Raw genomic sequence first — 115343 nt, 5'->3', positions numbered from 1 at the left:
CAGCCAGCGACAGGCCCATGCCGACGACGGCGCTCTGCACGGCGATGCGCCGCGACCAGCGGGCAATGTCCATGGCGTCCGCGAGGCGGTCCAGGCGGTCGGTGGTCAACACGATGTCGGCGGCCTCAGACGATGCCGTGGCGCCACGCGCGCCCATCGCGACACCGACGGACGCCGCGGCCAGCGCGGGAGCATCGTTGACGCCGTCCCCCACCATCACCGTCACCGCATGTTCGGTCTCTTCGCGCACCGCGGCGAATTTGTCCTCGGGCGTCTGTTCCGCGCGGACTTCGTCGAGTCCCAATATGTTGGCCACTTCGCGGGTGGGTTCGGTCCGGTCCCCCGTGAGCATCAGCAGCCGCTCGAGTCCGGCTTCGCGCAACCGCCGCACCGTCCGCGGCGCGTGCCGACGCAACGGATCCCGCAGCAACACCGCGCCGGCGGGGGCGTCGTCGATGGTGACCCAGGCGATGCCGGCCCCGTCCAGCCGGGCGCGACTGAGCACTTCGCGGGGCCATGCGTCGGTCAGTTTGCCCGCAGTCATCTTGCCCACCGTCACCCGATGCCCGTCGACCGTCGCACTCACCCCGCTGCCCGGCTGTTCGACGACTTCGGTCGGCAGCGACAGTTTCAACTTCCTGCTCAACGCCTCGGTGACTATGGCTTCGGCGAGCACGTGCGGCGAGAACTGGTCCACCGACGCGCCCAGCCGCAGCACTTCGACCGGCTCGCGGCCCGGCGCTGCCACCACGTCGACCACGGTCGGCCGTCCCATGGTGAGGGTGCCGGTCTTGTCCATCACCAGGGTTTTCGCCTGACCCAGGTTTTCCAGCGCTCCCCCACCCCGGATGACCACTCCGGCCCGCGAGGCACGGGACAGTCCGGACACGATCGCCACCGGCGCAGCGAGCAGTAAAGGACACGGGGTCGCCACCACCAGCACCGCAACGGCGCGCACCGCCGAGCCGCCGGCGAGCCACGCGGCGCCGGCCACCAGCAAGGTCAGCGGCAGAAACCAGGCGGCGTAGCGGTCGGCCAACCTGACGATCGGCGCGTTGAGCGCTCCGGCCTGCTGCGCCAACCGCACGATGCCGGCGTAGGTGCTGTCAGCGGCCGTCGCCTGGGCACGCATTTCAAAAGCGTTGCCGGCGTTCACCACACCGCTGCGGACCGTTTCGCCGACACCCCGCTCGACGAGTAAGGGCTCCCCGGTCAGGGCGGACTCGTCGAGGACCGCTGTCACGTCGGAGACCCGCCCGTCCACCGGCACCACTTCACCCGGCCCTACCACCAGAACGTCGTCGACCGCGACGTCACCCAGGTCGATGACGGCAATCTGCGTGCCGACCCGCCGCCGGGCAAAACGAGGCGCGCGGTCCAGCAGCGCCCTCAGGTCACGCGAGGCTCTGCGCTCGGCCGCCGAGTCCAGCGCCCGGCCACCGGCGAACATCACCGCGATCAGGGCTCCGGCCAGATACTCACCGACCGCCAGCGTGCCGAGTAGCGACAGCACCGCGATGACGTCCACCCCGACCCGTCCCCGCCGCAACGCTAGGAGCACCCAACCCAGAGCGGGCACGACGGCGCTGACCGTGCCGGCGACCCAGCACCAGTCGGCGACGGACCGCCAACCTGCCATCCAGGCGACGCCGCCGAGGGCCAAGGCGCCAACAGCGAACACCGTCAAAACAGGTCCGATCAGCCGATCCAGCCGCGAGCTCAGACCCTTAGCTGACAATGCCGTCGCGCCCTCCACCGGTGCATCCTTTGTTCTCGGGTCGATTTGAACAGTAGTAGGCGTATAGACGGGACGCCCACTGCCGCGGGTTGGAACGGGTTCAGATCATCGGCAACGCGATGGCTGGCGGCGTCGGCATCGGTGTTGGCGTGCGTGAATCGCTAGATTCCTGCCGGGCCGCCGCGCAAGCGACTGGTGCGGACGCTGATCTGCCACGGCCCGTCCCTACCCCGCAGCGCGAAATGGTTCGCGGTGGCCCGCCGGACGCGCTAGCCGTCACCGTCGCGCACGACCAGCGTTACGTTGGGTCTGTTGAAGGTCTGAAAGTAGTTGCTGTCGGTGCAGAATCGTTTGGTCCCGATCGGGTGGGTATCACGAATCTGGTTCCGGCCGTGGTGATTTCGGTAGACTACCGGTTGGCGCCGGAGTATCCGTGGCCGGCGGCGGCCGGGCCCGCACCGGCTACGGCATCCGATCCCGCCGCAGCACGTGATCCGCTCGGCCTCAGCCGCCCACCACCGGTACCCCCGCGACCACGGCCAACCCCGAATCAACACCTTTCATCACCCCGAAAAACTCCGCGCGCCCGAAACGACGAACCCGACTGACGCGATCACGCATAAAGGCGTTGCTGAGCAATGCGTTTGGTGATGGAGCACGTCATCGACACGCGCCCGGCTCCCCCGCGCGTCCGCCGGCCGCGCCGCCCTGCCTAGAGTGGCCTGCATGAGCAATCCTCTGCAGATCAGCGGTGACGGGCCGATCCGGACCTGGACGATAAACCTGCCCAGCGTCGGAAACGCGATCACCGGCAAGGACGTCATCATCGGGTTCGAGGACGCCGTCCACCGAGCCAACACCGACACCGCGGTGCGGGCCATCATCCTGACCGGCGAGGGCAAGATCTTTTCGGCCGGCGGCAACGTCAAGGAGATGGCGGACCAGGCGGGAATGTTCGGCCTGAGCGCCCTCGATCAGCGCTACGCCTACATCGACGGGATCCAGCGGATCCCGCGCGCGCTATCCCGACTCGAAGTCCCGATCATCGCCGCCGTCAACGGCGCCGCCATCGGCGCGGGCTGTGACCTGGCGATGATGTGCGACATACGAATCGCTTCCGAGCGAGCATCTTTCGCGGAAAGCTTTGTCCAGCTCGGCCTCATCCCGGGTGACGGCGGCACCTGGTTCCTGCAGCGCATCATCGGATACCAACGCGCCGCGGAGATGACCCTCACCGGCGACCGGATCGATGCGGCGACCGCACTGGAATGGGGCCTGGTCAGCCGCGTGGTGCCACACGACGAGCTGCTCCCCCAGGCTCGCGAGCTCGCCGAGCGCATCGCCAAGAATCCCGCGCACGCGTTGCGCATGGCGAAACGGTTGCTGCAGGAGTCGCGTACCGGTTCGCTCGAATCGACGCTGGGTATGGCCGCCGCCATGCAGCCGCTCGCCCACCGCGATCCCGAACACGAGCAGCGGATCGCCAAGTGGCGGACCAGCTGATGGTCGCGCAGAGACTGGTCCCGCCCGCCGGGACCGAAGACGAGACGACCGGCGCCCTGCGCGCCGAGGTTCGAACGTTCCTTGCCGACCAGCTGGCCGCCGGGGCGTTCACTCCCTCCGTCGACGCGTGGCTGTCGCGTTGGGACGAGAAGTTCACAGCGGCGCTGGCGGCGCGAGGCTGGCTGGGCATGACGGTGCCGGTCGACTACGGCGGGCCTGGACGCACTTTTCTGGAGCGCTTCGTCGTCACCGAGGAATTGCTCGCCGCGGGAGCGCCGGTCGCGGCGCACTGGATCGCCGACCGTCAGATCGTGCCGTCCCTGCTCAGGTACGGCACCGAAGCGCAGAAGCGGCACTTTCTCCCGCGGATCGTGCGCGGCGAGTGCTTCTTCGCCATCGGCATGAGCGAGCCGGATTCGGGCTCCGATCTGGCCAGCGTGCGCACCCGGGCCGAGCGGGTCGACGGTGGCTGGTCACTGTCCGGGACGAAGGTGTGGACCTCCGGAGCGCACCTCGCCCACGCGTTTATCGCGCTGGCCCGCACAGCTCCGGTGGATCCGCAGCACCGGCACGCGGGGCTCAGCCAATTCCTCGTCGATCTGCACGGCCCCGGCATCGACATCCGGCCGATCATCTCGATGAACGGTGCGCACCACTTCAACGAAGTGATCTTCGATTGCGCATTCATCCCCGACGACATGGTGTTCGGCGACATCGGTGACGGGTGGCGGCAAGTGACCTCGGAACTGGCCTTCGAACGCAGCGGCCCCGAACGATTCCTGTCCACCTTCGTCCTGTTGGCCGCCTGCGCCGACCGGATGGCAGGCAACGCCATCCCCCGCGACACGAATCTGGGGCGGCTGGTGGCACGCGTCGCGGGTCTGCACCAGATGTCCACCGCGGTGGCGGGCGCGCTGGAACGGCACGAGCCCGCCGACATTCCCGCCGCGGTGGTCAAGGTCCTGGGCACCACCACCGAAGGCGATATCGCCGAAGTCGCCGACATGCAGGACTCTCCTGATCCCATCTTCGCGGATCTCGTTGCCGCCGCTGTGGATCAGCGGCCCGGCTTCACCCTGCGTGGCGGCACCAACGAGGTATTGCGCGGGGTCATCGCGCGCGGGCTGGGCCTGCGATGAGCGTCGACCCTGACCTCGTCGCCATGCTGGACGCGGTCTTCGCGGACCACCGGGAAAAGCGATCGCCCGATCTTTGGCAGCAGCTCAACGAGCTCGGCTTGGTCCGGCTGACCGGCGCCGAAGAACACGGCGGCAGCGGCGCCGGGTGGTTCGAGGCCGCCGAACTGCTTGCCGCCGCCGCACGCCACGGAATTCGAATTCCGTTGGCTGAGCACGATTTATTGGCCTGTTGGCTGCTGGATGCCAGTGGTCTGCCGGTGGACGATGCGGTGCGCACGGTATGCATGCTGGACAAGCAGGGACGTGCGACGGACGTCCCGTGGGCCGCAACGGCCGACCGCGTCGTGGTGGTCTGGCGTACTGACGGCGGCTTTCGCGCTGCCGACGTTGCCACCGATCAGCTGGAGATCAACCCGGGCGCCAATCTGATCGGTGAGCCCAGAGATGCGGTGACCGCCGATCTCGCCGCTTTGGACGGGGCGCCTGTCACCTTGGCTCTGATCACCGAGTTGCGACTGAAGTCCGCGCTCGTGCGGTCGATTCAGGTATGCGCCGCGTTGGACCGAATTCTGCGGCTGTGCATCGAGCACGTGACTGCACGGATCCAGTTCGGCCGGCCAATCTCGAAATTCCAGGCGGTGCAGAACCTGGTCTCCGACGTCGCCGCGGAGGCTGCGCTGGCCCGGGCGGCGACGGAGATGGCGCTGACCGTCGCGGTGACCAGCGGCTGGTCGGCCCACAACCTACAATTCCTTGTCGCCGCAGCGCGTTCGTGCGCGGGCCACGCCACGTCGGTGGTGGTGCGCAACGCTCACCAGGTGCACGGCGCGATCGGCACCACCCGTGAGCACCGACTGCATGAGTTCACGCGGGCTGCGCTGGCCTGGCGTTCAGAGTTCGGTTCCCTGCGCTACTGGGACGAGCAGGTGACCGACTCGGCGCTGTACGCCAGTGCCGGCGGGCTGTGGGGCCTGATCACCGGATGACGATGGTGCTCGGCTTGCGCGGCGTACCCAAGTGTCGGTGCGACGGCGGGCGCCGTCCTTCCTCATCGGTGATGCCGTAACGATCGGCGAGTTCGGCGCCGATGAACGTCTGTCCGCTCAACGCATAGGACTCGGGATCGTTGTAGACCGCATCAATCAGGTACCCGGTGAATTCCGGTGTTTCGGCGTGCTCAACGGTTCTGGCCAGCGCATCCGGATTGCCGGCGAACGCCATGCGCAACCGCTCGGTGAGCAGGATGCCCATCCAGATGGACACCGTCGCAACGCCAGTGCCGCGAAAGTCCACCGCCATGTCCGCGGCCATCTTGTCGACCCCGGCTTTTTGTGCTCCATACGCCGGCCCGTGCATGTAGCACACCGATCCTGGGGAGGAGGTGAACGCGATCAGGCCGCGCCCACCGCCGACCAGCAGCGGCGCCGCGTGCCACGACGCGACGTACGACGAACGCAGTCCTACGTCGAGTACGTCGGCAAGCGCAAGCGGCTTCTCCCAGAACGGCTTTGGGCTGACCAACTCGTCGGAGACGGCGGCTGCGTTGTTCACCAATAGATCCAGCCGTCCGTCATCGGTCCGTACCCGTTCGAAAAGCGCTGCCACGGCAGCGTCGTCCCCGTGGTCGACGCGGACCGCGACGCCGCCCGGCGGGGCGTTGCAGATGGTCCGACCGGTCGCGTATACCCGCCAACCCTTGGCTGCAAGTGCCGCCGCGATGCCGCGTCCGGCCCCGCGACTGGCCCCGGTCACCACGGCAACTCGAGCGCTCATGCATTTCTCCTCTGTCAAGCCGCCGCCGATTGGTTGCGCAACGTCGCCACGATCCTCCCGGGCACGTGCACGGCGGTGTCTCGGCGATGATTCTCGACCATGTGCTCGGAGCCGCGGCGCACCATCCGGGCCGGCACGCTACACCGGAACACTCACGCTGCGTCATCACCAGCGGGCCCCGCTGCTGCAACCGCTGCATGCCGGCGCGTGGGTGGACGGGGTGGCGGGCGTCAAGACATTCGCGGTAGGCCAGATCAACGGCAACACCGGCGTCATGGTCTGCGCGGAAAGCAATTCAGCCAACCACGGAACCCGAACCCGTGAGCCCGGGCCTGCGCCGCAACGCGGGTTCCTCCGGTGACATCCAGGGCCGCTTCCATCCCAGCTGCCGCGCTTGTCCGCGACACCGGCAAGCGGGATGTGGCGCCTCAGAGCGACAGCCGCCCTAGGCTTGCTACCAGCAAATCGAAAGGACCGCAGATGGAAAGGTTGACCGGTCTGCTGGCCGTCCTGGTGACCGTCGGGCTGACGGCATGCGGATCACACCAGGCGGCCCCGTCACCGTCGCAGGGGACCCCCGCCAAGCCGGCCACGCCGGTGGCGTCGACCACCAAGCCTTCGGTCGCCGCCACCCCCACCAGCACCCCGGCCTGTGTCGGGCTCTCGATATGCCCGCCGCCACCGCCGGATGCCGACGGAAACCCGGCGTGCTTCTACTCCGACGGCTGGCAGGCGACCTCATCCGGGGCAGGAATTGAGGTCTGGTATTTCCATGAGCCGCAACGCATGTCGACGCCGGATACAGTGACCGCATCGGTCCGCAAGAAGGACGGCAGCACTGAATCCCAGACGGCCGCTATCGAAGCCGGCCAACAAGTTCACCGGTTCGAATTTCCGGCTGTCGACAAGTCCACTGTCGCCGAAGTGCTGTTCGACAGCAGCAGCGGCCGCTGTTTCGTGATCGGCCCGGGCAGTTAGGAGAGTGGATCGGTGACACGCCGGGCGGGGTGTTCTATTGGTGGGCGCATGTGGTGTGCCTGATGATCTCTGTGATGGTTGGTTGTTTGAGGTAGATCCCCGGGATTGGGTCGGACCCGATTCCTCGGCTCCGAAGCCGCCTGGCCGGCGCCGGCGCCGCAGCCGAGCCCCAATGACGGATTAGCGACCGACGCTCCTACATGAGTAATTCCCAACCGTTCGCCGAGTGTGCACCGGCTGCGCCGAGTGTGCACTGGCGGCGCCGACACGCCGGCGGCGCCACTGTGGTTGCACTCTCGGCGTGTCGGCTTGTGAAGGATGTGACTGGAGGGCACCGACGGACAGTTGTGAACACAGACCTCGATGCCCTCCTGACCGACCTGTATGTGACGATCGATGACCACGTCGTGCAACCCGAGCGGCCGCGCGCCGGACGGCCGAAGCAATTGACCGACGCCGAGCTGGTGTGCCTGGCCGTGGCTCAGGCGCTGCTCGGCGCCCGCAGCGAACACCATTGGCTGCAAATGTGTTACGGCCGACTCGGACACCTGTTTCCATACCTGCCGAAACAGCCCGGTTACCACAAGCGGGTCAAGGCTGCGACACCGCTGATCTGCAAGGCCATGCCGTACCTGGCCACCCAGTGCCCGTCGTGGGCCGACGATCTACGCCTGATCGACGGCACCCCGGTGCCGTGCGGTGCGTCGCGGGAGACCGCGAAACGCTCTGAACTGGCCGGTTTCGCCAACTACGGGTACTGCGCCGCGCACTCCCGCTGGTTCGGGGGTTGAAACTGTATCTGATCACCACGGCCGAAGGGATGCCCGTAGCGTGGTGTCTTGCCGACCCCAAGATCGGCGAACGAGAGGTCGCCGCAGAGCTTTTCGCGCACGCCCGAGACCTCGGCGCGCTGCCCGAGAAGGTGGTCGTGCTGGCCGATAAGGGCCTGTCCGGCACTGCCATGGAACGCTACTGCGCCGACCAGCTGAGCTTGCTGCTGGTGCGCCCCGACCGCAAGGACGACAAAGAGCGCCGCTACGGCAACCTCGCCGGCATGCGCCAATGGATCGAAGCCGTCTACGACACCTGCAAAGATCAGCTCAATCTCGAAAGACATGGCGGGCGCACACCGCAAGGCGTCTACGTCCGCGTCGCCCAAGCCTCCTCGCTCTTGCCGCTGTGATCCGGCACAACTGGAAGATCAACACCCCAGTCAAGAGGTCACTGATCGCCTACGACCACTGACCAAGTTGGGAATTACTCATCTAGGGGCGCTTACCGTATTCGAGCGCCGCAGCCCCGGTCGCGGGCGCGCCTCGGGCGACAACGACCGGCATCGACGTCGACGCACTGGTGCGCAGGATGGTGTGAACCACCGCGACGAGGTCCTCGACAGGCATCAGCCTGCCCGGCATGCAGCCGCGAGACACCCACAGCGGATAGGCCTGCAGGGCCAGGTCGCGGTCCCACCCGGCGTTCATGCCCGTCTGCGCATCACCCTCACCACCTGCGCACTCACCGACGATGAGGGTGGTGAAACCGACAGCCGGGTGTTCGGCTCGCCAGGCCTCGACCAACCGTTCCAGCGCGGCCTTGCTGACGCCGTAGGCGCCCAGGCCCGGCCACGGCGGTGCGAAAGTGCCCGCGTCGGACGACAGGTAGACGACCTTGCCCGAGGAAGCCGTCAGGTGGGAAATGGCCGCGGCCGTCGTGAGCGAGGCGCCGATCACGTTGGTGTCGAACACGCGCCGCCAGGTGTCGGCGTCGGTCTCGGCCAGCGGGATCAGCGGACAGATCGCGGGTGGGTACACCAGGTTGTCGATGCCGCCAAGGGCTTCGGCCGCAGCTTCTATGCCGGAGCGCGCCGACGCCTGATCGGTCACGTCGCAGTCGACGGCGAACGCGCCCGCGCCGGCTTCCTGTGCAGCTGCCTCAAGCCGCTCACGCCGCCGGGCCAGCAATGCGACCTGATCTCCGCGCCTTGCCAAGCCCACACCGAGACAGCGCCCCAACCCGCTCGAGGCGCCGATCACGACCGTTCTCGCCATACCGACCTCCGCAGCCGAGCATGACATACCGCCCCTGAGCGATGAGAACGGGGTTACCGCTTGTGGAGCATGCCATTGCCCCAATGGCGCCGGGGGCGGCGTTTAGTGGTGCCTGCGTCGGGTATGCCGTCACCGCGAGAAGAACGGCACCGCCAATGAAGCTGGCTGGAACCATCTTTCATCAGGAGCACACGTTGGACCACCCCAGGACCGACCCCGTCTACCACGCCCGGACCTCGCGCAAGCACGCTGGCGAGGCGATGAAGAACGGCGCCAACTCAGCCGGTATCGCGGCGGTCGCACTCGGAGTGATAACGCTGGTCCTCGGCTTAGCCTCGTTCGCCACCGGCCATGCGCCGGCCGGCACTGGCGGTGTCATCGTCGCTGTCCTCGTTGCAGCCGCCGGGCTGGCCTGGCTGCGACGCACTCACACCAGAGTTCGGGCCGCGGAGCTGCAGTGGCATGACGCGCATTCCGACCGACCCCCACCTCCGCCGAGCAGCTGAGCCGTTGCGACAGCCGTATACGGTGGGTTCTATGAAATACATTGAGGTCGAGGGTGTGGGGCGGGTCAGTCGGATCGGACTGGGCACTTGGCAGTTCGGTTCGCGCGAGTGGGGCTACGGAGACAGCTACGCTTCCGGTGCGGCACGCGACATCGTGCAGCGCGCCCTCGCCCTCGGTGTGACGTTGTTCGACACCGCCGAGGTGTACGGCCTCGGCAAGAGTGAGCGGATCCTGGGCGAGGCGCTCGGCGACGAGCGCACTGAGGTGGCAGTCGCCAGCAAGGTCTTTCCGGTCGCACCCTTCCCAGCGGTGATCAAACAGCGCGAACGCGCGAGCGCCCGGCGGCTGCAGCTGGACCGCATCCCGCTCTACCAGATCCATCAGCCCAACCCCGTCGTCCCGGATTCGGTAATCATGCCGGGCATGCGGGATCTGCTCGAGGACGGCAAGATCGGCGCGGCCGGAGTATCGAACTACTCACTGAGCCGCTGGCAGCAGGCCGATGAGGCGCTCGGACGGCCGGTGATCAGCAATCAGGTGCACTTTTCGCTGGCCCATCCGCGAGCTTTGGACCACATGGTTCCCTTCGCCGAACGCGAGAACCGCATCGTGATCGCCTACAGCCCCTTGGCGCAGGGGTTGCTGGGCGGTAGATACGGCGTCGACAACCGTCCAGGCGGCGTGCGTTCGGTTAACCCGCTATTCGGCACCGAGAACTTGCGCCGGATCGAGCCGCTGCTGCAGACGCTGCGCGATGTCGCGACCGAAGTGAGCGCCAAGCCCGCGCAGGTTGCGCTGGCCTGGTTGATCTCCCTGCCGGGCGTGGTCGCCATTCCGGGCGCGTCCAGCGTGGAGCAGCTGGAATTCAATGTGGCCGCTGCTGAGGTCGAGCTGAGCACCGAGGCGCGCGACGCGCTCACGTCGGCGGCCCGCGCGTTCAAGCCGGTATCGACGGGTCGCTTCCTCACCGGCCTGGTTCGCGAGAAGGTGGGACTCTAAGCCGATCAGCCGGAGACACGACGGCGACTCAGCGGGGCGGTGAAGCCCCCCGTGTCGTCGAAGCCCGCCCATTGCCCCTCGTCGCACACCTCCATGCGCCAGCCCACCTGATACCGGCCGGCAACCGACTCAGCGAACCAACGGTGCGCATCCTCCGCGTTGTCGAAATCCCTGCTCGCGACGATCACGCCCTGCGGATCGATGGCCCGAAACACAGTCATGAGATGCGGATATCCGTTCCGGCCGGCTTTCAATCGCACCGACCGGCGCCACCCCCTGAGCCGCGACACTGAAACGGCGCACAAGACTTGCCGGGCGGGTGTGCCTGGTTGCAAGCTCGCCGACCCCGGTCGCGGCCCTACACCGTGCGTGTCAGCCGGTCGGCCAGCAGTTCGGCGAACCGCGCCGGGTCTTCGAGGACCCCGCCCTCGGCGAGAAGAGCTGTGCCGTAGAGCAATTCGGCGGTCTCGGCGACCGAGGTGTCGTCCGGGCGGTCGGCATGAGCCTGGCGCAGTCCGGTGACCAGCGGGTGGTTCGGGTTGAGTTCCAGGGTCCGTTTGCCGATCGGGACATCCTGACCGGACGCCTGGTACAGGCGCGCGAGGGTGGGGGTCATGCCGAAGGCGTCGGTGATCAGGCAGGCCGGGGAGTCGGTCAGACGAGTGGACAACCGCACTTCCTTGACATGTTCACTCAACGTCTCCTTGAGCCAACTCAGCAGGTCGGCGAAGTCTTTTTGCTGTTCTTCGCGCTCGGCTGCGGATGTCTCCTCATCGGAATCGAGGTCGACCTCGCCCTTGGCCACTGACTGCAACTGCTTGCCGTCGAACTCGTTGACCGCGCCCACCCAGACCTCGTCGACGGGATCGGTGAGCAGCAGCACCTCATACCCCTTGGCCTTGAACGCCTCGAGGTGCGGCGACTTCTCCAGCAGCTGGCGCGACGCACCGGTGGCGTAGAAGATCTGCGTCTGGCCTTCCTTCATCCGCTCGACGTACTGGGCCAGTGTGGTCGGTTCTTCTTCGCTGTGCGTCGAGGCGAACGACGCGATGGACAGCAGCATCTCCTGGTTGTCGAAGTCCGACATCAGTCCTTCTTTGAGGACCTTGCCGAACTGGGTCCAGAAGGCGCGGTAGTCATCCGGCCGCTGCGAGTGGATGTCCTTGATGGTGGACAGCACCTTCTTGGTCAGCCGGCGACGGATCGCGTTGATCTGCCGATCTTTCTGCAAAATCTCACGAGAAACGTTGAGCGACAGGTCTTGCGCGTCGACAACGCCTTTGACGAAGCGCAGGTACACCGGCATCAGCTCTTCGCAGTCAGCCATGATGAAGACGCGCTTGACGTACAGCTGCACGCCGACTTTGGCGTCCTGGTTGAACAGATCGAAGGGGGCCTGCGACGGCAGGAACAGTAGGGCTTGGTACTCGAAGGTGCCCTCGGCTTTCATCGCGATCACCTCGAGCGGGTCGTCCCACGCGTGCGCGATGTGCTTGTAGAACTCCTTGTATTCCTCGGCGGAAACCTCTTCCTTGGGCCTGGCCCAAAGGGCCTTCATCGAGTTGAGGGTCTCGGTCTCGAGGGTCACGGTCTCTTCGCCGCCCTCTTCTGAGGGCGGAGTGCGCCGTTCGACCTCCATGCGGATCGGCCAGGCGATGAAGTCCGAATACTGCTTGACCAGGCTCTTGAGCTTCCACTGCGAGGTGTAGTCGTGCAGTTCGTCCTCGGCGTCCTCGGGTTTGAGATGCAGAGTGACGGACGTGCCCTGCGGGGCGTCCTGGACGGATTCGATGGTGTAGGTGCCCTCGCCGCTGGATTCCCATCGGGTGGCTTCGCTCTCGCCGGCCTTGCGGGTCAGCAGTTCGACCTTGTCGGCCACCATGAACGACGAGTAGAAGCCGATGCCGAACTGACCGATCAGTTCCTCGGAGGCCTCAGAGTCGCTGGCGTTTTTGGCATCACGCAGTTGTTGACGCAGCTCTGCGGTGCCCGACTTGGCCAGCGTGCCGATCAGATCCACCACCTCCGCGCGCGTCATGCCGATACCGTTGTCGCGGATGGTGAGGGTCCTGGCCCCTGTGTCCGTCTCGAGCTGGATGTGCAGGTCGGAGGTGTCGACGTCGAGTTCCTTGTTGCGCAGCGCCTCAATCCGCAATTTGTCCAACGCGTCAGAGGCGTTGGAAATCAGCTCTCTGAGGAACGAGTCCTTGTTGGAGTAGACCGAATGGACCATCAAATCCAGCAGTTGCCGGGCCTCTGCCTGGAATTCCAGCTGCTCGACCTGCGCGTTCATGAGAATCCTTCCTGAGACCGTACTTGGCATCAATGCTGGGTCCGAATTTAAGCGAGACGCCATTGCCGCCGGGCCCCGGGGGTGGTCGCGGCATCGGTTCTGCATCCTCGCGGCACGACAACGCTGGCTTGCCTGATCACATGCCACCCGGATTGTCAGACTCGGTCGTCGTCCACACGGTGCACGCGGGTCGGTCAGCGTGCGCCGGAACGTAGCCTCAGCACCTCCGCGCCTGACAGCATGACTCTCCGGTAGGTCACTCTGCAGTCCCTACTCGCACTGTCGCAGCGGATGCGCAGGCCCGGCGACGTTCCGGGTCCCGGTGAGATTGTCGACGACGTCGGCCAGACAGGTGAAGCCCGGGGCGGCGGCCATGTCGGCGGCGATGCGGCGGCTGGCTTCCCGGTATTGCCGTCGGTGCAGCACGGCGAGGATGTCGCGCCGCAGCGCCGTGACCGACGGTCGCTCGGTGGGCAGCCGGCGGCCGACCAGGCCACCCGCGCCCCCACCCCGGGCTTGTCCTCTTCGCCTCCGGTCGCCGCGATCGGCACGCCGCAACGCAGCGCGTACTGCACTCCCCCGTAGCCACCGTTGGTGACATAGACGTCGGTGCGGGGCAACAGCTTGTCGTACGGGAGGAACGTTGCCGCGCGGGCATTTCCCGGCAGTGAGGGCAGCGTGTCGAGTGGGCGGCGGCCGGTCGAGACCACCACCAGCACGTTCTCGTCGGCCAGAGCTTGCAACGTCGGCGCGATGGCTTGCCGGTAATCGACATTGGCGACGGTGCCCTGGGTGACGTGTACGACGGGCCGGCTACCGTCCGGCAGATCGGCGTTGGTGCTTTCGGGGCACACGCCCCGGCGAAATGCAGCGCCTCGGGCGCATCCGATCGCGGGTACTCGAATGCCGGAACGCTGCATTGGACGAAGGCACCGACCTGGGAGCACCAGTCGATCAATGAGTAGGGCAACTCGGCTCCGCGCACCGGACGGTAAATCTCTTCTCCAATGCTGTTGGCCTTAGCTAGGATTCGGCGATGCAGCACGGCGAGTGCGGCATTACATGTCCGGTTTGCCCACTGCGCCGGTGGTAATCCCATACCGAAGGGGGCGGTGTCGGCGCTGGACATCGGCAGGGGCACGACTCCGCACACCACGAGCGGCGGTCGGGCCGGTCGTTTATGCCCGATGAGCATCGCTCCGCCGGTGAAGGCGGGTTCGACCAGCACAGTTTCGGCGCCTACTCGGCGTTGCGCACGACCGCGGGTGGCTGCGGGACGACCTGCCCTTCGATGAATTGGTCGACACGACCCTGGTGATTGTTGGCGTCGAGACAGATCTGCGCATCACACATCGCGACGGTTGGAACGTCGAACGCTACCGCGCGTAGCGCCGACGCATGCTGGCGGAGAATATCTTTCGCTGAGGATCGACCGCGATATCCCCCATTCGGGGGTTTGCATCGAGGCGGGACGACCATATGGTTTCGGGATCATCCGGCGCGCACAATTCGGCGCACCGACTCATCGGAGCGATACGGCGACTTTCATGGCTTCTCTGGTATCGCTGCATGATTGCCTGCTGCTCGACCTCGACGGCACGCTCTATCGGGGGCCGCAACCGATAGCAGGCGCCGTCGATGCCCTCGCCGAAACCACGGTTCGCAACCTATTCGTGACGAACAACGCGTCCCGCAGCTCCACGCAGGTTGCACAGCACCTGCGCGAGTTGGGATTCGATGCAGATCCCGCCGATGTCGTCACCAGCGGGCAGTGTGCAGCACAGGTTCTCGGTGCCGAACTATCCTGTGGCTCGCCCGTCCTGGTCATCGGCTCGGACGCATTGGCCGCCGAAATGGGAGGCGCGGGCCTGCGTCCGGTGCGACGGTGGGCGGACGATCCGGTCGCCGTGGTGCAGGGGTTCTCTCCCGACATCTGCTGGAGCGACCTCGCCGAGGCCACTTTGGCCATCAGCGCCGGAATTCCCTGGGTGGCAACCAACCCAGACCTCACCCTGCCCTCTCAGCGCGGGCTGGTTCCCGGAAACGGCTCGATGGTGGCGGCATTACGGGCAGCCACCGGCTGCACACCGCGCGTCGTCGGCAAGCCGTTTACACCGATTTACCGGGACGCCCTGTCGCGCGGTGACTTTCACCGGCCCTTGGTGGTCGGTGATCGGCTGGACACCGACATCGCTGGCGCCAACTCCGCCGGACTGCCCAGCCTGCTGGTGCTCAGCGGCGTGACTACGGCGGCCGAGGCCTTGGCCGCACCACCGGCACAGCGGCCGACCTTTGTCGCGCCGGACCTCAGCGGAATCAACGCCGACAGCGACTCGTTGCGGTTCGAGCGCCTGAGCCAGTCATCAGCCGATTGACAGCCGTGGCCAGCGCCAGCGGCTGACGGCCCGGTCCCACGGTCGCGTCGGCCCGGGACATCAGGGCCAACCAGGCGTCGGCCGCGCGGGCAACCACCAGCAGAATCGGTGGACAGTCTGAGACCAATTGTTTGAGCTGCCGGGCGACATCCACACCGCCGGCCGGTGTGGCGTCACCGTCGAGGATCACCAGATCGACGCCGCCGACGATCACGTGCGCCAACAGCGCCGGGTAGGACTCCACGAATATGAGATGGCCTGTGCTACCGAGTGATCCGGCGACATAGCGGCGCAGGCTGCTGTCGTCGCTGTACACCACGGCACGCACGGTCATGCCGTGACACTAGGTCAGCCTCGGCGCGCTGACCAGGAGACACGCGCCAATACCCCCACCGGACCACCCGACCGGGGGATGGGCCGTCGGCGCCCGCATCAGACCATGTGGGTAGGTCTTCTGCTGCCCACCTGGAGGTACTCGCGCATGCTCACCCGCCACACCACACTGGTGAAGTTCCTCATCGAGGAAAGGCGCCGTCACCCCGACGCCAGCGGCGAGCTGAACTCGCTGATCCTCGACGTCGCCCTGGCCTGCAAGGCCATCTCGATGCGGGTGGCCCAGGGTGAGATCGGTGGCGTGCTGGGCGCTGCCGACGTGGTGAACGTGCAGGGCGAAGTTCAGCAGAAACTCGACGTGCTGGCCAACGAGTACTTCCTGCGGGCCACCGAATGGGGCGGGCAGGTGGCGGGCATGGCCTCCGAAGAGCTGGCCGAGCCGTACCTGCTGCCCCAGCAGTACCCACGCGGAAAATACCTGCTGGTCTTCGATCCGCTCGACGGTTCCTCGAACATCGACGTGAATGTCTCAGTCGGAAGCATCTTTTCGATCCTGCGTGCTCCCGAGCCGGGCGCGGACCCAGCGCCGGACGCCTTCCTGCAGCCCGGATCGCAGCAGGTGTGCGCGGGTTACGCCATTTACGGCCCGTCGACCATGCTGGTGCTTACGGTGGGTACCGGTGTGCACGCGTTCACCCTGGAACCAGCGCTCGGCGAATTCGTGCTGAGTCGCGCCAACATCCAGATCCCGCGCGCCACCAGCGAATTCGCGATCAACGCATCGAACCGGCGCTTCTGGGAGCCGGCGGTCCAGCGCTATATCGACGAATGCCTGGCGGGCAAGACGGGGCCGCGGGGCAAGGACTTCAACATGCGGTGGGTCGCATCGCTGGTCGCCGAGACGCATCGAATCCTGACCCGCGGCGGCGTGTTCCTCTACCCGCGTGACGCGAAGGATCCGGCCAAGCCGGGCCGACTGAGGCTGCTCTATGAGGCCAGCCCCGTCGCCTTCCTGGTCGAGCAGGCCGGCGGCCTGGCCAGCACCGGCCGCGGCCGGCTGATGGACGTCGTTCCGACAGGCCTGCATCAGCGGGTGCCGCTGATCTTCGGTGCGGCCGACGAGGTGGAGCTGATCGAGGAGCACCACCGCAAAGACTATGTCCGACCGTCCAGCTCACCGCTATACGGCATGCGGGGTCTGTACCGCGTCGTGGGCGGCTGAGCGAACCTGGGGAGTAAACACATGTCACGCCTGCACCCGATCATCTCCGTCACCGGATCTTCCGGGGCCGGAACCACTTCCGTCATGCGGACCTTCGACCAGATCTTCCGCCGGGAAGAAATCACGGTGGCGTTCGTCGAGGGCGACAGCTTCCACCGGTACGACCGCGTGGCGATGAAGGCGGCGATCGCCGACGCACACGCCCGCGGTAATCACACCTTCAGCCACTTCGGTCCAGAGTCCAACCTTTTCGAGGAACTGCAGGATCTTTTTGCTACCTACGGTGAGACCGGAACCGGCAAGGTGCGTCGCTATCTGCACGACGAGAAGGAAGCCGCACCGTACGCACAACAGCCGGGCACCTTCACACCGTGGGAGGAGATTCCCCCGGACACCGACATGCTGTTCTACGAGGGGCTGCACGGCGCGATCGTCACCGACGAGGTCAACGTCGCCAGGCACGCCGACCTGCGTATCGGCGTGGTGCCGGTAATCAACCTGGAATGGATCCAGAAGTTGCACCGCGACAAAGTCTCTCGCGGATACACCTCCGAGGCGGTGACCGATACCATCCTGCGACGGATGCCGGACTACGTGAACTACATGTGCACCCAGTTCTCGCAGACCGACGTCAACTTTCAGCGGGTGCCGGTGGTGGACACCTCCAACCCATTCATCGCCCGGTCCATACCGACCGCCGACGAATCGATGCTGATCATCCGATTCCGTGACCCGCACGGTATCGACTTTCCGTATTTGCTTGCCATGCTGCATGATTCGTTCATGTCGCGGCCGAACACCATTGTCTGTCCCGGCGGCAAGATGGACCTGGCCATGCAGTTGATCTTCACCCCGATGGTGCTGCGGCTGCTGGAACGTCGCAGAGCGCAGTTGGCGGCGGCCCGCTAACGAGTTCCGGCTTGTGGCGAGCAGACGCAAACTCGCACGTTCAGCCCGCTGAACGTGCGAGTTTGCGTCTACTCGTGCCCCGTCAGCGGCTACCAACCGTATGTCCGATCGCCGGGTCGATGACGTCCAGCGCCGGTTTGGGATACACACCCAGCACGATGAGCATGGCCAACAGCGGCATGATGACGGTCATCTCCCGGGGCACCAAGTCGCGCATGTCGCCCCTCCGGGGACCCGTCATGACCCGTTGGTAGAGCCACAGGATGTAGATCGCCGACAGGACCAGTCCTGTCACCGCCAGCACGGCGAACACCGGATACCGGGCGAAAGTGCCGATCAGCACCAGGAGTTCGCTGACGAAGGGCGCCAGGCCGGGCAGCGCCAGTGACGCCATGCCGGCGACGAGGAAGGTGCCGGCCAGCACCGGCGCCACCTGCTGCACCCCGCCGTAGTCGGCGATGAGCCGAGTCCCGCTACGCGAGACCAGGAAACCGGCGATCAGGAACAGCGCGGCGGTCGCCAGCCCGTGGTTGACCATGTACAGCGTTGCGCCGGACTGTCCCTGGCTGGTCATGGCGAAGATACCCAGCACGATGAACCCGAAGTGGCTGATCGAGGTGTAGGCGATCACGCGCATGATGTCGCTCTGACCGATCGCCACCAGGGCCCCGTAGATGATGCCGATCACGGCCAGCGCGATCACGAATGGCCGGAAGAGGACCGCGCTGTCGGGGAAGAGCCGCAGGCAATAGCGCAGCATGCCGAAGGTGCCGATCTTGTCGACGACGGCCATCATCAGAACCGCGGTCACCGGTGTCGCCTCAGCCGCCACTCCCGGCAGCCACGTGTGCAGCGGCCACAGCGGCGCCTTGACTGCGAAGGCGAGCAGGAAGCCGAGAAACAACAAGTGCATGACATTCGGGTCAGCCGCGATCTGGCCCGACGCCATCGCGGCCGCGATGGTGCGCGAATCAAACGTTCCGATGGTCAGATTCAGGCCGATGAGTGCGGCCAGCATGAGCAGCCCGCCGGACAGGCTGTACAGCAGGAACTTCAGTGCCGCCCGCGGCGCCCCGACTCCCCCGTAGCGGCCGATGAGGAAGTACATCGGGACGAGCATGGCCTCGAAGAACACGAAGAACAGCAAGACGTCCAGCGCCACCAGGGCGACCAGCATCATCGACTCGATGACCAGCATCAGGGCCAGGTACATGCTGGGCCGGCAGACGTCGTTCCATCCGGCGAGTAACAACAGCGGCATCAGAACCGTGGTCAGTAAGACCAGCACCATCGCGACACCGTCGATGCCGACGATGTACCCGGCGCCGAACGACTTGATCCAAGAATGGCTTTCCACCAACTGGTACTGCGGGTCGGCCGGGTCGAAGCGCACCACCAGCACGCCGACGACGAGCAGCACCCCCGCCGAGATGCCGAGAGCGGTGTACTTGGCAGCGGCCGGCCGGCCGGCCGGCACCGCCGCCACCAGCATCGCCCCGGCCAGCGGCGTCAGCCACAAGACAGTCAAGATCATGACAAACTCCCCAGCACGACACTCAACAGCAGGGCGGTGGCGCCGCAGAAGACAGTCAACGCATACGACCGGGCGAAGCCGGTCTGCACCCGCCGGGCACCGGTGGACGTCCTACCGATCACCCGGGCTATGCCCTCGACGACACCGTCGATGCCCACCCGCTCCACGCCGACCATTGCCCGCGACAGACGCAGACCCGGGCGCATGAACGCCGCCTCGTTCACGTTGTCCCCGAACAGGTCATGGCGTGCGGCGATGACGGCGCCCGAGGCCCACTCCGACGCGGTCGTGCGCACCGGGCGAGCGACGTACTTGACCACCGCGACGATGATGCCGATGCCGACCACAGCCAGGGTGACCGCGGTGAGCGCCCACCCGGGGATGGCCGGATGTGGCTCCGCGGTGTGGGCGGGGCCGGTCACGGGTTGCAACCAGCGCTGCAGGGTGCCGCCGACGGCGAGCGCCGCCCCACCGCCCACCGAACCGACGGCCAGGACGAGCATCGGCGCGGTCATGACGGGCGGGGACTCGTGCGGATGAGTGCCCGGGTGCCAACGCTTTTCGCCGAAGAAGGTCAGCACCATCACGCGGGTCATGTAGAACGCCGTGATCCCGGCGCCCAGCAACGTCACGGTGCCGAGCAGCCAGTGCGCCGCGAACGCCGCTTCGATGATGGCGTCTTTGGAGAAGAATCCAGCCAATGGTGGCACACCGATGATCGCCAGATATCCCAGCCCGAAGGTGGCGAATGTGATCGGCATGGATGTGCGCAGACCGCCATAGCGGCGCATGTCGGTCTCGTCGTTCATGCCGTGCATCACCGATCCGGCCCCGAGAAACAGGCCGGCTTTGAAGAACCCGTGGGTCAGCAGATGCATGATCGCCACCGCGTAGCCCGCCGGCCCCAGGCCGGCGGCCAGCACCATGTAGCCGATCTGCGACATCGTCGAGGCGGCCAAAGCCTTCTTGATGTCGTCCTTGGCGCATCCGATGATCGCACCGAACAACAAGGTGACCGCGCCGACCACCACCACCGCCGTCCGCGCTACTGGCGCCAGGTCGAACACCGGCCCCGAACGCACGATCAGGTACACGCCGGCGGTGACCATGGTCGCCGCGTGAATCAGGGCGCTGACGGGGGTAGGGCCCTCCATGGCGTCGCCAAGCCAGGACTGCAATGGGACCTGAGCGCTTTTGCCACACGCGGCCAACAGCAACGTCAGACCGATGGCCGTCACAGTGGACTCGGAGGCTGTCGGCGCCAATGCGAAAACTCCTGCATAAGAAAGTGTTCCGAGCTGGGTGTAGATAATCATCAGTGCCAGAGCCAGTCCGACGTCGCCGACGCGGTTGACGATGAAGGCCTTCTTGGCGGCGGTGGCGGCCGCCGGCTTGTGCGCCCAGAAGCCGATCAGCAGATAGGACGCCAAACCCACACCCTCCCAGCCGAAGTACAGTCCGAGGTAATTGTCGGCCAGAACCAGCAGCAACATGGCGGCCACGAAAAAATTCAGGTAACCGAAGAAACGACGGCGGCCCGGGTCCTCGCGCATATAGCCGATCGAGTACAGGTGGATCAACGCACCCACACCGGTGATCAGCAGCACGAAGCACATGCTCAGCGCATCCAGTTGCAGGCCGAAGTCCACCTTGAGCGACGGTACCCAGGTGAACAGCGTTTCACCGATGACGCGTTGGGCCGCCGCGCGCCCGGAAAGATCGGCGAAAAGCACTGCAGCCCAACAGAACGACGCGGCAACGGTCGCGCATCCCAGCAGGTGCCCCCAGGCGTCGGCGCGTCGGCCGCCCAGCAACAACACCGCCGCGCCGGTCAGCGGCAGCGCGATGAGCAGCCACACGGCCACGGCGGTCAACGCCCCACTAGCCGAGTGTCGTCCGGTTCGGGTTGGTCGCGTTTGACCATGACGGTCATGGCTAAACCGACCAACATCTCGAACCCAACGGCCCCAGCGACGGCCGCCAGAACCATGATGATCAGGATAGAGAAGTCCACACCTGACATCTTGCGGGTGTGACGCTGACCGGCTTAACCCCGAATCGGGGGATTCGGTTGGTGATTGAGGGCCGCAAATCAGCCCAGGCCCACCAAACCGGGGTCGAACGTCGCCCTTGCTGTCACCGACGTGGCGGCCGCCGCTATCACGACCCCGGCGTCGGCTTCATGACCTTTCGGGAACACGATCTCGGCGCTGTCGGGCCCGTCGCGATGCGCCATCACCCAGTCGTACAGCAACCAGTCCACCGCACAGGCGACGGCCAGTGGGTCGGCTTCCGCGCGCTGCGCCGAGGCGATAACAGACTGCAGTGCTTCCAGGTGCTCCTTGCGGGCGGCATCCTTGTTCACCCCGGAGCTGTCGAACATGAGCATCGACAGCGTCAGCGGAAAGCGTTGCCCCGCTTCCGTTCGCACCACCCACCGGCCCCCCAGCCACGGCCGGGCCGGGTCCACCTGGTGCATCTCGCCGAATCCGCCCACCACGCCGAGAGTGGGTTCGTCGAGTTCGTCCTCGAGCGGCGCCGGGCCCAACAGGCCGAGTGGCTGGCGGGCTCGGATCGAGAACAGCGCCGCGGTCCCGATGATCTTGCCGGCCCGCAGATCAGGCTTTACTCCGGCTGATTCGGCGGCCGCCGCGTACTCGAAGCACAACCGGTCCAGGGCGCGGTGCAGATTGACCAGATCGTCGCGCTCGTCTGCGTCCGCGGGACCCCTTCCCCCGCCGAGTATTTCGCCGAACCGCTCCGCGGCGACGATCAACGCGTCATCGAGGGCTTCCAGGTGGGTGGCCACCAACCGGTCGGCCTCGTCGGCTTCGACTTCCAGGGCCACCAGCGCCTGCAGGGAGATGCGCTTCCCGCCGGGAGTCGCCCAGAAGAAGCCGATCTGCCCATCGGCCTGTACGATGCGCGGCCTCACCGCCGCCGCCAGAGCACGACCCGGTTGTTGCCGGAGTCTGCGACCGCGAGCCGGTCACCGCGCAGCGACAAGCCGTACGGCCAGCACAACGTGTCGTGCTGCACCGATGTCCAGCGGTTTTCACCGTTGGCACCGAAGCCTGGCTGCGCCAGCACATGGTCGGCCGCGCGGCCGTCCGTGGGAACGTCGTCCCACAACAGGATTCGGTTGTTGGCGGTGTCGGCTACGGCCAATCGGTCCTCGGCCAGGCCGATGGCGTAGGGGAACCGGAAGCGGTCGCCGGTGTGCGGTCCGTAGGGCCATTCCTCGGCGCTGGTGAAATCCGGTTGACCCAACAGGATGTCGGCTGCGCGGTCGGCGTCGGGCGCGGGCGACCAGCCCAGGATGCGGTGGTTTCCCGCATCCGCGATCAACAACAGATCCCCGCGTCCCGCGATGTCGTGTGGCCACCGGAAACTGGCGGCCCCCGCCGCCTGTCCCCTGTTCTCCTCGCGGTGTGCGGGACTCGGCTGTCCGAGCACCACATCAGCCGGTTGTCCCGGATCCGGAATCCCGTTGCGCCAGCCGAGCACTCGCCGGTTGCCGGTGTCGGCCACCCAGAATGTATCGCCGATCATCGCGATGCCGAACGGCCAGTAGAACGAGGACGCGCAACATTCGGCGCCGGCGTTGGGCTCGACGCCGGACGCGTCGGCTTGCCCGAGGATGGCGTCCGGCGCGACGTCACCGGCGTCGGGGACGTTGTCCCATATCAGGATTCGATGATGCCACGCGTCGGCGACGACAAGCCGCCCATCGTGGACGAGCACCCCGGTGGGCAGGTTCATGCCGCGTTCGGGACCGCGGCCACCGGCCGCGCGGCCTTCGGTCTCGCCGTCCGGTTGTCCCAGCACCACGTCGGCCGGTTGCTCGTCGCCGGTCGGGATGCCGTGCCACACCAGCACGCGGTGGTTACCGGAGTCGGCGACCACCAGGTGCTGGTCGCCCAGGAACACCCCGCGCGGTGAATACATCCATGCCATCGTGGGTTTGGCCGCCGGCAGGCTCAAGCCGCCGGGGGCCGGCGCGCCGAGCCAGACATCGGGCGACCAGCCGCCGGTGAGGTCCGCGGTGGCGACCGGATCAACGCGCGGTGGCAACGCGGCTATGTTGTGCCGGACGGTGTAGCGGCTCATCCGCGCACTCGGACCCAGACGTCTCCGTTGTCGACCCGCAGCGGCAATTGTTCGAGTTGCGCCCCGGGCGCACTGAGGCATTCACCCGAGGACGCGTCGTAGCAGAAGCCGTGCCACGGGCAGGTCAGCGTGCCGTTGTCCAGATCGAGGATCGCATTGTTCAACGGCATTGCCTCATGGGCGCATTCGTTGCGGTAGGCCGACAGCCGCCGGTCGACGCTGATCACCAGCACGTCGGCGCTCTCGCCGGCATCGGTGGTGAGTTCGCGGACGGTGACGTCGCCGTCCGGGACGTCGGCGGCGGGTCCGAGTCTGGCCCAGCCGTCCCGGGACGGCCCGACCCGCAGTGCTTCCACGGGGATCAGCGTCGGCGACGGCTCGTTGGGCAGCACCTCGACGGCGGTGATCGACGGAACCCCGTCGACCAAGGCCTCCTGCACCAGGTTGCGCAGCGTGACCGACGACATCGAGCAGCCGTTGCAGGCGCCTTCCAAGCGAACGTACGCGGTGCCGTCCTCGACTCGGACCAGGGTGACATCGCCTCCGTGGCTTTGTAATTGGGGCCGTACCGAGATCAGCACCTGGTTGGCGTGGCTCACCGGATCCGGTCGGATGATGCCGTGCAGCGACAGCAGCAGGTGCACCACCGGGTCGTCCACCAACTCGAACAGCACCGTCCGGGCGGCCTCGTCTTCGCGCATGCCGCGCACGATGGTCACCAGACCGGCGCGGTGCACGGCTTCCAGCGCGGACTTCAGTTCCTCGGCGACGGCGCGGGCTTTCGGATCGAGGTCGGCCAGGGCCGCGACCGCGTCATCGACCCGCTTGGCCAATTCCTCCAGGCCGGGCTCAAACGCGGTGGTCATTGGTCGTCCCCGGTACGCAGCAGCGCGAGCTGCCGGGCGACTTCGTCCAGTACGCCGCGCACGGCCCGCACCGAGTCGTCATCCAGTTGCTCCTCGAACAGGAATCGTGCCTCGTAGAGGCTGGCTTTGGCCTGGTCGAATAACCCGAGGTGGGCAAGCGCATTGCCCTGGTTGGCCAATACCCTGGCCCGACCCAGCGGGTCGGTCTCACGGCCCCGTGCGGCGAGCACTCCTTCGTACAATTCCACTGCCTCCAAAAGGTTTTCGGCCTGATGCTGGGAGGGCGTGTAGACCAGCGAATTGGCCAGATTCAATTGGACACTGGCCCACTGCTCGGGATACTCCTCGCGTGTGTACACCTTGAGCGCGGAGCGCAACGATTGCGCCGCAACTCCGAGACGCAGCTGTCCGGATGCCTCCACCATCGGCATGGTCAGATACGCGGTCGCGAGATTGGCGTGCGCGGACGCCCACAGCAGCGGCGCTTCCTCGCGCAGCACCAGCTGCAGCGCGGAGTGGTAGTGCGGAATGGCCTGTGCCAGCAGGCCCGGATTATCCTGCGCCCGTTCATGAAACAGCCCGGCAATGGTGAGATGCAATTCGGCGCGCGCGATGCGCAGGCCCTCAGCGCCGTCCAGCAGCCGCAACGCCCGCTCGAGTCGCTGTTGGGCGGACGGGTCGTCGATGTCGCGGCAGACCGATCCGGCCGCACCGACCATCGTCGCCTCGAGGCACCGCGACACCGGGGCCGCCGCTTCGGCGGCGCGCTCCAGCAACGCCAGGGCCGTGGCTGAATCCCCCTCGGCCAGAGCATGACTGGCCTGAGCGGACAGTGCGACGGCGGCCAGTTCGCCGGTGACATCCACTGTCTCGGGTGGGGTCTCGCGCCGTCCGATGGTGAACAGCACCAGGTCGACCAGCACCCCGAATTCACCGAGATCAGTCCGTAACGTGTCGGCGTCGATGCCCTCGGGTTGCAGAACGAACCGGTTGTAGCGGGTGACGGGATCCTGCGCGGTGAGGTGTTCCAGCGCCGCTTCGACGTCGCCGCCATGGGCACATTCAAGCCCCCGAAGCTCTTCGGGCCACGTGTCCGGCTCTTTGCCGTCCAGCAGTGTCGCGCGGACTTCCTCGGCACCCGCCGGGATCAGCAGATAGCCCAGCGGCAGGGGGAAGGCGCCTAACGGTTGCGGCCTGGCCGCGATGGTCACCGCTCGCGCTAAGTCAGGCGCTGTGGTCATGACATTCACCCATTGATCGGTCCTCCGATATTGCGCTCGGCTGCGCGCTTGATCAGTGCGGCCGATATTTCGGCGCGCCGCTTGGTGTGGTGGGTGTCGATGCGGCGCCGGACCACGCCGTCGGCGAACACCACCACGATTTCCACGGCCCACCGGCCGTTTTCCTCCACCACCAGGGTCTGTACTTCCAGGGCTTCGTCGGCTGAGCTGTCGGCACGAACCACCGTCGGCGGGCGCTCCCGCTCCTCTTGCCGCCCCTCGTCGGTCGGACGCTCAACCATCAGAATCACCCCGGCGGCTCCGCTTCGTCGTGCAGCCCTTCATTCAGAGGAATTCGCAGCGACTTCTGTGCATCGTCCCAGAATGCACCAGTCACGCCGACCCGGCCCTCGATTACCTCGCGGATCAGGAGCGAGCGGTCGCCGGCGGGGTTGCGCTGCTTCAACAGCAGCCCGCCGCTGCGCGGGCCCCGCAACGGGATCAGCCAGAGATCGCCCTCACGGATTACGGCGACCACCGCGTCGGAGGGAAACCGGCTGGCTGCCAGGGACGCGTCGAGACGCAGGTAGCCATCGGCGGTGAACTCGACGGTGACTTCACTGTCCGCCGCGGGCCGCAGGTCGGCGAAGTACTCGGCTTCGATCCGGTCGATGACCAGTTCCATTGCGGTCTCGACGGATTCGGACAGGTCAGCGCCGAGCTCCACGCCGGCGACCTCGATCAGGTAGACGGTGATGTCGGTGGGGCACTCGTCACCGAGCGCCCAGCGGGCGAAGGCGATGGCGTGATCCCACCGGAACGAGTGGGTGTGCAGGCCCTGCAGCGGAGGCAGCTCCTGCAACTCTTCACCCGGCACCTTGAAGATCGTGCCGGGTGCCGAGCCGGTGGCCGCGGCGTCGACGATCACCACCCGCTGCGCGCCACGCATCTGAAATGCCACATCCATGCCCGCGGTACCGCCGTCGACCAGGCGCGCCCCCTCGGGAACGCCGAGTTCCCACAGATGCCGGACCAGTACCGGCCCGACACCGTCGTCACCGCGCAGCAGGTTGCCGCAGCCGACCACCAGTACCTCGCACCCGGGAGGTTCAGCGAGGCTCGCCGCAGTCGGCCCCGGGGCCGGCGGAGGCGAGGCGAAGCTGGGACCTCCGAATGACCCGGGAGGTTCAGCGAGGCTCGCCGGAGTCGGCCCCGGGGCCGGCGGAGGCGAGGCGAAGCTGGGACCTCCGAATGACCCGGGAGGTTCAGCGAGGTCCTGGTCATCGTCGGGGGCCCCGAGTCCGCAATCAAAGGCGGTCAGGATCACACCATCCCGTTGATGACGAACTTGGACAGCTCTCGCCCCGTCTTCCCGTCGTAGGCGTGCACGGTGCACACCAGGCACGAGTCGAAGCTGCGCGCCACGTGACCCAGCTCCACCGGGTCCTCGGGGTCCACGATCGGCGAGCCGACCAGGGCGCTCTCGATCGGGCCGAGCACCTGCGAGCCGTCCCGGGGCCCGATGTTCCACGCGGTGGGCGTCACCACTTGGTAGTTCTTGATCTTGTTGTCCTCAAGCACAATCCAGTCCGACAGCGAGCCGCGAGCGGCCTCGGTGGAGCCGAATCCCATGCCCTCGGCATGCTCGATCGGCTTGGAGTAGAAGCTCTCCTTGAGGTTGAGCTGGTCCAACCACCCGCGGGCCCATCGGAAGTACTTCGGTGCCTCGTGCATGCGGGCGAGCTGGCGGACCATGACGCTCGGGCCGATCCTGTTGTACATGTCGACGAACAGGGGGTCGTTGTCCTGATGCCCGGCGGCGTTGGGACCGCCGGCGGCGATCCGCCGCGCCAGCGGACCGGCCTCCAGCGGGATGTTGCCCAGGTCGCCGACGGCGTAGCGCGGCGACTTGGCCCAGCTGTACTTGCCCTGCTTGCGGCCCTGTTCGGGGTCGATCGGGATGGTCTCCCCTTCGAACGGGTGCAGCGGCCGGCTGCCCTCGTAGAACGAGTGCGTGACGTCCTCGCGCACGTTGGCCTGGTCGAACTCGTGCCACTGGCCTTTGGCGAAGACACCGGAGCGGCCGATGAGCGCGGCGTTGCGGCCCGCGATGGTGGGGTTCTCGTACAACGACGGGTCGAAGTAGGTGCCGGTGGCGATGTAGTTGCCCACCCCGGCGCCGTACTTGTCCAGGCCAACGTCCAGGCAGTAGCGGATGAAGAAGCCGCAGTCGCTGTTGTACTGCGATTCGTTCTCGTCGACCCAGGCCAGTACGTCGTCCCAGGTCTTGTTCGCCAGCCAGCGGTCGATGCTGCAACCGAGCCAGCGGCCTTCGAGCCAGTTGTCCTTCCAGTGCTCGAGGATCGCGATGGAGCGGGTGACGTCGGAAAGTGTCGGCGCACACATGACCCCGCCGGGAACCATGAAGCTAGAGTGCGGCCACTGGCCGCCGAAGATCGCGTACACCTCCACAGGCTTGTTCGAAAGTACAACGCCCGGTTGATAACTCGTGCCGACGTACGGAGCGAACCGGCGCACCGCCTCGTCGTACAGCGCGGACTTGGCGTAGTTCTTGTTGGTCAGGTCGATGGCGAACAGCGCATAGAAGTAGCGCGGGATCGACTGCAGCGTCTCGCACGCCTGGCAAATGTTGCGCACCAGGGTCGCGTTGGGCGGCATATGCGTCCGCCATGCGGTGTCAAGTGCGTATGCGGACTTGTAGAGGTGGCTGCCACCGCAGATGCCGCAGATGCGCGGACACACGATGAGGCCGGCCTGCGGGTCCTTGCCCCGCAGGATGATCTCGAAGCCGCGGAACATCGCCGCCTCGGTCCAGGCCGACGTGACGACACCGTCCTCGATGGTGACGCGGACGTCGAGGTCTCCCTCGACGCGGCCCAGCGGGCTGACATACAGGTCGAGCGCGGTCATGAATCCTCCCAATGTTTTTCGTGCAGTACCAGGCTGTGGGCGTGCTGGTCGTCAGACCACGAACATGTCTTCTTTGGACCATTGCGGGGCCGCGATCCGCGCGGCCGCGGCGTGTGCCATGTAGGTGAGGTGGTCGGAGCCCTCGGGCACTTCCTTGGGGATCATGCCGCTGACCTTCTGGGTCTTGAACACGGTTCCCGGTGCCAGGTCGAAGTGCGGGAATTCCGGTTCGGTGCAGCCCAGGCATGGCATGCCGGCACGGGTCTTCGAGGACTGGCGGTTCCACAGGATGCGGTTGCACGGCGAGTGGGTCATCGGTCCGCGGCAGCCGAATTCGTAGAACAGGCAACCGGTGCGGGTTCCCTCGCCGAACGACATTGTCGACTGTTTGTACTCGAAGAATTGCACACGGGTGCAACCGGTTTGAGTGAACGTCTTGAAGAACGTCTCAGGCCGGTGCAGCTCGTCGAGGGTGATGTCACCGGCTCGCCCGGTGGCCAGCGCGACGATGATCTGGGTGATCCAGTCCGGGTGGGCGGGGCAGCCCGGGATGTTGATCACCGGCAGGCCCATCTTGGACCTGAAGTCCGGCCCCAGGAACCCGCCCTTCTCCCGCTTGTGGAACTGCAGGCCAGTCGACCCCGATGGGTTGGGCTCCATGGCCGGGATGCCGCCGAAAGAGGCGCAGTCGCCGATCGCCACGACGATCTGGGCCGCGGCGGCCAGGTCGGTGACCCAGTCCTTCATCGCGCGGTCAGCGAACATGTCCATCCGGCCGCTGCCGTTGGGCGCCTCGATGACCGTGCCCTCGAACACGAAGATGTCCAGCGGTCGCTCGCCTTTGGCGCAGTCCCAGAACAGCTTCTGGGCATTCTCTCCCAGTTCCAGGCCCAGCGACGGGTGCCACAACAGATCGAGCCCGAAATCGACGATCAAATCGACGACATTAGGCTCTTCGGCATTGAGGAACGACATGGTATTACCGCTACATGCCCCGCCCTGAAACCATAAAACGGAAGCCATCAGAACTCCTCTCGAATTGCGGCCGAGGGCGCGACCACGTTTTTGATGTTGAGCCGAGATTTTTTGCTATTTGGGCAGTCGCCGACCGAAAGCCCGGGCTACCTGAATGAGAAATCCCAGGCCGCGGTTGATGTCTTGGTCCTTGCTGACCCGCCATAGCCCGAACAGACCCCTGGGACCACCCGGGTCGGCGGCCGCGGCCGCCTTGCCTTCGATCAGTGCCCCGCCCAGCTCGACGAGAACGTCGGCCGCCTGCGGATCTAGCAGGGCTGAATTGAGGACCTTGTTCAACGTGGGCGCGGCGGCCACCAACGCCGACGCCAGCGACGTCAGAGTCCCCGCCAGCGCCTGCACGTCCACGGACCCCAACTCGGCCTTCACCTCGTCGAAGCCGGGCACGGTCAACGATGCGCCCCGGATCTCGCTGACGGCCGAGGCCACCGACTCGCTGATCTCATCACCGCGTCGCACCATGCCGTCGAGGCCGGTCACCAGGATCGCCAGCAGGTCGGCATGGTCCAGCAGGCTGTTGAGCGACGCGGCGATCGCCGGGTCGTCAAGCCGGTCGCGCAACCGGTCACCCGGCGCCAACGCGACAACCTGACCGTTTGCCGACATGCGAACCTCCTAGGCGAATCGGGCGGGCCGAGTCCCGATTCCGAGAGACTGTGGCCTCGATCACAAACTAGCCGCCGCTTCGGACTGTGCCTATCGCTTTCGCGCAGCAGCTGTCAGGATTGCGAAGAGTTAAGCGCGTTGGCGCGCGCTCGCTGACCGAGAGGCTTGCATGATCGCCACCGATTCTTTAGAGAACGGTTCACCATCGCGGCGGCCTCTGCCAGGCGGTTTACCTGCCGGTTACCGAGATCCGAAGCGATGTCGCGACTGACCCGGCTGGGGTACATCGACGTCCGCCGGACCTCTCATCCGGTGCGCCGCAAGGTGCGTTCGCGCGGTGTCCCGCCGGCGCTGGCGGACAACGAGATCTTCTATACGGAGAACCCGACGGAGGCCACCCGGCTGCTGGCCAAGGCGCTGGCTCCGCTTTCGTTGCATGTCGGCCCCGAAGATGCCGGGGGGTTTGCTGCGACCATGCACGGGGTGCGGCTGCGCAACGTGAGCATGCTTTACCTTGACCTTCACGTGGCCGCCACCATCGACATTCCGTCGCTTGGTCAATACTTCGGCGTGCACATGCCGATGAACGGACGCGCGCTGGTGGACCATCGGGGCCACAGCTTCGAGTCCAACACCATCCGGGCGCTGGTGACCAGTCCCGGCGAGGCGCTGCGCATCCAGTTCGACCTCGACTCCCCCCAGCTGCTGATCAGGATCGAACAACGGGCGATGGCCGCACACCTCACCCGGCTGCTGGGCCGCAGTCTGACCAAGCCGCTGGCCTTCGATCCCGAGTTCGACCTGGCGACCGAGGCCGCCATGCGCTGGCACACCGCGGTGCAGCTGATCCACAGCGAGGTGTTCCATCCGGGTTCACTGATCCAGCGCGGACAGGGCATCGGCGCGATCGAGGAACTGGTGATGAGCACGCTGCTGCAGCTGCAGCCGTCCAACTACCACGAAGAGTTCCTGCAGCCGGTGCAGCCGGATCCGCGCCGGGCAGTGGTACACGACGCGATGAACTACATCGACGACCACCTGGCCGAGCGCATAACGATGGACGACCTCGCCAAGGCGGTGCACATGAGCGTGCGGTCGATCCAGCAGGGTTTCCGCGAGGAGCTCAACATGACACCGATGACCTACGTCCGGGAGCGCCGGCTGGAGCGGGTGCATGAAGAGTTGATGGACGCCATGCCATCCGACGGCGTGACGGTCACCGCGGTCGCGGAACGCTGGGGTTTCAACCACCTGGGCAGTTTCGCTGTCGAATACCGCAAGCGGTGGGGGGAAGCGCCCTCGGAGACGCTGCGGCGCTGAGTGTGCAGCTACCGCGTCGAGTGTGCGCCTACCGCGCGAAAATCGACGAGATCGCGCGGTAGGCGCACACGCAACTCCCCACGTTCACACTCAGACGCTATTACGACGCGCGCCGCACCGCACTGACCTGCCGCCAACCCAGCTCCTGATGAGACAGCAGATGCCGGATCAGCAGCTCGGTGGCCATCGGCGGGGTCGGTTGGCTGACCACATGCCAGGGCCGCTTGATCGGCGTGCCCGGCACCGGCAGCTCGACGAGCGCGCCGCAGTCCAGCTCGTGCTGCACCGCTTGGCGCGACACCAGGGTCACGCCCAGCCCGGCGACCGCCGCCGAGACCACCGCGCCGTGCGATCCCAACACCAGCTGCGGCGGTGCGACGTCCAGGTCCTCGAGCAAAGTCATCAGCGTCGAACGGGTGCCCGACCCCTGTTCACGCAGGAGCCAGGTGGCCGCCGCCGGGGCGAATCCGTCTGCGACTGCCGGACGGCCCACCACGATCAGCGTATTGGGGCTGACGGCCCGGACAAGCACCTTCTTGCGCAACTCCTCGGGCGGACGTCCGGCGAACACCAGGTCCACTTCGTGCCGCGTCAACATCGGCCACAGCGCGCTGCGCGCGGCCACTTCGACGTGTAGCACCACCCCGGGATGCTCGCGGCGGAAGGACGCCAGCGCTGCCGGGATCAGCAACTCCCCGGCCGACGTCACGGCGGCCAGCCGGATCGAGCCGTGTTCGGGATCCGCCTCGCCGCGGGCGGCCAGGATGGCCTCGTCGTGCAGTCCGAGGATGCGGCGCGCGTATTCGACGTAGCGCAACCCCGCCGGTGTCAGCCGCACTCCCCGCCCGTGCCGGTCGACCAGCGTGATCCCGATATCCTGACTCAGCGCGCGCAGCGCCGACGAGATCGAGGACTCGGTGACGACCAGACGCTCCGCAGCCCCCCGCACCGAGCCGCTGTCGGCTACCTCGACCAGGGCCCGCAGGCGCGCGTTGGTGGTCACGCCGTCTCTCGTGTCTCGAACACCCGACTGGCCAATAGGTCTGCCGCTTCGATGGTGATCAGCGCCGACAGCCCCACCGGCGTGTCGGCATCGGCGAGCAGCCGGCGCGCGTGCCGCAGCCGCATCCGCTCCAACGCGTTGCGCACGCTGCGCGCGTTGGCAAACCACGGCTGGTCGCGGCGCCGGTGCAGATATTGATGCAACACCGCCCGCGCGTCGTCGGAGAACCGGTATCCCAACCCGGCGATCATCAGCCCGGCGATGTCCTCGAGTTCGCCGACGGTGTAGTCCGGAAACGTGATGTGGTGCGCGATGCGGCTCTGCATCCCGGGGTTGGCGGAGAAGAACTGGTCCATCTTGTCGGCGTAACCGGCCAGGATCACCACCAGGTCGTCGCGGTTGTTCTCCATCACCTGCAGCAGGATCTCGATGGCTTCGCCGCCGTAGTCGCGCTCGTTCTCGGCCTTGTAGAGGTAGTAGGCCTCGTCGATGAACAGCACGCCGCCCATTGACCGCTTGATCACGTCCTTGGTCTTCGGCGCGGTGTGGCCGACGTATTCGCCGACCAGGTCGTCGCGGGTGACGCTGACCAGGTGCCCGCGCCGCAGGTAGCCGAGCCGGTGCAACAGGCCGGCCATCCGCATCGCCACGGTGGTCTTGCCGGTCCCCGGATTGCCGGTGAAGCACATGTGCAGAGTCGGTTGCGCGGCCTGCACGCCGAAGCGTTCCCGCATCCGGTCGATCAGCAGCAACGCGGCGATCTCGGCGATGCGGGTCTTCACCGGCTCCAGACCGATCAGTTCGCGGTCCAGCCCGGTCAGCACCTCGTCGACGCCCGAGGTGGACCGGACCGCCGCGAGGTCGACGACGGCATCCGGGTCCAGAATCTCGGGCTCGGGTTCCTCGGCAACGGCGCCGGGGCGGTAGCCGAACGCGGTCATGACGGCTCGTACCTCTGCCCGCTCGGCCGCTGGGTGGCATACGCGAACGTGGAGTAGCCGATCTTCCGGTTGGCCTGCTCGGCACGCTCCAGCCGGAAGCCGGGCTCTTCGGCGGGCCGATTGACGATGAAGGACAGCGCCGTCGTCTGCCTGCCCAGGCTCGCGTCATACGCGTTGAGGCGGATGTAGCTGTTCGGGTTGGCCGCCCGGCACGCGTTGACCTCGAGCAGGACGCCGGCCGCGTCCTGAAGATCGAACATCGGCAGCCCCCACATCTCCCAGTAGACATTGCGCGGATGCGGGTCGTCGGTGAATTCCACCGACAGCGGCCAGCCGTGGCCGAGCGCGTAGTTGATCTGGGCGGTGATCTCCTCGTCAGTGAGGTCGGGCAGGTAGGAGAAGGTGCCCTGAGTGATTCGCATGAGTGGCTCCTTAGATCGGAGTTGGCGTCGCGACGACGTCGGGGGTGTCGGTGGATTCGTAATTGAAGGTGATGTCGCCCCAGGTGGCCAGGGCGGTATCCAGCGCCCGGTTGCGTGATGCGGCCTTCTTCAGGATTTCGGGACCCTCGTGGTAGTAATCGCGGCCTTCGTTGCGGGCCTTGATCATGGCTTCCATCGCCACCCGGTTGGCTTCGGCACCGGCGGCGATGCCCATCGGGTGGCCGATCGTGCCGCCACCGAACTGCAGCACCACGTCGTCGCCGAAGTAGTGGATGAGTTGGTGCATCTGACCGGCGTGGATGCCTCCGGAAGCGACCGGCATGACGGCAGGCATCGACGCCCACTCCTGGTCGAAGTACAGGCCCTTGACCGGGTCGGCCTTGACGCTGTCGAGACGCAGCGTGTCGTAGAAACCCGCGGTGGTGTTGGGGTCGCCCTCGAGCTTGCCGACGACGGTTCCCGCGTGGATGTGGTCCACGCCGGCCAGCCGCATCCACTTGGAGATGACCCGGAAGCTGACTCCGTGCGTCTTCTGCCGGGTGTACGTGCCGTGCCCGGCGCGGTGCAGGTGCAGGATGACGCCGTTGTCGCGTGCCCACTTGGCCATGGACTGGATCGCCGTGTAGCCGACGGTGAGGTCGATCATCACGATCGCCGAGCCCAGTTCGGCGGCGAAGTCCGCCCGCTCGTACATCTGCTCCATGGTCCCGGCGGTGACGTTGAGGTAGTGCCCCTTGGTCTCACCGGTCGCGGCCTGCGCCCGGTTCACCGCCTCCATGCAGAACAGGAAGCGGTCACGCCAGCGCATGAACGGCTGCGAGTTGATGTTCTCGTCGTCCTTGGTGAAGTCCAGGCCACCGCGCAGGCCTTCGTAGACGACGCGGCCGTAGTTGCGCGCCGAGAGTCCGAGCTTGGGCTTGGTGGTGGCACCCAGCAGCGGCCGGCCGAACTTGCCGAGGTATTCGCGTTCCATCACGATGCCGTGAGCGGGACCCTGGAAGGTTTTGACGTAGTGGGTGGGTATCCGCATGTCTTCCAGCCGCAGCGCCTTGAGCGGTTTGAACCCGAACACGTTGCCGATGATCGAGCTGGTGAGGTTGGCGATCGAGCCTTCCTCGAACAGGTCGAGGTCATAGGCGATCCAGGCGATCCACTGTCCGGGCGTATTCGGCACCGCGTCGACGCGGTAGCACTTGGCCTGATAGTGCTCGAACGTGGTGAGCCGGTCGGTCCAGACCACCGTCCACGTCGCGGTGCTCGATTCGCCTGCGACGGCCGCGCCGGCCTCCTCGGGGGGAACCCCCTCCTGCGGGGTGATCCGGAAGGCACACAAGACGTCGGTGTCCTTCGGCACGTAGTCCGGCTGCCAGTAACCCATTTCTGCGTACGGGATCACTCCCGCGTTCCATCTCTGTTTCATGGCTCGAATCGTGTCAGTGCGATACTGAAGCTGTCTATCGACAATAGAGCATTAATTCTGAAGTAAACGATTAAGTATCGGCGGTCCCCCGCAGGTTCCACCGTTCGGGTGAGGACCGGGTGCCGATGCGATTCCTACGGTGTCCCGCATGAACACATGCAGGAAGATCGCCCGGGCCATGACCGCACCCGGCAAAGGAATTCTGGCCGCCGACGAGAGCGTTGCGACCATGTCCAGCCGGCTGGAGCAGTCCGGCGTCACCGCGACCGCGGACAGTCGCCGCACCTACCGTGAGCTCCTGACCAGCACACCGGGTCTGGCCGAGGGAGTCTCCGGAATCATCTTCTGCGAGGAGACCCTCACCCAGGTGTTCAGCGACGGCCGTCCGTTTCCCCAGGCCGTCCGCGAACTCGGCATGCTGCCCGGCATCAAGGTCGACACGGGCGCCAAACCGTGTCCCGGCCTGCCCGGTGAAACCGTGACCGAGGGATTGGACGGCCTGCCGGCCCGGCTGACGCGGTACGCGGCAATGGGCGCAGCGTTCGCCAAGTGGCGCGCGGTGTTCACCATCAGCGACAACACCCCGAGCTGGGGCGCGATTGCCTGCAACGCCAACGCCCTGGCCCGCTACGCCGCGGCCTGCCAGGAAGCGGGCATCGTGCCGATCGTCGAACCCGAGGTCCTGATGACCGGAGACCACGGCATCGAACGGTGTGCCGAGGTGACCGCGAGCGTGCACGCCGCCTTGCGCCAGCAACTCGGCCTGCTGCACGTTGATCTGGCCGGCATCGTGCTGAAACCCAACATGGTGATCGAGGGCGAGGACCACGCGGTCCAGGCCACCGCGCATCAGGTGGCTGAGGCGACGGTCTCGGTGCTGCGCGCCTGGCCGGGCGACCTGGCCGGCGTGGCGTTCCTGTCCGGCGGCCAGTCGCCGGAGCGTGCCACAGCAAACCTCGCCGCGCTGCAGTACCACCGCACGCCATGGCCGTTGACGTTTTCGTTCGGCCGGGCCCTGGTGTCCCCCGCGCTGCAGGCATGGCGTGGTGACGAGCTGAAGATCCCTGCGGCGCAGGACGCATTGTCGAGCCACGTGAGCGCCAATGCCGCGGCGCTGCGGCTGCGGGGTGAGCTTCAGCCGGCCTGACCCGCCAGCGGCACGGTCACGGTCACCGTGGTTCCCGATCCCGGCGTGGACCGAACCGCCAGCCGCCCGCCCACCAACTCGGCGCGCTCTGTCATCGACAACATCCCGTAGCTCGTGGGCGCCCGGCTGGGCGCCGAGGTGAAACCCACGCCATCGTCAGCGACTTCCAGCCGGGCCTCGCCGTCGGACACTGCGAAACGGACGCGGGCAGTCATCGCGCGCGAGTGTTTGACAACGTTCTGAAGGCACTCCTGAGCGATGCGGTACAACGCCACCTCGACGTGTTCGGAGAGCCGCTCGTCGGCCAGTTCGAGATCCAGGTCGACTTCCGGGATCGTCGAGGCCAGGCTGGCCAGACCGCCGGCCAGGCCCAGGTCGTCAAGGACGGGTGGGCGCAGGCCGCCGATCGCCGAGCGCGCCTCGGCGAGCGTCAGGTCGACCAGGTCGCGGGCCTTCTCCAGCTGCTCGGTGGCCTGCGCGGAGTCCTCGGTTTCGACCGCACGGGCGGCGGCGTCGAGCCGATAGCTCAGGCTGACCAGTCGCTGACTGATGCCGTCGTGGATGTCGCCGGCCAGGCGGCGGCGCTCGGACTCCTGCGCGGCGATCACCTGTTCGGCGAAGTTCCCGTGCACCCGTTCTTTGGCCGCCAGCTGCCGGTGCACCCGCGCCTGGTCGAGAGCGCCGGCGGTCAATCGGCCGATGGCCAACAGCAGTTGGATGTCGCGTTCGGTGAACTCGCGGCGGGCCACGGTGTGCACGTTGAGCACACCCACGAGCCGCCCCAGGCCGGTCTCCATCGGGACCGACGCCATCGAGGTGAAGTCCGATCCGCGCAACGCCGCGATCGGGACGTAGCGCGGGTCCTCGTCCTTTCCGCTGGTGATCACGACGGGTTCGCGGCGCTGGGCGACCCAGCCGGAGACGCCCTCACCGAGTCGCAGCTGCACCTGGCCGATGTATTCGTCGAAGGGTGGAGTCGCACCGGCCAGCGTGAGCGAGCCGCCGGAGTCGTCGAGTACGTGGACGAAGCAGACGTCGGACGCGGTGGCGGCGGTGATGAGCCCGGCGACGGCCGCCGCCACCGGCTCGACCGCCGGACCGCTGCCGGTAGCGGCCACGATGTCGAGCAGCAGCGCCACCTCGCGGTCGGCGTCCACCAAACCCCGCATGTTCACCGATAGATCCCCTCGCGCAGCGCCACCGCCACCGCCGCGGTGCGATCGTTGACGCCCAGCTTGCGGTAGATGGAACGCAGATGACTCTTCACCGTCTCGTCGCCGATGACGAGTTTGCCGGCGATGCCCCGATTGGACAGGCCGGCGACCACGAACGACAGGATCTCGCTTTCGCGCTGACTGAGGCCCTGCCGCGCTCCCGGCCAGAATTCGTCGCGCTGCAGACGGGCCGCGGTGTCGGCGGCGCGGGCCGCCAGGCCGGCGTCGATCGCCGTCGAACCGCCTTGCACATACTCGAGCTGGCGCACCAGTTCGTCGCTGCTGATGCCCTTGAGCAGGTAGCCGGACGCCCCCACCCGCAGCGCCTGAAACAAGTACTGCTCGTCCTCGTAGACCGAGAGCAGAATCACCTTGGATGCCGGGTTGCGTTCCCGGATCGTGCGACACAGATCGAGCCCGCTGGCGCCCTGCATACGCACGTCGCACAGCACGATGTCAGGCTGCAGGCTCTGGATGACTCCGATCGCGTTCTCGGCGCCTACCGCCTCCCCGACGACGCGTACCCGGTTCTTGAACGAGGCGAGCATGGCCTTGAGACCCTCGATGACCATTTGATGATCATCGACCAATACGACGCGAACGGGTGTCGCGGTTACCACCGTCATGCGTCAACGATAAGCGCGAAGGCAACCTCTTATCCGGCCGAGCGTGAATTACGCGACGCGACGCGCCGGCGGACCGTCGTGACTTTCACATTCGGCGGTCGTAAAACCACCCCCATCACCCCCGCGATGGGGGATTCCCTCGATCACCGGTGATCTTAGATTGACCCAGGAAGGGAGGTGCTCGAGGTGATGGACCCAGTGTTGGTCGCGTCGGTGCTACCGGCCGACTTCGCCGAACTCGGCCGCGACGTCGCGGAGATCGAACACGCCGGCGTCGACCGCATCCAGTGGGATGTCATGGACGGCCGGTTCGTGCCGAACCTGACGTTCGGACCCGACGTCATTGCCGCGTGCCGCGACATCGTGACGATCGGTTTCGAGGCGCACCTGATGGTCGAGGATCCCGACCCGATGTTGCCGCGGTGGGTCGAGGCGGGCTGTGGAATCGTCATCGTGCACGCCGAAGCGTGCCGGCACCTGCACCGCACCCTGTCGGCCATCCGCGACCTCGGCGCGCGCGCCGGCGTGGCGCTCAACCCCGGCACTCCCCTGGCCGCGGTCATCGACGTCCTCGACATCACCGACCTGCTGTTGATCATGACCGTCAATCCGGGGTTCGGCGGGCAGCGCTATCTGGAAAGCATGGAGCCCAAGATCGCGGCCGCCAGAGCCGAAATCGACGGTCGCGGAATGAGTATCGAGCTCGAGGTGGACGGCGGTATCGGCCCCTCCACCATCGGCCGGGCCGCGGCAGCCGGTGCCGACGTCTTCTGCGCCGGCTCCGCCCTGTTCGCCGGTTCCATGCCGGAGCGCGCCGTGGCGCTCCGCGCCGCCGCCCGCGAAACCAACGAGAGAATGGTTACCCAATGACCATCGCGCCGCTTACCCGCGAAACATCCACCCTGACGGACGAATTGGACCAGCTGGCAATCAACACCTTGCGGTTCCTGGGTGCCGACGGGGTACAGGCGGCCAACAGCGGCCACCCCGGGCTGCCGTTGGGCACCAGCGCCATCGCCTGGACTTTGTGGTCACGCCACCTGCGCCACGATCCGGCCGACCCGCGCTGGCCGGACCGGGACCGGTTCGTGCTGTCCGCCGGACACGGCTCGATGCTGCTTTACGCGCTGCTGCACGTCTTCGGCTACGACCTGCCGGTCAGCCAGCTGCGCAGGTTCCGGCAGCTCGGCTCCTCGACGCCCGGTCATCCCGAATACGGCCATACGCCGGGTGTCGAAACCACGACAGGTCCACTGGGACAAGGCATTGCGAACGCGGTCGGCATGGCGCTGGCCGAACGGATGCTGGCTGCCCGGTGCAACACCGACCAGCACACCGTCGTCGGCCACCGCACCTGGGTGCTCGCCGGCGACGGCGACTTGATGGAGGGAATCAGCCACGAAGCCGCTTCACTGGCAGGGCGGCTGCGGCTGGGCAAACTGGTCGTGATCTTCGACGACAACGACATCACCATCGACGGACCCGCCTCGCAGAGTTGCGCCGACGACGCCGAGGGCCGGTTCGCCGCCTACGGCTGGCGGGTGCTCAGCGTTGCCGACGGCAACGACGTGCCTGCCCTCGACCGGGCGTTCACCGAGGCATGCGACGGCGATGGCAGACCCACGTTCATCCGGGTGCGCACCACCATCGGCTTTGGCGCTCCCGGGGTCGAGGGCACTTCGAAAGCCCATGGCAGCCCGCTGGGTTCGGGTGTGATCCAATCGATGCGCACCCGCCTGGAGTGGCCCGACGAGGAGTTCCATGTGCCGCGTGCAGTGGGCGCCGCAGCGGCGATGGCTGCCGCCCACGGCGCCGCGACGCACGCGCAGTGGGCCCGGAACCACGCCGCATGGCAGGTGGACCATCCGCAGCTCTCCGCGGATTTCCCGTTGGACTGCGTTCCGGTTGCCGACGATCTGTCGGTGCTGACACCTCTGGCCGACGGTGCCGCCGCGGGCGGAAAGTCGGCCACCCGCAAGGCCTCCGGCAGGGCGTTGAATGCGCTGGCCGGGGTCTACCCTGGTCTGGTGGGCGGCTCGGCGGACCTGGCCGCCTCGACCAACACCGCCATCCCCGGCGGCGATGTCACGCCGGACGACTTCACCGGTCGTACAATTCATTTCGGTATCCGAGAGCACGCCATGGCGGCGGTCATGAACGGCATCGCCCTACACGGTGGGCTGCGTCCGTTCGGCAGCACCTTCCTGGTCTTCGCCGACTATCTGCGGCCGGCCCTGCGGCTTTCGGCGCTGATGAAGCTGCCGGTGGTGTATGTCTTTACCCATGACTCGGTACACGTCGGTGAGGACGGTCCCACCCACCAGCCCATCGAGCAGCTGGAGTCGTTGCGACTTATCCCCGGCCTGACCGTGCTGCGGCCGGCCGACGCCGCCGAGACAGCACTGGCGTGGCAGATCGCGGCCGACAACATCGACGGCCCAACGGTTTTGGTGCTCAGCCGGCAAGACCTGCCGGAGCTCGGCGGTCACGGCCTGGATGACGTCCGCCACTACGGCATGCGGGTGGTGCGCCCGGTCGCCGACACCCCGCATGTGATGCTGGCGGCCAGCGGGTCTGAGGTCGCGCTGGCGTTGCAGGCCGCGGAACTGTTGGGCGAGCGAGGGATAGCCGCGATCGTGGTTTCGGCGATGTGGCGGGAACGAATCGCGGCGTTGCCTGATCTTCCGGTGGTGTGGATCGAGGCCGGGGTGACCACCGGGTGGCGGGCGCTGGCGAGACCGTACGACACGGTGATCGGCCTCGACCAGTTCGGTGCGAGTGGACCGGGACCGGAGGTGGCCGCACACTTGGGCCTGACCGCGTCCGCGGTTGCCGAAGCTGCGCTGCGCGGCATCGCGCGAGCATCCGGGTGACACGTGGCGCTACAGGCTGTCATCTTCGACGTCGACGGGACGCTGGCCGACACCGAACGCAACGGTCACCGGCTGGCGTTCAACGACGCGTTCGCCAAACACGGCCTCGACATCGTGTGGACGCCAGAGGTTTACGGCCGGCTGCTGGCGATCGCGGGTGGGCGCCCCCGCATCATGCATGACCTGCGGTCCAGGGGGTTCGGTGCCCGCGCGGGCCGGCTGGCCGAGGACGTGCACCGCACCAAGACGGCCCTGTTCACCATGCGCGTCCTCAACGGCGCGATCTGCGGCCGTCCCGGACTGTCGAAGCTGATCGCCGATCTGCATCGATCCGATGTCCGCGTGGCCATCGCGACGACCGGCCGGAAACGTTGGGTCGAACCGCTGGTCCGTCACGTGGTCGGGGACGGTGTGGCGGAGGTGATCGTCACCGGCGACGACGTGCGACGGCTCAAACCCGACCCCGAAGCGTACCTGACGGCGCTGGGCCAGCTGGCATTGGCCCCCGAAGATGTTCTGGCGGTTGAAGATTCAGCGATCGGATTGCGGGCGGCCCGCACGGCCGGCCTGGCCACACTGGTCGTGACCAACGACTACACCGTCGACCAGGACTTCACCGGCGCGGCGGCGGTGCGACCAGGGTTCGACAAACCCGGTCAGCTGCTGGTCGAGGATTGCCGCGACTTACTCCACCGGTGGTGGTCAGACCGGGCACGCTGACCGGGAGAGCTTTTCGGCCGGTGCGCAACCGGTTTCGTCAGCCTCCGGCTGTCAGACCGACACCGTGACGGAACCGGTGGCATGTTCGCGGTCCCAACCACTCCAGTGGGAAACGCCACCGTGACCGGAACACGTACCGCTCCTGGTCTGGCTGTGGCTTTGGGTACCGTCGCGGCACACCGCCGTCCCACCGTCCGGGTTCTGGTCCGGTCGTTCGACGCAGTTTCCGCTGCTGTTCTTGTAGTAGCCCGACTGGCACTGGGCAACACGGACCGGCGACGGTGTCTCGCCGCCGGAACCGGCAAAGAGTGCACTGGCAACAACTGGACAGCTCATGGTAATCGCCAGGACAGCAGTGCCGGCAAGTAATCGAGACATGTTCCCCCCACATGGATGTCATCCTGAGACGCTGAGAAGCGTAAGCACGGCCGAACCGTCCGGAAGCGAGATCCATGAAAGACTTCGCACGACGTCGGCTATCTGCGCTTCGTGGCTGTGCGCTTCAGCAGATCCGTGGAAGCTGTTCTCCCAATTGACGTTCAATGACCTGGGTGGTTCCGAACGGTGTCTTGCCGACCACCATGCCCGGATGCTCGGCAACCACGCGCCCGATGATCGCCGCGTTGGCGCCCTCCGGGCGGGCCCGCATCGCGTCCAACACCGCCTCACTGCACGACGGGTCGACGAACGCCACCATCTTGCCCTCGTTGGCGACCTGCAACGGGTCCAGGCCCAGGAACGAGCACGCCGACGACACCGTTTCGGGGACGGGAATCGCAGCCAGCTCCAGATCGATGCCGACCGAAGCGGCACGAGCGATCTCGGCGACCGACGCCACCAATCCGCCCCGGGTCGGGTCCCGCAGCACATGCAGAGCACCGCCCGCCACTTCGAGCATGGCAGCGACCAGACGGTGCAGTGGGGCACTGTCGGTGGTGACGACGGTGCCGAAATCGATGCCTTCCCGCACGCTCATGATCGCCACGCCGTGTTCGCCGAGATTGCCCGACACGATGATGTGGTCGCCGGGCCGGGCGCGTTCCGGTCCGATGTGCACACCGGGCGGCACGACCCCGATCCCGGCGGTGTTGACGAAGAGCTGGTCCGCGCCACCCTTGGTGACCACCTTCGTGTCACCGGTGACGATGCCGACGCCGGCATTCGATGCGGCCTTACCCATCGTCTCGGCGACGGCGCCGAGCACATCGAGCTCCAATCCCTCCTCGAGGATGAATCCGGCCGTCAGGCCCACGGGTTGGGCTCCGCTGCACGCCAAGTCGTTGATGGTCCCGTTGACCGCCAGATCCCCGATGTTGCCCCCGGGAAAGAAGAGCGGTTGCACCACATAGGAATCCGTGGTCAGCGCGATGCGCCCGCCGGCTACATCGATCAGCGCCGAATCGCGCGCCGCACCGGCCACTCCACCGAACGCCGGCAGGAAGAGGTTTTCGATCAGTTCCTCGGAAAGGACGCCACCGCCACCGTGGCCCAGGATGATGCGTTTGGTCTCGCGCAGCGGAAGCGGACACACCCAGTCGGCGGGGTCGATCGCCACGGGCGGCTCAGGCATGCGCGGACGCTTCCAATCGCCGGAACTGGTAGTAGGCCGCGCAGGCACCCTCGCTGGACACCATGGTCGCCCCGAGCGGCGTCCGCGGCGTGCAGGATTTTCCGAAGGCCGGGCACTCGTTGGGTTTGAGGAGTCCCTGCAGCACTTCACCGCTGTGGCATTCCGCGGACTCGGCGACCCGCAGATGCCCGACCCCGAACTTCAATTCGGCGTCGAACTGCGCATAGCGCGGCGACAACGTCCACCCCGATTTCGGAATCATGCCGATTCCCCGCCACTGCCGATCGGTCACCACGAAGACATCGGCCAGTGTCTGCTGCGCAACGATGTTGCCCGCGGCGGTCACCGCACGCGGATAGGCGTTGCGTAGCTCCGGCGTTCCGGCCTCGAGCAGATCGACCACCTGCCGGACGCCCTCCAGCAGGTCCAGCGGTTCGAACCCGGTGATGACGATCGGAACGCGGAATTCATCGACGAGCGGGCCGTACTCACCGGTGCCCATCACCGTGCACACGTGCCCCGCGGCCAGGAAGCCCTCGACGCGGTTGGTCGCTGAACTCAGAATCGCCGTCATGGCCGGCGGCACCAGCACGTGCGAGACCAGCATCGAGAAGTTGGTGAGCCCAAGGCGTTGCGCGTGCACCACGGCCATCGCGTTGGCCGGTGCGGTGGTCTCGAAGCCGACCCCGAAGAACACCACCTGCTTGTCGGGGTTGTCCGCGGCCACCCGGGTGGCGTCCAGCGGCGAGTAGACGATGCGGACATCGCCGCCCCGGGCACGGACGCCGAACAGATCCTGCCGGCTGCCGGGCACCCGCAACATATCGCCGAAGGAACAGAAGATTACGTCGTCGCGGGCGGCGATCTCCAAGGCGCGATCGATCATCTCCAGCGGCGTCACGCAGACCGGGCATCCGGGCCCGTGGATGAATTCCACCGCGCCGTCCAGTAACTGGTCGATGCCATTGCGGATGATCGAATGCGTCTGTCCGCCACAGACTTCCATGACGGTCCAAGTCTTGGTGGCGCGCCGTTTGATATGGTCGACCAGGGTCCGTGCGGCCACCGGGTCGCGGAACTCGTCCAAGTACTTCATGCCGGTTCCTTCCTGCTCTGCCCTGCCACTTGCCCTTCTGAACCGGACAACTCCTCGTCGAGCACTCCGAGTTCGTCGAACATCCGCAGCGTCTCCTGAGCCGAGGCCTCATCCAGTTGGGTAATCGCGAATCCGGCGTGCACGATCGTGTATTCACCAATCTGCATGTCCGGCAGGTACGCCAGGCACACCGTCTTGGTGGTGCCACCGAAATCGACGGTGCACATGCGCGTCCCCGCCTCATCCCAGGTGTCGACTACCTTGCCGGGAATTCCGAGACACATACGCTGGTCCCCCTTTCTCGTCGCTGCGCCGCGATCACGGCCTGACCCAACGCAAGACCACCGTCGTTGCACGGCAGCACCGCGTGCGTCAGCACTTCAAAACCTCTGTTCACCAATTCATTACGCAGACCTTCACGTAACAGTCGGTTGACGAAGACACCCCCGGTCAAGCCCACCGTTGCGATGCCTGACGCGGTCTGGCACACCGCCTGCACGGTGGCAGCGATCAGCGCGGCGTGAAATCCGGCGGCCAGATCAGCTGTGGGCGTGCCTGCCCGCAGACCGTGCACCAACCCGACGATCAGCGGCGCCGGGTCCAGAATGCCTGCTTGCACATTCAACTCCAGCGGGACTTGCCGACCTCGCCGGGCCAGGTGCTCGAGTTCGACTGCCGCCTGACCCTCGTACGTCACGTCCTGGCAGACACCGAGCAGGCTGGCCACCGCGTCGAACAGCCGGCCCATGCTGCTGGTCGGCACACAACCGATGGACCGCGGTATCTGCTGAGCCAGCACGTGACGATCCCGGTCGCTCAGACCGTCGACCGCCGGAATGCCGGGCGCCCAACCGATTCCGGCACGATGCAGCAGATCCATGGCGATCCGGCCGGGCCGGCGCACCGCGGCGTCGCCACCCGGTAGCGCAAACTGTTCGAGATGTCCGACCCGGGTAAAGGACGCCGGATCGGTGACCATCAGTAGCTCACCGCCCCAGATGGAGCCATCGGTGCCAAAGCCGGTGCCGTCGAACGCGACCGCCAGCATCGGCATGCCCAGCCGTCCGTGCTCGGCCAACAGCGACACCGCATGGGCGTGGTGGTGTTGCACCTGCACCACCGGCCGAGCTTGCCGGCGCGCCCAGCTGGTGGTCGCATATGCCGGATGCAGGTCACAGGCGATGAACTCGGGACGGCAGTCGGTCATGAAAACCAGGTGATCGAGCGCGGATTCGAAGCTGGTCTGGGTCCGTGGGTCGGCCATGTCGCCCAGGTGTGACGACATGTGCGCATGTCCCGCGGAAGACATGAGACAAAACGTGGTCTTGATGTCCCCGCCGGTGGCCAGGATCGCCGCGCCCGTCGCGGTTGGTACCGCGACCGGCAATGGTGCGTAACCACGGGAACGCCGGATCGGCACCACACCGCCGTCACTGTCGACGGCCAGCACCGAATCCTCGCACGGTACGTGTATCGGCCGGTCGTGGGTGAGCACAGCATCGGCCAGCCCGTCGATCCAGCTCAGATGATCATCCCGGAAGACGATGGGAGAGCCGCCGTTGTTCGCCGACGTCATCACCAGCGGAACCGGACCCAACCGGTCGAACAGCAGATGATGCAGCGGCGAATACGCGAGCACCACACCGATTTCGGACAAACCCGGGGCCACCGCGGCCTGCAGCGAAGCGTCCAGCCCGGGCAGCAACACGATCGGCGCAGCCGGTGACCGCAGCAGGTTCGCCGCCTCCCCGTCGACCGCGCAGATGCCCTCTGCCGCAGCGATATCGGGCACCATGACCGCAAATGGCTTGGCCGGCCGGGATTTCCGTCGCCGCAACGCAGACACCACGGCAGTACGGTCGGCACGACAGGCAAGGTGAAACCCGCCGATCCCCTTCACCGCGACGATCAGGCCGTCATTGAGCGCCGCAGCAGCCGCCGCCGCCGGATCGTCACCGGGGCCGGGGCCGTGCCAGGACAGCGTCGGCCCGCACCCCGGGCAGGCGATGGTCTGGGCGTGGAAGCGCCGATCGAGCGGGTCGCGGTATTCGGCCGCGCACCGCCCGCACATCGGGAATCGCGCCATGGTGGTCGCGCGACGGTCGTAGGGCAGGTCGGTGATGACCGTGTATCGCGGGCCGCAGTTGGTGCAGGTGATGAACGGATGGCCATAACGACGGTCGTCGGGGTCGCGCAGTTCGCGCAGACAGTCGTCGCAGATCGCGATGTCGGGCGGGACCAGGGTGCGGCGGTCCTCGCCGCTTCGGCTACCGACGATCCGGAACCCGGACTCACCGGTCGGCGCCACGGGAGTAGTCAGGATCGAGTCGATGCGGGCCATCGGGGGGTGGTCGGTGCTGATCGCGTGCGCCGCGGCATCCACCGCGTCGGGCGGTCCCTCCAGCTCGCAATGCACCGACCCGGAGTCGTTGTACACGCAGCCGGACAGACCGTGCCGCGTGGCGATGCGCGCGACGGCGGGACGGAATCCGACGCCTTGGACCACGCCCGCGATGTCGAGTCGCAACCGCACCCTCGTCACCGTGCCACTTCGACTGCCCACCTGAACCTCCTGAGCAGCAAATGGACCCCCACGCCTACAGGGCTGGCTACGCGGGCGGTCTCGCTCAGGCTAGACCTGCCCCGAATCTGCCGACAATCACAATTTCGCACACAAAGTCTGCGTTTTTCCGCACTCAATCTTCGCGACACCGATAACCCCGGGAAGGCAGCATGGTGTAGTGCACGAATTGTCGCTCTGCCATGCGATCGCGGGCGTGGTCAAGCCGCACGCGGCGGGACGTCACGTCGACGTGGTCCGGGTGCAGGTCGGCGCCCTGCGCCAAGTGGTGCCCGAGTCGCTGGATTTCTGTTGGTCACTGGTGTGCCAGCATCTCGAGGAGAACATGGTCGACGCCGCGCTGGAACTCGAGATGATCGCCGCCGAAGTGCTGTGCCGCAGTTGCGGACAACGTTCGCAGATCGAGTCCCGCTGGTCAGTGTGGTGCCCGGCATGCGATAGCGCCGACGTCGAGGTGGTACGCGGCAACGAGTTTCTCGTTACCTCCGTAGAGGTGTCATGAAAGGTCGGATACATGGGTAGGTTTCACCGACACGACGACGGCACGGTGCACAGCCATGACCACGAGCATGACCACAGTGACCACGGTGACCACAGCGGCTATGCGACCGGTTCGCAGCGCATCGAGGTCCTGGAGTCGATTTTCGCCGAAAACGACTCGCGCGCCGACATCAACCGTGCGGCGTTCGAGAGCAACGGCATCCGGGTGCTGAACCTGATGAGCTCGCCGGGTTCGGGCAAGACCACGGTGCTTGCCGCGACCCTGGATGAACTGTCCGGCGACCTTGCCGTCGGCGTGATCGAGGGCGACATCGCAACCGACCTCGACGCCGCCAAGCTCGGCGGCCGCGGCGCCCAGGTCTCACTGCTGAATACCGATAACGGATTCGGCGGCGAGTGCCACCTGGACGCGCCGATGGTCAACCGCGCGCTTCAGGGCCTCGACCTGCCACAGCTTGACCTGGTGATCATCGAGAACGTCGGCAACCTGGTCTGCCCTGCGGAATTCGACGTCGGCGAACACGCCAAGGCGATGGTGTATTCGGTCACCGAGGGCGAGGACAAGCCGCTGAAGTATCCGGTGATGTTCCGTGCGGTCGACGTGGTACTGCTCAACAAGATCGATCTGGTTCCGCACCTGGACGCGAATGTCGACACCTATATGGAGCATGTTCGGCAGGTGAACTCGACGGCAACGATTCTGCCGGTGAGCGCCCGCACCGGCGAAGGCATGAACGCGTGGTTCGACTGGTTGCGGCAGTTCGCCGCGTCGGGTACGCGACTGCGGTAGCGCGGTGCTGTGAGATTGGCGATGGTCGTTATCGGCGCGGCATCGTGCAATATCGTCTGCGTCTCGACGACGATGACGAAATCAATTGGCCCGCAGAGCATTTCCGGGAAATTTCCGGACCGGCGATTCGCGCAGGGAATCAGGGCGGCCGGCCGACATGCCTCACGACGAGGGCAGCGCCGACGGCTGGCGTGGCAAGTCGGCGTGCATATGCGTAGATTGTCTATGGGGTTGAGATCGCAGCCTGACGGAGAAGTTGCGGGAGTGAACTCTCGGATGCGGGCATCCGACCGAATTGTCTTCCGCCGATAAAGCGATGCTCCTTTCGGGGGCCGCGGGGGAATTTTCAGTGCTTGTGCGTCGGCCCCCTGCCGAGCAGGCCGTGACCGGAACCGATTCGGCGGTCATGTGACCAGCAACGAGTCGCGCGTCACGTCGCCGATGCCGGACGGTGGGGCGGTTTCTGACCTGCTGCCGGCCGGTACGCCCATCGATCTGGCCAATTGCGCCCGCGAGCCGATCCACATCCCGGGCAGCATCCAGCCCCGGGGGGTGCTCGCGGTGGTCCGCGAACCCGACTTCGAGGTGCGCCAGGTCAGCGCAAACGTCGCCGAGCTGCTTGGTCGCAGCGTCGATACCGTCGTCGGTCGGCCGCTGATGGCTCTGGTCGGTGCCGACAATGCCGGACGCATCGAGCAGGCAGCATCGACGTTCAGCGATCTGAGCCAGCGCAACCCGCTCGAGATCGACATCGACGTCGCCGGCGAGTCGCGCGCGTTCGACGCCATCCTGCACCGCGCGCCCGCCCGCATGTTGCTGGTCGAGATTGAAGTCGCCTTTGGTGAGCGCCCGTTCTCGTTCCCCAACACCTATCAGGCCGTTCGCAGCTCGGTGGAGAAGTTGAACCGCGCCGGGACACTCGCCGAGCTCTACGCGATCACCGCTCGCGCAGTCCGCGAGCTCACCGGCTTCGACCGGGTCATGGTGTATCGCTACGACGAGGATTACAACGGCGAAGTCGTCGCAGAATGCAAGCGCAGCGATCTGAACTCGTTCCTGGGCCTGCACTACCCGTCGACCGACATCCCGGCGCAGGCGCGTGCGCTGTACGAGAAGAACTGGCTCCGGCTGATCTCCGACGTCGACTACACACCCGCACCGCTGGTGCCGATCCTCGACCCCGAGTCCGGCGCGCCGCTGGACCTCACGCATGCCACGTTGCGCAGTGTCTCGCCCATTCACATCGAGTACCTGCAGAACATGGGCGTGCATGCGTCGATGTCGATCTCGTTGCTCCGCCACGGCCGATTGTGGGGACTGATCGCCTGCCACCACTACGCCGGACCCCATCTGCCCCCCTTCGGGACCCGGGCGGCGGCCGAGTTCTTGGGATCCACCTTGTCGCTGCGGCTGGTCGACCGGTTCGAAGGCGACCAGTTGCACAAGCGACTGGCCGCGCAGGCGGTGCTGGCCAAGCTGACCGCTGCCGCGCTGGACGACGGCGAACCACTCTCGGCTGCGCTGCTCGGTGCGCCCGACCTGCTGGACCTGGTGCCCGCCGGGGGTGTCGTCGTGGACATCCAGGGCGACTACCGGACCCACGGATCGGTTCCGCCGGCGCACGTCGTGTCCGCCGTCGCCGAGTGGGCGCGAGGTGCCGGCGACGAGATCGCGAGCACCGACTGCCTGGCCTACGAGTTGCCCGAACTGGACCTTGACGAACAAGTGGCCGCGGGTGCACTGGCGCTCAACCTGCCCGACGGACAGTGCGCCATCTGGTTCCGGCGCGAGGTGCCGCGCTCGGTGGACTGGGGCGGTGACCCGCACAACAAGACCCTCGTGGTCGGTGCGGGTGACGAGGTCCGGCTCAGCCCCCGCAAGTCCTTCGAACGATGGCGTGAAGTCGTTCGTCTGCGCAGCGACCCCTGGACCATCAGCGAGACGGAGTCCGCGGAGGCCTTGCGCCGCCATCTGGTGGAATCGCTGTACCGCCGCACCAGGGGCGCGCTGCGGGTGGCCGAGCGGGTACAGCGCAGCCTGCTACCGGAATCGATTCCGGCGCTGCCGGAATGGCATCTGTCCGCGCACTACGAGCCGGCCGCGGGTGACAACGTCGGCGGCGACTGGTACGACGCGTTCGAGCTGCGGGACGGGCGGTTGGTCGTGTTGATCGGTGACGTCGCAGGACACGGCATCACGGCGGCCGGAACCATGGCGCAGTTGCGCAACGCGCTGCGGGCTCAGCTGTTCGCCGGCGCCACCCCGGCCGACGCACTGAGCCAACTCAACGACTTCTGCCTGCACATGTTGCCCAGCGCGTTCGCCACGGTCGTCGCCGCCCGGGTCGATCTCGGCTCGGGGCACGTGGAGGCGGCCTGCGCGGGACACTTGATGCCCTATCTGACCCGCTCGCCGGCACGGGCGATTCAGGCGCCGATTCGGCTGTCGCCGCCCATCGGCGTCAAGGGCGTCAGGTACGAGCCCAGTGCGTTCATCATCGAGCCGGGACATGGGCTGGTGCTGTATTCCGATGGCCTGGTGGAGCGTCGCGGCGAGTCGATCGACGACGGTCTGGACCGCCTGGCGCGAACCCTCGGCAACTCCGGCACTGCACCGGCTTCCTGGATTTGGACCGAGATGGCATCAGACAACATCGACGACGACGTCACCGTCGTCGCCCTGCGCCGGCCGTGAGGACAGGCCGTCAGCTAGCCTGCTCGCGCCTGCGCTGCACGAGTTGCAAGCACTGCGGCGCGGTTTCGTGCACCGTAAGTACCTCGCTGAGGCCGCACGCCGCCACGGTCCGGGCGACGGACGGGTGCAGGCTGACCAGGCACAGGCCGATTCCGCGCTCCCGGCAACGGCTCGCCTCGTCGGCGAGCGCCAGAAAAGAAGAGCACGACATGAACTCCACGCTGTTCACGTCGACCATGAACACCTGCGGCGGACCGGCAAACGCCGACGCCTCCGCAAGCAACAACCGCCACGTGTCGTCGTTGAAAGCGTCGATCTCACCACCGGCGTAGACGATGACCGCAGCCTCGAAGCCCTGTACCGCCGCGCGTAATGTGCTGGTCTCGGCCCCGAGTTCGGAGACCAGACGCGGGCTCAGACGCAATGGGGCGGCGAATACCTCGGTGGCGGCAAGACTCATCACGCGCTCCTCAGTGTCAGGGACCACGACGGTGGACGACCATCAGCGGCCCCGTGTCTGCAACCTGACGAGGTTTAGCCGTATTCGCGGTTGTTGAAACCCCATGGCTCACCGGCTCGCGCGGCCGGGCTTCAACTGGCTTGGCTGAGCACGAAACTCTTCGGCGAACAGTCGCCGAAGCACAGGCGCACGGTGGTGCCTTCCCGGCCCCCGTCGATGGTGCAGTCATCGGCGAGTGCATGCATGAGATGGATGCCGCGGCCGCGCAGAGTGGACGGCGGGAAGTCGGGTTCAAGCCAGCGGCCGTGGTCGACGACACACACCTTGAGCTCCCTGGTGACCGGGTAGTAGGCGATCTCCAGCGTCATATTTCCAACGTCGTCGGTCACCCGGTAGGCATGATCTGCGCAGTTGGACATCGCTTCGTCAGTGGCCAGAACGACGTCGGCGACGCGCTCTTCGCTGAGCTCGAGGTGAAGCTCCAACCATTGGCTGAACGAGTGCCGAAACGCGACCACGGTCCGCGCGACGGCAGTGCCGGTGTGCGAAAGCCGCAGCCCATCGGCATCACCGATGCCGATGAATTCGCTTGACGCAGAACCGCTCACGGCAAGTCGGCTACCCGATTGCCTCAGCGGGTACACCTGATGTGATCGGTCCCCCATAGATTTTGGGGAGCTGTGGTGCGATCGTGACCGTCCCGTCACGCCGAAGTGGCCAGCGAAGGCGCAGGATGCTAGGTCTTTCTGCCGACCGTGATGAGATCGGAAATGGCCTTCGTCCAGATCGGACGACGGATGCGGTGCTGGTCACTGACCGTGAATCCGGCGTCTTCGAAAAGCGCCCGCATTTCCTGCGGCGGCGGATTGTGCTGCGGTTTCCAACGGCTCGGAACCTGCACGAGGTTTCGGCGCGCACTCAGGGTCGCGACGGCGACCAGGCCACCGGGCTCGAGCACGCGGTGGAACTCGCGCAGTGCCGCCGGCTGGTCGAAGAAGTGAAACGCCGAGGTCGTCACCACCGCGTCCAGCGCACCGTCCTCGACGGGAAGCTGCTCGGCCGGGCTTCGCAACCACCGCACCCGATCGGACCTGGCTCGAGCCCGAGCCAGCATGCCGTCGGACATGTCAACGCCGTAGATTCGCTCGGGCCGCAGTTCACGCTCGATTCGATCACTGAGAATGCCAGTGCCGCAAGCGATGTCGGCAATCCGGCGGGACTCGCGAGCACGCAGTTGGGCGATCACCTCGTCGTGTGACGGCCGGTAAACCCAGTGCTGCAGCAAAGGCAGGTCGTAGACCGGGGACAGGAAACTCCACAGGCCGGTGACGGCGTCGTTCAGGGTGCGGCGCGGTGCGCTCACTTACCCAGTACCGAGGCGTAGTAGACGGTGTCCGCCATCGACACCGAGTCGTGAGACTGCGGGACGGCTTCCAGGCCCAGGTCAGCCAGCAGCCGGCTCATCGGTATACCGACCGAATGCCAGCCCAACCCGTCCAGGTAACTGGCGACATCGTTGCGCTCTCCTTCGAAGCCGAGTTCGTCCCAGTCCAGCTCGAAGCCGTGCTCACGCCACTTCGCCGTGGACCTGCGCATCATCTCGCGCGCCTGCTCGCCATCCAGCTCGGGCCGCGGCGGGATGGCTTCCACCGCAAGCCGGCTGCCGTCGGCGCTGAGTGCGGTGATGTTGTCCATCAGCAGATCCTGTGCTTCGGGCGGCAGATACCCGAGTAAACCCTCGGCGATCCAGGCCGTTGGGCGCCGGGGATCCAGACCTGCGTCGCGAAGGGCCGCGGGCCAGTCCTGCCGCAGGTCGATGGCGACGGTGCGCAAGTCAGCCTTCGGCGCTGCGCCCAGTTCATTCAGCGTGCTCGTCTTGAAGGCGATGACCTGCGGCTGGTCGATCTCGAACACCGTCATGTCATCCGGCCAACTCAGCCGGTAGGCCCGGCAATCCAGACCGGAGGCGAGGATGACGGCCTGCCGGATGCCAGCCTGCGTCGCGTCCTGGAAGAAGGCGTCGAAAAAGCGCGTCCGGGCGGCCATCGCCGCGGGCATGTGCCCAAGCTTCCAGCTGGACTCCTCGTCGTCGACGTCGGCGGCGGCGAGGTCGCCGGTCACCCAGCGGGTAAAGAAGTCGACACCGACGGCCCGAACCAGCGGTTCTGCGAATTGGTCTTTGATGACGGGGTTATCCGCGTTGGTCGCGATCGCGCGGGCGGCGGCCACCATGGTCGCGGTGGCTCCCACGCTCGTCGCCAAGTCCCAGCTGTCATTTTCTGTGCGTGGCACGCCTGTTCTCCAATGTCAGACCGAACAATACTTAGCCAGTTTAACACTTAGCTAGGTTAATCACTGGGTCGAAGGAGCGCCGCGACTCGAGCGGGCGCCGCGGTCTAACGGCCCGGTCCGCTCGGTTGACCCGGGTCCACGGGGTCCGCCGGGCCCGGCTGCGGCAGGAAGCACACGCATTCATGTAGTTCCGGGCTCCACGCCCATCCGGGCGCGCTGTCATCGGCCCGACTGGTCGCCGGCACCGCACAGGCCGGCGACACCGCGACCGAGAAAAGGAACGCGCCGACTGCGCAGCGCCGACGGGCATTGCCCATCGTGCCACCCCGTGTCGACTGTCGCCTCGATTGTCCGCTTTGCGGAAGGGTTTTCGTACGCCTCGGCCGGACTCACTCGAACCGCAATCCGCGATTTCGCGCCCACAACACCGCGAAGGCCGTTCCGAGGATCCAGACCCCGGCGGCCATGACGAGATGTAGGAAGCTTTTCGTGTCACGCCCGAATACCGGTCCGATCGCCGCGGGGATCTGCGTCCACATCACGCGATGCTCGATGCCGCCCATCGGGTCGGCAACGTAATACAGGGCGTAGGGCAGCGTGATTGCCGTCAGCCAGCCAGCCGTCCGCCGCAGATGGCGCCGCTGCCGCCACCGGCGAAGAAGCGGGTCGGCGCCCACCGGATGCATCACAGAGATGACATTGCCGACGCCGAGCCAGGACAGGACGGGCACCGCAACGTTGGGGATCGTCATCGCCATCTGCGGTACGCCTTCCTTCCAGACCGTCAGAGCCGCTGCGACAACGAAAGTGGGCATCCCGACGATCGCGATCAGGGCGAGGTTCTTGATCAACAGGATCCGCCATAGCGCCACACCGTCCGACAAGCCGCGTGCGACTCGATAATGGTCGCCGCCAAGCAGATTAGTGGTCGTCACATCGGCGAGGACGAATGAAGAGAAGTAGGTGCTGACCAACACCACCCAGTCGAGTTGACTGTGATGGAAATGGCGGGTGACGTGATGGCTGTGCACGACGGACAGCGGCTGAACCAAGAGCCATGCGGCCGCCAGTACCAGGTTCGCCATGACACCCGACAACCAGGTACGCGGCGGATGGAACGCCCAGCGGACCTCCGCGCACACCGCCGGCAGCAGCGGTTTCTCGAAGTCTTTCGCGGCCCGCCGGGCCGCGGCCGGACGGGGGGCCGACGCGCGTGCCAACGCGCGCAACGCGGTGCGCAGCCGCTGATTCAGCGGCGCCCCGGGCGTCTGAGTCTCCGACATGCTGCTCCCCACCAAAACGGCTGTGCGTGCACGGTACGCGGCCCGCGACGATACCGGGTCAGATCTCCCAATTGACCGTGAAGTCGTGCCGCAGCACCAAGTCGAAAAGGATATCGGTCCGGCTTTTCAGCACCCAGGATTCCGTGGTGAACGGAGCATGGCTGAAGAAGGCGTAGTTCGTTGAAGTCTCAGGCGTGGTTCGCGACCGGTACACGATGGCGTCGAGATCGGGCCACCAGCGGCGGACCGCGTCGGCGAGGTGATGGCATTGCCGCCAGACCCGGATGCGCTGGCCCGTACTGATCTGGTCGTCGACGTCGAGGGCATCGAGATTGCGCTGGGTCCTCAGGTCGAATATGCGCAGCGGCCGGATGGCAACGAGCCGGATCAAATACTGCGTTGCGTGGTCGGCGGGTACGGTCCGGCCGGTGTCCCGATAACGTTCGCGAAAAGCGCCCTCAGCAGCCGTTGCTGCATAGCGGGTGCGGAAACCACCCGATTTCGGATCGAACCGGAAGCGGGGTTCGGGAAAACCGCGCCAGGTCCAGTCCCCGGGTTCGGCGGCTTCCACTCTCCACAGCTGCACGCCCGCAGGCACCGTCCGGCTTGCCAGCCCGGCCGGACGCTGCCGCGGCAGTGGATGACGGTAGCCGCCGGAAAGGCTAGGCACCGACGGCGTTGAGCAGCTGCCACGCGGTGCTTGCGGTCTTCTTGCGGCGCAGAGTCTCCGAGATGGACGCGCCCGACAACTCGTCGCGTTTGATCCGCATGATGCGATCGGCGATAACCGGGTCGGAGGTGAATCGCGTCAGGACGACCAGAATTTCCGGCAGGTCCGGACGAAGCCGGTCATCGTCGAACTGCCACGCAGGAAACCAGGTGCTGTTGCCGACGGTGAAGCCGAGTACCTTGCCGCGCCGGCGCAACTCGTGGACCGCCTGCGGTGTCTCATAGCCCAGCTTCGCCTGCACCTCCCGGGTGGGCAGCGCCCCGGCCCGGAAGTCGCTGAGCACCGCCTCGCGACGTTTGCTGTTGAGCTTGCGCGCGGCGACGCGCCGCAGTTCCGCCATGGGGGCCGTCGGCACGTCCAGCAGCGCGTCGAGGAGCTTCGCGAAATCCGGATCCCGCCGGACCCGTTCTTCGACTTGGCTGACGAGCGCACTGACAGGAGACATGTCGACATCCTATCCCGGAGCGGGCCTATTGAAACAATTGAAACGGAGCTGGCTCCATTCAGTCCCTTTCGGCCAGCGAAACCGCGGGCACCCGCGGCGAGGAAATCCGCCGCATCACCAACACCAGGCCCAGGACCGGCACCGCCAACAGCGCCAGCCATGGCAGCAGGAAACCGATCGTCAGAAAGCCGCCATGAGCGGCCGTCATCATCGAGTGCCACCCTCGCGCCAGCTCGCCGAAGAATCCCGGTTCGGCCGCCATCGACGGAGCGGATATGTTGACATTGATTGTGGCGTAATCGATTTCGTCATGCAGCGTGCCGCGTTGCGCTTTCAGCGAGTCCAGCTCGGCTTGTCGTTGGGTCAGCGAAGATTCGGCCGACAGCAGATCGGCGACATCGCCCGCCTTGCTCATCAGCTCCAGCAGGCGCTTGACCGACGTCTGCAGTGCGTCGATGCGGGCATCGAGGTCGACGCGCTGAGTGGTCACGTCGGTGTGGCTGATCGACATCGACTGGACCTGACCGAGTTTCTTCGCGGCGGCCAACACCCCGTCCAGTTTGTCCACGGGGACGCGCACCACGAGACCGACGAGCGGCGACGAGGCACCGGATTGCTCCGACCGCGAATCCACTCGTCCCCCAGCATCATTGACCGAGTCGGCAAGCCGGTCGGCCACGGCGCCGGGATTGGCGGCGACCAGCTGCAGCGATCCATTGGTGACGATGTCGCGTTTGACGTTGTTGTCGGCGGGTGGTGCCAGCGGCGCCGGGCTGAGGGTGGTCTGATCGGCAATGCCGCCGCCCACCGTCGCCGGAACCTGGCCGTTGGGCCGGGAGCGGCTCTGTTCCGGTGTCTCCGTCAACTTGCCGCCCACGACACCGTCGCGAGTCGACATCGGCAGACCGCCCCGTCCGACCGACCACACCCAGCCGCCGCCCAGGACCAAGACGCTGACCACCGCCACCACAAGTACGGTGCGCAGCCTGACCGTCCGCGCCTGCGACGACTTGAGTCCGGGGTGCAACGCTGCGGGCTCCCCCGGGCCCGGGTCCCATCCCGCGGGGGCTTCGACGGGCTGCAGGACGCGGTGCGGCGCTTCCCCGCTCGCGACGATTCGCCCGTCTACCAAGAAGTAGGCGGTGAACCGGCTCAGCACGCCGAACCGCAGCGACGCAGTGACAATGCGCTTCGCCAACCCCTGCGCTGATCCGCCCGTTGCCCAGGCATAGCGGTCCTCGAGGTCACGCAGGTGCGCCCGCGCCCACGCAGCCGTCACCGCGGGAGCATCTCCCCGTTGTCCGGCGACGGCGATCGACCAGTCGGCACCTTCGTTATTCGTCCCGCTCAGGACGATTGAACCGTCGGCGGCTCCGCGATACCGGCCACTGACCACCAGCGGCACCCCAGGCAACGCGTCCGGCAGCCTGGCCGGAGTCATGCTGTCGTCGATGACGGTCAGACCTTCCCCGCGCAGTGTCAGCGAATGAGCCAGCGGTGCGCCGAGGCGACGGTGAATGGCTTCCATCGCCTCATCGAGGCGGTCCTCGCTTTCCACCAGCTCACATCGGCCTCCGCCGGCACTGGCCAACCGCCCGAGCAAGCCGGCGTTCACCGCTTGGTCGATACCGATCGCCACGAGACGCACTCGGCGCAAGTCCGCCGCGAGTCCGCCCAGCAACTGGTCCTCGTTGCCGACCTGACCGTCAGTAACCAGGATGACGACCGCGTCCCGGCCGGCGCTTGCACGCAGCAGCGCCAGCGCCTTCCGTAGGGGCGCGAAAAGCTCAGTGCCCCCGGCAGCTTCGACTCCGGCGAGATGTTCCACCGCACGAAACCGGTTGCGGTCGGTGGCCTCGACCAACTCATCGGGCAAACCCGCGGGGCGGTCATGGCCGTCATTGAAGGTGAGCACTGCGAACCTGTCAGGTTCGGTCAGCGTATCGATCATGCGCGCCGCGGCCCTCCGTGCGGCCAGCATCTTCCAGCCACCCATGCTTGCCGAGCAGTCGAGCAGCAGAACCACATCTCGGGGCCGCGCCGGCGCGCTGGAATTCGGTGGAAGCACGATCAGCTCATAGGTCCCCTCGTCGCCGTCGGCATCGGGGACCAGTATCAGCGAGTTGGGGAAGTCGTCGGCGGGATATCCCAAGCGCAGGAAGAGATCTTGGTTTGGCCGCTGCCCCGGCAGTACCCGGATGCGGCCCTCGCCGCATGGTTGGGTAGGCAGGCTGGAGCGCACCCCGGTCAGGTTCAACCCAGCCGGGTTGATGCCGACGTCGATGGTCAGCGGAACTGAGTGCGGGAAACCGGATATCAGCGCCGGCGGCGTGATGCGGGAGGCGTCGGGTACAGCGTCGGTGTCGTCGGCATAGCCGTCTCCGACCGCGACATCGTCCAGCGGCTCGCCCGAGATGTGCCGCGGCGCAACGACAAGCGGGAACCGAAACGTCGCCTCGCCGTCCGCGTAGGTCAGTGGGTTGACGAGTGTGATTGCCACGCTGACCTTTTCCCCCGGAAGGATGTTGCCGACCCGTATGGTGAACACGTCGGACCGCTCCTCCTCGGCGACCGATGCTCGCCGGCCCGACGTGAGGGCACGGCCGTAAGCCTGCCTGGCTGCCTCGCGTTCGATCAGTTCGGCATGCGCGACGCGGCCGTTCGCGGTCATGCGCATTCCAATCACCGCAGCCCGGTCCGGCAGCGGGAACACGTAACTGGCTTCCAGAGGTACGTCGAATGTGTTGAGGAAGTCCTGAGTGACCTCAACCTGGCTGGTGAGCCCCGTGATGTCGGCACGTATATCGATGCGGTCGAGCGGTAGGCCGCCTCGTTCGGTGCAGAGAGCGCCCAGACTGGTGTCGTCGGATTGCGTCTCGGCGTCAGTCATCGACGTGATACGGACGGTCATAGGGAACTCCGATCATCGAGGGATAGCAGGCCGCGATCGGCCAGTAGTTCCAGCAGCTGCGCGGCGGCCGAGCGAATCGCTGGGATGTCGTTGTCTCGGGGCGGTGCCGGCAGTATCAACATCGCGCCGCCGGGCAGGCTCACCGCCGCCAGCGCCGTGACCGTGTCAGCCTCGTCGGTCGTGGGTTTCGCGGGCTGTTCAGCCCAAAAGCGGGTCCGCCGGCTCGCCATAGCCGGCGAATGCGCCGGCGGCACCGTGAGCACTTCGTCGGGCAGGTCGGCAAGCCGGCGCAGCGTGTCGTCAGTCGCCCCGGCAAGTTCGGCCTGGATCTCGGCGAGAGACAAGCCTTTTGCCTGAAGGCGTTTGACCGCAACGATCTGGAGCAAATGCCGGGTCCGATAGATCGCGTTGCGTCCCTGCATGACCGGCCGGTCGACCAGTCCTGTGGTGGTATACCACCGCACGGCGCGCCGGTCAGGGAGGTCGCGGACCCGCCCGTTAGGCGATCCCGGGTACGCGGAGGTAGCCAGCGCAGCCGACACCCGGCCCACCAATTCGTCCAACGACCAGGCCGCCTGTTCCGGCATGGCCTGATCCTGACACTGTTACCATGACACTGTCAATGTTTGGACTCGTCGCCGCCGCGGTCAGCCGAGCCGAGTCCACTTCTGACGAGTTAAGCCACCTCAATGCGCGTCCGGCGCACCGATCGGGGATGCTGGAACGGTGCGTGACGTGGGCTCCCTTTCCGTTCCGGCGCGCCGCTGCGCCGGGCGGCATGCCGGCGCCGCTGGGTGGCTCGTGGTGGTCTGCTGTGTCGTGCTTGCCGGTTGCACCAGTGTTGTCGACGGCAGCCCGCGGGCCAAGACCGGGGGTCCGTCTTCCCGCGGGCCCATCCAGCCATCGCAACTCGAGGATCTGCTGACGCCATCCGGGTCGTTCTCGGTGGCGGCGAACAGCCCGCTCACCGAGGACGACATGCAGTCCGCGCTGTTCATCGGTGCGGACCCTGCCGAGTGCCACGGCGTCGTCGCGTTCGGCCGCTTTCCGCTGTTCCCGACGAACTACACCGGCCGCGAGGCCCGCACCCAGCAAGACCACCGAGCCGACCAGCACCAACTGCTGGAGGTGTCGGCGACCTATCCCGGCAACTTCGACGCTGCGGCATTCCTGGACTCGGTGCGAAAGTCGGTGTCCAGGTGCCAACATCCCGTCACCGCCTGGGGTGATGACGAGCGCAAGATGACGGTGAACCCGGCGCCGTTGGCACAGAGCCCATCCGAGGTTGCCCAGTGGACGACGAACTTGGCTGGGCAGCAATGGATCTGCGAATTCGCGATGATCGCGAAGGCCAATGTGGCTGCCGAGATCGTGACCTGTTCACCGGACCGCTCGGTGGATATCGAGGCACTGGTTACCAAGCGGCTCAGGAAAATCAACGAATTGCTGAAGTCGACGTCGTGAGACTCTGGCCCGCGCAGGCCACTTCTGGCGCGGCCGGACCCCTCATCGCCTCGGCCGGGGCGCGGATACTTGATCGCAACCAGCCAAATCCGGAGGTGTTCATGCGCGTCACTGTCGATTATGAGGTGTGCGAAGGCCACGGTCAGTGCCTGCTGGCCGCACCGGAGGTGTTCGATCTGCCGGACGGCGCCGGTCAGGCGGTTGTGCTCAACCCGGATCCGCCGGAAGCCCAGCGTCCGTTGGTGATTCAAGCTGCCGCGATGTGTCCCGCGCAGGCGATCAGAATCCTTAACTGAGCCGGTCGGTTTCGGCAACCTCATCGAGGATCCCGAAGCGACCGGCGAGCGCCGCGGCGGCTATGCGGTTGCCCACCCCGAGTTTGTGCAGCAGCGCGGCCACCATGCGTTTGGCGGTGCGCTCGGACACCAGCATCCGGTGGGCTATGTCGCCGGTCTCCATGCCGGTCGCCAGCAGCGTCCATAGCCTGAGATCCTGGGCGTTCAGACTTTCCAACAGTGCCGGCGGCGGTTTGCGGGTGTTGCTCAGTAGTGCGTCGAGTAGGGCTCCGTCGATTACCCGCAGCCCCTCAGCGATCGTCCACAACGGCCCGGCCAGCGCCTCCGGGCGCGCGGTCTTGGACAGGAACCCGTCGGCGCCGGCCCGCAACGCCCCCTCGGCCAGGCCCGGGTCGTCGGTCCCGGACAGCGCCAGAATCCGGGTACCGGGGTGGCGCTCCTTGATGTGCCGGATCGCCGCCACCCCGCCCAGCGGCGGCATCGAGAGATCGATGATCGCCACGTCCGCCTTACAGCGGGCTACCAGATCGGCGGCCTCCTCGACGTACGTCGTCTGGCCACCTACCGTGAACAACTCGCCCCATTCGCGGGTGAGCAACAGCGCCAGCCCCTGCGCGAACAGCTCGTGGTCGTCGACGATCACCACCACGTACGGCGAGCGGGTCATTGCCGTGATGCTAGACCAAACCTTATGGTCGGCCGGGTGAGACCGCTCGATCAGCTCAGGACGGACTTCGACGACGGGAACTACGGGCTGGCCCGCACTGTCGTGGCGGTACGGGTCGCCGTGGTGATCTCGATCGGTGCGTTGTTGGCGATCGGACCATACTGGGTCCGCGAGCACGCCGCGGCCACCGTGGTGGTGCTCGGCGGAGCGATGGCCTATGCCGCCGCACTGATGGCGTATCCGCAGCCGGAGGTTCGCCGCACCCGGTACGCGTGGCTGGTCACCGCACTCGACTCGGCGTTCACCCTCGCGCTGATCGCGTTGAGCGGCGGTGTCTACAGCCCGGTGGTATCGGTGCTGGCGCTGGCCGTCATCGCCTCGGCCGCCAGGTTGTCTTTGATCGAAACCCTATCCGCTGCAGTGCTTTTGGGGGTCGCGTATATCGCGGTGGCACTGCTGGCATCGCCACGGCGGCCCGTCACCGCGGCGCCGGCGCTGTTGGCCGGCTGGTCGGCGCTGTATCTGCTGTTCGTCGCGATCATCACCGCCGGGCTGGCCGCGCTCGCCGAACGGGAACACCGATCCCGACTGACGACGCTGGTCGAGGCCGAAGCCGAACATGCCGCCGCCGAAGAGGAACGCGACCTCCGGGCCCGCCTGCTGCGCTCCTATCAATCCCAGCAAGACGGACTCCAGGTGCTGGTACATGAATTCCGCACGCCCGTAGCCTCTTTGGAGGCACTCACCGAGGCGCTGATCGCCCCGCAACCGATGTCCGACGGTGACCGGGAGACCAGTCTGCAACTGGTGGCGCGGCACGTGCACCACATCGGCGATATGCTCGACGCCCTCTCCGACGTCGCGCTGAGCCGGCGTCCGACGTTCTCGACGGGCCGGGTGCGCCGCGTCGACGTCGCCGACGTGGTTCTGGCCGCTGCCGACGCCGCGGGTCTGGCACCGCCGCGGCTGCGGCTGAGCATCGAGGCCGGTGCCGTTTGGGTGGACGCGCAGGCACTGCGGCGCGTGCTGACCAATTTGCTGGAGAACGCCGCGCGGCACGGTCGAGACGAACCCGTCGATGTCACGTGCTCGCACGAGGGCGACGAGTTGGTGGTCGCCGTCGCCGACCGCGGTCCGGGCATCCCGGCCGACAGCCTCGGCGAGCTGACCACCAAATACGTCAGCCTCGGCGGCCGGCGCGGCACCGCCGGTCTGGGCCTCTGGATCGTCCAGCAGATCGTCGAGGCGATGGGAGGTCGCGTCGACTTCGCGGCCCGCGACGGCGGCGGGCTGGTCGCCACCTTTCGCGCCCCGGTGGGCTGACCCGTTGGCCCGTACAGGCCAGTGATTGGCACGCGCATCGGTGACGCTGCGCCGCCCCACTGGTCACCATAGGGTCCATCGGGCGAGAAAGGGACCCTCGGATGACCGCACCTACCACCAACCCCACCTACAAGGACATCGACCTGAGCGCCCGTGCGTTCTGGGCCAAACCTCCCGAGGAGCGCGATGCGGCCTTCGCGGTGCTGCGCGCGGAGAACCCGGTGCCGTGGAGCCGGGCGGCGGAATCAGACCTGCTGCCGCCGGAGCTCAACAACCGGGGCTTCTGGTCGCTGACCAAGCAGGACGACATCCGGATGGCCAGCCGCCATCCGGAGATTTTCTCGTCGGCCCAAGGCATCACGATGGAAGACTTCGCTCCCGAGGCGGTCGAGATCGCGCAGTCGTTCATCGCGATGGACGCCCCGCGGCATACCCAGCTGCGCGGCATCACCACCGAGGCGTTCAAGCCCAAGAACGTGCGGCGGCTGGAGAGTTGGATCCGTGGCCACGCGCACGACCTGGTCAGCGAGATGGCTCATCTCGGCGAGGGTGACTTCGTCCAACTGGTGTCAGTGAAACTGCCCGGCCGGATCTTCGGCAGCTTCTTCGGCCTACCCGAAGGCGATCTGCGCGACAAGGCCGTCACCGCAGCCCAGCGGCTGGTGGGCTGGACCGACCCGAACATCCGCGGCGAGCAGAGCGAACTGGAGCTGTTCATGGGCGCCGTGCTTGACCTGCACGCGGTGGCATCGGAATTGATCCCGGAGCGTCGGGCCAACCCCGGAGACGACTTGATGACCTGGATGGTGCAGGCCGAGTTCGACGGCAAGAAGATGACCGACGACGAACTGCGCGCCTTCTTCGTCCTGATGGGCGTCGCGGCCAACGACACCACCCGACATGCCTCGGCGCACGCGATCGCGGCCCTGTCCAAATTCCCCGACCAGCGTGCGTTGTTGGTCGAGGACGTCGAGGGCCGGGTCGGCACTGCGGTGGAGGAGGTGCTGCGCTGGGGATCACCGTTGCTCCACATGCGCCGCACCGCCACCCGGGACGTCACTGTGCGCGATGCGGAGATCAAGGCCGGCGACAAGGTCGTGCTGTGGTACTACTCCGGCAACCGGGACGAAGACGTCTTCGATGATCCGCACACCTTTAACATCTTGCGAAACCCGAACCCGCACATTGCGTTCGGCGGCGGCGGCCCGCACTTCTGCCTCGGCGCCGCACTGGCACGCACCATGCTCAAGGCGCTGCTTACCGAGGTCTACACCCGCATCCCCGACATCTCGGCACCCGAACCCCAATATGCGCTCGCCAATTTCATCAACGGCATCAACAGCCTGCCCGCGACCTGGACGCCGGAACGATGAAGACCAAAGCCGCTGTGTTGTGGGGCCTGCACCAGAAGTGGGAGGTCGAAGAGGTCGACCTCGACGGCCCTAAGCAAAACGAGGTTCTGGTCAAGCTGACCGCCAGCGGACTGTGCCACTCCGACGATCATCTGATCACCGGTGACATGCCGATGCAGTTGCCGGTGGTCGGCGGGCACGAGGGCGCCGGGGTGGTGGTCGAGGTCGGCCCGGGCGTCACCGAGGTCGCCGAAGGTGATTCGGTCGTGCTCAGTTTCATCCCGGCATGCGGCCGCTGCGAACCCTGCGCGCGCGGCATGAGCAACCTGTGCGTGCTCGGTGCGGCGATCATCGCCGGGCCGCAACTCGACGGCACCCACCGGTTCCACGCCAGAGGCCAGGGGCTGGGCCAAATGTGCGTGCTGGGAACGTTTTCCGAGTACACGGTGGTCCCGATGGCCTCGGTCATCAAGGTCGACGAGGGCACCGCGCTGGACACCGCGGCGCTCGTCGGATGTGGGGTCACCACCGGTTACGGCAGCATGGTGCGTACCGGTGAAGCCGGCGACGGCGACACCGTCGTGGTAATGGGTGTAGGCGGCATCGGGATGAACGCGGTCCAGGGCGCACGCATCGCCGGCGCGCGCGTCATCGTCGCGCTCGACCCGATCGAGTACAAGCGCACCCGTTCGCTGGAATTCGGCGCCACCCACACTGCGGCGACCGTCGAGCAGGCGCAATCCCTCGTCACCGACCTGACTCGCGGTCAGCTGGCCGACGTCTGCGTGGTCAGCACCGACTCCGCCGAGGGCGAATACGTGGCACAGGCTTTGAGCCTGGTCGGCAAGCGCGGCCGGGTGGTGATGACAGCCATCCCCCACCCCAGCGACGCCAGTGTCGCCATGTCGCTGTTCGATTTGACGCTGTACGAAAAACAGGTCCGGGGATCGCTTTTCGGCTCTTCCAACCCACGTCGCGATATTCCCCGGATGCTCGACCTGTACCGGGCCGGGCGGCTGAAGCTGGACGAACTGGTTACCCGCGAATACGCGCTCGAAGAGATCAACGAGGGCTACGCCGACATGCATGCCGGGGTGAATCTACGGGGCCTCATCCGCTTTTGACAGGTACGTCCCGCTGGAGCGGGACGGAGGCACCGCTGGACCGTGACCCCTCCTTGACAGCAAATCATGCCATATGCAATAGTTGCGCTAGGCTTGTTTACGTCGGGCGGTTTCGCGCCTGAGCAGCTACGATCCCGAACGTTGGCGTCGTGGCGGGACGCCAATGCAGCCGGAAACGCCTAAACGATCCGTCAACTATCAAGGAGTGGTAGATGTCCGAGCAAATGTCAGTAAACGCACAGTCGCGCCCTCGGCAGGTGCGCCGCCCAATCCGGCTGATCTGGATTGCCGCGGTGATCGGTGGCGTGGCGGTCAGCTTCGGCGCGGCCGAAGCCCAGACGCTCGGTAACAGTGCACCAACGTCCATCACCGCAACGCCGGAAGACCCGTGTCTGCTGAACAACACCTGCGGTCTCGAGAATCAGATCGCCGAAGACGAGGCGCAGGGTCGGAACTTCCAGGCCTACTGCGATGAGTTGAAACTCAGGAACGTCACGATCCCGGAATGCGAGTCGGCTTGATTTGACCACTCCGCCGCCTAGCGAGCACTTCTTTGTAGCTCGCTGGGTCGGCGACGGCGCCGCCGCCCCGCGCCTCCCGACCCACGTCGCTGAGACCGTTGTTGTGGTGCAACGGCTTTGGGTGCAGGAGCCTGGTATGGGGCAACCTCACCCACCAACGCCTGGACTTGGGCGGAGTCGGCCGTCACGTGCTGCGGTTCAACGCGGACACCCGCCTTACGGAGCAGCGCGCGTGTGTCCGAGCGCTGCTCGGGCAATACCAGAGTAACCACGTCGCCTGCGTTTCCGGCTCGGGCGGTACGCCCGGACCGGTGCAGATATGCCTTGTGCTCGGTGGGCGGATCGATGTGCACCACCAGCTCCACCTCGTCGACGTGCACACCCCGCGCGGCGATGTCGGTCGCGACCAGAACTCTGGCCTCACCGGTGCTGAACGCTGCTAAATTGCGATCACGCGCCGGCTGAGAAAGGTTGCCGTGCAGGTCAACTGACGGAATACCGGCTTCGGTGAGTTGCTTGGCGAGTTTACGGGCGTGATGTTTGGTGCGCATGAACAGGATTCGACGTCCACCGCCGGAGGCCAGGCGGTGCACAAGTTCCTTCTTGGCTTCCGCACCGGCGACGTGGAACACGTGATGGGTCATTGCCGATATCGGTGCGTTCACTTCGTCGACGGAATGCAGAACCTGATCGCACAGGAAACGCTTGACGAGCTTGTCGACGCCGTTGTCCAGGGTCGCGGAGAAGAGCAGCCGCTGACCCCCGGCCGGGGTGGCGGCCAGGATACGGGTGACGCCGGGCAAGAACCCGAGATCGGCCATGTGGTCGGCCTCGTCGATGACCGTGATCTGGACCGCGTCAAGGCTGATCAAGCGCTGCTTCATCAGGTCTTCGAGCCGGCCCGGGCATGCCACGACGATATCGACCCCGGATTGCAGCGCCGCCACCTGCGGATTCTGCGATACGCCACCGAAAATCGTGGTCACGCGTAGATCGCAAGCGGCCGCCAGCGGTTGAAGCGTCGCGGTGATCTGGGTGGCCAGCTCACGGGTGGGGGCCAGTACCAACCCAGAGGGTCGCGCGGGGCGCCGCTTCGCGGACGCGAGCCGGCTGACCAACGGAATCGAGAACGCAAGGGTCTTGCCGCTACCGGTCTTGCCCCGTCCGAGCACGTCTCGCCCGGCGAGTGTGTCTGGCAGGGTCTGGACCTGGATCGGGAACGGCGTGGTGATGCCGGTCGCGGCGAGCACGCTGATCAGGGATGCACGCACGCCGAGGTCGGCGAAGGTCTTGTCGGAGGTCACTCAGGTGCCTTTCGGGCATCGGTGTGCCCGTGTCGCGACGGTCGCGCACAGCGGGCACAATTCTGGCGAGATTGCCGGGAGGCAAAATCGATCGCCGCGAGATCGTAGTGCTGGGCGCACAGATCATCTGGACACGACGCGCTGAGCCCCGATTTCGGGCTGGCGCCGGGTGGGATGAGGAACGTTCCACGACGTGTTGGCGGTAGTAATGGAAGGCCAACGTTGTGGACAGTCTATCTCACGAGGGCGCATGGCCCTAATGCAGCGCGTTTCTCAACGTCCAGGCGATGTCGGTGTTACTTTCGGCTGTCCACTGACGCAGGGCTGACCGGGAGGAAGAGTGTCGCGCAACGTACGTAGGGTGGTAGCCGGTCTGGCAACGTCGGCGGTGGCGATGGCCCCGGCGGCCGCCGCGGAGCCCGGGCCGGGCAGTGGCGAGACCTTCTTCGTCGACTACCTGACGCGGGTGTTCAACCCGCCGGTCACAGAATCCGCAGCACGATCGATAATCCCACTGGCGCAACAGGTCTGCACCGCCCGGGAGCAGGGTCAAACCGATCTCCAGGCTGCCACCATCGTGCTGTCCGGCAGCGGTGTTGAAACGTTGGGCCTGGCCAGCGGGTCGGAGGTCGGCGACGAGCAGACCGCCCTGAACATCGTCAACGCGGCGACCCTGGCCTACTGCCCGCAGTACAACGCCACGATCGGTGAACCGGTGAACCCGAGCCAGCCCGTGGAGTGAGTCGGCGGCCGTCCGCGTTGCGTGTTGCCATGACACACAGCATGATTGGTGCCAGTAATGTCGTTTTCGACCAGCTGGGGCGCTTCGAACGCCGGAATGCCCGCGCTGCTCCCACAGGTGTCAACGAAGAGGGTCCTGACGACGCAGGTGGGCGGGGGCCGACCAGATGACTTGGCGGCTGCCGCGACAGGAACGCACCGACATGGCGAACGTTACCGGTATCCTGTTGCGCGAGAGTCCGTGTCGGCCGATGTGGTGTCTCACTTCGCCGTCGGGGCCGAAGTGAGCCGCTCCGGCATGGCCAATCCCGCCGCATTACCCGGAGGCACGGCGACGTGGTCGTCTGAGCGCTGAGAACGCTCCCACCCAGAGTGAACGCGACATATCCTGCGCGACGCGCATTCGTTACGGTGTCGGCCCCGAAGTGGCCGGTCTCGGACAACTCCGGAAAGCCACTGCAGTTTCCAGCCCGGCCGCTACGCCGCGCTGCTCGAACACGTCCTCGAAAGACTGGTACGGCAACGCGATCAGACGAGCTGCCGATCATGAACCGGCGATGCCGACGGCGAGCAGGACAGTGCCGACGACAAGGAGCAGACCCACGACTTCCATCCGGCGCCGTGCGGCCACCCAGCTGTTGAGCGCGATCAGTGAGCGGCGCGTCCTACCCGGCGCCAGCAGGTAGGCAAGAAGTGAAACCTCAACCGGGGCAAAGGCAACGACGTTGTACAACAGCAATGCCCCCACCTGTTGGGCGGCTGCGCCACCCGATGCCAGGATGATCGCCAGCGCGGCCAGATAGTCCACCGACGGCAGCGCAATACCCAGACCGGCCACCGCCGCGACCCACAGGTGCGTCCCGGTCAGCAGCTGCCGAAGCCGTGATTGAAGTTGTTGCGCTCGGGTCGGACGTTTCGCGGCGTCTGGGCTATCGCGGCGAAAGTGACTGACAGCGGCGCGAATTGCCAGAATCATCGCGGCCAGTACAGCAAGCCCGCCGATCAGGATCTGGACGGCGGCCAGTGTCAGATCGCCAGACGCGGTCAGGCGCCGCCGAAACACGAATATGACGAACAAACCCACCGCGATGCCCATGGCGAACCCGCCGCACAGGAATGTGAACAGCTGCAACTTCGGTCTGGGCCTGTTCAGCACGAGTACCGTCATGGCGATCCGGAACGGCTCCAGGCTCACGGCAAAAGCCATCACCAGGATGGGAATCCACATGGCGGGCCTGGATCAAGCGGTCCGGTTCAGTGTTCTGATTGCGGCGCGGGTTCGGTGGCGATCAGTTCCGTGAGACCGCACATGGATAGAATCGACATGAGCAACGGATGCGCGATCACGTTGATGTTGTCGGCGTGGGTGAACAGCGCATGGATGGCGGCGCTGTCCAGATACTCCACGGCACTGAGATCGACGGTGAGCTCCCCGCCGCGACTCGCGGCCTCGTTGGCAGCGGCGGACAGGGCTCGATCGAATGCGTCGATGTTGCTCAAATCGATTTCCCCGGTGGCCAACAGCACGAGATGACCGTCGTTGGCGCGGGCGGTGTCCAGGTTGAGCGACGTGGGCATCAGGTGATCCTCGCGGATAGGTGGACCGTGGTTCCGGCCGTGCCGGAGTTGATGGTGACGTCGTGCATCAGCGCCCGCATGAGCATGATTCCGCGGCCACGCCGGGGGTAGGAGTCCGGATGTGGTGTTTTCCACGAGCCGGTGTCGGTGATCGTCAGCTGCACCTGGTCATCCAGTGCCCTCGCGCCGAGGGTGACCATGCCCCCGCGACTGTGCCGGTGGCCGTGTTCGATGGCATTGGCGACCGCTTCGCCGGCCGCCAGAAGCACCTTGGCCGCTTGCTCCTGATCCAGCCGGGCCCGAGTCAACCAACCGCGCAAGGCACTGCGTGATGCGGACAGATTTTCCGGGTCCGCCGCGAAGGTCAACTGCAGCGGGGCGGGGTGACGGTAGAGCATCAGGACAACGTCGTCTTGGTAGCCGTCGTTCGGCGCGAGGCCTGACATGATCTGGTTGGCCAAGTCGTCGAGTGCGGCGGCACGGCCGTCATGGATGAACGTGGCGGCGCGCGAAATCCCCTTCTCCATGGGGACGCGGCGCCGTTCGACCAGACCATCGGTGTAGAGGGCGAGGGTGGCGCGCGCGGGCATCGTCGCCCGGGCTTCAGACCGGGGCCAGCCGGGCCGCATGCCCAGCGCGATGGTGCGACCCTCGTCGAGCTTGCAGATGGTTCCGTCGGAGCCAACCAGAATGGGCGGCGGGTGGCCCGCGCTGGAGTACACCAGTTCACCGGTGTCCGGGTTGAGCACGACGCAAACCGCGGTGCTGCACGGGGCTCCGGGCAACCGCGCGGCGAAGCGGTCCATTCCCGCCAATACGGCGCTGGGGCTGGAATTGTCGAACAGCAGCGCGCGGCACGCGCTGCGCACCTGCCCCATCACCGTTGCTGCGGCAAGCCCATGTCCGACACAGTCACCGACGATCAGGGCGATACGCCCGTCGTCCAGGTCGACGATGTCGTACCAGTCACCGCCGACCTGCAGGGGCGGGCTGGCAGCCTGATACCGAACCACGAAACCGTTCGGTAGCTGAGCAGGACCGAGAATCGCGTGCTGCAGCGCCAGTGCCGTTTCGCGTTGCTGATCAACCTGGTGTACCCGCTGCAATCCCTGCCCGAGGCGCCCCGCCAGCACGGTCAGCAGGGTCTGGTCCTCCAGGGTGAACGGCCGTTGCTCGGACAGATCGATCCAGACGACCAGCACACCCTCGGGATGCTGCAGCGCGATGCTCGCTGTGCCGGGCCGGGTGATGTTGGGCGTGAGCAGGTCGCCGTCGCGCAATGTAATTAGCAACTCGCGGACATCCGACGGCAGGTCCGCCCACTGTGCCGGCTCGCCGACGGAGGCCACCTGTGGCTCACCGTAACCGACCGCTTTGGTGGCCTCATTGCGAGTGGGGAATGTGACCGCCAGCACCCGGCGCGCCCGCCACAGGCGGCGCAACTCTTCAGCGGCGGCGTGCACGGCGTCGTCGACCGTATCTGCGAGTGCCAGTTCTTGATTGAGCGCGTGTTGGCGGCCGGCAGCCAGCGCCAGAGCGATGGCCGCATGCCGGGCGAAGTCACTGACCCGTTCGAGGTAATCGTTGCCGAACGGTGGCTGCCGGGGATGGCGTGCGACAGCGATGACGCCCAGCACCGAGTCGTCGGCAATCAGCGGAATGACGATCGCCGACCGCTCACCGACATCGGTGAAACCCTCGATCGGATATTGGAACGAGTCAGTGATCAGTGGTAGCCCCCGACGCGCCACACCGCCGGTCGTGGAGGCGTCCATTGGCACCTGCTGACCAACCACCTGCGCGGAGTAGCGGCCGGCCGTCGCGGCCACGACAAGGGTGTTGACCTCGAAAGCCGGCAGGTCGGGCTCGCCGGGCACCAGCAGAATCGCTTGCTCGGCATCCGCCAATTCCAGCGCCCGGTTCACGATGAGCTGCAACGGTCCTGTCTGCGGATCGCCGGACAGCAGTGCGGTCGTTATCTCGCGGCTGGCGTTCGTCCATCGCGCCGACTCACGCTCGCGCTCGAAGAGCCGCGCGTTGTCGATGGCGGCGGCGGCGGCCCTGGCCAGGGCCCGCACCGCCTCCTGCTGGAAATCGGAGAAGACCCGGCCAGGCCGGTCATCGGCCAGGTAAAGGTTGCCGAAATCGGCGGCACGGACAGTGATCGGAATGGCAAGCAGCGCCCGGATCGGCGGGTCGTCCGCCTGCAGACTCGTCGACTCGGGATAGGCACTCAGATCGTCGACGCGCAAACCCTCACCCACGTTCAGGGCGCCGAGACGCTGCGATGTCGCGTCGTCGATCCCCTCGTGGATGAAGGGGGACAAGGACCCGTCGTTTGCGCGTAGCCCCAGCGTTCCGTACCGAGCACCCGTGAGTTCCATGGCCCCGTTGACGATGCGATGCAAAATTATGTCCAGGTCCAGATCCGACCCGATCTCGACGATGACCCGTACCAGTTGCTGCAGTTGGTCACGAGCCGCCACCAACTCGTCAAGCTGCTCCTGGAATTGAGTCACCGGCGCGCGCCTGCCCGAACAGCCGGCTGCCGTTCATCCCGGTCGTTGTTCATAGTCTCGTACCTAGTCGTTTGGTTTCATTCTGCGCAGCAGACACGCTCCATACGGTCAATCACAGCACCCGCGTCCGTACCCACCAAGACCGGTCTGCAAACTTTGTCGGGTTCCACCGCGCTGAGCGGTAACTACCGATCAGGTCGAGGCAATCGCTCTTCGCGAGCAGCCGCAAAATCACCTCGGAGCGCATGCTCCAGACAGATTTTGCGGCTGCTCGCGCTCAAGGTGCTCAGCTGCGGTACTTGGCCACCTTGGCCGCGAACTGGTCGAGCAGCCGCAGCGAATCATCCCGCGGCTTGGTGGGCAACATCAGCGCCAGCTGGCCGAAGCCCAGATCCTCGGCGGCCCGCCAGTAGTCGAGATCGATCGGCGTGCCGAACATCGCCAACGGGACGTCATGGCCCGCAGCCTCGCGCAACTGCTCGACCCGCCGCCGGATCCCCTCAATCGGGAACGGGTTGGATATCCAGCCGGCCCCGTGCCGGATTACGCGCTTCACGGTGGCGTCGGAGTTGCCGCCGATGAAGATCGGCGGGTGAGGTTGCTGCACCGGCTTGGGTCGGATGTACGACGAGGCGAAGTTCACGTGTTTGCCGTGATACTCGGCGGGTTCGTCGATCCACAGCGCCTTGATCGCCTCGATCCGCTCATCGAGCACTGCGCCGCGCGTCTTCGGGTCGGTGCCGTGGTCGCGCATTTCCTCGAGGTTCCAGCCGGCCCCTACCCCGAACACGAACCGCCCCCCGGAGATCAGGTCGATGCTGGCGGCTTCCTTGGCGGTGATGATCGGGTCGCGCTGGATCAGCAACGCAATCCCCGTGAACAGCTCGATCTTCGACGTCACGGCAGCCGCCGCGGCCAGCGTGACGAACGGGTCGAGCGTCCGGTAGTAGATCTTCGGCAATTCGCCGCCGAGCGGATACGGTGATTCCCGGCTGGCCGGGATATGGGTGTGTTCGGCAACCACCAACGATGCGAAACCGCGTTCTTCTATCGCCTGGGCCAGAGACACCGTGTCGATGCAGTCGTCGTTGACGAATGTGGAGATCCCGATCTTCATCGCACTACTCCTGTCGGCCGGCTTCCTGGCAACGCGCACAGGCGATTATTCCCTTCCCGCCGAAGCTGCTGAGATGGAGGGCGCACCACCCATCCGGCCCGCGAGGAGAGATCGTGATGACACAGCAGCAACGAAAATCCGCAGCCTTCTCGGCCGCCGGACGACTGCTCAGCCGACCCGCGATGCGACCGGTGACCCGCGCATTCAGCGCTGTGCACGCGGCCATGTATCGATGGAGCCGCGGCAAAGCGCAAAACCCGAAGTACCCCACCATGCTGCTCACGGTTACCGGCCGCAGGACCGGCAGGCAGCACACCGTCCCGCTGATCTATATCAAAGAGGGTGAAAACTTCGTGATCGCCGCCGCGTACGCCGGCAGCGACACCGATCCGGCCTGGTGGCTCAACCTACAGCGCAATCCCCGCGCGGTGGCGCAGGTGCACGACGAGCGATTTGTCGTCGAAGCAAAGCCGGTCGCGGCCGATCGGCGCCCGGAACTTTGGCACCGGCTCGTCGAAATGTATCCGTACTTCACCGACTACCAGCAGCGGACCAGTCGACAGATCCCCGTGGTGGTCCTCACGCCTGCCTCCGATGTCGCGCCGGGTGGCTAAGACGGGGTTACCAGAAACTTCTCTCCGGTCGCCCGCTTGACGTATTCGGTGAAGGCATCGGGCTGCAGCATTTCCGCCAACGACACCTCGCGGGTGTAGCGACTGGCGAAAGTGGTCGTGAGTTCGTCGGCCACCCGAGCCCGCAACCGGGCGAAGGTCTCGGCGCCCACGCTCTGCAGGAACGGCGTGAGCAGCCATCCCCCGACTCCCCAGGCCATGCCGAAGTTTCTGGTGAGCACGGTCGGACTGGTGTCGAGCGCTCCGTAGATATAGACCTGCTTGTGCACGCTCGACCCGTAGCGTGAATACTGCGCTGCGGTGGCATTGGCCGCCTCTTCCATACCGTTGAGGATCTGGCTCACCAGCGTCCCGCCGCCGATGGCGTCGAACGCAAGGGTCGCGGACGTGGCCTTGAGCGCCTCCAGCAGATCCGCCGCGAACGACGGGGAGCTCGAGTTGCACACGTATTGCGCGCCAAGCGATCTCAGTATCTCTTCCTGTTCGGGCTTACGCACGATATTGACCAGCGGTATCCCGTCTTTCTGGCAGAGCTTGCTCAGCATCTGACCCAAGTTCGACGCGGCGGCCGTGTGCACCAGGGCCGAATGTCCTTCGCGGCGCATGGTTTCGGTCATTCCGAGTGCCGTCATCGGGTTGACGAACGAGGAGGCCCCGTCCCGCGCCGAGACTCCCGGCGGAAGGACCAGACAGGCCGATGCGTCGACCGCCCGGAATTGCGAGTACATCGCGCCACCGGCGATCGCCACTGTTTTGCCGAGAAGCCCCTGGGCCGCTTCGGAGGACCCCGCTGCCACCACCGTCCCTGCGCCCTCGTTGCCGACTGGCAGGGATTGGTCGAGGCGCGCGGAAAGTCCCTTCAGCGCAGCGCGCCCGATCGGTGCGGTGACGACGGGACGGTCCGGCGTGCCACCCACTGTCGCTTTGGTCATGTCCGCACTCGCCAACAGCAGGCCCAGATCCGACGGATTGATCGGCGCGGCTTCGACACGCACCAGCACGTCATTGGCGCTCACAGGCGCAACGGGAACCTCCTGTAGCGAAAGTCGCAGCGTGCCATCAGAAGTCACCAATGAGCGCAGCTCCAGCGCGGTGCCGGGCAGATCTCCTGTCATGGCGCGTGCCTCATTTCTGTCCGGGACGGATGCTCAGACCATTGAACTCGCACCGGCACGACAACTCTTGCCCCGGGGTCGAAAACGCGAGTAGCAGTCCTCCTGTTTCGGTGCTGAGGTCAGTCGGTGCGAAACGCGCCGCCGGCAAGCAATCGACCACCAAGACATGCCTCACCGACTTCTGATCGAGCGGGTCATCGCCGTTCGCTCGACACCGCCAAATCCGTTGACGCTGGTCGTGCTGTCCTGGCGGAGCAAGACGCCGAACTCGTGACCGTCGGCCGGTTCCGACCGTCACCGGCGATGACTGAACTCGGGCGGCTTCGTGAACGCGACCGCCCGCGTGATCAGGTTCCGGCCTCGGCCGGCTGATCAGGACCGATTGCCCCACCGCAGCCACCGGGCGGTGGCGGACCCGGCAGCGGTTCGTCGCCACTGACGCAGTCGTAGTAGAACTGCGGACCGACGACCCAGGTTTTCATCCACTGGTGCCAATACGACCCGTCCGGATACTTTTCGCCGTCACACACCGCCAAATTGCCCCAGCCCCATCGACCGCCCGGACAGTAGCCTTTCGTCATATCCGGCTGGTGCGGATCAGGCGGATCAGCGCTGGCAACCGCGGTGGGAAACACAAAGGCGCCGGCACAACCCAATATGGCAGCGCCACGGCGCGCGAGCCTGAATTTCATTTCGACTCCCTGTTGAATTAATGCGGCCGATTCCAAGCGGTGACCAAAACTAGCGGATGAGCCGCGGCGATGCGGGGTGAGCTGGCCGGCGTCTTTCGCCAGTTTACGGTGCCGCGGATTGGCCATGTCAACTTCGTTCCGCTGCATTACGGCGCCCATTCGACAGCCGGGCCGACCGGCCACGGCTCGATCAGGACGTGAACGGGAACTGCTGACCCGTGACTACGGCACCGACTGCGAGGGCCCCCAGGCCGACACCGAAAACGCCGAACATGAAGTTCGTGGCGGGGATGAGTTGCACATACCGGTTGAAGCCGCCGAGGTCACCGGCTGCCAACTCGTCGATGCTTTTGACGAAATAGTGGAGATCCGAGGTCACGAAATAACCGGGCCCTGCAACCAGAATCGGCAGAATTCGCTGACCGACGCCGACCGCATGGACCACCGCTGCCGGGGCGTTATGACTGATCGCCAAATCGGTGAGTGAATCGCCGTATTGGTAGATGCTCGAGGTCACGATGGGATCGATCCTCTCGTTGATGACGGTGCTGACCAGTCGATCCAGCTGGTCGAGCGGACCGCCGACAGCGCCGCCGATTTGCGCGGGGACCGGGATGTGGCCGGGTACGGCCGGCAACGCAGGCACAGTCAGTGACGAAGCATGCGTCTGGTGCGGCAGATCCGGAAGGCCGGACACCCCGACATCGGCCAGGGCGTCATTGATTCCCTGGTGCGTGCCCGCGGTGAGATCGCCCATCACGGTAAACGGATCGAGGTGTGCGGGGAAGATGCCTGCCGGCGTGGGCACATCCGCGTATCCGGTTCGGTCGTAACCCAATTCGACGATGACCCGCAAATCCGGCTGCACGAGATCGAGCAGCGGTTCAGGGACCACACCCCGCAGCGGTTCCAGCAACGGCAGATTCGTGGTGGGAATCTGTATGTAGGTGAGGTCGGTTGCCGTCGGAGACACCGGCTGGACAACACCGGTGGAAAGTTGCGCGGGTGTCAACTCCTGGTAGGTCCCGTGCGCATAAATGATTCCCAGCAGAGCATTGGCGTCCGACACCACATTGAGCGGGTATTGCGGGAAGTCCGCCCAGCCGTCGTACTGCCGGGTGTAGACCGTCGTCGGATAATCGCTGTCCGGCGTGGCACCGGAGAACGTCAGGCCGAGAGGTTGCAGATACACATCGGGAAATCGGGCCAGTATGCCGCCGTTGGGGTTATTGGGATCACCGAGAAGCACGAACGACAGCTGATCCGGGCCGGGCCGCAAATCGGGCGGCAGACTCGCCAGGTGACGCATTTCCATCGTCGCCACCGAGGCGCTTTGAGAAAAGCCGAGAACGGCGACGTCCCGTCCCGCTCGATACTCGGCCATGATCGCCCCGTGCAGAATGGCAGCCCCCCGCGTTACCGATTCGTCGAAGGTCAAGCTGGGGATTCCGCTGAACGGTTGAAACTGCTCGGGCGTGGTCAAGCCGCGCGGGATCGAGCCGGCGAAAAAGGGGCGGACGTACAGGTTGTAGACCTGCCGGAGGTAGTGGCCTGTCGGCCCTGGGTTCCCGGTCGGACCCATGATCAGAGCCGTCGTTCCGTTGACCGGTAGTGCGGGTCCCAGCACGGTTGCCGGCGCCGCGGCCGCGGTCTGGTCAGACGTGAGCAGCAAGGCACTGGCGGCCTCGGCGCCCGCGTAGCTGTCCGCTCCCGAGGTGAGGACCCGCGCGAAGTCCCGGTGGAACGCCGCCGCCCGGGCGCTGAACTCGTGATAGTCGCGTGCGAACGCCCCGAACAGCGCAGCTATCCCCTGCGATACCTCGTCCCCCGCGGCGGCGGCTATCTGCGTCGTCGGGCGTATCGCGGCTTGGTTTGCCGAACTGATCAGTGCGCCGACCCGATCCAGGTCCGAAGCCGACGCGACGATCGCGTCGGATTGCGCGATCACAAACGACATTGGTGCCACTCCCGCCATCCGGTGCGCGCCTCGTCAGCGCCGCCCAGCGGTGGATGGTATCGGTTACTCCCGCGGCGGCGGCGTCATTTCTTGTCCGACCACCGGAAAACGGCAAGGCAGGCAAACAGTCCGGCGATACTCCATGCCGTCAGGACCAGAAAGATGTGCCAGTGTTCCCAACTGCCGGCCGGTTCGAAGACGACCATCTTCGGCGGCAGCAGCACCGACCGGAATCCTTGCGCCATCCATTTGACCGGAAAGATGGAGCCGATGGTCAGCATCCATGCCGGCAGCACCATCAGTGGCACATAGGTACCGGACAAGAACTGCAGGCCCACCGCCGGACCGTTGGTCAGCACCGCCGCCGAAACCGCGTTGCTGGCGAAGTTGCTGATGAATATGCCTAACAGCGAACAGCTGACGATACCCAGGAGAAAAACCCAGGTCAACGTGAACCAGCCGAACAAGGTTGTCGGCAGGCGCAGCTTGAAGATGAACACTCCTACCGACAACAGCACGACCGCTTCGGCCAGGCTCGCGACAGCGACCAGCAGGATCTTCCCGATGAAATACGACGTCGCGGTCGTCGGCGTTCCGCGCAGCCGCCGCAACGCGCCGGTGTCACGGTCGGCGGCAATGCTGATACCCAGATTGATGAAGGACGTCGACAGTATCCCGTAGGCAAGCATACTGGCGGCGATCACGGCGCCCGTGCTGGTATCGCTGTCGGGCAGTTTCGCCGAGAAGATCGAGCCCAGCAGGATGCAAATTACGGCCGGCATCGAAAATGTCAGCGCAACCTGCTCGGGCCGGCGGTAAAACATCTTGAGTTCGGGCACTACTCGGGAGAACCCGATACGCGCCGGAGACGGCAGCGCTGACTGCGATTGACGCGCGCGGTGCCGCCTCGGCGCGGCGCGGGTGGTCTGGTCAACGGACATCATGCGCGCCGATCAGTTGCAGGTAGGCGTCTTCTAACGTCGGTCTGGTAACCGTGAGCTGACTCAGTTCCCTGCCATCCATCGACCGTTGCCTGATCAAGTCGGTCGGGTGATGTGTCTGCTCGACGTGAACCTCTTCACCCTCCACCCACCGGACCGTCGCGGCGGAGTTCACATACTCCGTCAGCCGTGCCGGTGAGTCCACGGCGACCAATCGGCCTCCGGCAATCACCGCGACGCGGTCGGCCAGCGTGGCCGCTTCGTCCAGGTAATGGGTGGTGAGCAGGATGGTCGTCCCGTCGGCCGCCAATAACCTGATCAGGTCCCAGAATTGGTGTCGCGCTTGCGGATCGAATCCGGTGGTCGGCTCATCCAAGAACAGCAGTTCGGGCATCGCGATGATGCCCAGGGCGACGTCGAGCCGACGGCGTTGCCCACCGGAAAGCGTTCGAACTTTGGCGCCGATGACAGAACCGAGTCCGACCAGTTCCAGCGCCTCGGCCGGAATTCGAGCCCGGCCATAGCATTTCGCGAACATACGCACGGTTTCCGAGACGGTCAGCATTCCGAAGTCACTGGCTTCCTGCAGCACGATTCCGATCTTGGCTCGCCAGGACCTGCCGGCGCTTCCGGGGTCTTCACCCAGTACGCGAACGTCTCCGGAATCGCGCTTTCGGTGGCCTTCCAAAATCTCGATGGCCGTCGATTTGCCCGCTCCGTTGGGGCCGAGGATCGCAAATACTTCTCCGTACCGGACGTCGAGATCCAGGTCCCGCAGCGCGCGAATCTGTCCGTACGCTTTGGACAAACCGCGGACGTACACCGCGGCCGGCGGGCCCGCAGAGGCACCCGGAGCGGCACTCACGAGTGCCCTCCTCCTGATTCCTCGGTGGGTTGCGCTTCGAGTTCGGCCAGCAGTTCCCGCAATTCATCCTCGGACATGTTCTCGAGGAGCCGTTCGACGTCGCCGTCGCCCGGGCCGGGTTCAGATCGAAGCTCGATCACCGGGTCAGCGCCCGGCAGGTCAAGCTCGGCGAGAATGCGAACGGCAAGTGAGTTGACGCTCACACCTCGTAGCAGTTCGAGAACCGGCAGATCGATCGCGAACGTCGTGTTCACCCGGACCCGGAAATCCATCGCCATCATCGAGTCCAGGCCGATGTCGTTGAGGGTGTCATCGACCCCGATATCGCTGATCGCGAGATCGAAGACCGCCGAAGCGATCTGGCGAACCTGATCGGCGACGACCCCGAGCCTGTCGGATTCCGTTATCCCCGAAAGAAACTCGAGTATCGACGAATCCGGGTGAGCGTGATCGGGTGAGGTTTCCGATGTGCCGAGTTCGGAGAACATCGGCGGTAGCTCTCCGCTGAGACCGACACTGCGGGCCCGTCTCCAGTCGGCGCTGATGGCAACGACGTTGGGTGTGTTCTGATTGATCAGACGATCCAGGATCCGGGCGCCGGCCGCGGGCGTGATCAGTTCGATTCCCCTTTGCTCGTAGAGCTTTTCCAGCTCGAGCTCTTCGACCATCCCTACCGACCAGGGGCCCCACCCTATGGTCAGGGCGGGCAACCCCTGAGCCTGCCGATAGTGGGCGAAGGCGTCCAGGAAGGCGTTCGCCGCGGCGTAGTTGCCCTGGCCGGGCGAGGCGATGACCGACCCCGCTGACCCGAACATGACGAAAAATTCGAGGTCGCATCCGCTGAAAGCGTTGTGCAGTATGCGAGTACCCGTGACTTTAGGGGCCATCACCGCGGCGAAATCGGATTCGCGCATATTCACCAGGAGTTGGTCGTCAACAGATCCCGCGGCATGGATGATTCCCCGGACCGGTCGGCCTCCGTCCCGGAGGTGGTTACTCAGCCACGTCTCCACCTGGACGGAGTCGGTGATATCGACACTGGCGGTGATCACCTGAGCGCCGAGGCGTTCGACCTTGCGGATGGTGCTGACGGTCTCGTGGTGCGCACTGTCCTTGGCAAGTAACGGCCAGCTGCTCCGCGGTGGGATCTCGGTCCTGCTGAGCAGCGCGATGTGTCGTGCACCGCGTTCGGCCAGGTAGGTGGCGACGGTGCGGCCCAGGGCCCCGGATCCGCCAGTGACGACGTAGGTCGCATCGCGAGTCAGTTTGGTCGGGAAGGGCTTGGTCAGGTTGCCGGACAAGCGAAGCCGCGGAACAAAGCGGGCAAGGCCGCGGATGGCGACTTGATCCTCTGTCCCGGGGGCGAGGATGTGATCGCAGATTCGCGCGGCGGTGCCAACGTGGTCGTCGGCGTCGTCGATGTCGATCAGCCCGCCCCACTGTCCGGCGAATTCCTGGTGGCCGATGACCCGGCCGAGTCCCCAGATCGCGGCTTGGTCGACGGCAAGGGTTTCGGTTCCGGGCGCCGGTTGCGCGTTGCCGGTGATCAGATAGAGGCGAGGCGCCGCATTGTCGAGGTCTGCCAACGCCTGGACCAAGTGCAGGATTGGGAAGACACCCAGCTCGTCACCCGTCGCCGCCGTGAGGTCCAGCGGCCAGCAGTTGATGATGCCGGCAAGATCGCCTTCGCTGTCCAGGTGCGTTCCGAGCAGCCGGCGCAGCTGCTCAGGCCGTTGCGGATCGACCGCGTAGCCTTCGCCGAGTTCGGTCAGCTGGTCGACATCTTGGTGTGCCACTGCCCGGGCACGCTGGCCGCACCGTCGGAGTTGCTCGACGAGAGCAGTTCCGACACCGGATTGGTCGGCGAGTACGAGCCAGGACAGGTTCTCGGTTGCCGCTGCGTCCCGCTCATCCTGGCCGACCTCTTCGCTTGCGACCCAGTGAATCTCGTAGAGCCCTCTGTCAATGCGTTCGGGCGTCATGCGTGAGGACGCGCTGAGCGACTCCACGGTGAAGCCGTTGAAGACGGCCAGCGGCTCATCGAGATCGTTGGTGATCGTGATGTCACATTCGATCTGTTCCCTGCTGGCCGACACCACACGCACCTGGGCGACCATGTTCTCCTGCGGACCGGCGTAGATGGCGCTCTGGCGGATTCGGGTGGGAAGGTAGGGACTGCCTTCTGCGTCCTGGCCGGCGATATTGGCGCCGAACAACGTTTGGAAGGCGCCGTCGATCAGCGCTGGATGGAATAGGTAGGCGCCGAGTTCGCCGGCGATCGGAGCCGGAACCGTGATCTGCGCCGCAGCCCAGCCGTCCCCCGACGTGAGCTTGCTGACCGACTGAAATGCGTCACCGTAAGCGAACCCGATATCGCGGGTACGGGCGTAGAAATCGTCGCCGCTGAGTGTGGTGACGCCCTCCGCGTCCTGCTGGCCCTCACAGCGCTCCGGTGAGCGTGGAAGTGTGTTCAGTTCCGCGGTCGCCGTGATGGTCCACTTGAGGTCGCCGTCGGCGGTGGCGGTGAAAGCGGCGAATTCCAGGGCGCCGGTGTCCTGGTTGAGGGTGGTCCGCATGATCGGATCGCAGGTTTCGTCGAGGATGACAGCGCGCTTGAGCACCAGATTGTCGACGCAGTGGCCTGTCGATCCGTAGGTCACTTCCGCAGCCGCCAAAGCCATTTCGATGAACACCGCCCCGGGCACGATTGTGCTGCCCTGCACCTGATGATCGGCGAGGAAGGGGGCCATCGTGGTGCTCAACTCGGCTTCCCAGGTCGGGTGCACCGCGGTTACCGGTTGTCCGAGTAGCGGATGCACCGGGTGGTAGTGCAGATCCTCGGCCGCTTCCTGGGTTTCATTCCAGAAGCGTCTGGACTGCCACGGGTAGGTCGGCAGCTTCACAAGCCGCGCCTGCCGGCGTGGGTACAGCGCGTCCCACGCGACCGGGTGGCCGTGGCAATGCAGTGCTGCAACGCAATTCATCAGGGTGCGAGCATCGTCGTCGTCGCGCCGCTGGGCCGCCAGAACGACGATGTCTGTCTTGTGGCCGGCCTGCTGCGTTCCGGCGATCTCGATGATCGATGACGCCAAAACCGGGTGCGGACCCAGCTCGACGAAACGGGTGTAACCGTCCTCGAGCATGCGGCGCGCCGCGGGTTCGAAAAGAACTGTAGCACGGGTGTTTTGCCACCAGTAGGCGGCACCGGCAGCGTAGCCGTTCAGCCGTTCCCCGGTGACGGTGGAGTAGAGCGGAACGATTCCCGTTTCCGACGACAGCCCATCGAGCGCACCATGCAGGTCGTCTTTCACCGCGTCCATGTAGTGCGTGTGGTACGGCACCTGCACGGCCAGGAACCGGTTGAATATCCGGGCCTCGTCCAACTGGCCGGCGATATCCTCCAGAACGTCGCTGTCACCGGCGATGGTCACAGCTGACGGGCTGTTGATCGCGGCGATGGATACGCGCCGGCCGATTTCGTCACGCGCTTTGTCGTCCAGGGCCTGCAGCAATGACTCCGCGCCGAGCCCGACGGCCAGCATCCGGCCCAATCCACTGGTGCGTTGCTGGAGGCGGCTGCGGTGATAGATCACCTCGATGGCCCGCTCGAACGGGAGCAGGCCGGCGAGATGATGGGCGGCAACTTCCCCGGCGCTGTGTCCGATCACGGCGTCGGGGGTGATGCCGAACTCTCCGAGTTGCTCGGCCAGCGCTACCTGGATGGCGAAGTTGGCGGGTTGCGCCACCGCTGTTTCGGCCATGCGGGAGCGGCCCTCATCGCTGAGGAGCTCATCGATCAAAGACCAGTCGGCATAACGGGACAGTTCACGATCGCTGCGTCGGATGCTTTCGGTGAAAGCGGGGTAGACGTCGAGCAGCCCCCGGCACATCCTCCACCATTGGGGGCCCATACCGGTACAGACGAAGGCCAGCTTCGGCGCGCTGGGGTAGGTACGGTCGGTAGCGATCTGCCCGCCGTCGGCGAGGGTCTGAAGCTGTTCCTGCGCCTCGCCGACGCTGCCGACAACGAGGGCACGGCGATAGTTCAGATGCGCGCGGCGTTGACTGAGGGTGTAGCCGAGATCTGGCAGTGTGCTATCGGGGTGCGCGCGCAGATGCCGCGCCAGGCTGCGCGCCGTCGCTACCAACGCTTCTTCGCTGCGCGCCGAGATCGGCAGGACCGCCAGCGGCCCGTGTTGCGGATCACCGGGGGCGGAAATGGCGGCCGCGGCCGGAGGCTCAGCCAGCACGGCATGAGCGTTGGTACCGCCGAAGCCGAACGAATTGACCCCCGCGGTGCGCCGCTCGGTTCGGGGAAACTCCCGGCCGGTTCGCGGAATGTCGATATTCAGTTCCGCCAACGAAATTCGACTGCTGGGGCGCTTCAGGTGCAGGTGGGCGGGGATGTACCCGTGTTTGAGTACCAGCGCCGTTTTGATCAGCCCGGCTACACCCGCACCGGCCTCGAGATGCCCGATGTTGGTTTTGACGGACCCCACCAGCAAGGGGTTGGTCGCCGACCGCCCCGCGGCTAGCGCTGTTGCCAGGGCCCGCAGTTCGGCGGGGTCGCCGACCGGGGTTCCGGTGCCGTGCGCTTCGACATAGCCGATGTCGTTGGGGTGCACGCCCGCTCTGTGCAGGGCCGCTGTGATCGCTGCTTCTTGCGCTTCTTCGCTGGGGACGGTGATGCCGTCGGTGTGTCCGTCCTGGGACACCGCGGTACCGAGGATCTGCGCGTAGATCTCGTCGCCGTCTTGCAGCGCCTGCTCGAGCGGTTTGATGACGACTACCGCCCCGCCCTCTCCACGTGCGTAGCCGTCCGCGGACTCATCAAAGGCCTTGCAGCGGCCGTCGGGACTGAGGAACCCGCTCTTTGACTCAGCGATCGCGGTGTTGGGTCCGACCATGATGTTGACGCCGCCGGCCAGCGCAAGACTGGATTCACCGTTCCATATGCTTTGTGCGGCAAGGTGTACGGCCACCAACGAGCTCGAACACGCCGTGTCCACCGTCATGCTCGGGCCGCGGAAGTCAAACGTGAACGAGATCCGGTTGGCCAGCATCGTCATCATCATCCCGGTAGCGGAGTGAGTCTTGAACCGGTACCGACTGGTGCGACCCTGGTTCTGCAAGAGCTGGTAGTCGAGAGTGAAGCCGCCGATGAAGACACCGACGTCGGTGCCGGCCAAGGTGTTCGGCGGTATCCCGCCGTCTTCCAGCGCCTCCCAGGTGGTCTGCAACATCAACCGCTGCTGCGGATCGAGCAAGTTCGCCTCACGGGGCGAGATTCCGAAGAACTGCGGATCGAATTTGTCGATTTCGTCGAGGAATCCGCCGCGTCGGGTGACCATCTTGCCGACTTTCGCCGGGTTCGGATCGTGATATCTCGCTGCGTTCCATCGTGTGTCGGGAACGACGCGGGTGGCGTCCGTTCCGCTGCACAACAGTTGCCAGTAGTCCTCCGGGGTATCAGCGCCGCCCGGGAAGCGGCACCCGATTCCGACGATCGCCAGAGGTTTTCGAATACCTTGCTCGCCGCGCATGTTCATCCTTTCCCGCCGTCGAGCTGACGCGAGTCCCGCGCCGGCGCAAGCGGCCCCACGCCACTGGGATGGCATCGCCGACGGCGATGCGGAAATCCCGGAGCCAGACTCCATAATGCGTGGATAATCTTCCGGGTCAACTGAATTCGAGTGCAGGGACCGTGCCGAGGATCCAATCTTGGCTGATCGGATTAGTCTTCTGCTCGTGGCGGTACACCGATCTCAGTTCCCGCAAGAGCGGATCGCGTTGCCAGGCCTGCACCTGTCGCATGACGTCGTCGTCGGAAAACCTTTCGCATTGTTCGGCGATGACAGTTTCGGCCAACTGACCCGCGATCTGACGAAGCAGGCGCGTGTTCGCGTCGAACTGAGCGGCGAAATCGGGGGCTCTTCCCATCATCGCAACGTGCAGGGTGACCATGAAATTCAGCGGCGCGTACAAGTCCACGAACCCCGCCGACGGAGAGACACCGGCGACCGCGGCCCATTCGCGGAAGAACTGTTGCATGCGGTTACTGAGGGCGATCATTCCCTCGAGGTGTGGCACCACACCGGGATCGTCAGCGACGGTGACAAACCGGTCGTTGGCGTAGAGCAGACCGAGGAAGCCCCAATAGAAGGCGATGTCCCAAATCACTTTCGCGGCCATGACCGCCGGCGAGCCCATCAGAATGTATTGATCGCAATAGATGTTGAGCCACATGTCGGTGAGCGAACGGAACAGCGAATCGCTGATCACCGCCCGCGCGACGACGTCTTCGCCGTCGAGTTCCCGGACCACCATGTCGGTGATGAGTCCATTACCGATCGCAATCAGATCCAGCCCTGAGGAATACAGGGGATCCAGGAAGATTCCGGCATCGCCGGTCACGCACCACCGGTCGCGTCCGTCGTACACCCGGGCGGCGCCGTGACTGTAGTGCTTCATGACTCTGAAGTCTTTGATCAGGTGATCAAGTTCGGACAGGACGGCGGCGCACTGCGGTTCGTGTTCACGTAGCCATATTTTCGCTTTGGCGAGGGTGTTGAAATCGTCGAAAGCATGAAACGCCGGGTCGGCGACGATACCCACGCTGGTGGCTCCCGAAGCGAGTCGGATGAGCCACACCCAGTAGCCCTCGCCCATCAGATGATTGGTGGACAGCGCCCGGTCACCTTCCACCAGCCGTGATTGCCAGTTCGGGTCATCGCTCCACTGGCCGACGTCGATTTCCGCGGCGACTCGCAGCCACACCGCGTTGCAATTGTGTTCGTTGGGGCGCCGCAGTTCCAATTGCCGGGGCAACGCCCGGTTGCGTCCCGATGCGTCCACCACCCAGCGAGCGGTTGTTTGCGTCTTTGTGTTATTGCTTTGTACGGAAATGGTGTGTGGCCGATTTGCGCGGCCGAATTCTACTGAAGTGACGCGTCCGGGCACAATCTGGACGCCGGCCGACCGGCAACGCCGGTTCAGCTCGTTTTCCAATCTTCCCCGGTCGATCTGGTAGGTCACCTGTGCGGTGAATGAGGAACTGCCGAGTTCCATTCGCCGGGCGATATCGGTGTTGGCGTCCTGTGAGAAAAACATCCGCAGGCCCATTTTGCGGATCTGTGAGGTGTTGAGGTGATCGGCGAGTCCAAGGCGATCCCGCAGATAATGCGCGGAGATCTCGACCGTGGACTCGCCGACTGTGTGGGTGACCTCTGGCACGGGGTGAACGTTGGGTTCGATGATGAGAACTCGAGTCTGGGGTCGGACGCTGCGGATCTCGAGGGCCAGCGTGTGGGCAGCGACGCCGCCTCCAACGATCGCCACGTCGTGGTCCGGCGCGGAGACGTCGCCGCCAGCAGATAGTTGCGTCCTTATTCGCTGTGCAAGAGCTTCCCGTGCCTCCGAGCTCAATTGTGACAGCTGTGCTCGCGCGTCCAAATGTTTCCCCTCCCGCAAGCTGGTTTAATCAGCCTAGTCAATAGTTAAGTAGATTACACGAAACGGGCCTCGCGCAATCGGAGAAGGCAGGACCGCGACCTACCTCGGTGGAGTTCCGGCGCTGGTGTCAGCGGGACGGGTTCGTGCCGTCCCCGCGGCCCCACCTCGAGTGCGGCGGTCTTCGCGCACCGAATCGGGAGACTTGCCCGGAGCGGAATCCTTGGGCCGGTCCGACAGGTCGTCCGTGCGATAGCGACCATAAACCCGTTCGAATATCGGCGTAGCCATAAGTGTGGTGACAATGGCGACCAATACCAGAATGGTGAAAAGCGTCGGAGTGATAATGCCGGCCTGCAGCCCGATATTCAGCAGAATGAGTTCGATCAAACCACGCGCGTTCATCAGCGCTCCGAGAGCGACAGATTCGCGGAGTGGAACTTTTCTCAGCCGGGCCGCCACCGTGCATGCGAACCCCTTACCCACGATCGACACCAGCAGTATGCCCAGTGCCACCGCCCATAACATCGGACTGTTCAGCAGGCCGATCTGGGTGTTGAGTCCGGAATAAACGAAGAACAACGGCAACAGGAAAGTCGTGACAAGTGGCTCCAGCCGGGCGGTGAGCTCTACCGCGAAGAAACCGGAGGGCATGGCGACGCCGAGAATGAATGCGCCGAAGATCGCGTAGATGCCGATCGTGTCCGTGAACCAGGCGCATGCCATGAGCAGGATGAGCACCGTGGTAAGCACCGGCGCGGACACCGTCTTCTGGCGTTCGGCGATGGAACCCAGGACACTGAGAGATTTTCGCCCGATCGTAAGGAGCAGCAGGCTGTAGAGGATTCCCCCGACGATCGCTGTGGCGGCCAGGGCAGGATTGCCCCGGTGGATGGCGAGCACTATCGCCAGGATGCACCAGGAGAGCGCATCGTCTGCTGCGCCACATGCCAGCGCGAGGGTGCCCAGTGGAGTTCCCGAAAGCCGCTGTTCGTAGATGATCCGGGCCAGCATGGGGAATGCGGTGGTGGCAATGGATGCGCCCAGAAACATCATTGCCATCACGAGCGTGACGCTCTTGTCGAAGTAGATTCCTCCCGCCAGCAACGGCAGAGCGATCAGCGCTCCCAGACCGAGCGGAGTCAATATCCCTGCCGCCGAGACCGCAACCGCCGTGCCGGCGCGATGTCTGATCAGATTGACGTCGAAGTTGAGCCCGATCAGGAACATGTAGAGCACCAGGCCGATCTGCGCCATGGTGTACAGCACGGTGTTCGCCTGGCCCGCTGGGAACAGGTCGTGCTGTATGCCCGGCGCGATGCGGCCCAACAGTGAGGGCCCCAGCAATACCCCGGCAATCATTTCCCCCACGACTTGCGGCTGACCGACGCGTTTGGCCAACAACCCGACCACGCGGCACGTTCCCAGGATGACGGCGAGTTCGAGGAAGAAATGGACAGCAGTGGCGGCGGGCATCGCGTGAGGTCCTCAGTTCGGAGTGCCGGGGTCGTCAGACCGGGTGGGGCAGGTCGGCGGGCAGCGCGTCATATACGGGCGCTGAGAATCTCTGCACAGCCGAATCTTTCGTATGCCCCAACCGGGGCCGGTCCATGCTTTCGCTGCGTGCGCGTCGGCGAGGAGGTCATCTCGGTCGAGGTTACGGTAAGCAGTCACGAAGTTCGCGCCGGTCGGGTTCGGCACGATGGCGGTCGGCTGGCCGTCCCCGCCGCTCACCTGCGCACAGACGCGGACGTATGATGTAGCGGCCGACGCGGCAGATTCGACGGCAACGCGAAGGAGACCGCCGTGCCGATATTCATGGTCGAACGCAACTACGCCGAGGAACTCGAGCCGAGCCTGGACGCCGCCGACGGCATCAATCGAATCAACGATGAAGCGGGCGTTCGCTGGCTGTACTCGTTCCTGTCGGCTGACAAGCGTAAGACCTACTGCCTCTATGAGGCACCGTCGCCCGAAGCGATCCGCAGCGCCGCCGACCGCGCTGGACTTCCGGCGGACGTCATCGTCGAGGTCAACGGCCGGGTGTTGTCCAACGGCGCGATCGCCGAGATCTGATCGTCAGGTCAGCAACTCGTGCTCGGCGGCATACATCGCCGCCTGGGTACGGTTCGCGGCGCCGGTCTTCGTCAAGATGCTGCGGACGTGATTTGCCGCCGTGTTGGTGCTGATGTAGAGGCGTTCGCCGATGGCCCGGTTGCTCAGTCCCTCGGCCAGCAGCCGCAATACCTCGATCTCTCGGTCCGTCAGGCCGTCGGGCCCGCTCGTCGTCATCGAAGCAACCACATCGAGGACGCGAGTCTGGCCGATCGGCGCTGCGATGGACCGGGCCTCTTCGGCCAGGCGCCTGGCCTCATCGACGCGACCGCGGGCACCGACGAACAAGGCCTGGTGGGCGAGCGTCTCCGCGACGTGCACCACCGATCCCATCCGCCGATCCATTTCCAGGGCGGACGTGAAATACCGCTCCGCTGAATCGGTTTCACCGTTGAGGGCGGCGATGCGGCCGAGGTATCGGTCGGCACTGCCGAAGACCGCGACGAACTGCCCCGACATGATGTTCTTGCCTTGATAGCGGGCCAGGTAATGCCTCAACGTATGGATCGCCTCACGGTCACCCAGCGCCAGTGCGGCCTCGACCATGAAGGTCAGTTCCATCGGCCACGACGCCGCTTCGGTGCGTTCGGAAAGGTTCCGGCTCAGCAGCTGGTTGAGCGCGCGGGCCATACCGGCCTCGCATTCAACTTCGGTATACAGGGCAAGCAATCCCGGCACCCAGCGGCCGGCGAAGGTCTCGCTGCCGTCGACGAAACCCCGGAACCGCTTCAAATCGCCGGTTTCGCGACGGATCATGAACATCTGCACCCCGTAGGACCCCTCGGTTGTATCCGAACCGAGCAAACCGCCGGTGCGCAACGCGATCTCTGCCCAGCGTTCGGCGGCCTCGAAATCACCGCGCAGGTAAGCCGTTCCGCCCTGCGCACAGGCGCCGACGAAGTTGAAGAAGGGTTGGCCGGCGGAATGTGCCGCACGTTGCATGTCGGCGATCGAGGCGGCGAGGTCATCTGGCCGGCCGGCCTGATAGCTGGCCAGGGCGCGGAAGTGCGAGGCCGAACCGAGCACCTCGTAATCCCGGCGGCGCAGCGCGATTCGGCAGAGTTCGGTCGAGCGTTCCAGCTGACTTTCGCACATGTCCGGAGTGAGGCCGTGCCAGAGGCTGGTCTCCAGCGCATGCACCACCACCGCGGGATCGTTGATCTTCCGCGCATGGTCGATCGCCAGCTCGCTGATGCCGCGGGCGCGCATGGTCTCGCCGCCCAGTGCCAGCGCCCGCCCGAAACTGCCCAGGGCTCGTACGTAGCGCGGATCCTCCGCGGTCAGGCCGCACGATTCCAGGGCGGCTGCCAGCAAATCTGCTGCCTTCGAATCAGCAAGGCCGGGACGCCAATTCGCGTCTTCGTACCCGACTGCAGCCGCCAGACGGATCAGCGGATCGTCTATTGCGCTGATGGTTTCGTACATCCCGCGGGCCCGCGCGAAATCACCGCCGCGGACGTGGTTGGCTGCAGCACGCAGGTTCATCCTCGCGCGATCTCCCAGCTGGAGCTCGGGAAGCGAGGCCGCCCGCTCGTACCATTTCGCCGCGTCCTCGTAGGCAAGGCTGCGTTCGGCCATTCGGGCCGCCTCTTTGGCGTATCGCAACGCCTGCTCGTGGTATCCGAGCACGTGGGCAAACAGGTAATGATTGGCCAGGCGCGGAATGACTGACGGGTCCGCGCGTCCCTCGAGGGCTTCGGCGGCGCGTGCGTGCATGATCCGCAGCCGCGAGGCCGCCATCCTGTCGATCACGGCCTCACGGGTCAGCGCGTGCACGAACGAGAATTCGCCGTCCGAGGCCGGCACGGCCCGGATCAACCCCACGCCTTCTGCCGAGTCGACAGCCGCCAGGGTCGCAGCCACATCGGTTTCGCTGCTGGCGATGAGCGCCGGGAGGTCGAATGTTTCACCCAGCACCGCGGCCTGCTCGACGATCCCGCGGACCACCGTCCCCAACCCGGCCAGCCGGCGCGCGATGGCGTCCCCGATCGAGGCCGGAACGGACTGTCGGGAACTCAATGCGGCGATCCCGCCGCGGCTCTCGAGGTCGTTGCACAGCTCGGTCAGGAAAAACGGGTTGCCGCCGGTCTTGTCGCGAAGCAGGGCCGCCGTGGTGCGCGACGCCGAATCGGACACCTGCTGGGTCCGGCGAACGAACTCCGCGATCGCCTCGGTGTCGAGCCCCGCCAGATCAAGGCGACGGACACCGTCAAACCGGTGCATCTCAGCCATGCGGCTGACGAGTTCATCGGAACGGTCGGGCGCGGTCGTCCGGAACGTCGCCACCACCAGCATGCGGATGTCGGCGCACCCGGCCAATACGTGTTCGAGCATCGCGAGCGTCGGAAGCTGTGCCCAGTGCAGGTCTTCAAGGATCAACGCGATCGGCCGATCGGCCGCCAGCCTTTTGAAGAACCCCGTCAGCGCATCGAAGAGCACCCGGCGGGCATTGCCTGCTTCGGCTGCGGTATCGGTGTCGGCAAGGTGCCGGTGCACCTGCGCGGACAACCGGGTGAGTTGCGGCCCGGCCTCCGCCAGCAATTCTGTGAGGCAACCGGCCGGACCTGCCGACAGCAGCCGCTCCAGCGCGTCCGCGAACGGTTCGTAGGGCACGCCCGCCTCGGCGGTCGAGTTGCCCACCAGGACGGCGACGCCGTGCTCAGCCAACCTTCCGGCGACCTCGGCGACCAGGCGTGACTTGCCTGCGCCCGGTTCGCCGCCGATGAAGACCACCTGACGACTGCCGTTGCCGACGCGCTCCCAAGCCTGTTCGAACACGGCCAATTCCGCGGTGCGGCCGACGAACGATCCGCGCCGACGTCCCACGAGTTCGGCCGGAAGCGGTGGCGGCACCCACTGCGCCATCTGCATAACGTATCGGCACCGGCGTCATCTGGTCGATAGTCAGAATTGACCATAGGTCCGGGTTTCGAAAAATGCCCTGTTGTGGTCATGACGAGCGCGACTGCGGCACATAGCGTCGCAGCAACGACATTACGACGGGGAGATGACCAGATGACCGCTGCCGATGCTCTCAGCCCGCACGTGCTGAACGGACGGGTGATCCTGCCGTCCGATCCCGAATACGACCGGGCCCGGGCCGTCTACAACGCCATGGTCGACAAGCGGCCCGCCGTGATCGCCCGATGCGGATCCGCCGGCGACGTCGCGTCCGCCCTCGACTTCGCGCGCGGATCCGGCCTCGTGGTCGCGGTGCGCGGCGGCGGCCACAACGGACCCGGTTTCGGCACCGTCGACGACGGCATCGTGATCGACCTGTCGCCGCTGAACACGATCGACGTGGACGCCGACCGGCGCACCGTTCGCGTGGGAGGCGGTGCGACCTGGGGTCAGGTGGACGCAGCGACTCATGCGTTCGGGCTGGCGACGCCGTCAGGCGTGATCGCCAGCACCGGAGTGGGCGGCCTGACCCTCGGCGGCGGCCACGGTTATCTGTCGCGCAAGTACGGGTTGACGATCGACAACCTGCTGGAAGCCGAAGTGGTACTTGCCGGCGGCCGCCTGGTGACCGCGTCTGAATCGGAGCACCCCGATCTGTTCTGGGCGTTGCGCGGAGGCGGCGGCAATTTCGGTGTGGTCACGTCTTTCACGTTCCGGCTGCACCCGGTGCAGAGCGTGATCTGCGGCCCGACAGCCTGGCCGGCGTCGGCGACCGCCGACATCCTCGGCTGGTTCCGGAATTTCATTCCCGCCCAGGATGATGACCTCTACGGATTCTTCGCGACGATGACGGTTCCCCCGGGTGACCCGTTCCCGCCCGATTTCCATATGCAGAAAGCCTGTTCGGTCGTCTGGTGCTACACGGGTGATCCCGCTCGGGCCGATGAAGCGTTCGCGCCGGTGCGGCAGATGCGGCCCGCCTTCGAGGGCCTCGGCGAGGCTCCCTATCCCGCTCTGCAATCCACTTTCGACGGGCTGTATCCCAAAGGGCTGCAGTGGTATTGGCGCGGTGACTTCTTCCGGACGGTCGACGACGCGGCTGTGCAAGCCCACGCCCGGTTCGCCGAACAGCTGCCCACCATGCACTCCGCCATGCACCTCTACCCGATCGACGGCGCTGTCCACCGGATCGGTCAGACCGAAACCGCCTGGGCCTACCGGGATGTCAACTTCTCGCAGGTGATCATCGGTGTGGATCCCGATCCGGGGCAAGCAGCCACGCTGAAGAAATTCACCGCCGATTACTGGGAGGCCACCCATCCGTATTCGGCGGGCGGCGCCTACATCAACTTCATGATGGACGAAGGCCAGGAGCGCGTCCGCGCCACCTATGGGCCGAACTACCGCCGGCTCACCGAAGTCAAGGCGGAATACGACCCTGCCAACGTCTTCCACATCAACCAGAACATCCAACCAGCGAGCTGAGCACATGACCGAAGCATCGAAAACCCAGAACACCGTTGGTGACATCGCCATGACCGGGTGTCCGGTTCGGCACACTGGCGGTACCGCGGCGCAGACCGGCCCGAAGTGGCTTCGCATGGCAGCTGTGCCCTACGCCGCTTTCAACTACCTCGTCTTTCTCGGGGTGTTCTTGTACCTGGTCGGATTCGTGGTGAATGTCGTGGTTCCGCGCAGCATTGACCGCGGTATCCACGCGCCTGCAACCGAGGCCGTCATCGTCGACGTCGGCCTGGTGCTGCTGTTCGCGCTGCAACACAGCGTCATGGCCCGACCGGGGTTCAAACGGTGGTGGACCCGCTACGTTCCCGAGCCCATCGAACGAAGTACGTACATGCTTTTTTCCAGCGCGACATTCGTGCTGATGTACTGGCAGTGGCGCTCCATCGACCTCACCATCTGGCAGGTCAATTACGCGCCGGCGCGGGTGGCGCTGACCGTGCTCGGCGGTGTCGGCTGGGCGGTCGCGCTCGCCTCGACGTTCATGATCGACCATTTCGAGCTCTTCGGGCTTCGCCAGGTGCTGCGGAACCTGCAGGCAAAGCCCCAGGCGCAGGCCAGTTTCCGGGTGGTGTTGCTCTATCGGCTGGTTCGCCATCCGTTGATGCTCGGGTTCCTGATCGCCTTCTGGTCCACCCCGACGATGACGGCAGGACACCTGCTGTTCGCGGTGGCCAATACCGTCTACATCCTGATTGCGCTGCGGTTCGAAGAGCGCGATCTGATGGCGGATCTGGGCGAGCGGTACGGTCGCTACCGCCGGCAGGTGCCGATGTTGCTTCCGCGGCCGTGGCGCTGAGAATCAAGTCGGGGCGACGACAGTCCTACCGGAAAGTCACCGTTTACGGTGCGCCGCCTGCACGTCGGCGTTCGCCCGAGTTTGCGCCTCAGCAGCCAGCGTCGATGCCCTGTTCGCGTGCGCGACGGCGTCCTGCTCGTTGCTTGATTGCCGGCGCTGTGCGGCCGCGAGGTGCCGTTTCGCCTCTTCGAGTCGGGTTTGCGCCTCGGTGCCGATGCTCGCGCGGTGCCTGGCCACGTAGTCGGTGATCTGGCGCAGTCTGGCGTCCGCGGTGGCAAGCGCCTGCCCCGATGAACGCCAGTCGACGCCCAACTGCTCGTGGCCGGCACGCCGGCGGCGTCTGCGGTAGAGCACGACGATGAGCACGACGACAAGCACGGCCACGGCCGCGCCGACCGCGATCGGCAGCCAGTTGCGCTTGGCCGGACTCGGCGTGTCGAGTCCATCAGCCGCCGCGACCGCCGCCCGGCTCCAGTCCTTGGCCGTCACGGCCGGCTCAATCTGCTTGGTCCGCAGAGTGCTCAGCTCGTCTGCTGACAATGCTTGCGGCGCAACGCTGAACGCGTACAACTTCGTGTTCGTGGCCACGGCCAGCAAAACGTCCTGGTCGCCCATCCCGCTGGCGACGCGGGTCTGATTGGCCCAGTTGTCGGGTTTGAACTTGTTGAAGTTGTCGACGTAGACCACCCACAGTTGCAGGTGCCGGTCGCGGTACAGCCGGTCGATCGCCGCGCTGACCGTCGCCCGATCGGGTCCGGTCAATGCCCCGGTGGTGTCGGTGATGTGGTCGGTGAGTTTGGACGGTGGTTGCGCACCGGCGGGCGTCGCCAGCAGCAACCCCGTGATGAGGGTCATCAGCACTACACCGAACAGTCGGGCGATACGCATGCGGGTAATCTAACGCGCCGCAACCCGGGATTCAGCCCTGGCACCTCGTCCGGGCGTAGCGACCGCCGATCTTCTTCGGCAATGCCTGCAGCACAACGTTTCTGATCGCCCTACGGGGTGAGCAACCGGACGAGCTCTGCCGCCGGCCTGATATCGCTGATGCGGCCGACATTCGCACCCGCATACAGCGGACGCCAGTCGACCAGCGTTGCCGGTCCGTCGTCGGTGGGCGGTTGGGCAATCGCGAACGGCAGCCACGGCGGCAGTTGAGCTTTGACCGCACGACCCTGTGCCGCGACCGGCATCAGGTTGGCTAGGGGCGACATCATCCGGTTACCAAGGCGAATCCAGCGCGGCACCCGTGCGTCGGTGCCCAACCAACGGCGGGTGGCGACATTGGGGATCACCCGGTGCGGCGCATCGGGCCAGCCCAGTCCGAACAACTCGGTCAGCACCGTCTCACTGCCCTCAAGGCAGCGCTTCTTGTACTCCGGGTGCGCGCGGCATTCCTGGCTGAGCAGGAAGCGGGTGCCGACGACGGCCGCGGCCGCACCGGCTTCCAGCGCCTCTCGCACGCCGCGGTCGTCCACGATTCCGCCTGCCACGAGCACGGGTATGTCTACCGCTCTGCGCACCTGATCGAGCAACTCCAGCGCCGGGGTCGTCCCGCGGACATGGCCGCCGGCCTCAACCCCCTGAGCGATGACACCATCGGCACCTGCTGCAGCCGCCGCTTTCGCCTCGTCGACCGACCCGCATTGGTGAAACCAGGTGGTTGCGGCAAGCCGGCGAGGAACGCCCCAGAATGTCACGATCACATCGGCCGCAGCGGCCGCCTGCACATCGCCCCGACGCACGAAAGGCAGCAAGAGTTTGACCGCGATGGGGCGTCCGGTGAGCCGGCGCGCAGCTGCCACCTCGGCTGCGATCGGTGCGCGCGCGCCGGCGATCGTTCCGAGAGCACCGGCCTCCGATACGGCTGCCGCGAGCTCGTGACCCGCGACCGTGCCCATGCCCGCCTGCACGATCGGCACGTCCAGGTGGCGCAGGTCAAAGGCGGAAGGCATCACCTACCAGGCTACCGAGGCCGATGCTTCGAGTCGGTGCCGGATGGTATGCCCGTTGCCGAGCTGACATGGTGGCGCGCACTGGTCAGCGGCGATTCAGCCGTCAGGACCGAACGCCCGTCGATTGTCGCTCGATTATGTCGCCGTCCCGCACGACGCCGCCCATCGCTGCGAAACCTTCGGCGACTCGCTGTGTGCCGCCGCTCATCGACATCGCTTGTATCACCTTGATTTTCAACCGCTCGCGGGGAGCTTCCGCGCCGCGTAGGGCACAGCGCATACCGGGACGCCGCGCGCCCGTGCTTTTTGTGCCGTCGCGGGTAACAGCGGCGACGGCCCGGGTCGAGCACGGTGAAATGCGGCACGAGCTCATATGGCCGAACTGGCTTGATGACTTCGACCAGGACATCGAGTGCCGCCCAAATCGGTTACTCCACAGGGAATCTGCCGCGACAATGCGTCACGGTGTAGGGCTACTCTCCAGCGACGCTGCGGCGAATCCTGCGATTCCGAAGAGCAGTGCGACACGTCCACGAATCGGACAGGGCCCGTGGTGCTAGCGTCGACGACGTGACCCTCAAAGACCTCGCCCTGACCACTCTGGCCGGGAGACCGGCAACGCTGGCTGAATTGTCCAGCGGTGCAACGCTGGTCGTGAACGTCGCCTCCAAATGTGGGCTCACCCCGCAGTACGCGGCATTGGAGAAGCTTGCCCAGGACTACGGCGACCGCGGCCTGACGGTCGTCGGCGTCCCGTGCAATCAGTTCATGGGCCAGGAACCGGGCACCGCCGAAGAAATTCAGGCGTTCTGCTCGACGACCTACGGGGTGACGTTCCCTTTGCTGGCTAAGACCGATGTCAACGGCGACCACCGCCATCCCCTTTACGCCGAGCTGACCAAGGCCGCCGACGCCGACGGTCAGGCGGGCGACATTCAGTGGAACTTCGAGAAGTTCCTGCTGGCACCCGACGGTGAGGTGGTCAATCGGTTCCGGCCCCGGACGGAGCCCGACGCGCCCGAGGTGATCAGCGCGATCGAGGCCGTGCTGCCCCGATAGCCGGCAAGCCGTCTACCCGCTCCGGTTACCCGCTAATGTGCGGTGAATGCTCCATTTGCGGGTGATCGCGCCGACCGAGTCGAGTGATTCGGTGATCGAAGTCCTTCGCCGCGAGGTGGGGGTGACTCATATCGTCGTCCACCGCGACGCAGCCCTGGATCCGCGGGGTGACGAGATCACCGCCGACATCGCGCGCGAGTGCGCCAACGACGTCATCGACGAACTCAAGTCGCTCGGGATCAAACGACAGGGCGCGATCACACTCGACGTCGTCGACACCGTGGTGTCCACCGCCGCATATCGCGCCGAGAAGGAGGCCGACGGCGATCCAGCCGACGCCGTGATCTGGGACGAACTGGCCGAGAGAACCCGGGAAGAGTCGACCCTTAATGCCACATTCCTGACGTTCCTGGCACTGGCCTGCCTGATCGCTGCCGTCGGCGTCGTGACGGACTCGCCCGTCACGGTCGTCGGCGCGATGGTGGTGGGTCCCGAGTTCGGCCCGCTCGCCGCGCTTGCGGTCGCGATCGTCCGCCGCCGCGGTTACCTCGCTCGGCGGGCGGCACTTGCGTTGCTGGTCGGCTTCCCCGTGGCCATGTTTGTCACGGCGGTCGCCGTGTTGGGCGGTGAGGCGGTCGGATGGGTCAAGCTGGGAACGATCGGACAGCTCAATCAGGTCGACTTCATCTTCCAGGTCGGCCCGCTGTCGTTCGTCGTCGCGCTGTTCGCCGGCGCGGCCGGCATGCTCTCACTGGTCTCCGCGAAATCCGCTGCGCTGGTTGGTGTCTTCATCTCAGTGACTACGGTCCCGGCCGCCGGGTTCGCGGTGGTCGCCGCCACGGTGGGCGACTGGCGCGTCGCCGAGCAGTCCGCGATGCAACTCGGGGTGAACCTGACCGGGATCGTCCTGGCCGGAGTATTTGTGCTGTGGGTGCATCTACGAACCAGCTCACGGCATCGAGCCAAGCGTCACTGAAGATTTGCGGGCTCTGCCAGAAGGCCTGCTACACAGTGCGCGACCCCGTCGGGCGGCACATACCCCTCCCCTTAGATGCCTACCTGCACACTCGCGACATACAAGCCTGCTTTTGGCAGTCGCAGCTGGTTGTCGGTGCGGCCGACGCCGCAATCACGTCCGTCGGGTCGGCACCTTCCCCGGTGCTGACGCGGGGCGTCGTCTGCGGCTCGGCCGCCGCCGGGCCGGCTACGGCAACGGCGATCGGACAGAGAAGAACTACTGCGAGCGCTGATCGGACGACAGCTTCGGAAACATCGTTGGCTCCTCACGGAAAAGTGGCTGAGACTCAGAAAATGGGGCCCGCATCGTCGCTGGCGTCGGGCATTACGGCGCAGGCGTCAGGGGATAAAGTCCGTGTCGCGAAACTGTCGCGAGTTCACCATGAGCTCCATACGTCGCCCACTATCTGCTTTGCGATTGTCGTGGTCGCCGCATTCGGCGCCGCGCCGCATGCCGGCGCCAGATCCCGCGGCCGACTTGCTAAGGATTCTCCCGGCCGGCTACAGCAGCGACTCCTGCAAGCGATGAACCCCAAGAGTGCGCTGGCCGCCGTGGACTGCCGCAAAACAATTCACTGCCCGGGGGTCCGACGTATGCGACCAATTCGCTGTTCCGCTATTACGCCGGAGTGTACGACGCTTCACCAAGAGCCTGCAGGATCCTGCGTGAACGCCCGCGCCCTGCCCAGGCAAGAAGTCGTCCGAACCCACTGCCGTGCTGGGATCGGACGGCAAACAGGCGGGTTTCTTCGCTTGCGCCCACGGCGAAGGTCCCGACTGGCGCCCACGGACGGAGCCCTGGCGCGGAGGCGTAACGCCGAGCACTTCCTTGGTGTGGCTTACGTCAGATATGAAGGCCGAGCTATATCCAGGCGGCCTGTTCAACTGGGTCAGAGGGCCGCAGATCGGAAGCGACTGCACCGCCGCCGGAGGCAAGTACACGGCTTGGCATGGCGACGCCGAAATCTAGCCGTCAGCTCACCGACGGGCCGGCGGACAGCGAGCCGGCGCCGTCGCCCGACCTCGCGCACGTGGCGTATATCGATACGGCGGATACCGCGATTCGCCGCATTTCGTGTTCTCCGTTCCGGTAGGTCCGCATGTCAGCGGTGTCTTGGGAACAAGTAGCGGGGCATTCTTGCGATTTCTGGTGTCCTCGCTATCGACCTCCGCCTCAGCCGAATAGTTATCCGACCTGGGTGAGTTGCATCTGCTGGGTCACGCGCGGCAACCCTTTATCGGAGCCGCATACCGGCCTACTGATACCGGACTCGTTCTTGCCTGCAAGGGTGTTCGGGTCCCACGTGGCATAGGTGGAGTAAGCCCCGGGCACCCGAGTACCCGACGGACAGAATGCGTCAGAATGCCATGCCAGTGTCCATTGTCCGTCGAAGATCCGAGCCTCCCCGAAGCTTGATTCGCCCGGGGCGTTGGATACCGACGCGCATCCCCCACCGCACGGAGTGAAGTACCAGTCGCTCGCGGTGGTCTCGCCGGATGCCGAGGTGACAGTCGAGACGTAGTGGCCGCTCATCGTTGGATCGGCCGACGCGATACCAACCTCGCGACAGCCAACCACCCGACAAGCGCGGCGACAGAGACAATGCGTCCCGGAACGGTCATGATTTGGTGTCCTCTCTGAGAGTGCGGCCGTTACCTCATAGATTTGCTATAGCACAAAACGAATAGATTCGAACCTCCCATTTTTCTAGGGACTTCCCCTGCGGCCGGTAGGCAATTGAGCGCAACCAAAAGGGTCCTGTAGCGAAACCTGTTCGCCTAAATATGACCTCAGGCCCCTGACACTGCTTTACAGCTCACACAGTGCCGGCAGCACAGCGAATCCGCTGCGCTCAAACGACTTCCGCCGTCGGCGGGTCGCGTCACGAATAACGCCGACACGAGTTACCTTGTTGCCGTGCCAAATTGGTGCCGGTGCTCAGCGACACCGGCGGTGTCGCGCCGTGATGTGTTCAAATACATTGCGGCGGCGCCGGTCGTACTGGGCTTGGGCACCGCGGCACCCGCGCTGATCGGGCCTCCGAGCGCAGCAGCGGATCCGGTCCTGGTTGCGGCGGTCGAAGCACCCGGTCAGCCGCCCAAGATCATCGGCCGTGAGCAGTGGGGCGCCGACGAGTCGCTTCGCAGCCGGGCACCGGTGTACGACAGCGGAATCCAGGCCGGTGTCGTACACCATACCGCCACCGTCAACGACTACGCGCCGCAGGACTCGGCCGCAGTCGTGCGGTCGATCTACGCCTATCACACCCGGAATCTGGGCTGGCCGGACATCGCCTACAACGCCCTGGTCGACAAGTACGGTCAAGTATTCGAGGGCCGGTACGGCGGGATGACCAGACCGGTTCAGGGCACCCACGTCGGCGGCTTCAATCGCAATACCTGGGCGGTGTGCATGATTGGCGAGTTCGACACGACGGGGCCGACGCCGGTTCAGGTGCGCACCGTCGGGCGCTTGCTCGGGTGGCGGCTGGCCATGGATGGCATCGACCCGAAGGGTCGCACCTCGTTGAACTCGGACGGGGGGCCATACACCCGCGTGCCCCGCGGCGCCGCCGTGAACCTGCCGACCATCTTTGCCCACCGCGACGTCAGCGACACCGATTGCCCGGGCAAGATCGGATACGTCATGATGAGCCAGATCCGCGATGTCGCAGCACAGTTCACGAGACGCCCCAGTCCCTCGGATCTGGCGCAATCGTTGGAGGGAACCGCGATCTATGCCCGGTGGCAGGCGTTGGGCGGCATGAACAGCGCACTGGGCGCACCCACATCCCCGGAATCGCAGGGCGCGGGCAGCACGCGGTACGTCATCTTCGACAAGGGAGCGATGTACTGGTCCCCCGCAAGTGGAGCCCAGCCCGTCACCGGCTCGCTCTACTCTGCGTGGGGCGCCCTCGGCTATGAGCACAGTGCGCTCGGACTGCCGACCAGCGCCGAGATCCAGGAGCCCGAGTGGACTGCCCAGAATTTCCAGCACGGCACCCTAAACCTGGACCGCCGGAGTCGGACGGTCACCAGCGTGATCGACGGCATCGCAGCACTTGTGGCGCCACCGTCAGCCGAGGGGCCGCCGACGCAGCTCGAACGGTTCTCGCCGGCGCGCAACCGAGTTTGAGCGGCGCGCCTAAAGAGAAACTTCAAGTTCTATGGCAGTAGCGGCTGGTGGGCTGTCGGTTTGATCCGTTAGTGCCGGCTTGCGGAGCGACAAGCAACCAACGAACACTCGCGAACCCAGCCCGAGTCCGGCATACTAGTTCGTGGCCGAACTACTTGTGCGTGGTCGACAGAGCGCAATTCCATCAGGCGGCCTTACGACGCGAGTAGGTTAGGTGGCTACCCGAATGATTCCTGAGATCAGCGCGCCCTTTGCGAAAAACCGCGCGAATGCGCCTGCCTACTGGCTCATTGACATTGTGTGGTAGGTCCTGGTCGACGGCGAAGACACCGGCGGTAGCTTCTCACTCATCGAGCAATACATGCGCGAAGGGTCGGGCCCCATTCCGCATGTTCACGCCTTCATCGACGAGTGGTTCTACGTGTTCGAAGGAAGGATCGACTTCACCGTCGGCGAGGAACGTTTCACCGCGGGGCCGGGTGATTCTCTGTGGATACCCCGCAATACCGTGCACGCCTTCGCCTCCCTGAGCGATTGCCATGTGCTCAACGCCTATACCCCTGCAGGATTCGAACAGGTGGTTAAGGGGTCCGCACTGCCAGCCGAGCGCCGGGAGTTGCCGCCCAAGGACTTCCCGCCGCCCAGCGACGAGGTGATGCGTCTGTTCTACAACAACTATTGGTGTGTTCAGGCCGACAAGGACTGGTCCCAACCGAAGGGCGGAGTCGGCCCAGGTGATCGTGGCCTCGCGTTCAGCACCAACCGATAGACGACTCGCGCTCGAGCGAAGACGCCTCGATGCCGTCGGCCCTGCCATCCGTAGGAAGCGCTCAGGCAAGTGCTTGTCAACCGCCAGCCGAATGAAGGTCTGTCGGTGTCTCGGCGGATGGTTGGGCGGTCCCGAGCTTCCGCCAGATGCTTCGTAGCGCGGCAAGGTCCTCTTCGGACAAGCGGTCGAGAAACTCGCGTTTGATAATGGCGGTGACTATGACATTCGCGCGGCGCAGCACCTTCCATCCTTCAGGAGTTATCTCTGCGAACCATCCCCGGCCATCGATGCTGACGCGTTGCCGCTCAACCAATCCTTCGGCTTCGAGGCGGTCGACGACACCGCTCAGGCCGGAGCGCGTGATCATCACCCGCTCTGCCAACTCACGCATCCTCAGGCGCTTCCCATCAGCCAAGGCGAGATGGCGCAGCACGTCATAGCTGTTCAACGCAAGGCCGTATTTGTCTTCGAGCTGTTGACCCATGACAGTCATGATGTTCTTGTGGGTGCGCAGGAGCCCGCCCCATGCGGCACTGTCTTTGGCAGACAGGCTGATCAGTTCGTCGACACGCGACACGTTCCGCAGGATACCCGTCGGGCTCACGTGCAAGCGGGGGCACAGCTGATTCCGCCGCCGTCAGCAGCCAGGCCGCCGGTCGAGCTGACGCGGGAGTTCGCTTGCGAGAGGTTTCCGAAGGCTACCCGATCGGAACGGTGATCGGTGACGTGTTGTGTCCGGTTACTCGTACCCAGTGCGCCGACGAACCCTGCTTTCCGGTGGCTCCCCGGATCTCGATGGTCTCTCCCGGAAACACCGTCACGTAGTTGTCGTCGTACTCGATGGGCAGGATTTCGTCGCCGTCGTGCGAGAACAGGATCTCGGCACGTTCGAAGAACGCGACGTTGTGCGTGGGGTTGTGTAGCCGGATGACGACGCTCCCGTCGGCCGGGTGCGCCGTGACGTCCAGCGGCACGTGCGGCATGGAGTTCAGCGCGGTCATATCCGCCCAGCTGGCCTGCATCGAGTCGAACGCGCGGTCGTTATCCGGGTCCCCCACGTCATCGGGTTGTTGGGACTGCCAGTAGACGTTGTCGCCGACGACCTCGCCGGTATCGCGAGTTAATTGAGCCCGGACGAAGAAGACGGGCGAGTCGGTGAGCCCGCGGGGTATCGTCATGGCTTCCGCAGCACTGCCTGCGGAAACGTTGGTGCGGTTGGAGGTTCGATCGGCCTGCAGCGTTCCCTGCAGGTCGTAGATGCGAACACGAACCAAGAGATCGCGCTCGTCCTGTTGTGTCTGATTGACGACACTGATGCGCCCCGGACTGCCCCCGCCACCGGCGTATGAGTCGAAGACGACGGAAAGCGGCCGCAGCCCCTTCTTGGCTCCGAAGTATGCGCCGCCTGGACGCAGGTAGTAGTCGAAGAGCTGGCCGAAGAATGACGGCCAGGGACTGTTCAGCATCCAGTAGATGGTCATCTTGTGGCGGTCCCATCCAGTGGCGGCGAAGGCCTCGAACTGCGCACGGGCAGACTCGTACTGCGCCAATTGCGCATTCGCGGCGAATATCTCGGCACTGTCGGACGGGCCGTAGCGCAGGTTGATCGATCGCTGAGCACTGAGCAGGGCGGCGTTCTTCGGCTGCCCGCCGGCGTGGAAATACCACGTGTCGTTGATCGGCCACAGCTTGTCCGGGGGGATGAATCTTGTCAGGCTGGCGAACGGCGGGATCTGTTCATTGCTGCCCTGTTCGGCGGATGCGCCCCAGGTGGCACCGTATCGGCGGCTGAACCAGTACGTGGGCGGTCGCCAGGTATATGGTCCCGTCATGTCAATTCCGTCCCACTGCCCTGAGCCGTCGCCGTCCCGCGTCTGGGGGGAGGCGGTATCGACTGTGGCGTTCTGCCAATGCAACTCAGCGAGAATTGACCGGTATCGCGCGCGGATGTTCGGCGGGGGCAAGCCGTCACTGCCATTTGCCCAGACGAAGGCCGATGCGTGGGATCGGAGCAGTTGAATCTGTGAGCGCAGACTCGCCTCGGCCACCCGCTCATCTTCGTGGTCCCACTGCTCCCATTTCTCCCACTGGTTGCAGCACATCCAGCCTGCCATGAGCGGAATGCCAAGCTCGTCCGCTGCCTCGACGAGGTGTTCGCTGGCGAGCTTGCCTTCGAGCCGTAACATGTTCAGGCCCAGATCCTTTGCATACCGCAGAATTGCAGTCTCCCGGTCCGGGTCGTATCGATAGAGCAGATCGGGGGTGTAGGCCGCGCCGCGGATCGGAAAGTTCTTGCCGTTGACTTGGAGATAGAAGTCTCCGCCGTCGCCGGAGAAACCCTCATCGCGATGCTGGGTGACGGTACGGATGCCGAATCGGAGTTCCTTGGCATCGCTCGGCCGATTGTCGACCCGGAATTCCAACCGAAGGTCATGCAGAGTTGGCCGGCCCATGGTGTACGGCCACCAGAGCTCCGGCCGCTGAACGTTCAACTGCGCGAATTCATCTGGTGTCAGCGTGATTTGGCGATGTTCGCCGGGCGCAAGGGTGGCCACCTGCTCGACGTGGACTGTGGACTTGTCTGGGCGGGTGATCGTGGCACGGAGAAGACCACGTGCGCGTTGGGTGGAGTAGTTGTGCACGCCGGCACGGATCGTCAGCCGCGCGCTGTCGGTGCGCGGCAGCGGAAGCTCTGATTCCACGGCCGCGGCACCGATTCCCACAGTTCCCAACGATTTCAGATACACCGGCTTCCAGATGCCGGCATTGCGGTCGGCAACGAAAGACGTTCCGCGCTGGTCCGGATCGCCATTAGGCGACGGAAGGCCCAGGTAATCCCAATTGATCCAGTCGTTCCAGCTGTCGGCCAACTCGACGCCGTCCACGTCTTGAAGCGCACGCTCGGGCGTTACCTTGACCGCCAGAACGTTTGACTGCCCGGGCCGAATCAATGGCGTGACGTCGAACTCGTGGCTCACGTACATGCCGGCGACTTGCGTGCGGTCGGCCACCAAGTGCCCGTTCAACCAGACTTCGCCGCGGTAATTGATGCCGGGAAAAGCCAAAACGTAGGTTGTCCGGCCCGCAGGAGCGCTGAACTCGGTGCGGTACCACCAATCCTGTCGATAGAGATCCTGCGGCACGTGGTCACGAAGGTTCTTCCCTACATAAAGGTTTGGGTAGACACCGTTTTCCCGCAATATCTCCAAGACGGTGGCCGGCATGCGGGCGACTTTGTACCATGCGGCGGCGTCATAGCCGAGGCGAGACAGTGCGTCGCCGTTCGAGATTTTCGTCGCAGGAGACAGGGTCCAATTCTTCGACAGCTCAAAGCGCTCCGGCGCAGCGGACAGAGCATGAGTCGGCGAGTGCGCGGCGGCACACAACGACAGCGAGGACAGCGCCAATACGATGAAGACCTTGGCGGCGACCTTCAGCATGCGACCTCGCCTCCTCGAATCCGGCGTTCGGCCCATCATGCCGTCGGTCTCCCGCCGATGCCAACAGTGCCGGGCGCTGGCTAGAGTCGACTTTCGTGACGACCGCTGACGACCTCGGTGCTGAGGCTGTTCGACACCTCGTTCTGGGAAAATCAGCGATCACAGCGCAATCGGTCAGCTCATGGCCGCACCGTCCGGGCTTATATGCGGTTTATGGCTCTGCCGAGGTGTGGCGCGTGCTGACACTTGGCGGCCCACCCGATGACCGACCGCTCTACATAGGCAAGGCAGAGCGGTCACTATCCAGCCGAGACGTCGGCACCCACTTCGGTTTTGCCACCGGAGGCGTCAACAGCATCACCGGGTCGTCTACGTTTCGACGGTCCGTCTCGGCCATGCTGCGGACCTCTCACGGCTTCCGGGGCCGATACCGCAGTCACGCGAATCCGCAAAAGTCTGCCAACTTCGGACTGTCGGCGGACCAGGACGCGCTACTGAGCACCTGGATGCGTGAGAACCTGACGGCGAGCTACTGGGAGATGCCGGCGGTGGTGATCCCGCTGGGCGACGTCGAGAAGGTGGTGCTTGCTCGGTTGCAACCGCCGCTGAACATTCAGCACGCACAGCACGAGTGGAAATCTGTGGTGAAACAGGCAAGAGCGGTGATGGCGGCCGACTGCGAGCGTGGTTGGTAGCGCTACTCCTCGTTCGGGTGAGCCGTCGCGATGCCCTGGACAGCGCGAAGGCGCCCGTCGGCCAGGGCGGCGGTCAAGTTTGCCGCCTTGCGTCCGAAGTCAGGGACGAACGTGTGTAAGCCCAACACGTTCTGTGGTTGGGCCAGCAGGGTCTGCATGAACGGTGCAGCCTGGTCGCTGAGGTCGTTCCAGTGCTCGATTCCGAACCCCGCGGACTGCACAGCGGCGCGCAACTCGTCGGCGGCCCAGAGGTGGCTGCGGTCGGGTTGATCCGCCCACGGTAGTGGGTAGTCGAGCGCGCAGGGTTCGCCCGCGGCAATATCCCAGAGGGCCAACCGGCCGCCGGGCGCGAGCACGCGGTGGGCTTCTGCATACAGCCGCGACTTATCGGCGATGTTCATTTGCACGTGTTGGCTGATCACGACGTCAAAACTGTGGTCGGCGAAAGGGAGATCGGTGACGTCGCCCTCATGCACCGATATGCGGTCGTCGAGGCCGAGTAGCTGGTTGAGCCACCGGCTGGCGTCGCAGTAGTCGCCGGTGAGGTCCACCGCGGTCACCGTGCAGCCGAAACGGTCAGCGACATATCGGGCTGTGCCGCCTATTCCACTTCCGGCGTCAAGCACTGTGGTGTTGCTGGTGATTGGGAGAAAGTCGACCAGCTTGGCGGTGGCGATGCGGCCCATGGTGTGGAAGTCCTCGAGCATTCCCAGATCGGGCGGGGAAAGACGCGCGAGGTCTTTGCCGGCAGCGCGCAGGGCTTGTTCGATGTTGTGTCGGGACAGACCGGTGGCGTACTGGTCTTGGATTGGCTTGTTCATGGGCGTTTCCTCTGCTCAGCTGACGGCGGCCGATACCGCGGACAGGACTTCGTCGGCGGTCTGCGGATCGCTGGCTCGGGCGATGACCACGGCGCCGACGAGCATGCTGAACTGCTGGAAGGCGGCGACACGCCGGGCTTCTGCGGTGCCGTTCATGTCCTTGGCGAGCGCGTCGACAATCTGAGCGACACCGCGGCCGAAGGCCCTCTTCAGTTGTTTGGAACTGCGCGCGACGTCCTGACCGAGTGTGGCGACCGGGCATCCGCGCCCGGGATTTCGAATGTGCTTGCCCGACAGGTACAACTCGCGGAAGGCGGGTGCCGCGTCCGGTTGATCGCCGTCCAGTAATGCGGCGAAGGTGGCGAAAGCGGCGTCGAGCGCGCTTTCCACCAATGCGTCTTTGCTGTCGAAGTGTTTGTAGAAACCGCCGTGGGTCAGGCCCGCTTCCTTCATGATATCGCTGACGCTCGCCCCGTCGACCCCGCGCTCGCGCAACAGGCGTGATGCGCCGGTCACGATGCGCGCGTGAGTCTTGTCCTTCTCCGCCTGTGACATCCGCATGGCTTCCGCTCCCTGTGAGAACCGGCTTGACATTTTGGATTATACATATCATCTTTGTGGATGACAGTAATAATCTAAACGGAAGTTGATGACGATGGCCAAGCCGACGATTGCAGTAACCGGCGCGACGGGCAAAACAGGCGGCGCTGTGGTAAACCAGTTGCTACCCATGGGATTTCCGGTCCGCGCCCTGGTGCGGACGCACGACGGGCGTGCCGAGGCGTTGCGGCGGGCCGGCGCCGAGGTGGTGGTCGCCGACCTTTTCGATCCGGACCAACTTCTCGACGCGCTACGCGGAAGCAGCCGCGCCTACTACCTGGCGCCCTTCCACCCCCACGCGCTGCAAAGTGCTGTCGCGTTCGCACTCAGCGCCCGGGAAGCCGGGCTTGAGGCGATCGTGCAGATGAGTCAATGGACTTCGCACCGCAGCCACCCGGTCAACCTGACACGGCAGACCTGGTTGATGGACCATCTGTTCGCCGGCCTGCCGGGGATCGCGCACACCATCGTCAACCCCGGCATGTTCGCCGACAACTTCCTGCGGACGATCGACTTCGCCGCGCTGCTTGGCATCTATCCGGTGCTGAGCGGCGACGGTAGGGCGGCCCCGGTCTCCAACGAGGACATCGCGCGCGCCGTCGTTGCGGTGCTGGCCGACCCGGACCGACATGCCGGCAAGACCTACCGGCCAAGTGGGCCGCAACTGTTGTCCGCCACACAGATGGCCACCGTGGTGGCCAAGGTCGTCGGACACTCGGTGATCCCTGTCCCGCTCCCCTACGCGTTGTTCACCAAAGTGGCCCGGCGGCAAGGTGTCGATCCGCTCTCCGTCACGGCTTTTCTGCGTTACCTCGAAGGTGACATGAAAGCCGGTGTGTTTGAATTCGACGGGGGTGTGACCGATGTCCTGGAGGACTTGACTGGCATACCGGCCGAGAGCTTCGAAACCACCGCGCGCCGTTACGCCGCCCTGCCGTTCGCACGACAAACCGCGGCCAACAGGCTCAAGGCATTGTTGAAGTTCCTTGCGACGCCTTTCTTGCCGGGCTACAACCTGTCTCGGTTGGACCGCCAGTGGGACATGCCGGTACCGCCGAACCCGAGTTTGGGAATCGAGGACGCCCGGTGGCGTGACGAGCACCACCGCATGATGCAGCAGCCTTCGGCGCCGGCACGCCAGATCAGTTGATGTGGCGCAGAAATTCGAGACGTTGATTCACGCGGGCCAGCGCGTCGTCGAATACCGCCACCTTGTCACCACGTCGCTCGTTGGCCGGCCGCGCGGCGCCACGCGCGCCTTCGGCCTCCACCCGGGCCGCCCCCTGCCGACGCAGCAGGCTGAAGTTCTTCTCCCGCGCGGTCCGGAGCCGGCTCTGCAGATCCTTGAGCTGCTTCTCATTCATGCGCTCCACAGCGTCGGGATGACTCTCGCCGATCAGCGAGTTCTCCTGTTGGGTCAGGTTCACATGGCGGTTGCTCACCCCTACTTTCATAGCCCGCGCCGACAGCACGCGCACGGCGAAGCACGTCGGCAGCCCGGACCGTCACGCTTCGGCCATCTCACGTTCAGCTGCCCCGCGGCCACGAGCAGAAAATGCCGACCGAGTGCTGACCACTGCGCAGATGGACACCCGCGTTATTCGTCTGGTCCGCAGCACCACGGTGAATCAAGTCACGATGCCCGGGCGGATCGCTTGCCGCACTGATCTTCTGGATGGACGAGACAACCGTGTTGCCTTGTCGTCCGGAGCCAGCCGGAAGCCAGGCCGCCCTTCCTCGCGCGGGCATGTTTGACGAATCGACTTAACGGTAGAGACGTCCGTGTGCCTCGTCCACGCCGGCATGCAGCCATTCACTAAGCAAGCCGACGCGCCCGCTCCCGTGGACTCCCGAGACCGCCGAAGACGTCCAACCGCTGCCGCCCGGCCGGCAACAGCCTTGCCTACGACCGAATACCCTCACGCGCAACCGTATTCGGCTACGCCCTTCCGTTGTTTCCGCTGTTACCGAGCAGCAGTCCGCCGGTGCCGCCGGTGCCGGCTGTGCCACCGGCTTTGCCTGCGTTGCCGCCGTTGCCGCCGTCGCCGATGAGCACGCCGTTGCCGCCGTTGCCGCCTTTGCCGGCGGTGGTGGCGCCGAATCCGCCGGCCCCGCCGTCACCGCCGTTGCCGGTGACCCCGGCCTTGCCGCCGTTGCCGCCCGCGCCGCCGGTGCCATTGCCGGTGGCGTTGGCGCCGGATCCGCCGGCTCCGCCGGCGCCGCCCGAGCCGGCGAGCAGACCGGCGTTGCCCCCGGCGCCCCCGGCGCCGCCCTGTTGGGTGCCGCTGCCGCCGGCACCGCCGTGGCCGCCGGAGCCGCCCGCGCCGCCAGAGCCGAACAGCAGGCTGGCGTTGCCGCCCGCTCCCCCGACACCGCCGGTCAGGGTTCCGGCGCCACCGCTGCCGCCGGCGCCGCCGGTGCCGAAGGACAGTGCGCCGGCGTTGCCCCCGGCGCCGCCGGCCCCGCCGTTGTTGAGCCCGGAGCCGCCAGCACCCCCGGTGCCGCCGGCGCCGAAGATCCCGCCTGTCCCGCCGACCCCGCCGTTGCCACCTGTCCCGCCGGCACCGCCGGTGCCGCCGTCACCGAAGGCCAGCCCGTTGCCACCTGCCCCGCCTGCGGCTCCGGCCCCGCCGGCCCCGCCGGCTCCGCCGTTGGCGAACAGGCCGCCGGTGCCGCCGGCCCCGCCCACACCGGTGGCCCCGGGTCCCGCGCCGTGCCCGCCCGTGCCGGCGGCGCCGGAGAGGAAGCCGGCGTTGCCGCCGCGCCCACCCGCTCCGCCTTTGCCGGCGTTGAGGGCCTGCCCGCCGTCACCACCGGTGCCACCGGCGCCACTGAGCAGGGCTGAGCCGCCGGAGCCGCCGGAGCCGCCGATTCCGCCGGCTCCGTTGGCGATGCCGCCGGCGCCGCCGGTGCCACCGTTACCGAACAGGATGCCCCCGGCCCCGCCGGCCCCACCCGCGCCGCCCGCCCCGCCGGCGGCTGTGTTGGTCGCGCCGTGCGCGCCGTTGCCGCCATTGCCGAACAGCCAGCCGCCGTCCCCGCCGGCCGCTCCGGTTCCCGGAGTTCCGTTAACGCCGTTTCCGATCAGCGGGCGCCCGGTCAGTGCCTGGACGGGCTGATTGACGATCCTGAGCGCATCTTGTTGCAGGATGTGCACCGGGTTGGTGCTCAGGGGAGCGTTGAAGCCGTCGGCGCCCAACAGCAGCCCGCTGATTCCGCCGATGCCGGCCTTGCCCGCGGTCACCCCGCCCGTCCCGCCGCTGCCGGCGTTACCGCCGTTGCCGACCAGCACACCGTTACCGCCGGCCCCGCCATTGCCGCCGGTGGTCACACCGGCCCCGCCGTTACCCCCGTTGCCGCCGTTGCCCAACAGTGCGGACTTGCCGCCGGCGCCGCCGGTCCCGCCGGTGGTGACCGCAGCTCCACCGCTGCCGCCGGTACCGCCGTTGCCGAGCAGCTGGCCCGCGTTACCGGCGGCACCCCCCGCGCCGCCGGTGGTGCGGCCCAAGCCGCCGGCGCCACCGGCCCCGCCGTTGCCGGTGAGCAGGCCGGCATTGCCGCCGGCTCCGCCCGCCCCGCCCGCGGTCTGGCCGTTGTTGAGTCCTTCCCCGCCGGCGCCACCGGCGCCGCCGTCACCGAGGCCGAACATGCCGGCGTCGCCGCCCGCCCCGCCGGCCCCGCCGGTGCTGCCCAGGCTCGAACCGCCGCTGCCCCCGGTGCCTCCGGCACCGAATGTCCCGCCGGCACCGCCGGCACCCCCGGCACCCCCGGTGGTACCGGCTGTGGTGGAGGTGCCGGTTCCGCCGGCCCCGCCCGTGCCGCCGGCGCCGAACGTCCCCCCGTCGCCGCCGGTGCCACCGGCACCGCCAGAGGCGCCAGCCCCGCCGGCCCCACCGATCCCGCCGTCGGTGAACAGCCCACCGGTTCCACCGGCTCCACCTGCCCCGCCGGTGGCGTTGCCGAAGGTGAATCCGCCCGCGCCGCCGGTCCCCGCAGCCCCGAAGAGGAGACCGGCGTTGCCGCCGCGCCCGCCGGCCCCACCGGCAGCGCCTCCGGCGTCTGTGGAGGAGCCTCCGACGCCACCGGCGCCACCTGAGCCGACCAGCATGGCGTAGCCGCCCGCCCCGGCGGCGCCTCCGGCCTTGCCCGCCGTTGTGGCGGTACCGCCGGCCCCACCGGCGCCGCCGCTACCGAACAGTCCCGCGGCTCCGCCGGCACCGCCTTTTCCGCCGTCGGCGCCCGCGGTGGAGGTTCCCGACCCGCCGGCTCCGCCGTTGCCGATCAACCATCCGCCGGCGCCACCGTTTTGGCCCGTTCCCGGGGCGCCGTTGGCGCCATTGCCGATCAGCGGGCGCCCGGTCTGTGCCACGAATTGCGCGTTGACCACGTCAACCAGGCTTTGCAGGGGCTGCGCCGCAGCGGATTCGGCCGTCGCATACGAGCCTGCAGTCCCGTTCAGCGCCTGCACGAACTGCTGATGAAACGCCGCGGCCTGCGCGCTCGCGCTCTGATAGCCCTGGCCGAACGTCCCGAACAGTTTCGCGATGGCGACCGAAACCTCATCCCCGGCAGCGGCCAGCAGACCCGTTGTGCGGGCCACCGCAGCAGCGTTCGCCGAATCAAGCGCGGAGCCGATTCCAGCCAAATCTGTTGCCGCCGTGCCTATCACTTCCGGTAGCGCGATGACAAGAGACATTTCGACACCTTCCTACGAGTCATGACCAGGAGGTCGTGACGAGTGGTTTGATCGCCAGACCACCGTCGATCTGCGAGCTTTTTAGATCGCCGTATAGCCCTGGCCGGCGATCGGTTGTCTCGTTCTGCCACAGCTGTTTTCGACTGGGCCGTTCAGGAGAATTTGTTGCGCGTCGTGGTCATCCCCTGTGTTCCTAAGGTTCAGGGTTCCTGCGGTCCCGGCTTCCCGGTATCCCGAGTCGTCCGGCCGGGATACGCCCCTGCGCGGCTCGCCGATTGGGATTGCGGGGCTCGTGCCCCGCCCCTCTGTCGGGATGCGGGTCTTCATCCCTAGACGCTATGGGGCGAGGTGGTGGTCCGTCATGACCACAACTAGGCATCTTCCCGGGCATTGCGATAGTCAGATCTGACTAGTTGGCTGGCTACGTGGTGAGGTTGCGCCCGGTGGGTGCCGGCGTGATGGCAGTCCCGGCGCCCGTTTCACACCTCGATGCGTGCCGAATAGGGGGGTGCAGTCTCAGCTCCCGCTGACCCGCCGTAGCCATGGCAATGCTGCTGCGCGCGCCAGCCCAGCTGAGCATGTAGCCGGGGGGCGGGAGGCCACCCGACCGCCGTTCAACGCCTGATATCTGGAACGGGCGCGGAGTCGGTTCCTTCCCAGCAAGCCCGCGCTGCGAGAAGGCTCAGCACGAGCACGCGGTGGTCCATGCGGTCGGCCGGGGCGCTGCCGGCTGACCCAGCGTGCGGAGGCGTGTCCTGCAAGGTCAAAAACATGTCCTGAAATGTCAAGACCGCGACACCGCCCTTGATGCACCGTAGGAGTCGGTGGTGAGCGCATGCCACCCTCCCGGTGGAAGGCCCGGCGGCTGTCTGACCCCGGCGCAGGCCACCCGCGACTCTCGCCCGCATGGGGATGATCAGAGATGGATTCTGTCCGCGCACTGGCTGACTTGAGAGCTACGGGTCAGGTCGACTGAGGAATTGTCAAACATGTGGCTGGCTTAGGTCCGAGATGACGCCCGGCCGCGGTAAGCGTCAGAAGTCGGCTCGGGTTAAAAAGCGTTGCAGCGCAGCCGTGTTGCCGTCAACCTGTACTTGGTTGGGTGAGCGGCGACCCCACAGGAGCAGTAGGAGATCGGATGCGGTCGCGGTCACCGTTGCGTCGCCCTGGTCGGATGCTGGGATCAGCTCAGAGCAACCTTCTCCGGTTCGCACAATCCATCGGTCTGTGGTGTCGCTGGTGCGCATGCAGATGGTTTGAGCTGGGCCGTCAAGGTCAGGCGACAGACCTGGCAGTACCTCGTCGAGGAACTCATCGACCCCATCGACGGCGACGGTCTGTTCAATCGGCTCGTTGGCTTCGATGGCGTTGACGGCATCCCAGCAGTGCACCGCGGTTTCCTGGGCCACCCTGCGCCTGATGAAGCCCACATCCTGTCGGTGTCCCCATGTCCATGCTGGGGTGTCGGGGCTCAGGCCCTCCAGGGTGGCGGCGCTCGCATCCACACCGCCGCGAAACCATGCCACCAGGTCGCCGTCGGTGGGACGGTCGGGTTCGCTCCAGGCCTCGGGACCCGATAGTGCACCGCGCGCCACCATCTGCCAGAACATCTGGACGATCCCCACATGCCACACCAGATCGGCAATTCGCCAGCCGGGGCAACTAGGCACGATCCGGTCGAGCCGACCTTCGGCGGCACTGGCGATACGGTTACTCTCGCGGCGCAGCGCGGCGATGTGATCAGCTGGTGTCATCCCGCGGCCATGGTATCGCGGGTTTCGATTACGCGACCTCGACCTCAGCGACGCTTGTTCGGGCCGGTTCGGGCGGGGTGATACGACCGGGTTTCCGGCAATATGCCTTGATGAAAGGTGGCGCCGTTGCGGACCAGGCGCACCAGGTGGGGAACGTTTACCGCACACCAAGCGCCGGCGCCGAGGTCGCTGGTCGACGACCCATGCAGGTACAGCAGCGGCAACACTTCACTGATCTGCGGGGACTGACGCACCCACGCCGGCAGTATCGCCGAGGAAAACAACTGCCGTGCAACAGTTTTGAGATCAATACGTGTGTCGTTGACCCGCCGTGGGTCACTCAAGGCCGATGTGCCGGCAGCGGTCGACACGCATCTGACGTGCGCCCGCGCGCACAATTACATCCAAGGCCGACTCAGCGGCGCACGCCCCACTCGCGTTGGCATCGCCGACGTCGTGAACTACCTTGCCGCCAGCGTTGGCTCCGCTGGATTGATCACAACCTGCTTACCGATCATCCGGGAAGGTACTACTTCCCCGGCGTCCGCGGATTCTGATCGTTGCTCAGGTCGACTGCCGAAATCTCGGTGGAACACTCAGGTGTACGCACTGGAAAGGTGTTCCTGTCAAACTTGACATGCAAGGTCCAACCCGGCCGCAGAACGGAACTCGCACATGACGCCACGCACCGCCGTACGAATTAGCACCGTGATCGTCGTCGCCAAGGCTGTCCTCATCGGTCTCGTGACGTACAAGCGGGCGATGGTTCTGGGTTACTAACGCGCACCGGGATGCGTCCTGGGTACCGATAGAGCAGGACGCGCCAAAACTCGCTTCTTCCGCGGTTTGACCGCCAGGGATCCACCGACCTGCGGATCCTGAATAGATCGCGATGGTCGATCACGAGTATCGCTGCGAGCACCATGACCCCAACCGCGGCAATCACCGCCAACACCGCCTGATACCAATGTTCAGCGACGTGCAACTCCCTCATCCGGGGAGTGTCGAGGATCAACCGAAACAATTTTAGCCATGGGTAAGGCAATCAGCGGCTGCGACGGCGGCGACGGCGGCACCGGCGGCGACCAAAACACTCGCGAAACCAAGGCCTGAATGTCCACCCGAGCAAAGCACAGTCGACCCGATTGAGGCGGTTCCGTTCGTTGGCGCAACGGAAGCTCGAATCGGGGATTCGCCATGAGCCGGGGATGAGGAGCGGCACCACGATT

At 65.9% G+C, this 115343-nt stretch carries 99 protein-coding genes and 2 pseudogenes (1 of these 101 running past the window's edge); 36 read left to right on the top strand and 65 right to left on the bottom strand.

Features of this window, described 5'->3' with window-relative positions; translation table 11 throughout:
• Window positions 1-1756, bottom strand: partial view of a heavy metal translocating P-type ATPase gene (locus tag ACX9NE_RS18200; protein WP_459363916.1) — the 5' portion only. The gene continues 590 nt to the left of window position 1, outside the view; only the first 1756 of its 2346 coding nucleotides appear in the window; its start codon is at window positions 1754-1756; the stop codon falls past the left edge of the window.
• 347 nt (window positions 1757-2103) lie between these two features.
• Here ACX9NE_RS18200 and ACX9NE_RS18195 point away from each other — a divergent pair, with 347 nt between their 5' ends.
• The 4 genes from ACX9NE_RS18195 (at window position 2104) to ACX9NE_RS18180 (ending at window position 5366) form a co-directional block, all read left to right on the top strand.
• Complete coding sequence (locus ACX9NE_RS18195; protein WP_459363915.1) at window positions 2104-2346, top strand: alpha/beta hydrolase fold domain-containing protein; 243 nt, start codon at window positions 2104-2106, stop codon at window positions 2344-2346.
• A 118-nt stretch (window positions 2347-2464) separates the two neighbouring features.
• Window positions 2465-3241: a crotonase/enoyl-CoA hydratase family protein gene (locus ACX9NE_RS18190; RefSeq protein ID WP_459363914.1), complete on the top strand. Its 777-nt coding sequence runs from the start codon at window positions 2465-2467 to the stop codon at window positions 3239-3241.
• Entirely contained in the window at window positions 3241-4380 is a 1140-nt protein-coding gene (locus ACX9NE_RS18185; protein ID WP_459363974.1) for an acyl-CoA dehydrogenase family protein, read from the top strand. Before ACX9NE_RS18190 ends, ACX9NE_RS18185 begins: the two co-directional genes overlap by 1 nt.
• Window positions 4377-5366, top strand: a complete 990-nt coding sequence (locus ACX9NE_RS18180) for an acyl-CoA dehydrogenase family protein (RefSeq protein ID WP_459363913.1) — start codon at window positions 4377-4379, stop codon at window positions 5364-5366. The genes ACX9NE_RS18185 and ACX9NE_RS18180 overlap by 4 nt, the downstream gene beginning before the upstream one ends.
• On the opposite strand, the gene ACX9NE_RS18175 is transcribed toward ACX9NE_RS18180, so the two are convergent.
• Window positions 5356-6153 carry an SDR family NAD(P)-dependent oxidoreductase gene (locus ACX9NE_RS18175; RefSeq protein WP_459363912.1) on the bottom strand — a complete coding sequence of 266 codons (798 nt, stop codon included), beginning with the start codon at window positions 6151-6153 and terminating at the stop codon, window positions 5356-5358. The two genes, ACX9NE_RS18180 and ACX9NE_RS18175, sit on opposite strands and share 11 nt — an antisense overlap.
• Before the next feature lie 480 nt (window positions 6154-6633).
• Between ACX9NE_RS18175 and ACX9NE_RS18170 the strand changes: the two genes are divergently transcribed.
• A complete protein-coding gene (locus ACX9NE_RS18170) occupies window positions 6634-7131 on the top strand; it encodes a hypothetical protein (protein WP_459363911.1) in 498 nt (165 codons plus the stop codon).
• Window positions 7132-7478: 347 nt separating this feature from the next.
• Window positions 7479-8376 (top strand): annotated as a pseudogene (locus ACX9NE_RS18165) (IS982 family transposase).
• 20 nt (window positions 8377-8396) lie between these two features.
• Here ACX9NE_RS18165 and ACX9NE_RS18160 read toward each other — a convergent pair.
• On the bottom strand, window positions 8397-9179 hold the full coding sequence (locus tag ACX9NE_RS18160; RefSeq protein WP_459363910.1) for an SDR family oxidoreductase: 783 nt from the start codon (window positions 9177-9179) through the stop codon (window positions 8397-8399).
• A gap of 155 nt (window positions 9180-9334) precedes the next feature.
• Between ACX9NE_RS18160 and ACX9NE_RS18155 the strand changes: the two genes are divergently transcribed.
• Together ACX9NE_RS18155 and ACX9NE_RS18150 are read left to right on the top strand one after the other, a co-directional pair.
• The gene (locus ACX9NE_RS18155; protein WP_459363909.1) at window positions 9335-9685 is read left to right on the top strand and encodes a hypothetical protein; all 351 of its coding nucleotides are present in this window, start codon (window positions 9335-9337) and stop codon (window positions 9683-9685) included.
• A 31-nt stretch (window positions 9686-9716) separates the two neighbouring features.
• Window positions 9717-10685: an aldo/keto reductase gene (locus ACX9NE_RS18150; protein WP_459363908.1), complete on the top strand. Its 969-nt coding sequence runs from the start codon at window positions 9717-9719 to the stop codon at window positions 10683-10685.
• 5 nt (window positions 10686-10690) lie between these two features.
• Here the strand turns inward: ACX9NE_RS18150 and ACX9NE_RS18145 are convergent, their stop codons facing one another.
• The 3 genes from ACX9NE_RS18145 to ACX9NE_RS18135 all read right to left on the bottom strand — a co-directional run bounded on the left by ACX9NE_RS18145 (window position 10691) and on the right by ACX9NE_RS18135 (window position 13832).
• Window positions 10691-10906, bottom strand: a complete 216-nt coding sequence (locus ACX9NE_RS18145) for a hypothetical protein (protein ID WP_459363907.1) — start codon at window positions 10904-10906, stop codon at window positions 10691-10693.
• Between the two features lie 137 nt (window positions 10907-11043).
• On the bottom strand, window positions 11044-12978 hold the full coding sequence (gene htpG / locus ACX9NE_RS18140) for a molecular chaperone HtpG (protein WP_459363906.1): 1935 nt from the start codon (window positions 12976-12978) through the stop codon (window positions 11044-11046).
• 194 nt (window positions 12979-13172) lie between these two features.
• Window positions 13173-13832, bottom strand: coding sequence for a glycosyltransferase (locus ACX9NE_RS18135; protein WP_459363905.1), 660 nt, complete (start codon window positions 13830-13832; stop codon window positions 13173-13175).
• Between the two features lie 693 nt (window positions 13833-14525).
• Between ACX9NE_RS18135 and ACX9NE_RS18130 the strand changes: the two genes are divergently transcribed.
• The gene (locus ACX9NE_RS18130) at window positions 14526-15353 is read left to right on the top strand and encodes an HAD-IIA family hydrolase (protein WP_459363904.1); all 828 of its coding nucleotides are present in this window, start codon (window positions 14526-14528) and stop codon (window positions 15351-15353) included.
• On the opposite strand, the gene ACX9NE_RS18125 is transcribed toward ACX9NE_RS18130, so the two are convergent.
• Window positions 15295-15687, bottom strand: a complete 393-nt coding sequence (locus ACX9NE_RS18125; protein WP_459363903.1) for a response regulator — start codon at window positions 15685-15687, stop codon at window positions 15295-15297. The genes ACX9NE_RS18130 and ACX9NE_RS18125 overlap by 59 nt on opposite strands.
• Before the next feature lie 147 nt (window positions 15688-15834).
• On the opposite strand from ACX9NE_RS18125, the gene ACX9NE_RS18120 reads away from it, so the two are divergent.
• Window positions 15835-16908 carry a class 1 fructose-bisphosphatase gene (locus ACX9NE_RS18120; protein ID WP_459363902.1) on the top strand — a complete coding sequence of 358 codons (1074 nt, stop codon included), beginning with the start codon at window positions 15835-15837 and terminating at the stop codon, window positions 16906-16908.
• A gap of 21 nt (window positions 16909-16929) precedes the next feature.
• Complete coding sequence (locus ACX9NE_RS18115) at window positions 16930-17817, top strand: phosphoribulokinase (RefSeq protein WP_459370746.1); 888 nt, start codon at window positions 16930-16932, stop codon at window positions 17815-17817.
• An 82-nt stretch (window positions 17818-17899) separates the two neighbouring features.
• On the opposite strand, the gene ACX9NE_RS18110 is transcribed toward ACX9NE_RS18115, so the two are convergent.
• The 12 genes from ACX9NE_RS18110 to ACX9NE_RS18055 form a co-directional block, all read right to left on the bottom strand.
• Window positions 17900-19351: an NADH-quinone oxidoreductase subunit M gene (locus ACX9NE_RS18110; RefSeq protein WP_459365192.1), complete on the bottom strand. Its 1452-nt coding sequence runs from the start codon at window positions 19349-19351 to the stop codon at window positions 17900-17902.
• Complete coding sequence (gene nuoL, locus ACX9NE_RS18105; protein ID WP_459365191.1) at window positions 19348-21225, bottom strand: NADH-quinone oxidoreductase subunit L; 1878 nt, start codon at window positions 21223-21225, stop codon at window positions 19348-19350. The genes ACX9NE_RS18110 and nuoL overlap by 4 nt, the downstream gene beginning before the upstream one ends.
• On the bottom strand, window positions 21222-21365 hold the full coding sequence (locus ACX9NE_RS18100; RefSeq protein WP_459365190.1) for a hypothetical protein: 144 nt from the start codon (window positions 21363-21365) through the stop codon (window positions 21222-21224). Before ACX9NE_RS18100 ends, nuoL begins: the two co-directional genes overlap by 4 nt.
• 78 nt (window positions 21366-21443) lie before the next feature.
• A complete protein-coding gene (locus tag ACX9NE_RS18095) occupies window positions 21444-22286 on the bottom strand; it encodes a hypothetical protein (RefSeq protein WP_459365189.1) in 843 nt (280 codons plus the stop codon).
• Complete coding sequence (locus ACX9NE_RS18090) at window positions 22283-23461, bottom strand: NHL repeat-containing protein (protein WP_459365188.1); 1179 nt, start codon at window positions 23459-23461, stop codon at window positions 22283-22285. Before ACX9NE_RS18090 ends, ACX9NE_RS18095 begins: the two co-directional genes overlap by 4 nt.
• On the bottom strand, window positions 23458-24327 hold the full coding sequence (locus tag ACX9NE_RS18085) for a NifU family protein (RefSeq protein WP_459365187.1): 870 nt from the start codon (window positions 24325-24327) through the stop codon (window positions 23458-23460). Before ACX9NE_RS18085 ends, ACX9NE_RS18090 begins: the two co-directional genes overlap by 4 nt.
• Complete coding sequence (locus ACX9NE_RS18080; protein ID WP_459365186.1) at window positions 24324-25568, bottom strand: hypothetical protein; 1245 nt, start codon at window positions 25566-25568, stop codon at window positions 24324-24326. The genes ACX9NE_RS18085 and ACX9NE_RS18080 overlap by 4 nt, the downstream gene beginning before the upstream one ends.
• Window positions 25569-25573: 5 nt before the next feature.
• Window positions 25574-25849 (bottom strand): hypothetical protein, encoded by a 276-nt coding sequence (locus tag ACX9NE_RS18075; protein ID WP_459365185.1) that lies wholly within the window; start codon window positions 25847-25849, stop codon window positions 25574-25576.
• A 5-nt stretch (window positions 25850-25854) separates the two neighbouring features.
• On the bottom strand, window positions 25855-26634 hold the full coding sequence (locus ACX9NE_RS18070) for a hydrogenase maturation protease (RefSeq protein WP_459370745.1): 780 nt from the start codon (window positions 26632-26634) through the stop codon (window positions 25855-25857).
• A 236-nt stretch (window positions 26635-26870) separates the two neighbouring features.
• Window positions 26871-28478 carry a nickel-dependent hydrogenase large subunit gene (locus tag ACX9NE_RS18065; protein ID WP_459363681.1) on the bottom strand — a complete coding sequence of 536 codons (1608 nt, stop codon included), beginning with the start codon at window positions 28476-28478 and terminating at the stop codon, window positions 26871-26873.
• 51 nt (window positions 28479-28529) lie between these two features.
• Window positions 28530-29501 (bottom strand): NADH-quinone oxidoreductase subunit B family protein, encoded by a 972-nt coding sequence (locus tag ACX9NE_RS18060; RefSeq protein WP_459363682.1) that lies wholly within the window; start codon window positions 29499-29501, stop codon window positions 28530-28532.
• Window positions 29502-29567: 66 nt separating this feature from the next.
• Entirely contained in the window at window positions 29568-30119 is a 552-nt protein-coding gene (locus ACX9NE_RS18055; RefSeq protein WP_459363683.1) for a DUF1641 domain-containing protein, read from the bottom strand.
• 258 nt (window positions 30120-30377) lie between these two features.
• Here ACX9NE_RS18055 and ACX9NE_RS18050 point away from each other — a divergent pair, with 258 nt between their 5' ends.
• On the top strand, window positions 30378-31439 hold the full coding sequence (locus ACX9NE_RS18050) for an AraC family transcriptional regulator (protein WP_459363684.1): 1062 nt from the start codon (window positions 30378-30380) through the stop codon (window positions 31437-31439).
• Window positions 31440-31539: 100 nt separating this feature from the next.
• Here ACX9NE_RS18050 and ACX9NE_RS18045 read toward each other — a convergent pair whose 3' ends face one another.
• Genes ACX9NE_RS18045 through ACX9NE_RS18030 form a run of 4 tightly spaced genes read right to left on the bottom strand, consistent with a single transcriptional unit; the run spans window position 31540 to window position 35246 of the window.
• Window positions 31540-32442, bottom strand: a complete 903-nt coding sequence (locus tag ACX9NE_RS18045) for a LysR family transcriptional regulator (RefSeq protein WP_459363685.1) — start codon at window positions 32440-32442, stop codon at window positions 31540-31542.
• On the bottom strand, window positions 32439-33383 hold the full coding sequence (gene cbbX, locus ACX9NE_RS18040; RefSeq protein ID WP_459363686.1) for a CbbX protein: 945 nt from the start codon (window positions 33381-33383) through the stop codon (window positions 32439-32441). The genes ACX9NE_RS18045 and cbbX overlap by 4 nt, the downstream gene beginning before the upstream one ends.
• A complete protein-coding gene (locus ACX9NE_RS18035; RefSeq protein WP_459363687.1) occupies window positions 33380-33805 on the bottom strand; it encodes a ribulose bisphosphate carboxylase small subunit in 426 nt (141 codons plus the stop codon). The genes cbbX and ACX9NE_RS18035 overlap by 4 nt, the downstream gene beginning before the upstream one ends.
• A 10-nt stretch (window positions 33806-33815) precedes the next feature.
• The gene (locus ACX9NE_RS18030; RefSeq protein ID WP_459363688.1) at window positions 33816-35246 is read right to left on the bottom strand and encodes a form I ribulose bisphosphate carboxylase large subunit; all 1431 of its coding nucleotides are present in this window, start codon (window positions 35244-35246) and stop codon (window positions 33816-33818) included.
• A gap of 148 nt (window positions 35247-35394) precedes the next feature.
• Here ACX9NE_RS18030 and ACX9NE_RS18025 point away from each other — a divergent pair, with 148 nt between their 5' ends.
• A complete protein-coding gene (locus tag ACX9NE_RS18025; RefSeq protein ID WP_459363689.1) occupies window positions 35395-36393 on the top strand; it encodes a class I fructose-bisphosphate aldolase in 999 nt (332 codons plus the stop codon).
• Here the strand turns inward: ACX9NE_RS18025 and ACX9NE_RS18020 are convergent.
• Together ACX9NE_RS18020 and ACX9NE_RS18015 are read right to left on the bottom strand one after the other, a co-directional pair.
• Window positions 36381-37562 carry a GAF domain-containing sensor histidine kinase gene (locus ACX9NE_RS18020; protein WP_459363750.1) on the bottom strand — a complete coding sequence of 394 codons (1182 nt, stop codon included), beginning with the start codon at window positions 37560-37562 and terminating at the stop codon, window positions 36381-36383. The two genes, ACX9NE_RS18025 and ACX9NE_RS18020, sit on opposite strands and share 13 nt — an antisense overlap.
• A 2-nt stretch (window positions 37563-37564) precedes the next feature.
• Window positions 37565-38233, bottom strand: a complete 669-nt coding sequence (locus ACX9NE_RS18015) for a response regulator (protein WP_459363690.1) — start codon at window positions 38231-38233, stop codon at window positions 37565-37567.
• A 189-nt stretch (window positions 38234-38422) separates the two neighbouring features.
• On the opposite strand from ACX9NE_RS18015, the gene rpe reads away from it, so the two are divergent.
• The 3 genes from rpe to ACX9NE_RS18000 are packed head-to-tail and all read left to right on the top strand — an operon-like array spanning window position 38423 to window position 41826.
• Window positions 38423-39103: a ribulose-phosphate 3-epimerase gene (rpe, locus tag ACX9NE_RS18010; protein WP_459363691.1), complete on the top strand. Its 681-nt coding sequence runs from the start codon at window positions 38423-38425 to the stop codon at window positions 39101-39103.
• Entirely contained in the window at window positions 39100-41106 is a 2007-nt protein-coding gene (tkt, locus tag ACX9NE_RS18005) for a transketolase (RefSeq protein WP_459363692.1), read from the top strand. The genes rpe and tkt overlap by 4 nt, the downstream gene beginning before the upstream one ends.
• 3 nt (window positions 41107-41109) lie before the next feature.
• Window positions 41110-41826, top strand: coding sequence for an HAD-IA family hydrolase (locus tag ACX9NE_RS18000; RefSeq protein ID WP_459363693.1), 717 nt, complete (start codon window positions 41110-41112; stop codon window positions 41824-41826).
• Between the two features lie 51 nt (window positions 41827-41877).
• Here the strand turns inward: ACX9NE_RS18000 and ACX9NE_RS17995 are convergent, their stop codons facing one another.
• From ACX9NE_RS17995 to hypF, 5 genes are all read right to left on the bottom strand, one after another.
• Window positions 41878-42162 (bottom strand): DUF3761 domain-containing protein, encoded by a 285-nt coding sequence (locus ACX9NE_RS17995; RefSeq protein ID WP_459370744.1) that lies wholly within the window; start codon window positions 42160-42162, stop codon window positions 41878-41880.
• A 166-nt stretch (window positions 42163-42328) separates the two neighbouring features.
• Entirely contained in the window at window positions 42329-43396 is a 1068-nt protein-coding gene (gene hypE / locus ACX9NE_RS17990) for a hydrogenase expression/formation protein HypE (RefSeq protein WP_459363695.1), read from the bottom strand.
• Entirely contained in the window at window positions 43389-44492 is a 1104-nt protein-coding gene (gene hypD, locus ACX9NE_RS17985; protein WP_459363696.1) for a hydrogenase formation protein HypD, read from the bottom strand. The genes hypE and hypD overlap by 8 nt, the downstream gene beginning before the upstream one ends.
• A complete protein-coding gene (locus ACX9NE_RS17980; RefSeq protein WP_459363697.1) occupies window positions 44489-44776 on the bottom strand; it encodes a HypC/HybG/HupF family hydrogenase formation chaperone in 288 nt (95 codons plus the stop codon). Before ACX9NE_RS17980 ends, hypD begins: the two co-directional genes overlap by 4 nt.
• A complete protein-coding gene (hypF, locus tag ACX9NE_RS17975; protein ID WP_459363698.1) occupies window positions 44749-47055 on the bottom strand; it encodes a carbamoyltransferase HypF in 2307 nt (768 codons plus the stop codon). Before hypF ends, ACX9NE_RS17980 begins: the two co-directional genes overlap by 28 nt.
• A gap of 178 nt (window positions 47056-47233) precedes the next feature.
• Here hypF and ACX9NE_RS17970 point away from each other — a divergent pair, with 178 nt between their 5' ends.
• The 3 genes from ACX9NE_RS17970 to ACX9NE_RS17960 all read left to right on the top strand — a co-directional run bounded on the left by ACX9NE_RS17970 (window position 47234) and on the right by ACX9NE_RS17960 (window position 51058).
• Window positions 47234-47575, top strand: a complete 342-nt coding sequence (locus ACX9NE_RS17970; protein WP_459363699.1) for a hydrogenase maturation nickel metallochaperone HypA — start codon at window positions 47234-47236, stop codon at window positions 47573-47575.
• Window positions 47576-47587: 12 nt separating this feature from the next.
• A complete protein-coding gene (gene hypB / locus ACX9NE_RS17965) occupies window positions 47588-48364 on the top strand; it encodes a hydrogenase nickel incorporation protein HypB (RefSeq protein WP_459363700.1) in 777 nt (258 codons plus the stop codon).
• 441 nt (window positions 48365-48805) lie between these two features.
• Window positions 48806-51058, top strand: coding sequence for a SpoIIE family protein phosphatase (locus tag ACX9NE_RS17960; protein WP_459363751.1), 2253 nt, complete (start codon window positions 48806-48808; stop codon window positions 51056-51058).
• A gap of 10 nt (window positions 51059-51068) precedes the next feature.
• Here the strand turns inward: ACX9NE_RS17960 and ACX9NE_RS17955 are convergent, their stop codons facing one another.
• From ACX9NE_RS17955 to ACX9NE_RS17915, 9 genes are all read right to left on the bottom strand, one after another.
• Window positions 51069-51518 carry an anti-sigma factor antagonist gene (locus ACX9NE_RS17955; RefSeq protein WP_459363701.1) on the bottom strand — a complete coding sequence of 150 codons (450 nt, stop codon included), beginning with the start codon at window positions 51516-51518 and terminating at the stop codon, window positions 51069-51071.
• Between the two features lie 131 nt (window positions 51519-51649).
• Entirely contained in the window at window positions 51650-52126 is a 477-nt protein-coding gene (locus ACX9NE_RS17950) for an ATP-binding protein (protein WP_459363702.1), read from the bottom strand.
• A 128-nt stretch (window positions 52127-52254) separates the two neighbouring features.
• Window positions 52255-52881, bottom strand: coding sequence for a class I SAM-dependent methyltransferase (locus ACX9NE_RS17945; protein WP_459363703.1), 627 nt, complete (start codon window positions 52879-52881; stop codon window positions 52255-52257).
• Complete coding sequence (locus ACX9NE_RS17940; RefSeq protein WP_459363704.1) at window positions 52878-53810, bottom strand: SAM-dependent methyltransferase; 933 nt, start codon at window positions 53808-53810, stop codon at window positions 52878-52880. The genes ACX9NE_RS17945 and ACX9NE_RS17940 overlap by 4 nt, the downstream gene beginning before the upstream one ends.
• A gap of 389 nt (window positions 53811-54199) precedes the next feature.
• A complete protein-coding gene (locus tag ACX9NE_RS17935; RefSeq protein WP_459363705.1) occupies window positions 54200-55108 on the bottom strand; it encodes a hypothetical protein in 909 nt (302 codons plus the stop codon).
• A 43-nt stretch (window positions 55109-55151) separates the two neighbouring features.
• On the bottom strand, window positions 55152-55679 hold the full coding sequence (locus ACX9NE_RS17930; protein ID WP_459377738.1) for an RES family NAD+ phosphorylase: 528 nt from the start codon (window positions 55677-55679) through the stop codon (window positions 55152-55154).
• A gap of 76 nt (window positions 55680-55755) precedes the next feature.
• Window positions 55756-56268, bottom strand: coding sequence for a hypothetical protein (locus ACX9NE_RS17925; RefSeq protein ID WP_459363707.1), 513 nt, complete (start codon window positions 56266-56268; stop codon window positions 55756-55758).
• Window positions 56269-56326: 58 nt separating this feature from the next.
• Window positions 56327-59179, bottom strand: a complete 2853-nt coding sequence (locus ACX9NE_RS17920; RefSeq protein WP_459363708.1) for a DUF4349 domain-containing protein — start codon at window positions 59177-59179, stop codon at window positions 56327-56329.
• Window positions 59176-59766, bottom strand: a complete 591-nt coding sequence (locus ACX9NE_RS17915) for a MerR family transcriptional regulator (protein WP_459363709.1) — start codon at window positions 59764-59766, stop codon at window positions 59176-59178. Before ACX9NE_RS17915 ends, ACX9NE_RS17920 begins: the two co-directional genes overlap by 4 nt.
• 148 nt (window positions 59767-59914) lie before the next feature.
• On the opposite strand from ACX9NE_RS17915, the gene ACX9NE_RS17910 reads away from it, so the two are divergent.
• Window positions 59915-60643 (top strand): sensor domain-containing protein, encoded by a 729-nt coding sequence (locus ACX9NE_RS17910; protein WP_459363710.1) that lies wholly within the window; start codon window positions 59915-59917, stop codon window positions 60641-60643.
• The gene (locus ACX9NE_RS17905) at window positions 60640-60939 is read left to right on the top strand and encodes a ferredoxin (protein WP_459363711.1); all 300 of its coding nucleotides are present in this window, start codon (window positions 60640-60642) and stop codon (window positions 60937-60939) included. The genes ACX9NE_RS17910 and ACX9NE_RS17905 overlap by 4 nt, the downstream gene beginning before the upstream one ends.
• On the opposite strand, the gene ACX9NE_RS17900 is transcribed toward ACX9NE_RS17905, so the two are convergent.
• A complete protein-coding gene (locus tag ACX9NE_RS17900; RefSeq protein WP_459363712.1) occupies window positions 60932-61606 on the bottom strand; it encodes a response regulator in 675 nt (224 codons plus the stop codon). The two genes, ACX9NE_RS17905 and ACX9NE_RS17900, sit on opposite strands and share 8 nt — an antisense overlap.
• A 36-nt stretch (window positions 61607-61642) precedes the next feature.
• On the opposite strand from ACX9NE_RS17900, the gene ACX9NE_RS17895 reads away from it, so the two are divergent.
• From ACX9NE_RS17895 to ACX9NE_RS17880, 4 genes are all read left to right on the top strand, one after another.
• Entirely contained in the window at window positions 61643-62929 is a 1287-nt protein-coding gene (locus tag ACX9NE_RS17895; RefSeq protein WP_459363713.1) for a sensor histidine kinase, read from the top strand.
• Between the two features lie 101 nt (window positions 62930-63030).
• Window positions 63031-64302 carry a cytochrome P450 gene (locus ACX9NE_RS17890; protein ID WP_459363714.1) on the top strand — a complete coding sequence of 424 codons (1272 nt, stop codon included), beginning with the start codon at window positions 63031-63033 and terminating at the stop codon, window positions 64300-64302.
• Window positions 64299-65405: an NDMA-dependent alcohol dehydrogenase gene (locus ACX9NE_RS17885; RefSeq protein ID WP_459363715.1), complete on the top strand. Its 1107-nt coding sequence runs from the start codon at window positions 64299-64301 to the stop codon at window positions 65403-65405. The genes ACX9NE_RS17890 and ACX9NE_RS17885 overlap by 4 nt, the downstream gene beginning before the upstream one ends.
• Window positions 65406-65617: 212 nt before the next feature.
• Window positions 65618-65926 (top strand): hypothetical protein, encoded by a 309-nt coding sequence (locus ACX9NE_RS17880; RefSeq protein WP_459363716.1) that lies wholly within the window; start codon window positions 65618-65620, stop codon window positions 65924-65926.
• 17 nt (window positions 65927-65943) lie between these two features.
• Here the strand turns inward: ACX9NE_RS17880 and ACX9NE_RS17875 are convergent, their stop codons facing one another.
• A complete protein-coding gene (locus ACX9NE_RS17875) occupies window positions 65944-67230 on the bottom strand; it encodes a DEAD/DEAH box helicase (RefSeq protein WP_459363717.1) in 1287 nt (428 codons plus the stop codon).
• 340 nt (window positions 67231-67570) lie between these two features.
• Here ACX9NE_RS17875 and ACX9NE_RS17870 point away from each other — a divergent pair, with 340 nt between their 5' ends.
• Window positions 67571-67972, top strand: coding sequence for a DUF732 domain-containing protein (locus tag ACX9NE_RS17870; protein ID WP_459370743.1), 402 nt, complete (start codon window positions 67571-67573; stop codon window positions 67970-67972).
• Between the two features lie 543 nt (window positions 67973-68515).
• On the opposite strand, the gene ACX9NE_RS17865 is transcribed toward ACX9NE_RS17870, so the two are convergent.
• The 4 genes from ACX9NE_RS17865 to ACX9NE_RS17850 all read right to left on the bottom strand — a co-directional run bounded on the left by ACX9NE_RS17865 (window position 68516) and on the right by ACX9NE_RS17850 (window position 73185).
• Window positions 68516-69199 (bottom strand): GAP family protein, encoded by a 684-nt coding sequence (locus tag ACX9NE_RS17865; RefSeq protein WP_459363719.1) that lies wholly within the window; start codon window positions 69197-69199, stop codon window positions 68516-68518.
• Window positions 69200-69225: 26 nt separating this feature from the next.
• A complete protein-coding gene (locus ACX9NE_RS17860) occupies window positions 69226-69549 on the bottom strand; it encodes an STAS domain-containing protein (RefSeq protein WP_459363720.1) in 324 nt (107 codons plus the stop codon).
• Complete coding sequence (locus ACX9NE_RS17855; RefSeq protein ID WP_459363721.1) at window positions 69549-72068, bottom strand: SpoIIE family protein phosphatase; 2520 nt, start codon at window positions 72066-72068, stop codon at window positions 69549-69551. The genes ACX9NE_RS17860 and ACX9NE_RS17855 overlap by 1 nt, the downstream gene beginning before the upstream one ends.
• Before the next feature lie 286 nt (window positions 72069-72354).
• Window positions 72355-73185, bottom strand: coding sequence for an LLM class F420-dependent oxidoreductase (locus ACX9NE_RS17850; RefSeq protein ID WP_459363722.1), 831 nt, complete (start codon window positions 73183-73185; stop codon window positions 72355-72357).
• Window positions 73186-73301: 116 nt separating this feature from the next.
• On the opposite strand from ACX9NE_RS17850, the gene ACX9NE_RS17845 reads away from it, so the two are divergent.
• A complete protein-coding gene (locus ACX9NE_RS17845; protein ID WP_459363723.1) occupies window positions 73302-73799 on the top strand; it encodes a nitroreductase/quinone reductase family protein in 498 nt (165 codons plus the stop codon).
• On the opposite strand, the gene ACX9NE_RS17840 is transcribed toward ACX9NE_RS17845, so the two are convergent.
• The 8 genes from ACX9NE_RS17840 to ACX9NE_RS17805 form a co-directional block, all read right to left on the bottom strand.
• A complete protein-coding gene (locus ACX9NE_RS17840) occupies window positions 73796-74932 on the bottom strand; it encodes a zinc-binding dehydrogenase (protein ID WP_459363724.1) in 1137 nt (378 codons plus the stop codon). The two genes, ACX9NE_RS17845 and ACX9NE_RS17840, sit on opposite strands and share 4 nt — an antisense overlap.
• 347 nt (window positions 74933-75279) lie before the next feature.
• Window positions 75280-75624 (bottom strand): hypothetical protein, encoded by a 345-nt coding sequence (locus ACX9NE_RS17835; protein ID WP_459363752.1) that lies wholly within the window; start codon window positions 75622-75624, stop codon window positions 75280-75282.
• Between the two features lie 190 nt (window positions 75625-75814).
• The gene (locus ACX9NE_RS17830; protein ID WP_459363725.1) at window positions 75815-77581 is read right to left on the bottom strand and encodes a PE family protein; all 1767 of its coding nucleotides are present in this window, start codon (window positions 77579-77581) and stop codon (window positions 75815-75817) included.
• 83 nt (window positions 77582-77664) lie between these two features.
• Entirely contained in the window at window positions 77665-78522 is an 858-nt protein-coding gene (locus ACX9NE_RS17825; protein WP_459363726.1) for an ABC transporter permease, read from the bottom strand.
• The gene (locus tag ACX9NE_RS17820; RefSeq protein WP_459363727.1) at window positions 78512-79387 is read right to left on the bottom strand and encodes an ABC transporter ATP-binding protein; all 876 of its coding nucleotides are present in this window, start codon (window positions 79385-79387) and stop codon (window positions 78512-78514) included. Before ACX9NE_RS17820 ends, ACX9NE_RS17825 begins: the two co-directional genes overlap by 11 nt.
• On the bottom strand, window positions 79384-84930 hold the full coding sequence (locus ACX9NE_RS17815; RefSeq protein ID WP_459363728.1) for a type I polyketide synthase: 5547 nt from the start codon (window positions 84928-84930) through the stop codon (window positions 79384-79386). The genes ACX9NE_RS17820 and ACX9NE_RS17815 overlap by 4 nt, the downstream gene beginning before the upstream one ends.
• Before the next feature lie 136 nt (window positions 84931-85066).
• A complete protein-coding gene (locus ACX9NE_RS17810) occupies window positions 85067-86839 on the bottom strand; it encodes an NAD(P)/FAD-dependent oxidoreductase (RefSeq protein WP_459363729.1) in 1773 nt (590 codons plus the stop codon).
• 99 nt (window positions 86840-86938) lie between these two features.
• Window positions 86939-88312, bottom strand: a complete 1374-nt coding sequence (locus ACX9NE_RS17805; RefSeq protein ID WP_459363730.1) for a cation:proton antiporter — start codon at window positions 88310-88312, stop codon at window positions 86939-86941.
• Between the two features lie 330 nt (window positions 88313-88642).
• Here ACX9NE_RS17805 and ACX9NE_RS17800 point away from each other — a divergent pair, with 330 nt between their 5' ends.
• A complete protein-coding gene (locus tag ACX9NE_RS17800) occupies window positions 88643-88912 on the top strand; it encodes a DUF4242 domain-containing protein (protein ID WP_459363731.1) in 270 nt (89 codons plus the stop codon).
• A 3-nt stretch (window positions 88913-88915) separates the two neighbouring features.
• Here ACX9NE_RS17800 and ACX9NE_RS17795 read toward each other — a convergent pair whose 3' ends face one another.
• Window positions 88916-91816, bottom strand: coding sequence for an ATP-binding protein (locus tag ACX9NE_RS17795; RefSeq protein WP_459363732.1), 2901 nt, complete (start codon window positions 91814-91816; stop codon window positions 88916-88918).
• A gap of 150 nt (window positions 91817-91966) precedes the next feature.
• On the opposite strand from ACX9NE_RS17795, the gene ACX9NE_RS17790 reads away from it, so the two are divergent.
• The gene (locus ACX9NE_RS17790; RefSeq protein WP_459363733.1) at window positions 91967-93337 is read left to right on the top strand and encodes an FAD-binding oxidoreductase; all 1371 of its coding nucleotides are present in this window, start codon (window positions 91967-91969) and stop codon (window positions 93335-93337) included.
• 115 nt (window positions 93338-93452) lie between these two features.
• On the top strand, window positions 93453-94172 hold the full coding sequence (mddA, locus tag ACX9NE_RS17785; protein ID WP_459363753.1) for a methanethiol S-methyltransferase: 720 nt from the start codon (window positions 93453-93455) through the stop codon (window positions 94170-94172).
• 36 nt (window positions 94173-94208) lie between these two features.
• Here the strand turns inward: mddA and ACX9NE_RS17780 are convergent, their stop codons facing one another.
• Window positions 94209-95060: a TPM domain-containing protein gene (locus ACX9NE_RS17780; RefSeq protein ID WP_459363734.1), complete on the bottom strand. Its 852-nt coding sequence runs from the start codon at window positions 95058-95060 to the stop codon at window positions 94209-94211.
• Between the two features lie 110 nt (window positions 95061-95170).
• Entirely contained in the window at window positions 95171-96127 is a 957-nt protein-coding gene (locus ACX9NE_RS17775) for an NAD(P)H-dependent flavin oxidoreductase (protein ID WP_459363735.1), read from the bottom strand.
• Between the two features lie 570 nt (window positions 96128-96697).
• Here ACX9NE_RS17775 and ACX9NE_RS17770 point away from each other — a divergent pair.
• Window positions 96698-97186 carry a glutathione peroxidase gene (locus tag ACX9NE_RS17770; protein ID WP_459363736.1) on the top strand — a complete coding sequence of 163 codons (489 nt, stop codon included), beginning with the start codon at window positions 96698-96700 and terminating at the stop codon, window positions 97184-97186.
• 46 nt (window positions 97187-97232) lie between these two features.
• A complete protein-coding gene (locus ACX9NE_RS17765; RefSeq protein ID WP_459363737.1) occupies window positions 97233-98162 on the top strand; it encodes a DUF389 domain-containing protein in 930 nt (309 codons plus the stop codon).
• A 1227-nt stretch (window positions 98163-99389) separates the two neighbouring features.
• On the opposite strand, the gene ACX9NE_RS17760 is transcribed toward ACX9NE_RS17765, so the two are convergent.
• Window positions 99390-99737: a hypothetical protein gene (locus ACX9NE_RS17760; protein WP_459363738.1), complete on the bottom strand. Its 348-nt coding sequence runs from the start codon at window positions 99735-99737 to the stop codon at window positions 99390-99392.
• A 435-nt stretch (window positions 99738-100172) separates the two neighbouring features.
• On the opposite strand from ACX9NE_RS17760, the gene ACX9NE_RS17755 reads away from it, so the two are divergent.
• Entirely contained in the window at window positions 100173-101339 is a 1167-nt protein-coding gene (locus ACX9NE_RS17755; protein ID WP_459363739.1) for an N-acetylmuramoyl-L-alanine amidase, read from the top strand.
• 361 nt (window positions 101340-101700) lie between these two features.
• Window positions 101701-102108 (top strand): cupin domain-containing protein, encoded by a 408-nt coding sequence (locus ACX9NE_RS17750; RefSeq protein ID WP_459363740.1) that lies wholly within the window; start codon window positions 101701-101703, stop codon window positions 102106-102108.
• A gap of 76 nt (window positions 102109-102184) precedes the next feature.
• On the opposite strand, the gene ACX9NE_RS17745 is transcribed toward ACX9NE_RS17750, so the two are convergent.
• Together ACX9NE_RS17745 and ACX9NE_RS17740 are read right to left on the bottom strand one after the other, a co-directional pair.
• Complete coding sequence (locus tag ACX9NE_RS17745) at window positions 102185-102685, bottom strand: MarR family winged helix-turn-helix transcriptional regulator (protein WP_459363741.1); 501 nt, start codon at window positions 102683-102685, stop codon at window positions 102185-102187.
• A 121-nt stretch (window positions 102686-102806) separates the two neighbouring features.
• Window positions 102807-105548: a glycoside hydrolase family 2 protein gene (locus tag ACX9NE_RS17740; RefSeq protein WP_459363742.1), complete on the bottom strand. Its 2742-nt coding sequence runs from the start codon at window positions 105546-105548 to the stop codon at window positions 102807-102809.
• Window positions 105549-105784: 236 nt separating this feature from the next.
• Here ACX9NE_RS17740 and ACX9NE_RS17735 point away from each other — a divergent pair, with 236 nt between their 5' ends.
• Window positions 105785-106243 (top strand): GIY-YIG nuclease family protein, encoded by a 459-nt coding sequence (locus tag ACX9NE_RS17735; protein WP_459363743.1) that lies wholly within the window; start codon window positions 105785-105787, stop codon window positions 106241-106243.
• Window positions 106244-106245: 2 nt separating this feature from the next.
• Here ACX9NE_RS17735 and ACX9NE_RS17730 read toward each other — a convergent pair whose 3' ends face one another.
• Together ACX9NE_RS17730 and ACX9NE_RS17725 are read right to left on the bottom strand one after the other, a co-directional pair.
• On the bottom strand, window positions 106246-107064 hold the full coding sequence (locus ACX9NE_RS17730; RefSeq protein WP_459363744.1) for a class I SAM-dependent methyltransferase: 819 nt from the start codon (window positions 107062-107064) through the stop codon (window positions 106246-106248).
• Between the two features lie 15 nt (window positions 107065-107079).
• The gene (locus ACX9NE_RS17725) at window positions 107080-107625 is read right to left on the bottom strand and encodes a TetR/AcrR family transcriptional regulator (RefSeq protein ID WP_459363745.1); all 546 of its coding nucleotides are present in this window, start codon (window positions 107623-107625) and stop codon (window positions 107080-107082) included.
• An 88-nt stretch (window positions 107626-107713) separates the two neighbouring features.
• Here ACX9NE_RS17725 and ACX9NE_RS17720 point away from each other — a divergent pair, with 88 nt between their 5' ends.
• A complete protein-coding gene (locus tag ACX9NE_RS17720; protein ID WP_459363746.1) occupies window positions 107714-108814 on the top strand; it encodes an NmrA family NAD(P)-binding protein in 1101 nt (366 codons plus the stop codon).
• Here ACX9NE_RS17720 and ACX9NE_RS17715 read toward each other — a convergent pair.
• The 4 genes and pseudogenes from ACX9NE_RS17715 to ACX9NE_RS17700 all read right to left on the bottom strand — a co-directional run.
• Entirely contained in the window at window positions 108807-109106 is a 300-nt protein-coding gene (locus ACX9NE_RS17715) for a hypothetical protein (RefSeq protein WP_459363747.1), read from the bottom strand. The genes ACX9NE_RS17720 and ACX9NE_RS17715 overlap by 8 nt on opposite strands.
• A 497-nt stretch (window positions 109107-109603) precedes the next feature.
• Entirely contained in the window at window positions 109604-112360 is a 2757-nt protein-coding gene (locus ACX9NE_RS17710; RefSeq protein WP_459363748.1) for a PE family protein, read from the bottom strand.
• Window positions 112361-113394: 1034 nt separating this feature from the next.
• A complete protein-coding gene (locus tag ACX9NE_RS17705) occupies window positions 113395-114114 on the bottom strand; it encodes a maleylpyruvate isomerase family mycothiol-dependent enzyme (protein WP_459363749.1) in 720 nt (239 codons plus the stop codon).
• A gap of 179 nt (window positions 114115-114293) precedes the next feature.
• A pseudogene (locus ACX9NE_RS17700) lies at window positions 114294-114497 on the bottom strand (IS256 family transposase); the annotation flags it as partial.
• Between the last annotated feature and the right edge of the window lie 846 nt (window positions 114498-115343).

This window comes from Mycobacterium sp. ML4 (assembly GCF_054515735.1).
This window is presented reverse-complemented; position numbering and strand designations above follow the sequence as displayed.

Excerpts from the sequence above, each read along its gene's own strand:
- ACX9NE_RS18120 (WP_459363902.1), top strand. The coding sequence starts at position 15,835 with ATGCTCACCCGCCACACCACACTGGTGAAGTTCCTCATCGAGGAAAGG.
- mddA (WP_459363753.1), top strand. The coding sequence starts at position 93,453 with ATGGCAGCTGTGCCCTACGCCGCTTTCAACTACCTCGTCTTTCTCGGG.
- ACX9NE_RS17710 (WP_459363748.1), bottom strand. The coding sequence starts at position 112,360 with ATGTCTCTTGTCATCGCGCTACCGGAAGTGATAGGCACGGCGGCAACA.
- ACX9NE_RS17885 (WP_459363715.1), top strand. The coding sequence starts at position 64,299 with ATGAAGACCAAAGCCGCTGTGTTGTGGGGCCTGCACCAGAAGTGGGAG.
- ACX9NE_RS18050 (WP_459363684.1), top strand. The coding sequence starts at position 30,378 with ATGTCGCGACTGACCCGGCTGGGGTACATCGACGTCCGCCGGACCTCT.
- ACX9NE_RS18185 (WP_459363974.1), top strand. The coding sequence starts at position 3,241 with ATGGTCGCGCAGAGACTGGTCCCGCCCGCCGGGACCGAAGACGAGACG.
- ACX9NE_RS18055 (WP_459363683.1), bottom strand. The coding sequence starts at position 30,119 with ATGTCGGCAAACGGTCAGGTTGTCGCGTTGGCGCCGGGTGACCGGTTG.
- ACX9NE_RS17760 (WP_459363738.1), bottom strand. The coding sequence starts at position 99,737 with ATGAGCGGCCACTACGTCTCGACTGTCACCTCGGCATCCGGCGAGACC.
- ACX9NE_RS17825 (WP_459363726.1), bottom strand. The coding sequence starts at position 78,522 with ATGTCCGTTGACCAGACCACCCGCGCCGCGCCGAGGCGGCACCGCGCG.
- ACX9NE_RS18125 (WP_459363903.1), bottom strand. The coding sequence starts at position 15,687 with ATGACCGTGCGTGCCGTGGTGTACAGCGACGACAGCAGCCTGCGCCGC.
- ACX9NE_RS18090 (WP_459365188.1), bottom strand. The coding sequence starts at position 23,461 with ATGAGCCGCTACACCGTCCGGCACAACATAGCCGCGTTGCCACCGCGC.
- tkt (WP_459363692.1), top strand. The coding sequence starts at position 39,100 with ATGACCATCGCGCCGCTTACCCGCGAAACATCCACCCTGACGGACGAA.
- ACX9NE_RS17995 (WP_459370744.1), bottom strand. The coding sequence starts at position 42,162 with ATGAGCTGTCCAGTTGTTGCCAGTGCACTCTTTGCCGGTTCCGGCGGC.
- ACX9NE_RS17880 (WP_459363716.1), top strand. The coding sequence starts at position 65,618 with ATGTCCGAGCAAATGTCAGTAAACGCACAGTCGCGCCCTCGGCAGGTG.
- ACX9NE_RS17835 (WP_459363752.1), bottom strand. The coding sequence starts at position 75,624 with ATGAAATTCAGGCTCGCGCGCCGTGGCGCTGCCATATTGGGTTGTGCC.
- ACX9NE_RS17845 (WP_459363723.1), top strand. The coding sequence starts at position 73,302 with ATGACACAGCAGCAACGAAAATCCGCAGCCTTCTCGGCCGCCGGACGA.
- ACX9NE_RS18075 (WP_459365185.1), bottom strand. The coding sequence starts at position 25,849 with ATGGTTGAGCGTCCGACCGACGAGGGGCGGCAAGAGGAGCGGGAGCGC.
- ACX9NE_RS17890 (WP_459363714.1), top strand. The coding sequence starts at position 63,031 with ATGACCGCACCTACCACCAACCCCACCTACAAGGACATCGACCTGAGC.
- cbbX (WP_459363686.1), bottom strand. The coding sequence starts at position 33,383 with ATGACCGCGTTCGGCTACCGCCCCGGCGCCGTTGCCGAGGAACCCGAG.
- ACX9NE_RS17725 (WP_459363745.1), bottom strand. The coding sequence starts at position 107,625 with ATGCGGATGTCACAGGCGGAGAAGGACAAGACTCACGCGCGCATCGTG.
- ACX9NE_RS17920 (WP_459363708.1), bottom strand. The coding sequence starts at position 59,179 with ATGACCGTCCGTATCACGTCGATGACTGACGCCGAGACGCAATCCGAC.
- ACX9NE_RS17980 (WP_459363697.1), bottom strand. The coding sequence starts at position 44,776 with ATGTGTCTCGGAATTCCCGGCAAGGTAGTCGACACCTGGGATGAGGCG.
- ACX9NE_RS18060 (WP_459363682.1), bottom strand. The coding sequence starts at position 29,501 with ATGGCTTCCGTTTTATGGTTTCAGGGCGGGGCATGTAGCGGTAATACC.
- ACX9NE_RS17815 (WP_459363728.1), bottom strand. The coding sequence starts at position 84,930 with ATGCGCGGCGAGCAAGGTATTCGAAAACCTCTGGCGATCGTCGGAATC.
- htpG (WP_459363906.1), bottom strand. The coding sequence starts at position 12,978 with ATGAACGCGCAGGTCGAGCAGCTGGAATTCCAGGCAGAGGCCCGGCAA.
- hypB (WP_459363700.1), top strand. The coding sequence starts at position 47,588 with ATGGGTAGGTTTCACCGACACGACGACGGCACGGTGCACAGCCATGAC.
- ACX9NE_RS18175 (WP_459363912.1), bottom strand. The coding sequence starts at position 6,153 with ATGAGCGCTCGAGTTGCCGTGGTGACCGGGGCCAGTCGCGGGGCCGGA.
- ACX9NE_RS18025 (WP_459363689.1), top strand. The coding sequence starts at position 35,395 with ATGAACACATGCAGGAAGATCGCCCGGGCCATGACCGCACCCGGCAAA.
- ACX9NE_RS17960 (WP_459363751.1), top strand. The coding sequence starts at position 48,806 with ATGCCGGACGGTGGGGCGGTTTCTGACCTGCTGCCGGCCGGTACGCCC.
- ACX9NE_RS18115 (WP_459370746.1), top strand. The coding sequence starts at position 16,930 with ATGTCACGCCTGCACCCGATCATCTCCGTCACCGGATCTTCCGGGGCC.
- ACX9NE_RS17865 (WP_459363719.1), bottom strand. The coding sequence starts at position 69,199 with ATGTGGATTCCCATCCTGGTGATGGCTTTTGCCGTGAGCCTGGAGCCG.
- ACX9NE_RS18160 (WP_459363910.1), bottom strand. The coding sequence starts at position 9,179 with ATGGCGAGAACGGTCGTGATCGGCGCCTCGAGCGGGTTGGGGCGCTGT.
- ACX9NE_RS17830 (WP_459363725.1), bottom strand. The coding sequence starts at position 77,581 with ATGTCGTTTGTGATCGCGCAATCCGACGCGATCGTCGCGTCGGCTTCG.
- ACX9NE_RS17955 (WP_459363701.1), bottom strand. The coding sequence starts at position 51,518 with ATGAGTCTTGCCGCCACCGAGGTATTCGCCGCCCCATTGCGTCTGAGC.
- ACX9NE_RS17750 (WP_459363740.1), top strand. The coding sequence starts at position 101,701 with ATGCGCGAAGGGTCGGGCCCCATTCCGCATGTTCACGCCTTCATCGAC.
- ACX9NE_RS18065 (WP_459363681.1), bottom strand. The coding sequence starts at position 28,478 with ATGACCGCGCTCGACCTGTATGTCAGCCCGCTGGGCCGCGTCGAGGGA.
- ACX9NE_RS17765 (WP_459363737.1), top strand. The coding sequence starts at position 97,233 with ATGCTCCATTTGCGGGTGATCGCGCCGACCGAGTCGAGTGATTCGGTG.
- ACX9NE_RS17850 (WP_459363722.1), bottom strand. The coding sequence starts at position 73,185 with ATGAAGATCGGGATCTCCACATTCGTCAACGACGACTGCATCGACACG.
- ACX9NE_RS17705 (WP_459363749.1), bottom strand. The coding sequence starts at position 114,114 with ATGACACCAGCTGATCACATCGCCGCGCTGCGCCGCGAGAGTAACCGT.
- ACX9NE_RS17860 (WP_459363720.1), bottom strand. The coding sequence starts at position 69,549 with ATGCCCACGTCGCTCAACCTGGACACCGCCCGCGCCAACGACGGTCAT.
- ACX9NE_RS17730 (WP_459363744.1), bottom strand. The coding sequence starts at position 107,064 with ATGAACAAGCCAATCCAAGACCAGTACGCCACCGGTCTGTCCCGACAC.
- hypD (WP_459363696.1), bottom strand. The coding sequence starts at position 44,492 with ATGAAGTACTTGGACGAGTTCCGCGACCCGGTGGCCGCACGGACCCTG.
- rpe (WP_459363691.1), top strand. The coding sequence starts at position 38,423 with ATGGACCCAGTGTTGGTCGCGTCGGTGCTACCGGCCGACTTCGCCGAA.
- ACX9NE_RS17740 (WP_459363742.1), bottom strand. The coding sequence starts at position 105,548 with ATGCTGAAGGTCGCCGCCAAGGTCTTCATCGTATTGGCGCTGTCCTCG.
- ACX9NE_RS18130 (WP_459363904.1), top strand. The coding sequence starts at position 14,526 with ATGGCTTCTCTGGTATCGCTGCATGATTGCCTGCTGCTCGACCTCGAC.
- ACX9NE_RS17775 (WP_459363735.1), bottom strand. The coding sequence starts at position 96,127 with ATGCCTTCCGCCTTTGACCTGCGCCACCTGGACGTGCCGATCGTGCAG.
- ACX9NE_RS17795 (WP_459363732.1), bottom strand. The coding sequence starts at position 91,816 with ATGGCGCAGTGGGTGCCGCCACCGCTTCCGGCCGAACTCGTGGGACGT.
- ACX9NE_RS18080 (WP_459365186.1), bottom strand. The coding sequence starts at position 25,568 with ATGACCACAGCGCCTGACTTAGCGCGAGCGGTGACCATCGCGGCCAGG.
- ACX9NE_RS18085 (WP_459365187.1), bottom strand. The coding sequence starts at position 24,327 with ATGACCACCGCGTTTGAGCCCGGCCTGGAGGAATTGGCCAAGCGGGTC.
- ACX9NE_RS18015 (WP_459363690.1), bottom strand. The coding sequence starts at position 38,233 with ATGACGGTGGTAACCGCGACACCCGTTCGCGTCGTATTGGTCGATGAT.
- ACX9NE_RS18155 (WP_459363909.1), top strand. The coding sequence starts at position 9,335 with ATGAAGCTGGCTGGAACCATCTTTCATCAGGAGCACACGTTGGACCAC.
- ACX9NE_RS18035 (WP_459363687.1), bottom strand. The coding sequence starts at position 33,805 with ATGCGAATCACTCAGGGCACCTTCTCCTACCTGCCCGACCTCACTGAC.
- ACX9NE_RS17925 (WP_459363707.1), bottom strand. The coding sequence starts at position 56,268 with ATGTCTCCTGTCAGTGCGCTCGTCAGCCAAGTCGAAGAACGGGTCCGG.
- ACX9NE_RS17790 (WP_459363733.1), top strand. The coding sequence starts at position 91,967 with ATGACCGCTGCCGATGCTCTCAGCCCGCACGTGCTGAACGGACGGGTG.
- ACX9NE_RS18020 (WP_459363750.1), bottom strand. The coding sequence starts at position 37,562 with ATGCGGGGTTTGGTGGACGCCGACCGCGAGGTGGCGCTGCTGCTCGAC.
- ACX9NE_RS17805 (WP_459363730.1), bottom strand. The coding sequence starts at position 88,312 with ATGCCCGCCGCCACTGCTGTCCATTTCTTCCTCGAACTCGCCGTCATC.
- ACX9NE_RS18170 (WP_459363911.1), top strand. The coding sequence starts at position 6,634 with ATGGAAAGGTTGACCGGTCTGCTGGCCGTCCTGGTGACCGTCGGGCTG.
- ACX9NE_RS17900 (WP_459363712.1), bottom strand. The coding sequence starts at position 61,606 with ATGACCCGCTCGCCGTACGTGGTGGTGATCGTCGACGACCACGAGCTG.
- ACX9NE_RS17840 (WP_459363724.1), bottom strand. The coding sequence starts at position 74,932 with ATGACAGGAGATCTGCCCGGCACCGCGCTGGAGCTGCGCTCATTGGTG.
- ACX9NE_RS18190 (WP_459363914.1), top strand. The coding sequence starts at position 2,465 with ATGAGCAATCCTCTGCAGATCAGCGGTGACGGGCCGATCCGGACCTGG.
- hypE (WP_459363695.1), bottom strand. The coding sequence starts at position 43,396 with ATGCCTGAGCCGCCCGTGGCGATCGACCCCGCCGACTGGGTGTGTCCG.
- ACX9NE_RS17915 (WP_459363709.1), bottom strand. The coding sequence starts at position 59,766 with ATGCCGGAACAGGCGGCCTGGTCGTTGGACGAATTGGTGGGCCGGGTG.
- ACX9NE_RS18110 (WP_459365192.1), bottom strand. The coding sequence starts at position 19,351 with ATGATCTTGACTGTCTTGTGGCTGACGCCGCTGGCCGGGGCGATGCTG.
- ACX9NE_RS17780 (WP_459363734.1), bottom strand. The coding sequence starts at position 95,060 with ATGCGTATCGCCCGACTGTTCGGTGTAGTGCTGATGACCCTCATCACG.
- ACX9NE_RS17720 (WP_459363746.1), top strand. The coding sequence starts at position 107,714 with ATGACGATGGCCAAGCCGACGATTGCAGTAACCGGCGCGACGGGCAAA.
- ACX9NE_RS18180 (WP_459363913.1), top strand. The coding sequence starts at position 4,377 with ATGAGCGTCGACCCTGACCTCGTCGCCATGCTGGACGCGGTCTTCGCG.
- ACX9NE_RS18030 (WP_459363688.1), bottom strand. The coding sequence starts at position 35,246 with ATGAAACAGAGATGGAACGCGGGAGTGATCCCGTACGCAGAAATGGGT.
- ACX9NE_RS18145 (WP_459363907.1), bottom strand. The coding sequence starts at position 10,906 with ATGACTGTGTTTCGGGCCATCGATCCGCAGGGCGTGATCGTCGCGAGC.
- ACX9NE_RS18150 (WP_459363908.1), top strand. The coding sequence starts at position 9,717 with ATGAAATACATTGAGGTCGAGGGTGTGGGGCGGGTCAGTCGGATCGGA.